Source organism: Psychrobacillus sp. FSL K6-2365, assembly GCF_038003165.1.
In the GTDB taxonomy this organism is placed as follows: Bacteria; Bacillota; Bacilli; order Bacillales_A; family Planococcaceae; genus Psychrobacillus; species Psychrobacillus psychrodurans.
Genome location: NZ_JBBOOO010000001.1, coordinates 2,768,231 through 2,883,573, shown reverse-complemented (window position 1 = coordinate 2,883,573; position 115,343 = coordinate 2,768,231). Strand labels below are relative to the sequence as shown.

The following is a 115,343-nucleotide window of genomic DNA, read 5'->3' as shown; positions in this document are numbered from 1 at the left end:
TTTGCTCAACTCTATCCCGAGTTAGAGTTGAGGTAATTAATTTAATGGATATTTATGTTATTATTTCTATACAGATTGTGAAATGTTACACTTAAACTAACGCGGCAGTTTAGTTTAATAAGACATATGGGTTATCATGGTAATAAGAGGTTGTAAAGGGGTGTCTAAATGAAGTTAGTTCTTCAAGCAATTATTGGTTCAATTGTAATTCATGTAGTCTATTCTATGGGTATGATGTTAGTCGGTTATATAAAAACAAGAAATTATAAACCAGATTTTGCAAGTGCATGGGATAATGTAGAGACACTTCAAAGTGAAGTAGTTTTTAGTAAGGTTAGTTCTCCTTTTCTTTACTTATTCACATTTTTAGGAGTAGCTGTAATTTGCGGAATTATAATATTTTCATATAAAAAACTGTTCAACTAACGGGTGCTTTAGTTAAACAGGACCATCAAAAAATGATGGTCTATTTTTATGTACATGTGAAATGTTACACTTAAACTAACGAAGCAGTTTAGTTGAATAAGAGACAGTAGATTTTTGAATAGAAACAATATAAAAAACCACCATATTTCTACGATGGTTTAGTATGTTTATTTGTAAGGATTATCATATAGATGATAATGATTTCCACCAAGAAGCACCTTTTTGGTTTCGGCATCTATTACTACAAATTTGTGCCATTCTTCTTTTTCATTTTGGTGAAAAGATGCCATAAAATATACTTGTCGATTGGGATGAATATGAAGCCAGTTTGTAGGATTCATTTTTTCTCCACCGAGTTGGGTTTTTAATTTAAATGTTAGTTCGGCATCTGGTACTTCATTAAAGGAGATTTTTTTTCTCATACTAAATGCAGCATTTTTATACTCTTCGTAAATATTTTTATCTAATTCGTTATAAAATTTATCTTCTTCAATAAAAGATTTACTTTGATTATCTGGGTACTCTAACTTAGGAGAAGAGGTTTCAGAAGCTGCCGTTCTTTGGGATGAAGTCTCGGATGGTGCCAATGACAGGAAAAGAAAATTAGATAAGAAGACTACTGTCAGTAGTATTATTTTCAATGTGATTACCTCCGATTTAATAAGATAATCATATAATTCCCTAGTTTTTGATATTTATGATAATAAATTTTGCTATGCTATGTATCGTGATGGGAAGATGAAGGGCTTGATTCCTTCTTCAACTAACGGGTGCTTTAGTTAAAAGTTGCTGCCTATAAGGGTAGCTTTTTCTTATTGAACTAATGCCACAGTTTAGTTAAACAACACAAGAGAAAAAGAAACGAAAGGAAGTGTTTTAAAGTGGAATGTTTCGGCTGTAATTTAGCAAATAAACAGGAACCAGTTAATGTAGTGTGGGAGGATGACTATGTTATTTGCTTCTTGGACCATGAACCATATAACGAAGGGCATATCTTAATATTACCTAAAAAACATGTAAGGTATTTTGATGAACTTGATGAAAACACTTCCAATTCAATAATGAAAGCTGCAAAGCTTCTTTCAAAGGTAATTAAGGAATTGTTTAATCCTGATGGTATTACTATTTGTCAAAATGGAGGTAGTTTTGATGAGTTAACTCACTTTCATATGCACGTTGTTCCGAGATATGAAGGACAAAATTTTGCGAACTTTTATTCCGAGGAATTTGAACAAGTTGTAGTAGATGAAGTGGGGTTATCTAAAACCAAAAGGAAAATAATCAATGCGATAAACAGTATTTAGAGAATTAATTGCTTATTCCACTAACGGGTGCTTTACTTCAAGAAGGAGTAAAGCCTTTTTTTCTTATTGAACTAAAGCAGCAGTTTAGTTGAATAAGAAAATTAGGGTTAAATAATCTTAAGTGCAAAATTCTCTATAAATTGGAACCTCTATTAGTGTCAACCGTATTAAAGTAAATAAGCAGGTAGTTGAAAAGCAATAACAATAATAAAATTATTTCAAGCATAATTAAGTAAATTAATAATGGGGGTTAACATGAGGCATTTAAACGAAAAGTTCAACCAGATAACTGATTATATCAATGAAATTTTAAATGACCATCAGGGAGTTGGGTTGAGCGTCACAATTGTAAAAGACTCAGACATTATTTACTCTAGAGGTTTTGGATACTCACAGATTCAGCCTTTAAGCCAACCAATTGATGGAGATACATTAATGAGCATTCAAAGTATTTCAAAGAATTTTATGGCACTTTCAATAATGCAACTTGTTGAAAAGAACCTGATTTCATTGGATGATACAGTTGTTAAATATTTGCCATACTTCAGAACCAAAAATAAACAACAAAGTGATACAATCACGATACGGCATCTCTTATCTCATACGGCTGGTTTTCCGTCTAATTTAGGGATTGCAAATATGATAGCTCCGAATGTAAGAGAAATTTTTTCTGAAACACCTACTGAGTTTCAAGAAGCATTAGACTATTACAATCTAACAGATGATGAGATTAGAAGTGTACAAAGCAGAGAAGATGTAACGAAATGGTTCCAAAAAGTTGAATTGGAGTATCCAGTGGGAGAGGGATGGAATTATTGTACAGATTCGTATGTGATATTGGCAGATTTGTTCGAAAAAGTGACAGGTTCCAATTGGGAAAACTATCTTAGAAATGAAACCCTTACTCCCTTAAATATGGAACGGACAACTAGCGATTCAGATGCAGTTGAAGGAGATTTAAATAGTGCAAGATATTACTTGGGCGAAAATAAAATAGAAACACCTTTTCCAAAAAATTCAATTTCAGCTCCAATTGGTTATTTGTATTCATCGGCAAATGATTTAGGAAAATATTTAGCATTTCACTTAAATAAAGAGCCGAATATTTTACGTACAGATTTAATCGAGGAAATGCAGAATCCTATTCATCCTGTCAGTGAGGAATGGCGGTTCGGAAGTGAAGTCAGAAGCTACGGACTTGCATGGTTTACTGACGTGTATAGAGGGTTCAAAGTTGTAGAACATGGAGGCGGTCAAATGGCTGTAAGGTCTCTGATGACAATGGTTCCTGAACTTAACTTGGGGGTGGTTGTCTTACTCAATTTTGACGGGACCGCTCATCATGATATTTGTGACAAGGTTATAGACGTATTCATTGATTCCTAACATAAGAATGTAAAAATTTATACTCGACTGAATACAAATAATGACCGTTTTCTTTCGATTAAACCAGCTAAGAAAAGCTGATTCTTATTCCACTAACGGGTGCTTTACTTCAAGAAGGAGTAAAGCATTTTTTCTTATTGAACTAACGCCGCAGTTTAGTTGAATAAGAAGGTTTTTTATTGATTGTGTTGAATAAGTTAATATATGTAAATTATTGCACAAAAGCGGGGGTTTAATGAAAAAAACACATTTTATTAAAGTGTTAATAATTAGTGTAGGAACAATTGTATTTACACTTTGGATTAGTGGATTGCTGAACCTTTGGATAAACGGAATTAGTGTTATTGCAGACGATGTTGAAGGTTATCAACTTCATTCATATCCCGTAGACGGAGAGTATTCTCTAAAGCTTGATTTGAGTGATTTTGAAAGTAATGAGGGGAAAGTGCTTTATGATGATGGGGAGAACCAAATTTACGTAGAAAAAGTATTAGTCAATGGTAATTCAGATTACGAAGTTAGCTTTAGGTCTAGTGGGACTTATAGTTTAAGAGGTGCAACATTAGTATCTGGTAATGAACATGAAAGAGTTGAAAATGGTTTTACATATGATAATCAGGTTGACGCAACAGCAACATATCAAGGGAGTACTTTTAAAATTTATTCTTCTGGTTCATCTGGTTTAAATTATAAGGATGGAGATTCATTTGCATTTTATTTGTTTCCACATGATAAAGAGGTAGAAGTTGATATTGAAAAGGATTCCATTATAGAAGTTAAACTTTCAAATTTATATATGCATAATTGGGAGAGGTAATAAATGCTTACTTTTATAACTTTATTCAACTAACGGGTGCTTGTGCGGCCGAGCCTAGGTCGTATCATATAGCGGGTGGGATTCCCGTCGAGAAAGAACTAGCCATTCACTCGTAGCGAGTCTTGGAGGGCTAATGGTAACATTCGCCTTTAAGCGTAGACAGTTAGGTGGCGGGCCGAAAGCCAAATGGTTGAAGGGATTGAGCTCCATAATGTTAGTAAATCGAGAGGGCTGATGCTTTAAGCACGGCAGAAAGCTATATTTTATCCATCGTTAAAGGCAAGAAGGATAAAACCTCTCTGGAGTCAGAGACCTTGGCACGTCACACATGGATATGATACGGCAACTCGGGAGGCCCTACCGGTCTTTTCTTATTACAGAAGAGTATGGTGTACAAGCGATAATAAGCGAGGAAACCAAATGCCGTTGTAGGGAGTCGGATAGCAGCGTAGTACCAATGAAGTTGGGTAATGCCGATGGAGGAAAGGCTGCTACCAAATGATCACTCTCACTAGGGACACATTTACTACACACAGCGGTAGAAATAATAAATGTAAACTAAACTATTGAGGATAGCAGAATCACCATTTTGTGAAGGATGATTTGGAGGAGCCGTGTGCGTAAATAGCGCAAGCACGGTTCTGTGAGGGGGGTGGAACACAATCTACCGTAAGGTAGAGAGGTTCCCTTCTACTCGACTACTTCAAGAAGGAGAAATAGAGATAGAAAACTGGGGGGAGAAAAATTGGAAGAAAACGATAGAGGCACTTTATATTTTAATATGTCCATTGGTACTCTAGGACTTCTCATTATTGTAGTAGGATTATATAAATATGTTGAAACCGTCGGTGGGGATTCTTCATATGCATTGTTAGGTTTTCCTTTAACAATGATTTACTTAAATTATCTTGAAGGGAAAGCTGGTATAAGTAAAAAAGTATTATGGATTAAATCTATCATAGCGATTTCCTTACTGTTTATAATTTACATCTTCTTATTCAACTAACGGGTGCTTGTGCGGCCGAGCCTAGGTCGTATCATATAGCGGGTGGGATTCCCGTCGAGAAAGAACTAGCCATTCACTCGTAGCGAGTCTTGGAGGGCTAATGGTAACATTCGCCTTTAAGCGTAGACAGTTAGGTGGCGGGCCGAAAGCCAAATGGTTGAAGGGATTGAGCTCCATAATGTTAGTAAATCGAGAGGGCTGATGCTTTAAGCACGGCAGAAAGCTATATTTTATCCATCGTTAAAGGCAAGAAGGATAAAACCTCTCTGGAGTCAGAGACCTTGGCACGTCACACATGGATATGATACGGCAACTCGGGAGGCCCTACCGGTCTTTTCTTATTACAGAAGAGTATGGTGTACAAGCGATAATAAGCGAGGAAACCAAATGCCGTTGTAGGGAGTCGGATAGCAGCGTAGTACCAATGAAGTTGGGTAATGCCGATGGAGGAAAGGCTGCTACCAAATGATCACTCTCACTAGGGACACATTTACTACACACAGCGGTAGAAATAATAAATGTAAACTAAACTATTGAGGATAGCAGAATCACCATTTTGTGAAGGATGATTTGGAGGAGCCGTGTGCGTAAATAGCGCAAGCACGGTTCTGTGAGGGGGGGTGGAACACAATCTACCGTTAGGTAGAGAGGTTCCCTTCTACTCGACTAGTTCAACAAGTAGTTCAGTTAAATGCGATAAATTATCATTAGGTATGGGAGGAATATTAATGGATTCATTTTTCTATTTCAATATGTTTAGAAATATAATTTCTAAATTTTTTTTAGATGGTATCTGGGTAGTCGGATTTTTTTACTTGTTAACCAAGACATATGAAAGTGATAGACTTAAACAGATTTCCAAATATGTGATGGGAACTGCTTTGGCATTATTATTTATTTATTCAGTAATGGGAAGTATATAAGATTTTTTTCCTTATTCAACTAACGGGTGCTTGTGCGGCCGAGCCTAGGTCGTATCATATAGCGGGTGGGATTCCCGTCGAGAAAGAACTAGCCATTCACTCGTAGCGAGTCTTGGAGGGCTAATGGTAACATTCGCCTTTAAGCGTAGACAGTTAGGTGGCGGGCCGAAAGCCAAATGGTTGAAGGGATTGAGCTCCATAATGTTAGTAAATCGAGAGGGCTGATGCTTTAAGCACGGCAGAAAGCTATATTTTATCCATCGTTAAAGGCAAGAAGGATAAAACCTCTCTGGAGTCAGAGACCTTGGCACGTCACACATGGATATGATACGGCAACTCGGGAGGCCCTACCGGTCTTTTCTTATTACAGAAGAGTATGGTGTACAAGCGATAATAAGCGAGGAAACCAAATGCCGTTGTAGGGAGTCGGATAGCAGCGTAGTACCAATGAAGTTGGGTAATGCCGATGGAGGAAAGGCTGCTACCAAATGATCACTCTCACTAGGGACACATTTACTACACACAGCGGTAGAAATAATAAATGTAAACTAAACTATTGAGGATAGCAGAATCACCATTTTGTGAAGGATGATTTGGAGGAGCCGTGTGCGTAAATAGCGCAAGCACGGTTCTGTGAGGGGGGTGGAACACAATCTACCGTTAGGTAGAGAGGTTCCCTTCTACTCGACTACTTCAAGAAGGAGTAAAGCCTTTTTTCTTTTTGAACTAACGAAGCAGTCTAGTTGAAGTGAAGAACTAAAAGGAGTTGTTAAAATGGGAGAGAAATATAGAAATATATTAACTAACTTATTAGGTTATATAGGGGTTATTTTAATCTTAGTAGTTATTTACAAACTATTTTTTGACTATAATAATCAGTTTTATTCTGGAATTTTATTTATTGGAGTATTACTTCTGATTTATAACGTTCAGTTATTAAAAAAGAAATAGCTGTATTTATTAGTGTTAAATTATGTGTAACCTATTCAACTCCCATGAAAATTAAAAGTGCTTAAAATCTATAAAATTGCATAACAAAAGAGACTCAGAAAAAGCTTTTTTAAAAAAAGGCTGAGCCTTCAGAACGTTTATATGGAGTTAAAGGGTAAATCAGGAACCAACTCCATTCATCTTAGAATAAGGGCAGGCTGGTGCAATAACCAGAGTAGGATTAATCTCCCATGAGTGCTACTCGTATAGAGTGCGACAGTCTGTGATGCACCGTGGTCGTTGGAGTCAGACTAACGGAAGGGCTCTAAGGCACCTTAGTTCATCGACCTTCTTCGCCAGCCATACTAATCTATACCCGTTCTGATCCAATTTTCATCCTCTGTGGTGCAGCGTTTTTTGCTGCATGGGTGGCTAACGGGTGCGTTTACTTCAAGAAGGAGTAAAGCCATTTTCTTATTGAACTAAAGTACGCAGGTTAGTTTAAGAAGGAATCGATTCTAAAGTTTTTGTATTCAGGCTTATTTTAGTGGAAGTCGTTAATCGGTTATTTCCCCATTTATATACTCATATCCTTAATAAAGGAGATGTTGTGTGAAAAAAGGAAAGCTTAGTGCAGTTGTCTTTGGTTCTCTCTTATTGATAATAGCTATTTTTATTTATACTCAGGAGAAAGAAAAAGAAGATAATGTCCATATTTCGCAATTATCCGAAGAAGAACAAATAGAATTAGAGTACTTTATCGAATCGCTTCAAAAAGAGGGAGGCTTCTTTGACCAAGTCGGAGAAGAATTGAGAAAAGTGGGATATAGCTATCAAACGGTAGGAATGATTAATTCCAAAAATGATATTAGGCTTATTATTGTAATTCCAGATAACGAAGTGGTTACGGAACAAAAAAAAGTTGGAGTAAAGAAGATTTATCAAGATATGATAATAAAATTAAATATGAACCTGAAGGCATTTAAAATTCAGGTCGGTCATATTGACGATTTATCTTGGTGAAAGCGATACTTATACAATGTAAGGATTGTTCAACTAAAACGGGTGCTTTACTTAAAGATTCGGGATCCGAATTAAACAAAGTTATTAGCCGGTTTTGAAGTGAAAACTTTTAGGGATCCTTACTTCATAATAGAATGTAGTAAGGATCTTATTTGAAGAAAATTAAATGACTTAATGTCTATACAATTTTGTAGATTAAATTTCCTCATAAACATCTATTAAAAATTTTTGAAGTCTTTTTTTCAATATAGCATTTTCTTTTTCGGTTTTCTCAATACGTTTTCTTAACGATTCAATAAGCACATCTTTAGATGAATCAGTCATGTTTCTTTTTACTTTTTTTGCGGTGGATAGTCCAACCTGTTGGTCTCGTAGAGATTCGATTCTAAGGCGTAAATTTTGATTTCTATATAAAAATGCTTTGGATACATTAGCTTCATTAGAAACCGTATTAAAATTAATCAACATTTGATTTTTTATCATGACTTTTAAAGCAACATCTACTTTTTTTACTGTTCTTTCAGTTTTCAGTTTAGAGTGTTTTATAAGGGGCTGCGTATTGGGTTCTTTATTAGCCATATGTTCACTTACTTTCATTTTTGTTATATTCACGAATCTCTTTTGACGTACCAAATATACCACCATTTTGTTCAATACCTTTTAGTATTTTTTTATAATGGTCTCGCTTATTTACAGCAAATTGAAGGGAACGTTCTTTACCCGTTCTATTATAGATTTCTATATCATTTTCTAACTTCTCTATTTGGACCTTATAGTAATCACTAAAAGTTCGGTCAACATGGAAACTTCTACAATTATTTGCTATACACGGTGGCTCTAAAGTCTGTTCTAGAAAGTCACAATTTACTTTTGGACTCTTTACACATATTCCATGATCCATTCTTATAGAATCAAAGTTATGGCGTATCCATTCAAGCTCTAAACCATTTTCTTCTGCCTGTAATACAAAATCTGCTTTGATAATTTTCCCTTGTGTATCTAACCTAACAGCTCCGAGATTCTTAGCTTTAAAGTATTGATCTCGTAATGTATTATCATGAATTTGAGCATAAACTAACGTCATTTCTGGAGAAGCGTGGGCCATTAGTTTTTGGACATGAACCAAATTCATTCCATTATTTATTAGATTTACTCCATACCTATGTCTTAGGCTATGCGCTTTAAATCTATGAATTTTACCATCTTTTTCTGTAATGCTATACTTCTTCATGAATTTGTTTATAACATTCTGAACAGCTTGGGAAGGTACTGGTTTCCCTTTACGTATGCCAGAAATTCTAACAAATAAGAAGTTATCCGGATTATTTTGTGAGTTTGATTTTTCTTTTGTTATGGCTATTTGTATATTAATTATCCTAGCTATATCATCAGAAATGGGAACCTTATGATCTTTATATTTTACTTTTCTTTGATCTCCGATTAGCCACCATTTTTGATCATTATCCTTAAATAAACAATCTATCTTTAATCCAAGGACATCACTTATTCTAAATCCAGAGGCTTCAAGTATCAATAATATAAAAGAATATTCTTTATCTAATCCATCGATATTCTCCATTATTTGCTCCCATATATTATCCGGAACATATTTGATATCCTGAGGTAAACTCTTTTTGTTCTTTGGTTTGTCCTCTAAGAAGATTAGCCGATTTACATTCCTCTCAGGGGCTTCGTCCCATTCATATAATTGAATGTCCTCCAAGAATCTTGATAGAGTAGTAATTGTATGAATTTTAGTTTTATTACTTATAATTTTACCAGAATAGTTTTTTTCTTTTAAAGTACTTAAATGTTTTAAAAACTTTTCAATATCCTTTCTATTCAATTCTTTTAAGTCTTTCCAATGTGGGTATTCTCGTAAAATAAAGTCAAAAAACACGTTGAGAAAACGAACGAGATAGGCTACAGCCCATGAAAAGCTTAAGCTCTGTTGATTTACCACCCTAAGCCATATATATCGCTTCACTAGGGGTCTATAGACAATAGGAATACATGTAAAGTCTAGTTTAGTCGAAGAATTAGTTTTCACATAGTCAATATTTAATCTTTCAGCTCTCCAAATATCTCTTTCAAATTCATCTCTATCATCGTAATAGTCTAAGTAAAAATCATATAAATTATTATATACAGTAAATAGATAACTATTTCTTATATAGTATTTTCCATTTGAGTCATTTTTACTGGGATAATAAACTTTTAAGTTGGTCGAATTGATAAGATATGTTCGGTAGTTTAAAATAAAACTTTCTTTAGGGATATCAATAAATGATTTTAACGTTGGGTATTTTTCTTGAATAAATTTTGATAATCTACTAACTGAATGTCTAATACCCGAAAAAACACTAGATGTGGCAAATGATTTGTTTATCACACGGTTTGCAAGGTAAAATTTGATTTCATTTTTTAAAGAGGTTTCTAAAAAAACCTCAAAGTTAATCGTTCTATTTTTCTCATTAATTCTATCTATTCCCTCTGGCAAATTGTCACTTCTCCATACATCTTGACTCCAATAATGATCATTAATATTAAAGAATTCATTTATTGCTTTTATTTTGATGTTACTTGGTTGTATTTGTAGTTTATTAGAATTTAGAGTCATCTTCCTTCTCCTTTGATTTCCGATTCAGTTGTGCCTTCTCATACTCTTTTCTGATAGTTTTCTCAGTAGGATGTAAGTAAGTTTGAATTGTCGTTTGAACATGAGCATGTCCTAATAACTTTTGAATTACAGCTATATCAACACCGCTTTCATGTAGCTCTGTTGCAAAGGAGTGTCTAAACATATGGGGAGTAAATTTTATATTTAGCTTTCTTATCATTCGTTCGATAAAAGCCTTAGTTGCACTATAATCAAGTGGAAGTCCTTTATTTTTACCGCTTAATTTTACAAATACATAATTAGTATCAAATCCATTAGCGTCGTGAATATAGAAAAGATAATCTTGAAACAAATTCATTGTTTCAGAAGTGACAAATACAATTCTTCCTTCACCTGTACTGGTTTTTGATTTACGAACAGTTATAGAGTTTTTAGATATATTAAAGTCTTCTATCCACAGTGTTAGTGCTTCTTCAATTCTTAAACCAGCATCGTATAAAATACTTAGTAGTAGCTTGTCTCTTAAATTTGTTGTTGTATCAATAATTAGATTTATTTGTTCAATACTCAGTGTTTTTATCTTTCTTTTAGGAACAGTTAATTTAAGGACGTTTTTTTTAATAGGCATATCAGAAGATATATGTTCAAGAAAAGGTTTGAAACTTTTAAATCTACCTGGAATTCGTCTGAATATATTTTCTGTTATATTCCCATCTAATTTCTCAAGTCGAACCTGATAATCATAGAAAGTAAATACGGTATTTAAAATGGCATTAATTGTTGCTGGGTTACGATTTTTCTTATCCGGTTCTTTATATAAGACTATTTTTCGAGATTGAATAGGCTGCCGTAGCCATCCAATAAATTTACTTAATAAGTCAATTGTAACTTCTTGATAGTTCTTGTTATATTGCTCAAGAAATTCAAAATAGTGTTTCAAGTGGTAACAATATGTTTTTATTGTTTTTTCAGCCCTCCCAATATTATCAAGATATTTTAGATATTTGATTACAGGTATAACCAGGTCCCCATTATCATCAATCAAAATATATCTTTTCTTTTCTATATCATCTTGAACCATTATAACTAGTTGCTGAACTTCCATAGTCTTCTCCTTATCTATGATTAGATTTTATCGTTGAATACTATAAATACTTTAAAAATTACATATTGTTATACTTTATTTATCGTAAATAAAAGAGATAGTATTATATCGTCATAAACGTTATATACTATCTCTTATTATAGTGTATTTATATTAACCCCCACCTTAATTTTCCTAACCGATTCTTTTTCCCGTCATTAATAATAGATACTACTTTTTGTGAAGGGGCGATATTATAGCTCGGCATGAATAGGTCCTCTTCCATAGAATATTCAATATCAAATCGGTCTATCAGTGATTCAAAATCTGTAAAAAGCGTATATCTTCCACTCACAACTATCACCTACTTTGTTCTTTTTCAATAGTATAAATTAGTGACTCCAATTGTGGTAATGATACGTTTAAATATTTTATATATACTGCTGTGTTAGTTGTGATGATTGTTATCGGAATTCATATGGTTTGTCTTAGCAGAAAGATAAACAAATATAATATTGACTCAAATTTACCCATCTACCTAAGGTAATAGGTTGTAAGTGTTTTAATATTGCTATAGATTTATTAGTTCCTAAATTGTACCATAAAAGTAGTTTCAAAAAGACACCTTAAATATGCCAGGAAGGATTAAACGCTTACTTATAGAATTAGTTGATGTGGGGGTTAATCAATTTTAGATAAAAGTAAAATAAATTGGAGTTGGACTGAAAAGTGAAGAGTAAAAATGAGCTTAAGAATATTACATCTGATGTAATTACGACTGGGATACCTACTGATATAACAAGTTTAATCGAAGTCTTACCGACAGATTTACAAACAGTGCTTTCACTTGCTCTTCCAGCGTTGGCATGTGTATATAACTCATTTAACAGAGTTGAAAATGAGAAGATTACAAAAAAAGATATAGAAAAAATAGAAGTATTCGTTGGTGATTTGAAAAGTGCAATGGAACAACGTCAAATTCAAGAACTACAACACTTTACAAATTTGGACTTTCCGATTGAGATGTATTCAGTTGTAGAGGAAATCATTAAAGAGGCGGTAAATGCAAAAGGAAAATGGTTAAGAAAACTTGCTGCACATTTTGTAGTGATAATTGGAAGTGTAGATCATCCAAGTTATCAAGCAGGCAAGCAATTTTGTCTTGATATAATAAAGGAATTGAACGAAAACGATTTAAAGTTGTTATTATTATATGAATTAACCAGAGAAGGATCTTTTAATTGTGGAGTCGATTTTGAAAAAAGGCAGCGTGATATAGAGAAAGTAAAGACAGAACTAGTAAATGATACGAATGTTTTTGCTCATACGATTTTAGTATCTTCTAAAAAGCTAAGTAGATTAGGTTTAGTGATGTCGGAAACATCTATGACTCCTTACGATGATGATAAAAATGGCAATAAAGATGGTATGATTGATAATTTCATTAGTCTCAACAGAATTGATGAAACAGCTTATTATTCTCAATTTAAAAAGTATGTAAATGGTTTTATTCCTTAACAGTTTGAAATAGCCATTGCAATGGTATAGGAAGATTTTATATGCTGGAAGTGGAATTAAAAAGTGTTTGACAAAAGAGCACTAGAAAATAAATAAAATGTACCAATAGGACTTTGGAGAGAAGGTAAATCGTGGCGGGAATATTTTATTGGTAAAATTGTTAAGAATTGAACGAAAAGGTGTAAGTGTAGGTTTTTCTGCGGGGACAATATTACGTTTGGAGCAGGTAAGGTTAGCACAAGCCTGAATCAGTTGATCTTCAACATTCTAGGAAGCTATGCGCAATTTGAGCGTGATTACTGTCGGGAAGGTTTGCAGACTTAATACCACGTATTAATTAGTGAATAACGATAACTAGTCGTATTAACAATAATATCCAACAAGGAATTAGCTGATGATAATCTATTATTTTCTACGAAGATGTAGTGAAAGAACTTTTAATATCAACAATAGATGGGGGATTACCTTTGGAAACCTTTGAGCCAGTAGTAATAGACGAAAAAATTAACAAAGTTCTTATAAAGGCATTTAAGAAAGTAACCCATACCTGATGGTGAAGTCTACCACGAATTGACAAATACTGAATTAGTATCTCTTCAGTATGATATTGAAATTTGCAAAACTATATTATCTAAGAATAAATCAGAGTACAAGAAATCCGATTGGGAATTCATAAGAAAGTGCCTATTTCATAGAAGCCTTAGGATTTCTCTTTGGGAACAAGGAATTGGTGACATTGACGGTATGATAGTATTGAAAAACGTGACCGAGCACAACGATTGATTTGAGATGATTTCATAAAAGCTCCCCCTTGTGGTCCTTTTTGTCCAAAATGATTATTCAATAATATTGAATCCACCCACTAATTAGGTAGGTGGATTTTAATGTTACTATGGACTTATTATTTACCAAATTGTACTATAAATATAAAGGTTAAGGTCCTTTATGAAATGGGAGGGGAAGTTAAGTGGTTAATTTCGGAAAAAAATTAGGCTCAGTAGCAATTAAGAAAAAAGTAAATCCTTTGGAAATCTATGATTCTTTGGACAGAGCATCTGACAAGGGTCCTCTCCGTCCAGTACAAAGAGAAATTTTAGAAAAATGGTATAATGACCGTTTTGATGAAAAAGATTTAATTTTAAAACTACATACAGGTCAGGGAAAGACGTTAACTGGCTTATTAATGTTACAGTCTCGACTTAATAAAGGCACTGGACCTGCCATTTATTTATGTCCAAATAATTATTTAGTAGAACAAACCTGTATACAAGCAGAGAGTTTCGGTTTCAATTATTCGAAATACAATGGTGAAATTCCTGATGATTTTATTGATGAAAAGGCAATTCTAATTACAAGTGTCCAAGCCATGTTTAATGGTCTATCAAAATTTGGAATAGGCAGAAAATATACAGAAGTTTCTACCTTTCTAATGGATGATGCACACGCATGTATTGACGCGATAAAGGAAGCTTGCAAAATTGAATTAAAACAAGGTAGTGCTCCTTACCAGGAAATCCTTGAACTTTTCGGTCCAGAAATCGAAAAGCAAGGAGTTGGTACATATGCTGATATTTTAAGACAAGAATATGATGCATTCTTAACTGTTCCTTATTGGGATTGGCAGGAAAAGCATAATGATGTAGCAAAAATATTATCTAAATATACTTCATTAAATGAAGTGAAATTTGCTTGGCAAATAATTAAAGATATTCTTAGAGACTGTGATTGCTATATCTCTGGGAATAAGCTTGAAATAATACCTTATTCAATTCCATTAAATCTGTTTGGCTCTTACGTATACTCAGATCAACGAATATTTATGTCAGCAACTGTGAGTGATGATTCATTTTTAATTAAAGGATTGGGACTAAATGCTGAAACAATTCAGAACCCACTTTGTATTGATGAAGAGAAGTGGTCGGGAGAGAAAATGATGCTCATACCAAGCTTAATAGATCCTTCTCTAAATCGAAGCGAAGTGGTTGCTATGATGGCTGTCCCTATGAAGAAAAGAAAATACGGAGTAGTTGCTCTTACACCCGGCTTCAAATGGACTAAAGACTGGGGAAAATATCACTCAATAATAGCTGATAAAAAAAACATATTTAAAGAAGTAGAGAAACTTAAAAATAAGGAATATGAAAATACACTTGTAATTGCAAATAGGTACGATGGTATAGATTTACCCGATCACACTTGTAGAGTATTAATTCTTGACTCAGCACCACACTTTGACTCGCTTTATGATAAATACATCGAGAATTGTAGAAGTAATAGTGATATTACTTTGATAAACAAAGCACAAAAAATCGAACAGGGACTCGGAAGAAGCGTAAGGGGAGAAAAGGACTACTCTGCGATTGTTTTAATCGGAACTGAATTAATCAAACTTATACGTTCAAAGAAGACAAGGGAATATTTTTCAGCTCAAACAAGGATGCAAATTGAACTAGGATTAGAAATAGTAGAATATGCAAAGGAAGATATTAAAAATGGTGCTAATCCTGTTACTTCTTTTAATGGATTAATTAATCAATCAATTGATCGAGACCAAGATTGGAAAGAATTCTACACTCAAAAAATGAATACAATTAGTACAAATGATTCAAAGATAGATATTCTTCATATTTTTTCAATGGAAAAAGAGGCAATTAAAGAATATATGTTAGGAAACTATAAAAAATCAACCTTAATAATTCAGGAATTAATTGATAAGTATATTAAAGATTCTGAAGAAAAAGGATGGTACTTACAAGAAATGGCGAAATTTATGTACCCATTTTCTAAAACTGAATCAAATAAATTACAAGTTATTGCGCATAAAAATAACAGATATCTTTTAAAGCCGAAAAATGGAATGGAGTTTTCTAAGATATCAAAGATAAGTTGGAAGAGAATAGAAAGTATTAAACAAAAATTAGAAAACTATAATGATTATGAAGAACTTCAAATTGATTTAAATAGTACATTAGATAAATTAAGATTGAGCGTAAAAGCTGATGACTTTGAATATGCGTTTAATGATTTGGGGAAGTACTTAGGATTTCTAACTGAACGTCCTGACAAGGAATGGAAGGAAGGTCCGGATAACTTATGGTTACTTGGAAGTAATGAATATTTTTTAGTTGAATGTAAAAACCAAGTCGATATATCTAGAAAAGAAATAAATAAAGAAGAAACAGGTCAAATGAATAATGCTTCAGCATGGTTTAAAAAGAATTACGGTGATGTGAAAGTAAATAGGGTTTTAATTATACCTACAAAAACAGTTAGTAGAGCTGCAGGATTTACAGAAGAAGTAAAAATAATGAGGGAGCCTAATTTAAGGAAGTTAGTTAATAAAGTAAGAGATTTTTACTCAGAATTCAAAACCTCTGATTTTAATAGTCTTTCTGAAGAACAGATACAAACACATCTTAATACACATCAATTGTCTGTTGAAGATTTGATCAATAATTATTTGGAGGAACCAAGAATTTATAGATAAACATAAAAATGTTACTTATGTGTGTTAAAATAACATCTTTATTGTGATTAGTAGACCTCTACCAGGTAGTCAGTTAGGCCATTTGTGGACCTCGCAAAGTCAAGTCCAGTTGGCCATCTTCTTTAAATTCACCGCAGTGAAAGTATGTATCACCTAATATAGAAAAATTTTTCAAATACCCTTAACGTTGCCCAAAGCATGCGATACTTTTCCATTGCATCTGCGAATACATTGGATAACCCTTGTAGTGCCGTTGTGAATAACCTAAATTCTGTGGGGTATGGGGGTATCTACTAATGGTCTGTCACACGAGGGATGAGTACGGTGTGAGGCGTTAATAAACATGAAGTGTTCAATACTTATAAAAATATAATCGACCACCCTAAATGTGGTGGTCGTTAATATTTATAGAGAGTTCAATATTCCCTTGTGATTATTCTTCGGTGAATTCACATCACTAGAAACAGCATAAGCCTCCATAAGCCCACCTACTGACCTTCTTTAGGGCCCTCTATTTTGGGGATTCTGCTCAATTTATCGTCATTTTAATTCTTCATTCTTTTTATCCTTAAAGTATTTTTTCAAAGCTTCTCGATACGTAAAGGATCTCTCACGCTTCGGAATCGAGTTGATTTGTTCTATTAACTCGCGATCAAACTCCGGATTTAGCTTGGCAGAAATATGAGTAGTGGTGTCTTTTTCAGTTTCCATACTATTTCCCTCCATTTAGTTTCGTTGAAAAGCTATACAAATAAATGCAATGTGAACAAAAACAACTTTAATGATGTTCAAAATCCTAATATTTTTTGTTAAATTTTATGAGATACTTGTTTTTACTTAAACTGCTTCTCCGACTTCACGAAGAATGTTTAGAAATAACGGCGATAACTGAATTAAAACATATCCTAAGCCTGCATTCATGATAGTTTGCCACGCCTTTTCGGAGTTACCTATCATGAAGAAGAAACAGCCGCCAATCATAATGACACTTGCTATTGGAAAACTAATTGCTACCATTATTTGAACTAATGGATCTAGTACGTTTGCTAACATTTCAAGTGAAGTATCGGCGATAAATCCAGTAGGAATCATATCAGGTTTGGATGTTAAGTTAACGGGAAAAGTTGAGGATTGGGCGAGTAAATTGACTGGTTCAATAATTGGTGTAGTTACTGGTGAATTTACGGGGATAGATGTGGAAGTATAAGTTTCTTGGGTGTTTAGAGAGTATATTGAAAGTCCGATGGCTGCCGTTGTTGGAACTAATGAAGCACATATAACCGCTTTATTTGTTGCATAAGCATCGCCAGGAACACGGTGACTAAAATCTGTATACTCAGATTCCGGAACTACCTCAGTTTTAGTCTTCTTATTAAACACGTTTTTTTCCTCCTCTTATTTAATGTCGTCAATAGTATAGACTTTCACCTTTAAACTCTCACAAGCCTTTTCTAATTGCTTCCTACGGTGTTCTGTCGTAGTTATCCATACAAGTGTTGGATGATATCCATATTGTTTCACAAGGCTTCCTAAAAGATCTTTGTAACGGATTATTTTAGTGCGATTCTCTTTCATCGTTTGCAAATTGTCGACTTCTAAAAAGTGATAAAATCCATTTCTAGTGAAAACTGCATCAGCGACAACTGAAGCTTTTCCATTCGAAATTTTGATCTCGTTTTTCCAATCTCTCGGACATTTATAAAACAACCAAAACTGATTCCTCATAATAGTATGCTGCACATGATTTCCTTTTTTTCGTATCTTGTCACAATCCACACAGTCACGACCAATTTTAGATAAATAATAAATAGTTTGATATCCTTTACGAATGCTCATAAGGTGCTCCGATAAGTTTCGTAAAACATAATTAGTGTTACGAACCGTGCCTAATTTAAAGTATTGATTGAGTTGATCACGTGTCATGAAGTCAAATTTCTTCAAAAGTAACAGTATCTGTTCCTCTCGTTGACTCAACTGTTTCACTATCACGATTTACCTCCTTCTTCTGAATGTGTGGAAGGATAGTAGAGTGAATGATTTCGGGTGTAATTAATGGAGTTTGTAGAACTTCACGTTTATCTGCTGTCTGATAGATAGCTCTACCTCTAATCTGTGGAAGGCTTTCGGCCCCTATTTCATCTAATACAACTCTTGAAGCTGTTGCCGATTGTACTCTAAAGGATAGCTTTGCATCGGAATTCTGTTTAACTTGTCGCGGTATAACGTCACCAGTCGGGTATTGAGTTGCTACAATTAATCTAAACCCTAATCCAGCACCTAAACGGGCAATTTGTGACATGTAAGTTTGGCATTGTCGCTTCAATTTCTTTTCTTCTAAAGTAACTGCTTCAAGCGGATTTAATTCCCCAACTTCATCCACAATTACAAAGTAACGTTCCTTAATATTTGCTTCTTGCACGTTTTTCTTACCTAAAAACCTTACTTTCCTTTGTATTTCTCTCATTTGGTGATAAGCATTTTCTAAAGTCTTTAACGCTTCTTCTGGCTCGTATGCAAAAGAAATAGTTTGTTTTATTTTTTCATAATCACAAAGCTCAATTCCGCCCTTTAAGTCAATATGAAAGAAATGGACGTTCTCAGGTTCACTTAATAGCAAGCTGTTAATTATAACGTTTATTGCGTTGCTTTTACCGTACCTTGTAGCGCCACCTAAAACTAAATGAGGGATTTTTTCAAAGTCATGATATTTAAATTCATTCTGCTTACGAGTAATACCAACAGGAAACTTCCAACCTTCACCGATAATAAAAGGTACTTCAGTAGGCAGTGGATTGTCATATACACGAATAATTAACAAGCCATCGTAATCAAGTTCAATTTCTTTCGTTTCTGTTAGCTTTTTCTTCCACAGTTCTTGCAGTTGCAGAATGATATTTTTGTCAAAATATAGCTTCTTTAAATCAGCAAATTTAATTCGTTTTCTTCTATTATTTATCCCATCTTGTAAAACATCTATTATGTTTAAATATTCATTGAAGCTACGTCCAAGAGGAATGCGATATTTGTATTCCCAGCCCCAATCATGCTGTTTCTTTCGAATTAATTGAGTTGTAAGCGTATCTTTACCATCCTTTACATTTAATCCGCTCAGCGAGATAATTCGCTGTAATTTTCCGCTTTCATTAGTCGAGAATCCTTGCTTTTTAACGAAGGCTTTTAAAGCAATTCCACCCATAAAAGTTGTAGTCAGAATTTCAAATATCATTTTACATCTCCTCCTTGAATTGAAATCGCCACGGGGTTCTCTTACGTAGTAAGAGTTGCACTAATCGGGAAAATAAAAATTGTTACCAAATGTTAGATATTAAAGGGATTTGCTATTTCCAAGTAGAATGAATGGGGTAGAGATTAAAAATGAATTCAATCAGGAAAGCTATCTAGTTGCATCATATTACAATAGTTGTAAAAATATATCTTGTCCTTCAAAATATTTTTACATTCATTGTAACGACGGAGGGTATGTATGTGGTTCGTGAAATAGAAATTAAATTACAACGATTGTTATTAGATCACAAAATGACTTATCAAGAACTATCTAAATTAACTGGGCTATCCACACGAGCTATCTCTGATATGGTAAACAACAAACAGGAGAGAATATCAAAGGAAGCGATTTGCAAAATTGCGGATGTTTTTGAGGTAAAGGATATACGTGAGATAATTGATTTTAAAATTGAAAGTAAATAATGCATGGCCATTTGTTAGAGAAAGTAAAAAGCTCAACCACATAAATTGTGGAAAGGCTATGATTTTTACATATTAGATCATTTGTCAAAAAAACATGGAATTGAGGGTTTTTGAAGGAATTTTAATAAAAAGAGAGAATTATTATTGAGAACAGGAGAAATTACCGTAATAGCTATATTTAGCGATTTACTAAAGCTTGAACCGTCCTTAAGGTTCTATAAATGGCAACAAACATGGATATAGAGGTGTATTATGTCAGGACAAACTTCAAGATATGGGTTTCGGTTTCAGGATTTGTATTTATTAGACCAGGTTTTTATTGATATTGCCAATCAAAAAAATGGTGAAATTGCTGAGAAGACACAAAATGAAAAAAAATTTGGTGTCGAAGCTCGTACACCAGTTACAGGGACAACTGACTGGGACATACTTGTTATTGATGATGAGGAGCATAATGTTTTAGAAGTGAAAAGTGGGGCTGTTGCTCAAAAAGATAGAGTAAGTTTTTGGCTACGAATTCGAGAAGAAATTTTTCAAGCAGATAAAACACGAAGTTCTATCTCTCCGGGATTAGTTATAAACTCAGATAATTTACCAGTTGCTCTACGGGCTTGGCTAGATCTAAGTGAAAGAACCAATTTTGTTGATAATACTAAATGGGATGTCCCCACTATGCCTCCAAAACGTGTTTCAACAGAAACGCACTTGATTAAAGAGGCTCTCTATTGGATTTGTTCAGCCACAAGTTCAGGAACAAGAGTTTTGGCAAGTAAAGTTTCCAAAGAAATAGCGTTATCTGTACTGCTTCGTTTTAAACTTTATCAAGTATCCGGTAAGGATTTGGAACGGAAGATAGAATCGATGATCGAAAGGCTGACATTTATTTCAGAACCTTCTGTTCTACGGCAACAGCTAGAAGGTTGGGTATCAAACTGCGCTACCAGTGAGGCCGACAAAATTCATCTATTTACGGTTCCTCAAATGATCCGTGAAATAAAATTATTAGAAAAATTTTTAGAGCAAGATCCTGAGGTCCTCCGTCTTGCCAAATTACTAAAGAATGAATATAACCTTAGTTGTTTAAGTAGCTGGGAAAGCAAATTTTCGGAAAAAAAGGGCCTACAGTTAAAATCATTAAAAGAAGTACAGTATAGTTTTTTTAAGATTGATTGGCATAAACAACAACAGTCGATCGCCCTTTTATCGGATGCTGGGTATGGGAAATCACGAACTTTATATGAGCTTTATAAACAATTAAACCAACCACACTCTATTAAGTTTGACATAGTCTCGTTAATTACCGAAGATCTTTCTGATTATCTAGTTGGGGAGAAAAAATCTGTGCTTTTGAGTGCAATTCTTTTATTAGTTGATCTGGCGGTCTTAAGTGACAAGCGGCTGCTACTTCTTGTCGACGGATTAGACCAAATTCCAAAACCACAACGTACTGTTCTATCATCCCTATTGCAAATAGTTAGCCAACGTCAAGGTTTTTTGGGTGTGGTCGCTAGTCGTAAGGTAGATTGGAACGAACAAGGTAAGCTAAAAGACAATTTGCGTACATGGCAGAAGCAATTTTTGGCTGAATGGCCCGAAACCGTTGTTAAATCAGTACTAAATCAACATGGTATTAAACGGAATCTTAGCAAAGGGATTATAACACTACTTGGTATTCCCATTTATCTTGATATTTTTATCCGAGTATTTAAAAACCCAGCCACTAAGGATGAGGAATATTTGCAAACAAGGCACGGACTATTAAGGGCTTATTGGGAACATGTTATCCTTAATGAACAACGGGTACAGAGATGGAGAGTTATAAAAGAGGCTTGCGAGCAAATTTCGAAAAAAAATTATTGGATTCCATCTGGGCAAATTGATGTTGGAATTCTAGAGTTATTAGTATCATCTGGGTTAATCATCCGGGTGAACGCCCGGGCACGTTATGATTTTCGCCACTCTCTGTTAAGAGATTTTTCCATTTCCCAATGGATACTTGAAGAAAGTGAGGAAAACCCAAAGAAAATTATTTCAAGCTTAGATGCTATTCAATCCTCAGCAATTATTCGGTTTGGAGCTGAAAGGGCCCTATTAGAAGCTATTTCCGACGTAGAAAAATTCTCTCCTACTAGTTGCACAGTTGAAGAATACGTTTTCCAAGCAAATGATCTTAAAAAAGAGTCAATTGCACGGATTCTAGGAGGACTGAATCCTAATCCGTCAATGAATATTGATACATGGATTAAAAAACCCGAACCTATCTTCGTTGATTCACTAATTCGTTCAGCCCAATACCATTTGAACAGTAACTGGGCTACTATATTTTCATCTTGGCCATCATCAAAAAATTGGGTTGAACAACAAACTTGGATTGGTGATTGTACACTAGCAAGGCTTTCTGATTATCTTGAAGTAATAGATAATAGTCAACATATTCATTCACAAAAAGTTACCGAACAATACCGATTAATTGGAAATGTCATTTTGGAGTGGGCAAGGGCAGCTAAATTTCAATCTGAATTGAGGAAAAATGATTCCTGGCTGATAATGCACATAATACCCACTGTCTGTAAATGGGCAAGTCTTGAAGGAGCGATTGACTGGCTGTGTGAAGAAATACTTAAGAGCACACGGCGGACAAGGCACACGTCACTTGAATCCTTAGTGTTACTTGCTCATAGAATTCAAACCGAAAATCAAGACTATGACAAGGTTTTGGGAGAAATGTATTGCAAGTTAATAGGTTTATCCCGCGATGGAGATTTACCTTGTTTGGACGAAACGATAGCTTCTGATAATATGCTTCAGTATTATGTAGTTGATTGGTCTTTAATTGGTACCCATAGTGTGAAATTTCTTCCATTGGTCGAACAAATGCCAAACATTTTTTTCCCAATTATCTTAGATCTACTTTTAGCCATGCAATTAAATGAGAATTATATTGCTTCATATCGTAAAGGCTCAGAGGTGGAGACAGATCTAGGTAAAAAGCTACTGGATGACAAATTTTACGCTTATTATTGGAATGGTGCTTATGAGGATGATATGGAAATCAAACTGATCAAAGGGGTTCATCAGCGTTTAAAAAATTGGTTGACGACAATACCCGAGATGTTAATGGTCCAGATTATGAAATACTTGTTAGATTCACCATTGGCTAGTATTCGAATCTTATTATTACAGCTTTTTTTGGAGGAGAAAAATGGTGATAAACTTTTCTCTGTTATAAAAGAAATTACCCTAGATGAACGAGTTTACCATGTTTGGGGAAGCCATTATTGGTTGGGACGTACATTACGAACCATGTGGAGTTTCCTTAATGAAGAAGAGCGAGAACAGATTTATAACATTTTGCTTAAGGTGTCTCAATCGTCTTACGTAAATGGTGTGTATGTAGCAGGCGTTCTTTTGTCCTCTATATCTTCTTCTAATGATCGTGAAGAGTTAAAAACTATTCTTAAAACCTTTCACGAAGAGGGTTATTACACAATGGATAAAGATCCTAGATTAGAAATGGATGAAGTTAGCTGGAAGGATGTAGATGTAACTAACAATAAACGCTACGTCTTAAGGGCAGTTGGAGAGTGGGAAAGTCCAATTGATAAAGAGTTAATGGTTAAATTTTATGAGGTGATGAATGAGCTTGATCATTCAGATAAATTGCCTGCAGTTTCCACTGTCAATTGTGCTATCATCCTCCTTGAAAAAGTGTTACCTGCTATTTCTGCATCCCTGAGTCAGTTAATAAATAATTCCTGGCCAATTAGGCAGATGCAAATGTTGTTAAAAACCTATGAAGAGATACGCGAACTTGAAGAGAATCGGGCAGAATTGCTACCTATCCAAAGTGAAATGATCTATACTATGGCAGAAATTGCTACGGAATTACTGCAGTATAGTACACTGCCAGAGACGCCAGAAAACTTTTCAAAAGGACAAAGTATTATGATTCCCGGGGATTCTTGGACACAAAGCTTGCGTTTACTTGATCAGGTGATGACTGAGGACTCACTCCGAAATAGGGATGATCTATTCAATATTGCCTATGCTGAAATACAAAAAGTATTTAGCAAGGCTCTCCCGTATCCACAATGCCTATGCATAATCGAGTTTCGAGCGTGGCATTGGTTTCGAAAAGACAAGCAAAGAGTGGAGTTATTAGAGGAAATTATTCTTGGTGACAATACGACAGGACATGCCCTCAGTTGGAGTATTAGCATTTTAAAGTATTTTCCTGACTACCAATTCGATCGAATAATGAGAGTATTACTAAGTAAAAAGTCGATAACTTATATTGATAAGTTCTTAAATATGCTTGGTAAATTTATTGGCTATCGGGCAATGTCCACTAATCATAAAAATGCATGCTTATTAGCAGGGAATTTAATTGATGACATTACATCCAAACTTTCTGAATTTCCGTTACTAGATGACAAAAAGAATCGAGTCGATTTCATGAATGGATTGGCTTTCGGGTTAAAAGAAGTAGCTAGTATTTCTGCTAGTAACAATAATCTTGCATACGAATATGGGAATTGGCTGCTTAATTGTTGGGAAATAATCAAAGATGAGGATTATTATTGGGATAAAAATTTTATACTGTTTGCCATGCATTGGATTGTAAACCCTAAAAAAGAAATAAAAATAAGCAACCTCTCAGTATGGTGGCAGTCGATATATCCGATGTTAAAAAGAGTAGTGTCCGATGGTGCACGACGAGAAGTAAATACGATAATCTTTAATATTAGTAGAAACAAGATTGAAATGGTTAAAGCAGCAGAAGGTATTAAGCTCATTAGTTTGTTTATACAAAGAATTCTTACTCACCCAAACGAATTGGATGATACAAATCCCCAAAAAAATGATTGGAATTCATGGAGAAAAATTGCTGATTATGCAGCCGAAGTTATTCAATCTATTTCAACCAGGGTAGAATTGAGTATATCTGAAAAAGAGCAATGCTTTGTTCTTCTAACCAAGCTAGCCAACCAGCCGATTATGTCAACGGAAGCTGCAAGAATAATCATTCTTTTGCAAGCGGACATAGAATAAGGGAAGTCACAAAATAGGGCCCTCGGTCTTTTAGAACAGGGCTCTATTTGTGTTCCTAAAAAAGATGGAATGAAAACTCGCGAAACTCAATAACATCATCACGATTTTTTGATGAATGAGTTCTCTAGATGCTATTTCAACCAATTAATTTTAACCCTATAAAAACACCCCATGAATACCCCCATGAATACCCTAATTTTAAATATATAAAATGAAATCACATGATCAAAAAAATCTAAAATTACCTTTAAATATAGGTTTTCATGGACTGTATGATATTAAAAAACAGGTAGGTATATCATCCGTACAACTGTTCATCTGTGGGAACCAAACCATAGCTATAATAGAAAAACTGTGACCACTATTTTTTGTTTTTATATATATAGATATGAACAGTATCAATATGAAAGCCTAATTAAACGGGGGAATAGAAGATATATTTGTCCCCATTTTTAACGTTGAGTGATGGGCGTCATGATGTAATAACATCATCGAACGGGAGCGGAGATGGTTCATCGCTATGGTCCGTTATCTCCTCAAAAAATGATTTGGAAGAAAATGAGCATACAATTTGGAAGTAGTTAAAAAATAGAATGGTATAAAGCCACCTACTCTGTATAGAAGATGGCTTTCTTTTATTTCACTTTTAAAGAAGACTGTTGTTTTTCTTGTTCAACTTTCGAGGTTTATATTTTTTCTGAAATAGAAAACATCTGAAGAAAAAAATAATTTTTCTAGAAAAAACGTTGATTATATTTATTGCTCTGGTATGATGATATTAATTCAAAAAACATTAATAGCCAGGAGGTAGCCTTATGAACAATGAAATAGGTCAAATTATTAGGGCACAAAGAGAGTCAAGAGGATGGAGTTTAGATTATTTATCGGAGCAAATAGGTACGAATGTCTCTGGATTATCAAAGATGGAGAATGGTTATCAAAAAATTGATAGTGAAATGCTTATTCGAATTTCAGATGTTCTCAATACAGGGTTGGATGATTTACTAAATCGCAGAAACAGAAACAGAAATAAAATAGAACATCATGTCTTTAAAATGGGTAAAGCCGAGAGAATAGCAGAAAATTTGCTACAAGTATTGATTCAATATAATACAGCAAAACAGGAAGCATTCGGTAATCATACATTAAGTAACCATGTCAGAAAAATATTGAAGAGTGATGTGTATGATGAAGCGGGGTTAGATCCAAAAGCGTATCATGTAGTTGGCTCTGTCGGGCAGGGACAATGGGCGGAAATACCATGGTTATCGATATTTATGCGAGATATTACGATCTCAGCAACGAAAGGTTATTATATCGTTTATTTATTTAATGCAGATGGAAGTGGTGTATATGTCAGCTTAAATCAAGGATGGACTTATTTTAAGGATAAGTATGGAACGAAGAATGGCGTTGATATGATTAAGCGGACTGCAGGTATTATGCGGAATAAATTGCACACGATTCCTAGCGATATGCAATTATTATCAATTGATCTAAAAGGACGTGGTCCATTAGCAAAGGGCTATGAATCAGGACATATATGTGGGAAGTATTACGATGTTAATGATTTTCCAAGTTCGGATAAGATAGTGACAGATCTCTTGAGCTTGATCAACGTATACATTGAAATTAATCAGATAAAGGGTGTTCGTGAAGTAGGTGAGTTGAATGACTATTTATTACTAGAAGAAGATGGTTTATTTATCGAAAACTCTGAGAGTGAGGAGAGTTTTCAAAAAGAAGTACAGTCGCAGGCAAGTGAAGATGGATTGAAAAATGAACTAGAAGATCGAAAACTTCCACGACGATTACCTGTTCGAAGTAGAGAAGGAAGAGAATCGTATTCTAGACGTTCTTTTGTCTCGGCTGAAGCAATAAAGGAAGCAGGATTTAGCTGTATTATAAACGGGACTCATAAAACATTTACTTCAAAAGCAACACTTCACCAATATGTGGAGTCTCATCATATCGTCCCTATGTCAAAGCAAGATCAGTTCGAATATGAATTAGACCAAACTGCTAATATTGCGGCATTATGCCCTAATTGCCATCGTCTTATTCATTTAGGAACAGACATGGAACGTGAAGATATCTTAAGACAGTTATACCTACAAAGAAGAGACCGATTAGAAAATATAGGTATTGAAATTACGTTTTCTCAGTTAAAGCTTATGTATGGGTTTTACCCATGATTATTAGGTCCAAATAAGCTAATTAATGAAGAACATACCATGCTGAATTGTGTTTTACACTACAATAAAAACATAGGGAGAGAAATAATGTGACGATACCAGCTGGTTATTTAGTATATCACCCAAAAAGAGAGTGCCAAAATTTTAATAATACAGTTGTTCATTTTGATAAACCCAAACATAATCAAGATCCTTATATTTGGAACAAACAATTTTTACACTCAACATGTCATATAACCCAAATGAGGACAGGGGTAGGGCAAATAATATTTTGGGTTAGTGGGGATACATTCCCTCACTTTACCAATTTATATTGTGATCTGGTTTTTGTTGTTAAAGATAAATTTTTTTGGGAAGACAAAAATAAAATTGAATTGAATGATAAACTCGTTGATAGTGAGAATGCTTATAAAGATCATTATTACCACGTACCTATCGATCATCCTTATAAGAGAAGAAGACGATATACTCTAAAGGCTGACGAGTTAACCAGCTTTCAACCTCAAAGTAGGAAAAGTGGAGAATTAGTTGATTTATTACCGATCCTAATTGGTCAAGGATATTCATTAAATCATCTTCATTCGTCATTTAAAGCAGGAAGAGGATCTAAACCTATCCCATTAGAAGATAAATCCATAGTTTTAGAGATATATAACACTATTGAAAAACAGTCGAATAATAAACTGTTTGGAAAGCATTTAGAACAGATTCGAATTCAAAATCCTCAATTGCAGAGTCCTTTGTAACCTTTAATAAATTTCTTATGTGAAATTTGACGAGGACTTTAAATGTAGTTAAACATGTTACAAAGCGGAGGACTTATGAGCGCCATGGTGCAATGACAAAAAGAAATAATTTCATCATGATTATTTCAATAGCACCTCTTCAAGAGGTGCTATTTTGCCCTTATTAAACTTACCTATTCCTGTACATACGCCGCCATTTTAATTTTTAATAGCCCCAATGTTAGCCCCAAACTAGCCCCAATAACCTGCTTTTAAATGCTTTATTCTGCATTGTAGAAAAAAAGAAAAAAGCCCCGAAACCCCGTGTTATCAAGGTTTCGAAGGCTTTTAATATTACTCTTTGCAGAGCAATAATATTAACGAGAGTAGAACTCAACGATTAGAGCTTCATTGATTTCAGCAGATAGTTCTCCACGTTCTGGATTACGAACGAAAGTACCTACTTTGTTGTCTGCGTTAAAAGATAAGTATTCTGGTACGAAGTTATTAACTTCGATAGATTCGTTTACAACGTCTAGGTTTTGAGATTTTTCACGAAGAGAAATTTCTTGACCTGCTTTTAGACGGTATGAAGGAATATCAACGCGTTTACCATCAACCATAACGTGACCGTGGTTTACTAATTGACGTGCTCCACGACGTGTACGAGCAAGACCTAAACGGTATACAATGTTATCAAGGCGAGTTTCAAGAAGGATCATGAAGTTTTCACCATGTTTACCTTGCATTTTACCAGCTTTATCAAATAATGTACGGAATTGACGTTCGTTTACACCATAAGTGTGACGAAGTTTTTGTTTTTCTTGTAATTGAAGACCGTACTCAGTTAATTTTTTACGTTGGTTAGGACCGTGTTGTCCTGGTGCGTAAGGGCGTTTTTCTAATTCTTTACCAGTACCGCTTAGTGAAATACCAAGACGACGTGATAATTTCCATGATGGACCTGTATAACGAGACATGTATGTCTCCTCCTCTATGTTGGTTTTATTTTTGTTGTAAAATAAGACCAGATGTATTCAGACTAGCAGACATTTTGTTTTCATGTATCATCGCCCTAGCAGCCGAGGGTTACGGGATACACCATCTATAGAATAGAGGAACAAAATGAGCAATCTAGGCCATACAACTGCTGCATTTATTTTACACAAAGTCCATTGTATCTCTATATATAGTAAAAGTCAAACGATAATCTAAACCTAAATAGCAGCAAAAATATAATAGACATAGAATGGATAAATAAGATAAAATATAGTTATATTGAATTATTCGGAACTGTGAAAAAAGTATCATAGTTGCTCTTGGAAAGCTGAGAGGTGAAGTAATGGAAAGCAAAGATAAGATTATCCATCTAAAAAGTGGTATTCTAGATGTTTGGAATGAAAGTGTTTTTACACACCAATCTAGCATTAAATGGTTCGAAGATTTACAAGAAATTTTATTTGATTTTTTTGGTATACAAAAAGCAAAATACTTTATATATGACGCCGAGACGTTTTTGGAACTTTCATGGAATCATTCATTTTCGAAAAAGCTCAATGCTATAAAATGGGCAGAGATTGAAACGTTTTTCTATGATAAAGATTATATCGATGTGCACACACTTCAAATAAAACATTCCTCCGATAATGACGTAGCATTATTATTAAGAGATGTTGAGCGACAACAACCATTAGGATTAATCATAATGGAAACCACGGAAAAATGGAAAGAATTTTCACAAACACCTCAATTAGATGAATTCATAGAAACGATTACTAAATTAGTTAAAACGATTAAAAAGTCAGTATTCTTAACACAACAGGAGAACCAGTATCGAAATTTGTTTAATGTAACGAAAATGTTTAATTCAACATTAGATATCGGTCAAATTTTAGAAGGAACATTACACTCCATTCAATTAGCTTTTCCTAAATTCGAGTCAATACTTATCCTATCAAATGATCAGGAGCGTAAAACGTCTGTTCCTTATAAGTTATTCGATTATACAACAGAAAGAAATACTACAGTTGAAGCATATGTATCAGGTGAAATAACGACAGAATTAGCACAGGACTTAGGTGTTCGATTACTAAATATTCCTATTGTAGGAAAACAAGGAATCTATGGTATTTTACAAATTTCTGCCCCGTTAGATTACTTATTTTCAATCAGACAAAAAGATTTTGCCATTTTGCTTGCTGAAGCAGCAGGTAATGCCTTGGAAAACGCTAAGTTATATATCCAATCCCATCGATTGGTTTCCGATTTACAATTAATAAATGAAACGTCGCATAAGTTAAATATGAATTTATCCTTGGAAGAGATGCTTGTTTTTTTACGAGACCAGTTAATTAAATTTTTCCAACCCGAGCACGTTGGCTTTGTATTTATAGAAAATGATGAATATAAGATTTCATCAGTAAGTACTGATTTATTTCATACGATTGATGGGCAGTTATATATTCAATATGTCACTAATCATTTTAAAACACAGAAGGATTCTATATTTATTGCAGATTTCAATCGTTTAACAGATTTAAAATATGAATACCGTTCTTTAGTGGCCATACCATTAAAAGAACAAAGCAATATTACTGGATTTAGTATTATTATGCATCAGGAACCGTATTATTTTTCCTTTGACAATTACAAGTTAATGCAGTCCTTGATACAACATTCGTCTTTGGCTATTAGTAATTCGACTCTACGAAATAAGTTACAAAAAATGGTGGATCGTGATCACTTAACGAATTTATTCGCTCGTAATTATTTGGATAGATATGTAGAAAAGGCGATGGATACTGATGACCAAGGTGTCTTTGTGCTTATTGATATTGATAATTTTAAAAGGGTAAACGATACTCATGGTCATCAAATTGGTGATGAAATTTTAAAGCAAATAGCAAGAGTTATTCAAGGAATGATAAAAAATAAAGGAATAAGTGCAAGGTGGGGTGGGGAAGAGCTAGCCCTATACTTCTCTCATATGTCACTAGAACAAGGCATAGAAATGTGTGAACAGTTGTTAGTGACCATCCCACAACAGACTAGCCCTTCTGTTACAGTTTCTATTGGTATTTCAAACTGGCACCGAAGCGATGGTTTGAGTTTCAATAATCTTTTCCACAATGCAGATACTGTATTGTATAAGGCAAAAAACAATGGTAAAAATCAATTACGTGTTTATAAGGCATCTCACTCTTCTTGAGGAGGTGCCTTTTCTTTTTTTTATATTCCATGTACACTATATGTAAGCGTTTACAAAAGGGGGTATTTATATGAGTAATTCAAGTTATTCTAAAGAGACATTGTATATTCATAAAGGATATAAAACTGGAAAGCATCAAGATAGCCTTTCAGTTCCACTTTACCAAACATCAACATTTGCATTTGACACAGCAGAGCAGGGAGAGAGAAGGTTTGCTGGAGAAGAGACTGGTGGGATATATTCCCGATTAGGAAACCCTACCGTACAAGTTTTGGAGGAACGGATTGCCACAATGGAGTTAGGGGGAGGAGCACTAGCTTTTGGTTCTGGAATGGCTGCTGTGAGTACAATATTAGTTCACCTTACTAAATCAGGTGATCATGTTCTATGTACTAGAGGAATTTATGGTTGTACGTTCGGACTACTAAAAATTTTAAATGAAAAATACGATATTACGCATGACTTAAAAGCATTAATGACAGAAGAAGAGGTAGAAAATGCAATTAAACCAAATACTACTTGTATATATATAGAAACACCGATTAATCCGACGATGGAGATTGTAGATATAGAACTAATCACAAAAATTGCTAAGAAACATGGAATTCCGGTAGTAGTTGACAATACATTCTCCTCTCCATATTTACAAAACCCGATTGAGTTAGGGGCAGATTTCGTTCTTCACAGTGCTACAAAATATATTAATGGACACGGAGACGTTATCGCAGGGATTTTAGTAGGAAGAGATAAGGAGGAAATGGAGACAATCCGAGGTACTGTTCAAAAAGACTTTGGCGGTATCATTTCCCCATTCGATGCATGGCTATTAATACGAGGTTTAAAAACGTTGCATATCCGTATGGACAGACATTCGGAAAATGCCAGTACAGTATTCGACTTTTTAAAGGCACATCCATCTGTAGAAAATATTTATTATCCTTTCGATAAGGATAATCCTCAATACGATGTAGCGAAGAAACAGATGAAAGCTGGTGGTGGTCTCATTTCCTTTACTATAAAAGGGGGAGTGAAACAAGCACAAAAGCTGATGAATGAACTTAAATTAATAAAAATTGCCGTGAGTTTAGGAGACGCTGAAACACTGATACAGCATCCTTACACGATGACTCATTCGGTTGTACCTGTAAAAGAAAGATTAGAGATGGGTATAACAGAAGGTTTATTAAGACTTTCTGTTGGGCTGGAGAACTCTAGTGATATCGTAGAAGATTTACAGCAGGCTTTATCTAATATGTAATAAATGGAAGGAGAAATCTCCTTCTGTTTTTTTGTGTACGCCTACGTGAGCATAACGTAATTTGTTGGATATAATTCAATCTGAAGGTAGAAGGTGGGGGTGCTTAGGATAGTAATTCTTTGTTTTTATGAAATGAATAAGTTCCCCATGTTAATCTTGTTGTTCCAGAAGTAGATGATTTTGTGTTAGACATTTCCGCGAATAACTACTTTTTGGATATAAAATGCAGAGTTTTAACAGCTAAATTGAAATCGATTTATTAAGTAAGTGGAATGAAAGGAGAAATATAATTGAAGATTGATTATCTTATCTTTGACTCGTTACCTAATAGACTTTTATTAGATAGAATCGTTGAATTGCATACAGATATTTTTGGTGCTTCTGATGATTTAACGAACAAAATGGCAAATAAACCTGGATTATTAGTAATTGCTGCTATGAGTGGTGCAAAAGTTATAGGGTACAAGATTGGATATGCATTAGATGATACTAAATTTTATAGTTGGTTAGGCGGGGTGGCTACTAATTTTCGAGAATTTGGGATTGGTTCTACCATAATGGAAAAACAACACAACTATTTAAGGGGAAAAGGTTATAGTCTTGTACAAACAAAAACAATGAACAGATGGCGCAGTATGTTAGTTTTGAATATAAAAAATGGATTTGATGTCATTGAGACATATACCGATGAAAAAGGATTGCATAAAATTATTCTTGAAAAAAGTTTATAATATAAGCATTAACATTAAAAATAAGAACAGCTTATGGAACATTTTTATTGAAGCAACTTAACTACATTAAAAATAATTTGAAAGAAAGAATTGGAACTTTTTATGCTACATAGAGTCATATTAAGAAAATGACCTTGGAGGTGTATTATGGTTCCATTCAGCATGCGGTCAATTGCCTTTATTGTATTGGGGAGTTTATTTTTTGTATTCACATGGATAATAGAGAGCTATTTTGAACCCCTCCTACTTATAGGTGCAATATGTTTATTAATGGGAGGTATATTTAGTTTTATAGCTATCTTTAAAGAAGAAAAAGGAAGTATGAAATACATATCCGTTATTTCATTTTTTATTATTCTCTTTTTATATACTTGGTTTAAACCATTCGAGATTATTCGAATAATGACCTGGCTTAAAATTATTATTTAATATAGATAGAAACGTTAATTCGAGAAGGATTAACGTTTTTTTTATAGAACTTAGTGTACTAAACAAGGAAATTAGTCTAGTCTGAGTTAATTTTTTGATGAATTAAAGAAAAATATTGAAAGGGGAGTGTATCTTAGAAGCGTTTCTGATGTTTGGAATAATATCTTCACTAATAGCAGGATATTTTTTTAGAAAATAGTACTTAGCGATTCTCTTTTTTCACCCTATCAATTTAACCACTATTTTCCTTAGGTGGTAGTGTAAGTGTCATAGAATAACTTTTAAAAATTAATTCTTAAGATTTGTTTTGGCGGAAATTATAGCTTCTCTCTTTACCTTTTTATTAGAAAATGGAATATTATAACTATTGATAGATTATTAGAGGGGGTTAGAAGATTGTTCCCATTGTTTAAATAGCAACCAATCATTCTTACAAAAATGGAATAAAAAATCGTGGAAGCCTGTAGTTCTTAGAAAAATAATTTAAGGGGAGATATAAAAAATGACAAATTATACACCCAAGAAAAAATATTATATTCCAACCAATATCGAGGACAAACTTTCAAAGGATTTCCTTCAGGGGATAACACGTAATTTTGAAATGTTAGATGAAATAGAAGGTGGAACGGCTAAGACTATAAAGGCAGACACAACTGGGCGGACTAAAATACAGGATTTAATACAGTTAGCTCTTAATCATGCAAATGATGGTGATACCCTGATTTTACCTCCAGGAAATTATTGGCTAGAGAAGAATACAAAGCTAAATGATTTTCCAAACAATGATCAGCCTTGTCTGCTGCTGAGAGGTAAGAAGCGAATTCACTTAATAGGTTATGGTGCTGTTTTATTCACAAGAACTCATGCACAGGGAATATTAGAGCTTCAGCTATGTGAGGATTGTATTATTGAAGGTATCAAGTTTGAGGGATATGGTGAGTTCCCTGAAATAGATCCTGTAACTGGTTATGGGGAAAAAGGTACTTCTGCTGGGGGCTATCCAACATCTGGATTTTGGAATTATAGAAAAAATAATAGCTTCGATACGAGTGCACGTGCTAGAAATGATGGTCAACCATTCGGATTATTTGGCGGAGGATTTATAGGGAATGTAGGAAGTGGAGTTTTAGTACATCGTGGTTGTAATAATATTATCTTCAGAGCTTGTGAAAGTAGTGGATTTAATTACTCAGGATTTTCGGTAGGACATTTAGGGGACTATCTACCAACCGATTTAGAATACGGAGATAATGCAAACATAACTTTTATAGAATGTAATGCTCATGATAATTATTCTAGCAATTATGTATTCTCGGCAGTAGAAAGACCGCGGGTAATTAATAGTATAAGCGATAGGGCAGGGCATCCACATGCCTCCAAACATCATACTTATGTAGATCCTGGCTATGGGATCAATTCACTGGGTACGTTGTTTTCTAAAGCCAACGATCTTTTAATAAGTGGGTGTACGCTTAGGGGAAATAAACGTAAAGCTATAGATGGCCATGCTGGCGGTGGTTTAATAGCAACAGATAATCTTATATCTGATTCCATGGTTGGAGGGGTCTATTATAAGTGGACTAATGTAGAGCAATATGCAAAGGACTGTATTATAGCTAACAATAAAATCGAAAATTGTGGTTATGCTAAAAATCCATTAGGAGCTATCTATATTGGAGGAGTACAAAGGCAAACGAAAGTCAATCAAGAGACGAATGCAATAGTGACCAATAATCATGTTGAAAATTGCTTTGGTACAGACGGAGTTATTTTTGTAGGTTCTTTTGATCGATTGATTGTTGATGGGAATATCATTCACGGAGTTCCAGATGAGCTGGATATTGCAAATACCATTTTTGAGCCATATGTGATTTATGCTGGATATTCCATTCCTACTCAACCAAACTTTGGTGGAAATGTGACCAATAATATAGTAGATGTAGATCATCCAAGAATAGCAGGAGGAATATTAGTCCGAAATTTACAGGATGGATCGGTCCAAGGCAACACGATTAAAACACCTAATCCTTTAACTCAATACGGGTTAAGAATATGGAATTGTAAGGATGTAGGGGTAGTTGGAAATACGATTAAGATGGGGGATGAAGGAGTACCACTCACTGCAGAAACAACTGGGTCAGTTGGACATAATACACTAGTAGGCGGTAATGCAGTATTCCAGCCTCTTCAGAGTCAGCCAATTGTATTTAGCCTGGCAGCAAATAATGGAAATGGGAGCATTCAATTTAAGAGCGGGCAACCTTATGTTTCTTTAGTTGAGAGCAATCCTAAGGGGTTAGTGGTCAAGCTTCAACATGTCTCTCCCGGCATTGTACCATTGGTAAAATTCTCTCAAACAGGAGAGAATGGACTAACATCAGATAGTCATTCAATAGATTATATTTACAGTCATCATGTTTCGAATTCAACTGTTACGATAGGTATAAAACAAACAAAAGAATCAGATCATGTTCCTTTTGAGAATATGACTCACGGTGGTTTGGAAATAGAAATTATCATATAAAGAATGTAAAATTTTGGGATGAAGTAGCTACTGTAATTCTATTAAAGTTGAAATAGGTTATCCAAGTGAACAATAATAGTTTGTTATTTGACGAACAGTTGTTTTAATCAAAGAGGAAGAGCACCTAACGTATAGTTAAGTGCTCTTTATTTTATATAATTCCTTTTAATCACCTTGTGGAGGTCATTGCTGATAGTAAAGACCCGTAATTGAGTGAGAATGCAACTACATCACCTGATTTTAAAAAAGTTATAGCTTCCATTCATCCTTTAGCTTAGGTTTTCAAATATCTTGGCTTTCTACTTTATAGCGAGTAGCATAGTCCATCTTTATCTTCTAGAAGGTATTCTGAAAGTGGATTAACAATATTTAGGCCAGTCTTGCATTGAAAAAAGTAGGACCTTCTAAACGGTCCTACTTCTCCTCTAATGTCAATATATTGGCACAGCCATTGTTTATATATGCTTAACCAATATTTTAATAAATTGTTCCAAGCCTTCTGCATCCTGCTCGGTGAATCGATCTTTAATAGGACTATCGATATCTAGGACCCCTACCAGTTCACCATTTTTAACTATAGGAACTACAATTTCAGATTGTGATGCTGCATCACATGCAATATGGCCTGGATAAGCGTGTACATCTGGGACAATAACTGTTTCTTGTTTGGAAGCTGCTGCTCCACAAACACCTCTACTAAGTGGAATTCTAACACATGCAGGTAACCCTTGGAATGGTCCCAGTACAAGTTCTCCATCTTCCATTAAATAAAACCCAACCCAATTAATCTGATCAAAAAATTGATTTAATAGTGCAGAAGCATTGCTTAAATTTGCAATTGCATTTGTTTCTCCAGTTAAAAGAGCATCTAATTGTTTGGAAAGCATAGTGTAATTAGCTGTTAAATCTTCAGAGTAGATTGATTTTGTGAACATATTTACATTCTCCATTCTATAGTAAGTTACTTATTTCATTATAAAACTGATGTAAATCTTTTGCTTGGTGTGCATCAGATCCATATACAAGAGGAATCTCGAGTTCCTTCGCTAGTTTTATATAAGGCAGAGGTGGATATATCTCTAAACAATGGGGCTTAGCTAAACCAGCAGTATTTACATCAAGTTCTAGTCGCTGTTGTTTGATTTCATTCAAAATAGCTACTATATTTTCATGGTCCTGCACTCTTTCGGTAAGGGTATGTTGGAATTTGTGGACTAACGTGATATGTCCTATCCTCTTCGGTTTAAAATGACCTAGATTACTCGTTATTGAATCCATTAGTGTTTTATAATACAATTTATACACAGACATTGGGGTACCAAGTCGGTCAACGAATTTTAAAAATGTAGATTTAGAGAAATCAATGCAAGTATAGTCACCTTCATATTTTAGGAAATGAACTGATAAAATAGAGTCATCTAAGTATTTCCCATATGTATTTAAGAAAGATGTAGTATTTTGCTCAAATCCAGCTATAAAATCGATTTCTAAACCTGTAGAAATAACAATATCCTGGTTATATTCTTTTTTCAACTTTTGTAACTCGGAAATATAAAATTCCAATTGGTTCAAGCTCATCCCGCTGTCCTTATTAGGTGTTGGGTCTATAAAACCTAAAGGTAAGGGAGCATGTTCAGTAAAGGTAATTGCCTCAAAGCCACTTTGAATTGCTTGTTCAATATACAAATGAAAGGAATCTTCTGTCCCATGTGGACAATAAGGTGTGTGGATATGTCCATTCCTTTTCAACAGAAATCAGCCTCCAAATTATAGAAATATAAGTTTTTTTAAGAATTAATTGCTTTTCTCTTCTTTTATGAAACAATAACATAAAAAGCATGGTAAGATATAGAGTAACATTGGAAATAGAACTTTTTGAATTTGGAACAGGGGGCTTACGATGAAGTATATCATCCCAGCAGTCATTATACTTTTAGTAATTGCAATTTTTGCATTTATCATAAGACGAAAACATAACGCAGAAATAGAGAGATTAGAACATGAGAAACATCAAATTCAAAACAAACCGATTTTAGAAGAAATGACAAAAGTAAAACAACTGAATATGAATGGTCAAACAGAGGAAATGTTTGAAAGGTGGAGAAATGCATGGACAGAGGTAATGGATGTGCATATGCCCAAAATCGATGTTCTATTATTTGACGCTGAAGAAAGTATAGATAGGTTTATATTCCCAAAGGCGACTAAAATTGAAAAAGAAATTCAAACGTTAATATCTCTTTGTGATAAAAAAATGTCTGAAATTTTAACCGAACTCGAGGAACTAATCGGTAGTGAAGAAAAAAACCGTATCGAGATGGAACAATTGAAGGAACAGCATCGTGCAGCTAGAAAAACACTTCTTGCACATCAGTATTCCTTTGGAGAAGCAGTGAAGGCTTTGGAACAAAAGTTAGAATCCTTCATTCCGCAGTTTGAGGAATTTGATAGACTAACGGATACAGGAAATTATTTGAGTGCACGAGAACTTGTTATAACTGTTCAAGATGATGGCCAAAAGTTCTTCCCAAAATTACATGATATTCCTACAGTTCTATCCGAAATTCAACATAAAATTCCAGCCATTATTCATGAATTACGTAATGGGCAAAAAGAAATGGAAGAAGGTTCTTATTACTTACAGCATCTTGAAATGAATAAAAAATTGGATTCTATAGAAGCAGAACTTGTAGAGTTAAAACAAGCAATCATTGAACTGAACGTCGGTAAAACAATAAGTAGAGTAGAAGAGTTAAAAGACGAATTAGACACTTTCTATGATTTATTGGAAAAAGAAGTACTTGCGAAAAAATATGTTGATCAATATAAAGAACAAACTGGCACACGTTTACGTGAAGTTACATCTGTTACTCGTGTTGTTAGTGAAGAGGCTGCATATGTACAACAGAGCTATCGTCTACCAGAAAAAGAAGCGGAAATTCCACAAAGCTGTTTAAAAGAGCTGGAGGAATTAGAGAAGAAGTATGAATTGCTTTCTAGCCGGGTAGAAGAAGAACAATCTGCATACTCAAGCCTACAAGAAGAGCTAAATGAAATTGCTGAAGAAATTGATCGGCTATATGAAGAACAGGACCGATTTGCAAATCGCTTGAAAAACCTTCGCATCGATGAAAATAGTGCGCGTGAAAAACTAGATGAACTTAAAGATATGTTACATGATACCGACCGCATGTTACAAAAAGCCAATATTCCTGGAATTCCAGAGGATATGGACGTTCGTTTAGAAGAAGCGGAAGAGCATATTTATGTAGCAATGCAAAGTCTCCAGGAAGTGCCTCTAAATATGTCTTTAGTGGATAATTATTTAGAAAAAGCAGAGGCATGTATGGAGGAAGTACATAACAGAGCGAAAGAAATGTTAGAAAATGTGTTACTGACAGAGAAAATTATTCAATACGGTAACCGCTATCGTGCAAGTCATCCGGAAATTCATGCGCGACTACTAGAAGCAGAGGAAGCGTTTAGACAATTACGTTATTCTAAGGCTTTAGAAGATGCAGCAACAGCAGTCGAAGAGGTAGAACCGGGAGCTTTAAAGAAAATTGATGCATTAGTGAAAGAAGACGCTTGGCGTACATAATCATACGATTTAAAAACAGTATGAACTTGTAGATGTTTGAAAATCACATTTTGTATACAAACGTGAACCACCTCACTATGTGACGGTGGTTTTTTTCCGAAAAGGAGAGATATTGAAAATGATTTATTTTGATAATAGTGCAACGACTAAAGTACATCCAGAGGTATTAAATACATTCGTGACTGTCAACGAAAAATTTTGGGCAAATCCAGCATCCATTCATACGTTTGGACATCAGACAAATGAATTGTTACAATCTGCTAGAGAACAAATTGCAGCGATACTAAAAACCTCGAGTGAAAAAGTGTATTTTACATCTGGTGGTACAGAGTCTAATAACCTTGCGATATTTGGTTTAGCTCAAAAATATAAGCAACGAGGTAAGCATGTACTAATTTCTGAAATTGAGCATCCTTCTATTATAGAAGCAGCTAAAAAATTGAATGAACTAGGATTTGAAGTTGAGTGGATTCCCGTAGACTCGGAAGGAATCATTTTGTTGGAGTCAGTTAAAAAAAGTATACGACATGACACCGTATTGGTGAGTGTTATGCATGTGAATAATGAAACAGGGGCAATACAACCAATAGAAGAACTTTCTAATATTGTAAGGAAAAAAAGCAGAGCCCTTATTCACATGGATGCAGTTCAAAGTTTCGGGAAAATTCCAGTTAATTTTATCGATCTAGATGTAGATTCTATAACCATCTCTTCTCATAAAATACACGGATTAAAAGGCTCGGGATTACTTGCATTAAAAAAATTCATTGAAATAGAACCGATATTGTACGGTGGTGGACAGGAATCAGGTATTCGCAGTGGTACAACTTCTGTACCTTTGGCGGTCTCTACAGCAAAAGCAATGAGGCTTGCTATGGAGAATCTGGGGAGTAAAGCAGTGAAATTACAATCCCTGTCGGATGATTTAATAGAATTTTTACAGTCTTTTTCTTTTATAAAAGTAATATCTCCAACTAAGAAAGCCCCTCATATCATTTCATTTTCGGTGAAAAAAATGAAGGGAGAAGTACTAATTAATGCGTTACAGCAACAAGATGTTATTGTTTCCACTAGTAGTGCATGCTCATCTAGACAAACGAAAACAAGTCATGTATTAAAAGCTATGCACATTTCAGACGATTATATTAAAGGTGTATTAAGAATAAGTCTTAGCACCATTAGTACCCAGCAAGAAGTAGACCAATTTAAAAATGTATTCAAGCATGTAATGAATGTAATTAAAGGAGATTAAAAAGCATGAAGTGGGAAAAAATATTAGTACGATATGGTGAATTATCTACCAAAGGTAAAAATAGGAAGCAATTTATATCACATTTACGCAATAATATAAGGTTTTCATTTGTAGATTTGCCTAATATTAAGATTCAAGCTGAAAGAGATCGCATGTTTTTAACATCATCAGATGATTCCGAAATTCATGCCTTAATCGAACGTTTGCCTAAAATATTTGGAATTCAATCATTTAGTCCAGTAGCTTCTTGTTCAAAAGACTTAGATGATATTCAAGCAACTGCACTCAAAATAATGGATAGCTTAGAAAGCCAAGATAAAACGTTTCGGGTTACTGTAAAACGCACTGATAAGTTTTTTCCATTAGACACTTATGAGCTGCAAAGCGTGGTAGCGAGTAATGTATTAAGACAAAACCCTACTTTAAAAGTTCAAATGAAAAAGCCAGAAATAGATTTACGAATTGAAGTGTTAAATGATGCTGTCTATATGATGGCACAGGTAATTCCTGGTGCGGGTGGAATGCCTCTAGGTTCGAACGGTCGTTCCTTATTAATGTTATCAGGTGGAATAGACAGCCCCGTTGCTGGATATATGCTTTTAAAACGTGGGGTTCGTCTCGATGCAATACATTTTCATAGTCCACCATTCACAAGTGAACGGTCGAAAGAGAAAGTAATGGACTTGGCCAATCAGTTAAGTCACTTTGGGGCAACTGTGAGACTTCATGTCATACCTTTTACAGATATCCAACAAAGTATACAAGCTCAAATCCCTGAAAATGTATCAATGACTACAACTAGACGTCTGATGATGAAAATTGCCGATCTAGTCCGTGCAGAAATAGGAGCATTAGGAATTGTTACTGGCGAGAGCTTAGGCCAGGTTGCAAGCCAGACATTAGAAAGCTTAACTGCCATTAATGCTGTAACATCTACACCAATTTTCAGACCACTTATTTCTATGGATAAGCTAGATATTATTGATATTGCCCGGGAAATAGGGACGTATGAAACTTCCATCTTGCCTTATGAAGACTGTTGTACTATTTTTACACCATCCTGTCCCAAAACAAAGCCAAAGCTTGAGAAGGTTGAGTATTACGAAAGCTTTAAGGATTTTGACGAATTAATAACAGAAGCAGTGCAAAATAGAGAAGTTCTTTCATTCCCAATGAGAAAGTCGAATGAATTTTCAAGTCTTCTTTAACAATTAGTAAAAAATACCTTTTCCTCCCTGTGTATGAATTAGACGAAAATGAACAATCTAATTTCACAAGGAGGTGAGGAACATGCCAAACAATAATAACTCAAATCAACTTCTAGTACCTGGTGTACAACAAGCATTAGATCAAATGAAATATGAGATCGCTCAAGAGTTTGGAGTACAACTTGGTGGTGAAGCATCATCGCGTGCCAACGGATCCGTAGGCGGAGAAATTACGAAGCGATTGGTTGCCCAAGCCCAACAACAAATGAATGGATTTCAAAAATAATTAAACAAAAAACCGGTAGCTTCTGCTACCGGTTTTTCATTTAGATTGTACTCAGATTGGAAAGCTATTTAGTGTAAACAGTAAATTTGCTAAACAGTCTTTAAGGTTGTGAAAATCCGCATTTGCACATTTAAGTTACATTCTAAAAAGTGAATGTCTAATTTAGATTTGCACAAAATATCTGAAAATTTTATCTTTTGTTTACCAAAAGTGCTGATCTTCCTCTATAATTAACTAGTAAAAGGAGGAGATTTAATGAACAAACAAGATTTAATTGCCCCTACACATTATAACCTCGTGACAGAATTTGAAAAGTACGCAGTAGATGAAGAAAAGTTAGCGTTAATATGGGAATCTGAAGATGGACAGCAGAAAAAAAGTACATACAAAAATTTAATAAAGAAAGCCAATAAAATTGCCAATTTGTTCACCCATAAAGGTCTTCAAAAAGGGGACGTGGTATTAATAATGGTACCACGTTTAATCGAAGCATATGAAATATATATAGCTGCATTGAAAGCTGGTCTTGTTGTTATCCCAAGTTCTGAAATGCTTCGTGCAAAGGATATTGAATACCGTTTGACACATAGTGAAGCAAAGGCAATTATTGCCTATGAGCCATTCCTTGATCAATTTAAGGAAGTTCGTAATTTAGATAAGCGACTATTATTTGCAATCGGTAATAAGAAAGACAAGTGGATTTCGTTGACGGAAGATATACAATCTGAATCAGATGAATTTCAAACTATTGATACGTTAAAGGATGACATGGCATTCCTTTCTTATACAAGTGGTACGACTGGAAATCCAAAAGGTGTTGTGCATACACATGGATGGGCTTTTGCGCATTTACGTACTTCAGGACCAAACTGGTTAGCGATTCAAGAAGGTGATGTGGTATGGGCAACAGCAAGCCCAGGTTGGCAAAAGTGGATTTGGAGTCCCTTCTTAGCGACACTAGGTAGTGGTGCAGTCGGCTATGTATATAACGGCAAGTTTGAACCCAATACCTACTTGAGGATTATTGAAAAGAAGGAAGTGAATGTTCTTTGTTGTACACCTACTGAGTACCGAATCATGGCGAAAGTTGATACATTAAACAATTATAATCTGTCTTCTCTCCATAGTGCTGTTTCTGCTGGGGAACCATTAAATAGAGAGGTAATAGAAACTTTCGAAAAAGTATTTGGTTTAGAAGTGCGAGATGGCTATGGGCAAACTGAAAATACGTTACTTGTTGGAACGATGAAAGGCATGGAGGCAAGACCTGGATCAATGGGTAAACCAACACCAGGAAATACAGTTGAAATTATCGATGACCTAGGTCAAATTTGTCCGCCTGGAGAAGTTGGAGATATAGCTGTTCATCTAGAAACACCAGCATTATTTAAGGAATACCTAAAAGATCCTGAAAGAACCTCTATGCAGTTCAGAGGGGACTACTATATTACAGGCGATCGGGCGAAAAAAGATAAGGAAGGTTTCTTCTGGTTTGAAGGTCGTGGAGACGATATTATTATTAGCTCAGGCTACACGATTGGTCCATTTGAAGTAGAAGATGCATTGACGAAACATCCAGCAGTACAAGAGTGCGCTGTAGTCGGTAAACCACATCCTGAAAGAGGAAGCATTGTTAAAGCGTTTGTTGTATTACGTGATACATCTAAAGTGGGTTCTGAAGATTTAATACAAGAACTACAAAATCATGTGAAACAAATAACTGCTCCATATAAATATCCAAGGGAAATTGAGTTTATCGAAGAATTACCGAAAACAACTTCTGGGAAAATTAGGAGATTGGAATTACGACAGAAAGAACAGAGTAAACAGTAAGTAATATGAAAACACGGAGAGAAATTATCTCTCCGTGTTTTCTTATTTACTTTAGTAATTTAAAGCAATATAATGGTTTAATATTTCGAGTTACAAAGTAAAGAGGTGTCATAAATGGGTACAGAAGAAAAACAAGGAATTGTATTTGTAGTATTGGCATATGTTTTATGGGGGTTCATGCCAATCTACTGGAAGCTATTAGAGCATGTTTCAAGTGATGAAATACTTTCAGGTAGGGTGATTTGGTCATTTATATTTACACTAATGTTAGTAATGGTAGGTAGAAATTTTAAACAGTTGAAAATAGATCTAAAAGACTTATGGGCAAACCAAAAATCTTTCTGGGGGCTATTTGTAGCTTCCTATCTAGTAACAGGAAATTGGTTTACATACATATATGCAGTGAATGCTGGTTTTATCGTTCAGACAAGTTTAGGATATTATATAAATCCACTACTTTCCATTTTACTGGGGATAATATTTTTAAAAGAGAGATTATCAAGAGCTCAACAGTTTTCCGTACTGCTTGCTGCTATTGGTGTAATTATTTTAACTGTTTCTTATGGCGAAGTTCCATGGATAGCATTTACGCTTGCCATAACATTTGCCTTATACGGTCTGATAAAGAAAAGTATTAAAATTGATCCACTACGAGGATTAACGATTGAAACTTTTTTTGTTTTACCTGTTGCGTTAATCTATTTTGTCTATCTTGTGATTTCAGATAAAGCAGTATTTTTTACATCAAATGCAAGTACTGTCATTCTACTCATATTCACTGGTGTTGCAACTGCTGTGCCATTAATATTATTTGCTAAGGGAACGAAAACAATGCCACTATATATGTCAGGATTTTTTCAATACATAGCACCGACAATAATGTTGCTAGTTGGGATATTATTATACGATGAAGCATTTAGCAAAATAGAATTTTTATCATTTTCTTGTATTTGGCTTGCACTAATATTGTTTACAATATCTAAGATAATGCAAGTAAGAAAAACAGATAGTTCCGTTGTATAACGGAACTATCTGTTTTTACACATCGGATTCAAATTATAGAAACGATCTTTTCACTTTTTCCCAATAACTATTATTCTTCAGTCTAACAGTTTTGATAACTTTATCACTCAAACAAATTGTGACACTTTCTACATGCTGAATACTAAGTGCCTCGTTGTCAGTGCTCATCGAAGGGTAATCATTCCAGTCCTTATGCAAGCGAAGCTCTAGTGTTCTTTCCCCACTTAATATAAAGGATGAGCCTAGAGTTCTATATTCGTTACTATTAACAGAAGCAATTTCTGCAACTTGAATACATGGAAGAAGCGGGTCAACTACAGCACCATTCAATGATTTATTATAACCTGAGCTACCTGTTGGAGTAGATATTACTATGCCATCGCCTCTAAAGGATTCAAAATGCTTCTGGTCAATAATTAAATCTAATACAAATGCTTTAATAATGTTTGAGCGAATCGTAAATTCATTTAGACATAAAAATTTCGGGTGATTATTTACCGAAACTTCTAGCAATGGATATTTCCGAACTTGAATATTCTTAGTAAGAACTGCTTCAGCCATAGCATCTATATCATCTGCTAAAAAATCACAGTACATACTGAGTGTATCCGTTGTGGAAATACCAGCATACAAACAATCCTGTCTAAATCCAGTTTTACGAACTGCTTGTAGAAAGGAGCCATCCGTACCAATGCTGACGATTATAGAAGCAAGCCCGGAGTCTTCAACAACCTTAAAACCATGACTATGTATTGCTTCGGCGATTCTGTCTTTTCTTTGTAAAGATTTTGTGTCATTCTTAGTATATAAATATATTGCGTTTTTGGAGGCCATAAACATTCTCCTTTACTATTGTATATATTTATTTTACCATTTCGTGAAACATTTAGATATTCTTTACGTATGTAAAGAGAAGTATTAAAGGAGGAATTGTACATATGAATATGAAACGCTGGTTTGCTATTTTGGGAGCATCATTATTATTACTTATTTCGATATTCGTCAATACCGTTTCAACAGCATTTTCAACAGATTGGACATCGTATTTAGATGAATTTGCATCTGCTTCTAGCTCAGAATTCTTTGAAACCGTTGTAGAAGAAGGTAGTATGAACGAACGAATTGCATTACTAACAGTAGATGGGACAATACAAGATACAGGGAGTGCAAGTTCACTTTTTGCAGCAGAAGGGTATAATCATCAATTTTTCTTACAACAGTTAGAGCAAGCAAAAGTTGATGAAACGGTAAAAGCAATTGTATTACAAGTAAATTCACCTGGTGGTGGAGTTGTCGAATCGGCACAAATTTATAAAGAAATTATTGAAATTCAAGAAGAAACTGAAAAACCAATATATGTTTCAATGGGTAGTATGGCTGCCTCGGGAGGTTATTACATTTCGGCTCCTGCAGATAAAATATTTGTAAATAAAGAAACGATGACAGGGTCAATTGGTGTAATCATGCAAAGTGTTAACTATGGTAAGTTAGCAGAAAAATATGGTGTGGAATTTGTAACTATTAAATCAGGACCATACAAAGATATTATGAGTCCTACTAGAGAAATGACAGAAGAAGAAAGAACGATGTTACAAGAAATGTTAAACGACTCGTATGAGGACTTCGTTGATATTATCGAAAAAGGTAGAAACATGACGGAAGCGGATGTTAAGAAAGTTGCTGACGGAAGAATTTTAAATGGCCGTCAAGCAATCGAATCTGGATTAGCTGATGATTATGGTTTTTTAGAGGACGTTGTTCAAGCTATAAAAACGGACCATAACTTAGAGAAAGCAGAAGTATTTGAATATGGATACTCACAAAATTTCGCTTCGTTGTTTGCAGTGAAAGCACAATCTTTCTTAGGTTTAGACATGGAATCTAAGCTCATTGCACAGTTAATCACAGAAAATAGCTCCCCAAAAATGATGTATTTATACGGGAATGAATAAGGAGGGTTTTAGATGAGTGAATTTGTACAAACAGAAGAGCAGCATGTGCAAGCGAACACCTCTGCAACCCAGCAAGTAATTGTACATCGAACTGCACAATATGAACAGAAGGCTGCTGGCTTTTGGATTCGTTTTTGGGCATATACTGTAGATATTCTCGTTTTAGCTTCAATAGGAATGTTATTGATCAAACCTATTTTTCGTTTGTTCTCATTAGAGTTAAATAATTCTGAGTGGTATGCACCCTTTACGGTCATCACAGCAGTTATCTTCTACGCGTATTTTGTGTTGATGACGAAGCTCTGTAGTCAGACTGTTGGAAAAATGGTATTTGGCATTCGTGTTATATCTAAAGATGGTGGAAAACTAAAATGGGGTACTGTATTATTTAGGGAGTGGGTTGGTCGTTTAATTTCTATAATCCCGTTGAATATCCCTTATTTAGTTGTAGCTTTCACACCTAAAAAACAAGGTGTACATGATTTTATCGCGGATACATTAGTTGTACATGAATCTGTATATGATTTAAAAGAGAAAGTAACATATGAAAATGCTGTTGCAAAAGAGTTGCATGAGCCGAATGTATTCTAGTAAGATGAAGGTATGAAAAAGGAGGCTACATATTATGGCAGAAGTAACATTCAAAAATAATCCTGTAACATTAGTTGGTAAAGAAGTGGTAGTTGGAGAAAAGGCACCTAACTTTTCAGTGCTAGCAAATGATTTATCACCCGTGACTTTACAAGATTCAACTGGTAAAATTCGTTTAATCAGTGTAGTACCTTCCCTTGATACTGGAGTTTGTTCTACACAAACTAACAAATTTAACTCAGAGGCTGCTAGTTTAGGTGACGATGTTGTAATTTTAACTGTTTCAATGGACTTACCTTTCGCTCAAAAACGTTGGTGTGGTACTAATGCTGCTGAAGCAATCCAAACTTTATCTGACCACCGTGATGCATCATTTGGAGAAGCATACGGAGTACTAATGCAAGAATTACGCTTATTAGCACGTTCTGTGTTTGTAGTAGATAAAAACGATGTAGTAACTTATGCTGAATATGTTGGAGAAGGAACAGATCATCCAAACTATGAAAAAGCATTAGAAGCAGTAAAAGCCTTAACGAATTAATTAACTAAAATAATGCAAGCCCACTCTGAAGTAAGGAGTGGGTTTTACTATGAGGGATAATACTATGCACACACATGTTGAACAAATTTTTACTTATATTGATCAAGAGAGTAGTTACATCGAGAACGAAGCTTCTGCAACGTATTTAGAAGGTGTCGTATATGCACTCGAACTTTGGTTATCTGATAAAAAAAGGCCATCTATAATAGACGCAGGCAAAGAAGAAATTCGAAAAGCTATACAATTAGCTATATTAAAAGGCATGAAGAAGTCTGCTCAGGTTAATCATCAGATGACACCGGATGCAATTGGATTATTAGTAAGTTATTTTGTAAAAGAGATGACGAAAGATAGAAAGGAATTGTCAATTCTAGACCCTGCATTAGGAACTGGCAATTTGCTTTATACTATTATGAATGCATTGCCGACAGAAAACCATGCATTTGGTGTAGAAATTGATGAATTATTAATTCAATTAGCAGCGCAGACAGGTGAACTCCTTACGCATGACATACGATTATTTAGGCAAGATGCTTTAAAGCCTCTTTTAATTGACCCTGTGGATATTGTCGTAAGCGATCTACCTGTTGGATATTATCCAGATACAGAAACTTCACAGGACTACTTCCTCCACAGTACAGAAGAAATGTCGTATGCTCATCATTTATTTATGGAGCAGTCGATGAAGCATGTAAAACCGGGTGGCTATCTATTCTTTTTAGTGCCAGATACTATATTTGAATCTAAACAAGCACCGAAACTTCATGAATTCATCAAGGAAAATGGTTGGATTCAAGCTGTTATTCAATTCCCAAATTCCATTTTCAAAACAAAGGGACAAGAGAAAAGTCTTTTGATAATACAAAAGAAGAGCAATGATTTGAAAGCTCCGAGAGAGGTACTATTAGCGAAGGTTCCGAATATGATGAACAAAGAAGCTATGGAATTATTTTTGAAAAAGATCGAAATTTGGCAAGAACAGAATACCAAGTGAGTTGCTAGCTCCTTCTTTGAACGGTACAATTAAAGTACTAGTTCAACGAAGGAGCGTTTTTTATGCCAATAATTTTAGCAATAAATGCAGGAAGCTCTTCATTAAAGTTCCAAGTTTTTGAAATGTTAGACGAACAGGTAATTGCTAAAGGACTAATAGAAAGAATTGGTCTAGGAAATCCTATTTTTACAATGTCGACAAATGATGAACGTATTAATATTATTGAACAGGTGGACAATCATGAACAAGCGGTAAAATTATTGATGAATATGCTGATAGAAAAGAATGTGATTCATTCGTTAAATGATATTCAAGGAATTGGGCATCGAGTAGTACATGGTGGTGAGGTTTATAGTGATTCTGTTTTAATAACTGCAGAGGTACTAGATACGCTAGAAGAATTATCGGAATTAGCACCACTTCATAATCCAGCGAATATTACTGGAATAAGAGTATTTAAAAAGGAGCTTCCAAATGTTCCAGCAGTAGCAGTTTTTGATACTGCTTTTCATCAAACGATGCCAGAAAGCTCTTATCTGTACTCAATTCCTTATGACTATTACGAAAAATACGGTATAAGAAAATATGGTTTCCACGGGACTTCACATAAGTACGTATCGCAAAGAGCTGCAGTCCTCTTAAATAGACCGTTGGAAACAACTAGATTTATATCCTGTCACCTTGGAAATGGGGCAAGTATTGCAGCTATTCAACATGGTAAATCAATCGATACATCCATGGGTTTTACGCCGCTTGCGGGTGTAACAATGGGAACAAGATCTGGTAATATTGATCCTGCTTTAATCCCTTATTTGATGGAGAAAACAGGCAAAGATGCAGAGGGTATCCTAGATATTCTTAATAAAAAATCTGGAATGCTAGGTGTTTCAGGATTCTCTAGTGATTTACGAGATATTGTTGGAGAAGCTTCTAAAGGAAATGATCGTGCGCAGCTGGCACTTGACGTTTTTGCCGATCGAATTCATAAATACATGGGATCCTATGCTGCACGTATGAATGGCGTAGATGCCATTATTTTTACAGCTGGTATCGGAGAGAATAGTGAAGTAATAAGGGAAAAAGTATTAAAGGGACTCCAGTTTATGGGTGTTTATATGGATCCAGATTTAAATAAAATAAACGGGAAAGAAACTTTCATCAATTATCCACACTCTCCCGTGAAAGTAATTGTAATTCCAACAAATGAAGAAATTATGATAGCTAGAGATACGGTGAGGATTGCAAAGCTGTAAGAGGTATCAGGTGACATAAAGAAGTTCTATGGACCACTGGCTAAACGAAAACTATTGAGAATAATATGCAATTCTTGTTCCCATTAGATGTAAAAAAAAAATATGTAAAATGTACTATTAAGTAGGACGTAGAGAATACTCTATGTCCTTTTTTGTTAATAAGAAAGGCAGGAGATATGGAAGATTTTATAGAATACCAGAAGAGAGGATGGGAGTAGAAGAAGTATAACACCCACACCCACACCCTACAGATACTTAAATAGCATTAAGTATGCTCTATTTGGTAATGGAAATCTTTATCTTTTCAAATATCAAAAAGAATAATATTACTTAAATAGATTAACAAAAGGAGGGAACAACTTAAACTTTCTGTCGTTCCACTTGAAAAGGAAGAACTGAGATTTTTGAATTTTTATAGGGGGGATAAAATGCGACCATTTGTCATTTCGATAGCTGCCGTGTCTGGTGGTGGGAAAACAACTATAGTAAGACAGCTAAGCGAAAAATTACATAATTCTAAATCACTCTTCTTTGATAACTATGATTTTGAAGGGCCGGACGACATTATAAATTGGGTAGATAGCGGTGCTATTTATGACGATTGGAATTTATCTCCTCTCTTAAAGGACTTAGAAATACTACTTTCAGAACAACTGAACTTTATAATATTAGATTATCCATTTGCATATAAGCATTCCATGATACGTGGATTCATAGATTTTACTGTATTTATTGATACCCCTTTAGATGTTGCTCTTGCGCGTAGGTTAACTCGCGATTTTCAAAATGATACCAATCGAATTATTTTGCAGGATCTGGATAACTATGTTTCGCGTGGAAGAAGGGGCTATCTTGAGATGTTAAAGACGATTAAACCCGATTCTGACATAAGTGTAGATGGGACTTTGCCAGTTTTGGAGATTGTGAATATTATATGTGATAGGATTAAAAGATGTAAGTAAGAGAAGAGTATATCAATAGGTGTAGGTAATCATAATAACACTTGAATAGAATATGAGAAGCTAGGCAATTCTATCTTAAACAAAAAAATGGTTAGTTGTGAAAAGTTTCACGACCAACCATTTTTATTGTTTTATATACTACGCTTCTAGTGGTTCATCAGTACGAACTACTAGTACATCGCAAGTAGCAGAACGTACGATATATTCGGATACGCTACCAATTAAAAATCTTTCCATTGCATTTAGACCAGTTGCACCACAGATAATTAAATCTGCTTCTACTTTTTTAGCAATATCCTTAGAGATCATTGTTTTTGGCGAGCCGTAATCAACTACGACATTCACATTTTGTACTCCAGCGGCAAGCGCTTCTTTTTTATATCCACCTAGTAAATCCTCTGCAAACGTTTGAGCTCTTTCAGCGATAGAACGGTCATAAGCCTCAATCGCTGCAAATGAACGAGTATCAATAATATTGATAAGATTTAATGTTGCATTGTTACGTGCAGCAATAGAAACAGATTTTTTAAATGCATATTCTGCTTCTTTGGATCCATCGACAGCAACTAAAATTTGATTATATTTTAATGTCATTTTAAAAACCTCCTTGTTGGTTATATATATATTATTCGAGATTGTTAGACATATTCCTCCTTATTATTCATTTTTATTAAGTCGTATTTGTGAATACTTGTAACAGAAAATTAAATTGTTGCGGTATTTTAAATATATAAATGATAGAATGGATTTGTATGAAATGATGCAAGAAAATAATGTGTCATTTTCACAACAACATGGTTTACATAGGAGGATGCGAAATATGCGTATTGGGATTCCAAAGGAAACAAAAAACAATGAAAATCGCGTTGCAATGACACCGGCTGGTGTAGTAAGTTTAACGCATTTTAAACATGAAGTTTTTATTGAAACTGGTGCTGGTCTTGGGTCAAGCTTTACCGATGAAGACTATATAGCTGCAGGAGCAAAAATTGTATCAACGGCTAAAGAAGCATGGAATCAAGAAATGGTTATGAAAGTAAAAGAACCTACTCGTGCTGAATTTGACTTAATACGTGAAGAGTCGATTCTTTTCACATATTTACATTTAGCACCTGAAGCAGATTTAACAAAAGTATTATTAGACAAAAAAGTTACTGCAATTGCATATGAAACAGTTCAACTTCCTAATAATACATTACCTTTATTGTCTCCGATGAGTGAGGTTGCAGGTCGTATGGCAACCCAAATTGGCGCACAGTATCTAGAGCAAATTAACGGAGGAAAAGGGATATTACTTGGAGGAGTTCCTGGAGTCCCACGTGCAAAAGTAGCAATAATAGGGGGAGGAATCGCTGGTGCAAATGCCGCTCGCGTTGCAATTGGAATGGGAGCACAGGTTACCATCATCGATCTAAACCCGGATCGTCTTCGCCAATTAGAGGATATCTTTGGATCAACCATTCAAACATTAATTTCTAGCCCGTATAATATTGCAGAAGCAGTTAAAGAAGCGGATTTAGTTATTGGTTGTGTATTAATACCTGGTGCAAAAGCTCCGAAACTGGTAACGGAAGAAATGATTAAAACGATGTCTCCAGGTTCTGTTGTTATTGATATTGCAATCGACCAAGGTGGGATCTTTGAAACTTCTGATCGCATTACAACACATGATAACCCAACATATGAAAAGCATGGTGTTGTACATTACGCTGTTGCTAATATGCCAGGTGCAGTACCAAGAACTTCTACTATGGCGCTTATAAATGCGACAATACCGTATGCTTTACAAATTGCCAATAAAGGCTATAAACAAGCTTGTTTAGATAACCTTTCTTTACAAAAAGGGCTTAATACATTAGATGGTCATGTTACTTTTAAAGCAGTTGCAGAGGCGCAAGGCCTACCATATGTAGACGTAGCAACACTTTTAAACTAATATTTTAAAATTAGTCACTCAAGGCAATAATGCTTTGAGTGATTTCTAGTTAATGAGGTGATCTTTTATGGTGTATATGTACATAGGAATAGCAGGTGCTTTAGGCGCAATTACAAGGTATTTGGTTAATATTTTTATGGTATATGACTCAGGATTTCCATTCTCTACTTTACTAGTTAACCTGATTGGATGTTATGCATTGGCATATATAACGTCCAGAGCATTACCGATTTCTAGTAAACTAAAGGTTGCTATTGGGACAGGTTTCCTTGGATCTTTTACTACCTTTTCTACATTTAGTGTGGAAACGATAACGATGATAGAGGATGGACAAGTTTATCTAGCAGTACTTTATATAATACTTAGTATTCTAGGTGGAATTTTAATGAGTAATTTTGGTTGGAAAAACGAGGTGAGTAAATGAGTTTCATCTTAGTGGGTATTGCAGGATTTATAGGAGCAAATATTCGATTTATCATTTCTGAAAAGCTGAATAAAAACACAAGTGGTGCTTTTCCATTTGGAACCCTTTCAGTTAATCTTGTTGGCGGTCTTTTACTTGGTTTATTGGTAGGTGCACAAGCAGGAGAAATTTATCTGCTACTAATTGGTATAGGATTACTAGGCTCCCTGACCACTTTCTCTACATTAAATAAAGAACTATATTCCTTGCAAAAGCATCCTAAATTATGGCTGATATATTTCCTTTCTACTTATACGGGAGGATTTGCTGTTGCCTATGTTGGATACTTGGTATTCTAGAGTTAGAAACAATTTTGAAAAAGGCATCTTGAGTGCGTATTATTTGATTTAAGTGAGAAGGAGCTAAGAAATTTTGAAAGACTATCAAAAACCTAATAAAACGAATTGGGATGCTGGCCACAGATTATGGCCACTACCTAACTTGCCATGGGTAATGAAGCAAACGTGGAATGATTTACTTTTTGCTCATTTTCCGGTTAAATATGAAGTTTTACGTAAACTAGTACCTGAAGTACTACCTTTAGATACATATGATGGTAAGTGTTGGGTTGGAGTAGTACCATTTCATATGACTGATATTCGATTGCGTGGTTTACCTCCTGTACCAGGAACTGATAAATTTCCCGAGCTGAATGTTCGGACATACGTAATTATTGATGGAAAACCAGGAGTATACTTTTTTAGTCTAGATGCAACGAATCTTCTTGCTGTAAAAGTTGCTAGAACGTTCTATCACTTACCATATGTGCATGCACATATAAAAGTACAAAAGCATGCAGATCTGATTAAATATGAGAGTAAAAGAGTGAAGGGGGATGCACGGTTCGTAGCAGATTATCGTCCAGTTTCAAAGCCTTATTTTGCGGAGAAAGGCTCTTTTGAAGAGTGGTTAGTGGAACGTTATTGTCTGTATACTTTAAATTCAAAAGGTGTTCCATTACGATGTGATATATTACATCATCCTTGGCTGTTACAACAGGCAGAATCCGAAATAAAAGAAAACACAATGCTTAGTAGTCAAGGAATTGTGGTAGAGAATGACAGTGCAATTTTTCATTATTCCAAAATAATCGAGGTAAGAATGTGGCCGCTTGTAAAAGCGTTTGAAGACTAAAAACACCCCGAAAGTTAGATTAATAACTCTAACATTTGGGGTGCAGTTCCAGACCATCCACAGTGCTTTATAAAATCTATTATAAAACTTGTAATTCTTTTGGGAACTTCGTTAACACTTCTACACCATTATCTGTCACCACTACATCATCCTCAATACGAACGCCTGTAATTTCAGGGTGATAGATACCTGGTTCAATTGTAAATACCATTCCTGTTTCAAGTTTCATATCGTTAACACCAGTAATTGATGGGAATTCGTGAACTGATATTCCTAGTCCATGGCCTAAACGATGTGTAAAATAATCTCCGTAACCAGCGGCTGTAATAATATCTCTTGCAATTTTATCAAGAGCCATAGCAGTAATACCTGGTTTCACTGCTTCAACTGCTGCTTCTTCAGCTTTACGAACAGTTTCATAAATTTCACGTTTGTCTGGAGAAGGTTCTCCGAATGCAACTGTACGAGTGATGTCTGAGCAATAGCCGTTATAAACTACCCCTAAGTCGAATAGGACGAAGTCTCCTTTTTGAATTTTACGATCTCCAGGAGTTCCGTGAGGAGAAGCAGTTTTAGGTCCGCTAAGTACCATTGTGTCAAATGACATCTGTGCAGCTCCTTTTTCTTTTACAGCCAGTTCAATAGCATTTAAAATCTCAAGCTCCGTTTTACCTTCTGCAATTTCCTTGCAACCTACTTCAATTGCATAGTCTGCAAGCTCAGCTGCCTTGCGCATATTCACTAGTTCTGCTTCCGATTTAATAACACGAAGGTCATTGATTTTTTCATCGATTCTAGATACTTGAAGGTCAGTTATTCTTTCATCGAGAGCTTCTAATCTTTCCACCGTCATATGTGATTTCTCAACGGCAAGGCTTTGGATATTACCAGCTGTACTTTGGATTTTTTGTGCGAGGATGTCCCATGCATTATCGGTATCCTCATGTCCGATTATTTCTCCATCCCATCCTGCTGCTTTAGCATCTGGAATTTCCATTTTAGGACAAATTATAAATGGTGCTGAGTCTTTGAAAATTGCTACACCTAGCAGACGCTCATGTGGATTACTTCTGAATCCAGTAAAGTAAAAAACGTTATCTGGAGTTGTGATAAATGCAGCATCAATTTGATGTTCTTGTAGATATGATTGTATTTTTTCTGTTTGTTTCATAAGGGCACCTCTTTTTAAATTTAATACTTTAAGCATACCAGAATAGAGGATTTCTGACATCTACGTTGAATGAATTATAATAAGTAATACTTTTAAAATAACTTTCAAAAAGGAGAGAATACATCATGCAAATCAGCTATCACGGTCATTCAGTTGTGAAAATACAAACAAACGCGCACACGATCTTAATTGATCCTTTTATTACAGGAAATGGACAAACTGATTTAGTTGCATCCGAAGAAAAAGTAGATATTATTTTATTGACGCATGGTCATAATGATCACTTAGGGGATACAGTAGACCTTGCAAAAAGAAATAGCGCCACGGTGATCGCAACTTTCGAACTTGCCAATTATATCGAATCATTTGGCATTAATGTGCATGCAATGGGTATAGGGGGAGCGTATGATTTTGAGTTTGGAAGAGTGAAGTTCACACAAGCATTCCATAGCAATTCCTATACAACAGAGAGTGGAGAAATTATTTGCGGTGGAATGCCAGCGGGAGTACTGCTAACATTACAAGACAAAACAATCTATCACGCGGGGGATACAGCCTTATTTGGAGATATGAAACTAATAGGGGACCGAAATGATATTGATGTTGCATTTCTCCCAATCGGAGATAATTTCACAATGGGACCGGAGGATGCAGCTTATGCTGTACAGCTATTAAAACCGCAAATTGTAGTGCCTGTACATTACAATACATTTCCTCCGATAAAACAGGATCCTCAAATATTTAAGAATCTTGTTGACACTGCAGAAGTTCAAGTGTTGAAAGCCGGAGACTCTGTTCAGTGGAATCGTGACTAGGAAATGATGCTTATGTGGTACAATAAACGTATAATAATCGTTTGGATGTGACTACATGACAACAAAACATGAACAGATTTTAGCTTACATTGAAAAACTTCCAGTTGGCGATAAAATATCTGTTAGACAAATTGCCAAGGATTTGACTGTCAGTGAGGGGACAGCCTATCGTGCGATTAAAGAAGCAGAAACAAGAAGATTAGTTAGTACAATTGAACGGGTAGGAACTATTCGGATCGAGTTAAAGAAAAAAGAGCATTTCGAGCGTTTAACCTATGCAGAAGTAGTAAATATAGTGGATGGACAAGTTTTAGGTGGTAAAACTGGATTGCATAAAACTTTAAATAAATTTGTAATTGGTGCAATGCAACTAGAAGACATGATGCGATATGTAGAACCGAGCAATCTTTTAATAGCAGGAAATCGATTGAAAGTTCATGAAACTGCTTTACAAGCCGGTGCAGCAGTATTAGTTACTGGGGGGTTTGATGTTACAGAGAGTACAAAAAGGCTAGCGGATGAACTAGAACTTCCTGTTATATCCACTAGTTATGATACATTCACTGTAGCAACGATGATTAATCGTGCGATTGACGACCAACTCATAAAAAAAGATGTATTGTTAATCGAAGATATTTATGTTCCGCTCCAAGAGACGTCGTATCTGTATGCTACAGATCAGGTCAAACAGTATCGTGTACTAAATGACATTACGACGCATGGTGTTTTCCCAGTAGTAGATGCATCGAAGAAATTAGTAGGAATTATAACTGCAAGAGATGTTATCGGCAAATCCAACAATGAACCGATTGAAAAAGTTATGACGAAAAATCCTATTTCTGTCACGATGAAAACAAGTGTATCTTCTGCTAGTCATCGAATGATTTGGGAAGGTGTAGACCTGTTGCCAGTGGTTCGGGATACGAATTATTTAGAGGGTGTCATTAGTAGACAGGATGTATTAAAAGCTTTGCAAGCAGCTGCTAGACAACCTCAAAACGGTGAAACGATTGATGATATTGTAAAGCAGCAAATAAAAATCATTTCAACTGAAGACTATATTTTTGAATTTGTAGTTACACCACAAATGACAGATCATTATGGCGCTATGTCCAACGGAGCTTTTACGATATTAGTTACGGAAACAGGGGCACAAACCTTGAAAATTCGAAAGCGTGGAGAAAGTGTAGTAGAGAATATGACCATTTACTATACGAAACCGATTCAGCTAGAAAGTATTCTACGCATTCAAGCTAGAGTACTAGAACTGAGCAGAAAAGTAGCTAAGATGGATATTGAAATCTTTAATGACAAACTTTTAGTTGGAAAAGCTATGGTAACGTATCAGCTATTGGAGAGATAAAAATAGCGGAGGATTGCCGAACTTGCTCGGAAAGCGTCCGACTATTTCTGCATCGCTACGCTAGCTTCGAAACATGAAAGTACGATGCAACGGAATTTCACAGTGTTATTTATGTAATCTAAAGAAAAAAATGATGCAGCTAGTTTAGCTGCATCATTGATTTATAGATAATTCTTCTTCTACAAATTGACCGTAATGCTTGGCTACTTTTACATTGTGATACGTAAAATAACCTCCCAATAAGATAAACAGACCTGCAACAACATACGTTATAAAAGATTGATAAATGATTAAAAAGTTTATACCGAAAAATAACAAAAAAGAACCAAGACATACAGATGCTTTTGCACCGAACCATTTTTTGCGAATTGGTAATGGTGTGCGGAATTGTTTCGTTTTAAAATAAAAATACCAAACAAATGTAATCACTATTGCAGCTACTAATATAATATTAATCATAATGAACCTCCAGTAAAAAGTTAACCTTCTATCTATTGTAAAGGGAAATTTTAAAAAATGCGAATAGTAAAACCAGACAAGTGAGGTAATTCCAGATGAAAAGACAAATCATAGACACAATCGAAAAGTATGACAAGATTATTTTGCATCGCCACGTTAGACCTGATCCAGATGCATATGGTTCGCAAATAGGGCTAAAAGAGCTCATTGTACTAAATTACCCATCAAAAAAAGTTTTAGCTACTGGGACTCATGATGATACATTAAATTTCCTTGCACATCCAGATAAGGTTTCCGATGAAGACTTTAAAGATGCTTTAATCATTGTTACAGATACAGCTAATACGGAAAGAATTGATGATGAACGTTATAAGTTAGGAAGTTTCCTTGTAAAAATAGATCATCATCCAAATGATGATGCATACGGCGATTTACTATGGGTAAATACAGAAGCAAGTTCGGTAAGTGAAATGATCTGTGAACTATTCGAAGAAGCAAAAAAATATAAACAATGGAAAATGGATGCATCCATCGCTCGGTTATTATTTGCAGGAATTGTAGGAGATACCGGTAGATTTATGTTCCAAAGTACAACTAAGCAGACAATGGATTTTGCAGGTGAGTTGCTTACATATGGTTTTGATAGTACAACTTTGTTTAATGGAATGTATGAAGTCGAACGAAATCTTCTTCAACTAAAAGGGTATATATATGCAAACTTTGAAATGGATGAAACTGGTATAGGGCATGTTAAACTAACGAAAGAAATTCTCCAAGAATATCAAGTTGATCAATCAGAAGCTTCTCTGCTAGTAAGTGCCTTAGCTGATGTAAAAGGTATGAAGTGTTGGGTGTTTTTTATAGAAGATTCCTCAGAAATTCGAGTCCGTCTACGTTCCAAAGGTCCAGTTATCAATGGAATAGCTAAAAAATATGGTGGTGGGGGACATCCACTTGCTTCGGGAGCTGCTGTAAAGTCATGGGAAGAAGCCGCTTTGGTGATAAAAGATTTAAAAATGCTGTAAATTGAGGTGTTTACATGAAAACAGTATATCCACAAATTGTGACATCGGCGGATATGCTGAAAAGCACAATACAATTGGAACAACTTACTCAAAAGTTAAAACAAAATAATGCACAGGCAGCTGCCATTACAAATAGTAAATTGTATGGATTACTGCCTTTTTGGCATGCATTACATGCACAACAGATTAAACCTGTACTCGGACTCACTGTCAATGTCCAACTAGAGTCAGATATTGTAGGATTAGTGCTATATGCAAAAGATCATAATGGATATGAAAATTTGTTGAAAATATCTAGTAGTATAGAAACAAGAGAAATTACAGTTCTACCTAAAAGATGGTTAGAAGCATATAACAAAGGATTGATCGCCGTATATAAAGGAGAGTCTTCCACTTCACTTATGCAGCTGACCGAATTACAAAAGATATTTGGAGAACTTAATTTCTACTTAGCAATTGAGCGACCGAATGGTGAAAAGTTAGAACATGAAGAATTAATCATCGATTTCAGTAAACAACTATCTATACCAGTTACTGTCTTCCATATGAGTCGATACATAGAAAAAGAAGATGCTTTTGCGTATGAAGTATTAAATGCGATGGATCAATCGCTAAAAATGAATGATCATGCCCGCTTAAAACCCTCTATCAACTCTCTTCACTTACTTTCTAGTGAAGAATGGGGTGAATGGTTTTCAGATGTTCCATCCTGGATAGAAAACACAGAGTTTATGCTAAATAGCTGTAACGTATCTATCGAAAAATCAGCTTCTATTATGCCAAAGTATCCATTACCAGCAGCTAAGAATTCTAGGGATTTCTTAAGAGAACTTTGTGAAGATGGATTGAGTAAACGGATAAAGGAAGTTACTCAGCCTTATATAGAGCGTCTAAATTATGAATTGTCCATTATTAGCCAAATGAACTACGAGGACTATTTTTTAATCGTTCAGGATTTTATGAAATTTGCTAAACAGCAAGATATACTAACTGGTCCGGGTCGTGGATCTTCCGCAAGTTCGCTTGTAGCATTTTCTTTGAATATCACTGACGTTGATCCTCTTCGATTTGGTTTACTATTTGAGCGATTTTTAAATCCAGAACGAATTACAATGCCGGATATTGATATCGATTTTGCTGATTCGAGAAGAATGGAAGTTATTCAATATGTCGTAGATAAGTATGGAAAAAACTATGCTTCCCAAATAATTACTTTTGGTACATTGTCCGCAAAAGCAGCAGCAAGAGAAGTTGCTAGAGTTTTTGGGTTTGAATCGACTACTTTGGAAGCTATTTCATCTTTTATACCTTCAAAGCCAGGTATTACGTTAAAAGAAGCATATTCAATGTCCGAAAAATTACGAGAGTTTATCCAAACCGAAGAAATTCGAAAAAAATGGTTTCAGGTAGCACTTGCTTTAGAGGGTTTACCTAGGAATGCTTCCACACACGCAGCAGGTGTAGTATTATCACCAGTTTCTTTAGTAGATGTTATACCTATTCAAAGTGGACATGACGATATTTATCTAACACAATGGCCGATGAAGGAAGTAGAACAAGTAGGATTACTTAAAATGGACTTTTTAGGGTTACGAAATTTGACGATTATTGAAAGAATTTTGAAGATCATTAATTATAAACAATCCAACCCATTTAAGTTAACAGAAATTCCGCTTCACGATGAACAGACCTTTCAGTTATTACAGCAAGGGGATACCACAGGGGTATTTCAGTTGGAATCGGCAGGAATGCGACAAGCTCTCAAACAAATCAATCCAACAAAATTTGAAGATGTAGTTGCAGTAAATGCCTTATTCCGCCCAGGTCCAATGGAAAGCATACCTCTTTATGCTCAGCGAAAAGCTGGCCAAGCACCGGTAACCTATGAACATCCAATACTAGAGCCAATATTGAAAGAAACATACGGTATAATTGTATACCAGGAGCAGATTATGCAAATTGCCTCAAAAATGGCAGGTTTTACATTCGGGGAAGCAGATTTGTTACGTAGAGCTGTGAGCAAAAAAAATCGCGAAGTTTTACAAAGTGAACGTGTACATTTTGTTCAAAAAGCTATTCAAAAGGGACACTCTGAACAGTCTGCTTCAGCTGTTTATGATTTAATCGTCCGATTTGCTGACTATGGTTTTCCTAAAAGCCATGCTGTAGCATATAGTGTTATTTCTTTTCAAATGGCATATTTAAAAGCGCATTTCCCAGTTGCTTTTTATAGTGCATTATTGAGCATAGCTACAGGAAACCAAGCGAAGATAAATGAGCTAATGATGGAAATGAAGCAAAAAGATATGGCGATTCTCGCTCCATCTATTTTTCGTAGTCAACGATTCTTCACAGTTGAAAACGGAAGAGTGCGATTTGGTTTACAAGCTATAAAAGGAGTCTCCCATAATTTTATACAAAAATTAATACAGAAACGTATGGAACGAGAAACCAAGTGGGAAGATGTATTTGATCTGGCATCTGATTTGTCAGCTGTTCATTTTACAAGAAAAAATGTAGAGCCATTGATAAAGGCAGGTGCTCTAGATGAATTTGGTTTCGAAAGGTCGAGTCTGTTAGCTACTCTAGATGCAGCTATTAAATATGCTGAATTAATAAGCCCTACAGAGGAATCAGACTTGTTTGGTGGAGATGCTTCTCACTTTGGGAAGTCAAAGTATATACTATCAGATCCACTTCCGATTATGGTAAAGCTTCAATTTGAAAAAGAAGTCTTGGGACAATATTTTTCAGAGCATCCTACAGTATCCAAAAAGAAAACGTTAGAGGATAAATTCATTAATATCTGGGATATTTTGCAGTCAACAAGAGATATGCCTGTGAAGATAGTAGGGCTAATACAGGATATAAAACGAATTCGTACAAAAAAAGGTGAAGCAATGGCTTTTCTAACTGTACAGGATGATACAGGTAGCTTGTCCGTAACACTTTTTCCGGAGGAATACGCAAAGTACAATTTGTTATTAAAAGAACAGGAAATGCTTGTTATTACTGGAAAGTCAGAGCGTAGAAATGGTCGCTCTCAAATCATTACAAAATATATGGAAAAATAAACTGCATATTTAAGATGCAGTTTTTTCTTTACGTTTGAACAAATCTTTTGTAGACTAATAATTATTAGTGGTCAGACCACTTTGTAATTTATGGAAGAGTGAGGCGTAATGGAGCAAACGAATAATCCTAAAAAAATGTTTCTAGAAATTGTAAAGCAGTTGAGACAAATCATTACCGATGAAAATGTTACTGTTGGTGGAAAATTGCCATCTGAAAGGGAGCTAGCAGAGCGACTTCAAGTAGGTAGATCAACTGTTAGGGAAGCACTAAGGAGTTTAGAGTTACTCGGTTTAATAGAAACACGTCGAGGAGAAGGTACTTTTCTATCGGATTATCGAAAGCATCGGCTAGTCGAGCTGCTGTCTACATTTATCCTTCAAGAGTCTAAGTCGAAGGAAGATGTACATATAACGAGAGCAGCATTGGAGAGAGATGCAATTTATACGATTTGTATGTCAAAGAGACTTTATACACTACATATTTGGGATGCATTTAAAGAAAAACTAATTGTAGAAGATATGTTACGAGAAGATATAATTCGTGAAATTATTATCATTTCCAATAATCGATTGGGTTTAAAAATATGGTTTTTGTTAAAGCAGTTTGCAGGAGAGCCTTACAAAGAAAATATGAAACTGGAAGAGAAGTCCCTTTGGATTCAGCTTCTTATTGCTATGCAAAATGGAGAAGAACAACAAGCGTTATCTCTATATAATGAATGGCTTTTGTTAATTAATAGAGGAGATGTATAAATGAGCATTCGAGATATATTTAGAAAAAATCAAAAGAAAAAATATGCTACAATACCGACGGAAAAAGCAAAAAATGATGTACCAGAAGGCATTATGATGAAATGTCCAGAGTGTAAAAAAAATGTATTTACAAAAGACTTGATGAAGAATTTTAAAGTATGTCCTACATGTGATCACCATATGAAAATGACAGCCTGGGAGCGTGTAGAAATTTTTCTAGATGAAAATACATTTGAGTCTATGGATGATCATTTAGAAACAGTAAATCCTTTGAATTTCCCAAGTTATACGGAAAAAATAAAGGCTGACGCACAAAAGACGGGGTTGAACGAAGCCGTACTTACTGGAATTGGAAAGCTGGAAGGGCAACAAGTCGTAGTAGCAATTATGGATTCACATTTTAGAATGGGGTCTATGGGTTCAGTAGTAGGCGAGAAAATTACGCGAGCTATTGAGAAAGCTACGGAACTTGGCATTCCTTTTATTATTTATACTGCAAGTGGAGGGGCAAGAATGCAAGAAGGTGTTCTTTCCTTAATGCAAATGGCTAAAACGTCTGTTGCTTTAAGAAGACATAGTGACCATGGTCTATTGTATATTTCTATTCTTACTCATCCCACGACGGGTGGAGTTTCTGCGAGCTTTGCATCCGTAGGAGATATTAATATTGCAGAGCCTAAAGCTTTAATCGGCTTTGCTGGTAGAAGAGTCATTGAACAGACTGTGCGAGAAAAACTTCCAGAAGATTTTCAAACTGCTGAGTTTCTATTGAATCATGGCCAGTTAGATGCCATTATTCATCGCAAAGAAATGCGGGAAAAAGTAGCTTCCATCGTTCATCTTCATACGACTAAGGAGGGTGCAAAATGGTAAAAGTACTACCTTTTGAAGAACCAATTGTACAATTAAAAACAAAAATAGAAGAATTAAAAGCGTATACAGAAAGTGCTGACGTAGATATGTCAGTAGAAATCGTCAATTTAGAAGCAAGACTAGAAAAATTAGAGCAAGAGATATATGAAAATATGGAACCTTGGGACCGTGTTCAGGTTGCTCGTCATCCTAGTCGTCCCACAACAAGGGATTATATAGAGTTTTTATGTACAGAATTTATTGAACTCCATGGTGATAGATTTTATGGAGACGATGCAGCAATTATAAGTGGGATAGCTTTGTTTGAAGGGAAACCAATAACAATTATTGGCCATCAAAGAGGGTTAAATACAAAAGAGAATATTAAACGTAATTTTGGTAGTCCTCATCCAGAGGGGTACCGAAAAGCATTGCGATTAATGAAACAAGCAGAAAAGTTTAATCGTCCTATTATTTGTATGATTGATACAAAAGGTGCTTATCCAGGAAAAGCTGCGGAGGAACGTGGCCAAAGTGAGGCCATTGCCAGAAACTTAGTTGAAATGGCTGGATTGAAAGTGCCAGTAATAAGTGTTGTTATTGGAGAAGGTGGAAGTGGAGGAGCATTAGCAATAGGTGTAGCTAATCATATTCATATGTTAGAAAACTCTACGTATTCGGTTATTTCACCGGAAGGAGCGGCATCTATTCTTTGGAAGGATGCATCCTTGGCAAAACAAGCTGCCGAAGCAATGAAAATTACTGCACCTGATTTAAAGAAAATGGGTATAATTGATACTGTCATCAAAGAAGTTTACGGAGGAGCTCATAAAAATATAGAGGCACAGGCTAATTATATGAGGGAGACACTCATTACTTCATTGAAAGAATTAGTGAATTTAACACCAGAAGAGCTAATTGAAAACCGATATTCAAAATTTAAAAATATAGGGGAATTCAATGAATAAAATGCGTCAATAATGGCGCATTTTTTTTTAGTTCATTTCATGATAAGCTTACATTATGAAATTCATTGTATGGAGGAGAAATAGATGAAGAGAATTGGTGTATTAACAAGTGGGGGAGATGCTCCAGGCATGAACGCAGCTATTCGTGCTGTTGTAAGAAAGGCCATTTTTGAGGGACTTGAGGTAGTTGGTATTTTCCATGGCTATCAAGGGTTAATTGATGGTAAAATGGAAGTTTTAGACTTAGGCTCTGTAGGGGACATTATTCAAAGAGGTGGAACAAAACTATTTTCTGCAAGATGCCCAGAGTTCCGAACTGAAGAAGGGCAACAAAAAGCAATAGCACAATTAAAGGCGCATGGTATTGACGGATTGGTAATTATCGGTGGGGATGGTTCTTATCGAGGTTCTATGAAACTAACTGAAAATGGTTTCCCTTGTGTAGGAATACCAGGAACAATCGATAATGATATTCCTGGTACAGATTACACACTTGGATTTGATACAGCCTTAAATACAGTTATTGAGAGTATTGATAAAATCAGAGATACTGCCACATCGCATGAACGTACTTTTATCGTAGAAGTAATGGGAAGAGATGCCGGAGACTTGGCTTTGTGGGCTGGTCTAGCAGGTGGGGCTGAAACGATCATTATTCCTGAAGTAGAGATAAATATGGACGAGATTGTCGAGCGTCTAAAAAGCGGTTCCGAACGGGGGAAAAAGCATAGTATTATTATTGTTGCTGAAGGTGTGATGAGTGGAGCAGAATTTGCTAACAAGCTAAAGGACTTAGCGGATATTGAAACAAGGGTTTCGGTACTTGGACATATTCAACGTGGAGGTTCTCCGACGGGTCGTGATCGTGTGCTAGCAAGTTTGTTTGGAGCAAAAGCTGTGGAGGTTTTGCTTACTGGAAATGGTGGACGTGCTATTGGCATCCAGAATCATCAAGTGGTAGACTATGATATGAATAAAGCATTTGAAAATCATGAAGAATTTGATATGTCTATGTATCAATTATCTAAAGAATTATCCATTTAATGAGGTAATATCTTCCCATTATAGAAAGGAATGTACTATGAGAAAAACTAAAATAGTTTGTACAATTGGACCCGCAAGTGAATCGGAAGAAATGTTAGAGAAATTAATTAATGCTGGTATGAATGTTGCCAGATTGAATTTCTCACATGGAAATCACGAAGAACATGCTGCAAGAATTCAAACAATCCGTAAAGTTTCTAAAAAAATAGGTAAAGTTGTTGGGATTTTATTGGATACAAAAGGCCCGGAAATTCGCACACATAAAATGGAAAATGGTGCTATTGAGCTTCAATCTGGTCAGACAATTGAAATTTCGATGACAGAAGTGTTAGGTACATTAGAACGCTTCTCTATTTCCTATGACAAACTAATTGAAGATGTTCACGAAGGTTCTGTTATTTTATTGGATGATGGACTAATTGAGTTAATCGTTAAAAAAATTGATAAAGAAAATGAAATTATTTCCACTTATATTCAAAATGCAGGAACGTTAAAGAACAATAAAGGTGTAAATGTACCAGGAGTATCAGTGCAATTACCTGGCATGACAGAAAAAGATGCTCAGGATATCCTTTTTGGTATTAAGCAGGACATAGATTTTGTTGCTGCATCTTTCGTTCGCCGAGCTTCAGATGTGTTAGAAATCCGTAAACTATTAGAAGAAAATAATGGTGAACATATTCAAATTATTCCTAAAATCGAAAACCAAGAAGGCGTAGATAATATTGATGAAATTATTCAAGTATCTGACGGTCTAATGGTTGCTCGGGGTGATTTAGGCGTAGAAATTCCAGCAGAAGAGGTACCTTTAGTTCAAAAGAAACTAATTACTAAATGCAACGAAGCTGGAAAACCTGTTATTACAGCTACTCAAATGCTCGATTCTATGCAACGTAATCCTAGACCTACTCGCGCAGAAGCAAGTGACGTCGCAAATGCTATATTTGATGGTACAGATGCCATTATGCTTTCTGGAGAAACAGCTGCAGGACTTTATCCGTTAGAGGCTGTTCAAACGATGGATAAAATTGCTCGTCGTACAGAAAATGCAGTCGATTATCGTGAAAATGTAACGAAGATTAGTAAAGCACGTGATGTGAACTTAACTGATGCTATTGGTCAAGCTGTTGCTCATACAGCGATTAACTTAAAGGTAAAAGCAGTTATTGCACCTACTGAAAGTGGATATACTGCAAAAATGATTGCTAAATTTAGACCTGGTGTTCCGATTATTGCTGTGACTTCATCTGCTACCCCATCTAGAAAACTAACATTAGTTTGGGGAGTATATCCAATTGTTGGCAAAAAAGCTCACTCAACAGATGAAATTTTGGAAGTAGCTGTGGAGGAAAGTATTCTTCACCACTACGTAACTCATGGTGATTTAGTTGTGATTACAGCTGGTGTACCTGTTGGAGAAGCGGGCACAACAAACTTGATGAAGGTTCATATTATTGGAGACTTAGTTGCAAGAGGACAAGGTATTGGTAAGAATACTGCATTCGGAAAAGCAATAGTTGTAAATAATGCGGAAGAATTAGCCGGACAAGATACAACGGATAGCATTATTGTAACTTTAGGGTCTGACCGAGATATGGTCCCGAGTATTGAAAAATGCAGAGGTTTAATCACCGAAGAGGGTGGTTTAACTAGCCATGCTGCAGTAGTTGGACTTAGCTTAGGAGTGCCGGTTATTGTAGGTGTTAAAGATGCAACAACACTTATAAAAAATGGTCAAGAACTAACGATAGATGCCGAAAGTGGTTTTATCTATCATGGACACGCTAGTATTATTTAATAGAATGCCTCACCTTAAAAGGTGGGGCTTTTATTGAATGAAAATCAGGTATAAGTGTATTAAGATCTATCCAAAAATACTACTGATTTCCGTTTCAGGCGGACGCTTTCCGCTGGCGAGGCCGAGCCTCCTCGTTCGCTACGCTACCTGCGGGGTCTCGACTTTCTCGCTTATCCCGCTGGAGTCGCCGCCTTTCACTACAATCAATTAAGAGAGTAGTATCTAACAATAAGATTTTGCATAGCCTATCGCATGGATGATAATAATAGTCAAAGTTAATATAGTGATAAAACTGTATGTTAACTAAGTGATACTATTCCGTAATGAAGGATGAAGAAAATAGATTTTTTTTTATACTAGTGGAAAAAAAGAAAAATAGTAAGTGTTTCTCCAATAAGAAGCGAAATAGCGAACGAAATTGTATCTTCGTGCGCTTCCTCTATGAATCGGAAAGCATCTTTTCTCTAGTTATCCAAAAACGCACTTACCTGTTTCTAAGAGTTGTAGGAGGGTGATGGACAGACAGAAGAAATAAGATTACCGAAAAAAGTGATGCTGGTTGTGACGGACGTCACAACCAGCATCACTAAAAATTCGCTCGGTAATAATATAGCAACACGTCTGTCCAATGCGCTTCGAAAACGATAGAAACAGGTTTTGAACTTAAAAGATGCCCTGCGCATTTATTATAGGAAGGTGAAATGATGAAATGGATTATTGGTTTGTTTATTTTAATCCCAGCGGTTGAATTATATATTCTTATGCTATCGGGTAAAACTATTGGAGTAGGAAATACATTTTTATTGATCATCGCAAGTGGTATAATTGGTGGCTATTTGGCAAAAAGACAGGGCCTTAAAGCGTTTAGAGAAGTATCAGAGAGCGTCAAAAACTATCAAGCGCCAGGCGAAGCTGCGATTAATGGTATTAGTATATTTATGGGAGCTATCCTAGTAGTTCTCCCAGGATTTATCTCAGATATTTTTGGCTTCATGCTTTTATTTGCCCCAACTAGAAACTTATTTAAACCACTTGTTTATAGATGGATACGCAAAAAAATGAAAAACGGCCAAGTTATTGTGATGAAGTCTTCGTGAAACTTTCCCATTTATGGGCAAATAGATAAATAAATGGACTAAACAAAATTCCTATAAATCCAAAGATTAAAATGGCTGCCGCGCTCAAATAAAAGACGTGGACAGCCTTTATTTGTGTCGTAGAAGACCAGAGTACAGATTCGACGATATGTCTTGTCAATTGAACGAAAAGGTATAAAAGTAAGACAATTGTACCTACCATCTGCATTTCCATTAAAAAAAAGTAAATGCACAAAGGTATCAATATTAAGCCAGTACCTAAAAAAGGAACACTATCGACTAAAGAAATTAGAAACGCATATTTAATAGGATTATGTAAACCTAATATTGAGAAACCAATAGAAATTAATATAAACGTTAAAATAAATAACTTAAATTCTACATGAATAAACTGATTTATAATTGTTGAGGATTTAAGTAATGCTCTATGGCAAAGGTTTCGCATTTTTTTCGGGAAATAAACTAGAAACCATTCCCGATCCTTTATAGATTCGATTAATGAAAAAAATAATCCAATACTAAATAAGAATATCTCAAAAAAGTAAGAGGGTAAATGAGTTACATTTAGTAATAAATCATTCAATAGCTTATTTAGTAATGTTTGAAATTTACCTTCAAACATCGTAAAAATGGGGTGATTTTGTATTTCCATTACAGGTAGTAAAACGACATGTTCATGGATGAAAGGAATTAAATCAATTAATGTTTGAATAAGAAAAAATAATATCATTAAAAAACTCGATAAAATTAAAATTACAGTTAGTAAGACACTTATAAATACTGGAATTTTAAATTTTTTATGTAAAAAATTAGTGACAGGAAATAGAAAATAACCTCCAATTATTGCTAAAGTAAGGGGGTAAGCAACAAATGATATTAGTATAATTATTCCAAATGGTACCCATTGTGATAAAAAATCTTTTTTATTTAATTGTAGAGTAATCAAATTCATCCAATCTTTTCAATTAATTAGGAGATTTAAAGATATTTTTCAATAAACTTAAGCGTTTTCATTCACAAAAACGCCAAAATTGATTATACTGTATAAGTAAGCAATGCTAAAAACATTAATATATACATATAATTCTTCTGATTTAGTGTAGATTTAGTCAGAAGTCTTATGTTGTGAAGGGGAGACTTTGATATGACAACAACTAAAGGTTTAGAAGGAATTGTAGCGGCAGAAACGTCCATCAGTTCAATCATCGATGATACACTTACATACGTTGGATATGATATTGATGATTTAGCTAACAATGCGAGCTTTGAAGAAGTAGTTTACTTGCTTTGGCATAAACGTCTTCCAAACGCAGCTGAGCTAGCTGAATTGAAACAACAATTAGCTGACAACATGGCTGTACCACAAGAAGTTTTGAATCATTTCAAAACATTCCCAATCAATGATGTACATCCAATGACTGCCCTTAGAACAACAGTTTCTATGCTTGCATTATATGATGATGCTGCAGAAGATATGTCCGATGAGGCAAATTACTTAAAAGCAATTAAATTACAAGCAAAAATCCCGACATTAGTAACAGCTTTCTCACGTGTCCGTAAAGGACTAGAGCCTGTAGCACCTAAAACAGACCTAGGTTATGCTGCTAACTTCTTGTACATGCTACATGGAAAATTACCACAAGACATAGAAATAGAAGCGTTTGACAAAGCACTTGTTTTACACGCAGATCATGAATTGAATGCTTCGACATTCACTGCTCGCGTATGTGTAGCAACTCTTTCAGACATCTATTCTGGTGTGGTCGCAGCTATTGGAGCTTTAAAAGGACCTCTTCATGGTGGAGCAAACGAGCAAGTTATGAAAATGTTAACAGAAATTGATACACTTGATAATGTTGACGCTTATATTAACGAAAAATTAGAAAACAAAGTAAAAATTATGGGATTTGGTCACCGTGTCTATAGAAAAGGAGACCCGCGTGCAAAGCATTTACGTGAAATGTCTAAAAAATTGACTACACTTAATGGTGAATCCAAATTATATGATATGTCTATTCGTATCGATGAAATAGTTACGGGACAAAAGAATCTACCTCCAAATGTAGATTTCTATTCTGCGTCTGTATACCATTCTTTAAAAATCGATCATGATTTATTTACACCAATCTTTGCAGTATCACGTGTATCTGGTTGGAGCGCACATATTCTTGAGCAATATGCAAATAATCGTTTAATCCGTCCACGTGCAGAATATGTAGGACCTGGAATGCAAAAATATATTCCAATTGAAGAAAGATAGTATTAGTATTATCTTATAAGATAGGGCTTAAACACATTTGTGTTTACTGCCCTATGATTATGATAGTAGGAGGAATAACAAATGACAACAGGCAAAATTACAGTAGAAAACGGCGTACTTAACGTACCAAACACAGCGGTAATTCCTTTCATTGAGGGAGACGGAACGGGTCCAGATATTTGGGCTGCAGCATCACGTGTATTAGAAGCTTCGGTAGAAAAAGCTTATAATGGTGAAAAGAAAATTGAATGGAAAGAAGTTCTTGCTGGTCAAAAAGCATTCGATAAAACTGGCGAGTGGTTACCTCAAGAAACTTTAGATGTTATTAATGAGTATCTAATTGCTATTAAAGGACCTTTAACTACACCAATCGGTGGAGGAATTCGTTCGTTAAACGTAGCATTACGTCAAGAGCTTGATCTATATACTTGCCTACGTCCAGTTCGTTATTTCACTGGTGTTCCATCTCCAGTTAAACGTCCAGAAGATACTGACATGGTTATTTTCCGTGAAAACACTGAAGATATATACGCTGGTATTGAGTATGCAAAAGGTACAGATAATGCAAAAAAACTAATCGATTTCTTACAAACTGAATTCGGAGTGACAAATATTCGTTTCCCAGAAACTTCAGGTATCGGTATTAAACCAATTTCTGAGGAAGGTACTAAACGTTTAGTACGTGCTGCTATTAACTATATTATCAAAGAAGGTCGTACTTCTTTAACATTAGTTCATAAAGGGAATATCATGAAATTCACAGAAGGTGCTTTCAAAACTTGGGGCTACGAAGTAGCAGAACAAGAATTTGGGGATAAAGTATTCACTTGGAATCAATATGATAAAATTAAAGAAGAGCAAGGAACAGAAGCTGCTGACAAAGCACAAGCTGATGCACTTGCAGCTGGTAAAATCCTTGTAAAAGATTCAATTGCTGATATCTTCTTACAACAAATTTTAACTCGTCCAAAAGAGTTTGATGTAGTTGCTACAATGAACCTTAATGGAGATTACATTTCTGATGCACTTGCTGCACAAGTTGGTGGTATTGGTATTGCTCCAGGAGCTAATATTAACTATGTAACTGGACATGCTATTTTCGAAGCTACTCATGGTACAGCTCCTAAATATGCTGGTCTTGACAAAGTTAACCCATCTTCTGTTATCCTTTCAGGAGTTTTAATGCTAGAGCATTTAGGTTGGAACGAGGCTGCGAAACTTATCATGGATTCAATGGAGAAATCTATTGCTTCTAAAGTGGTAACTTATGATTTTGCTCGTTTAATGGATGGTGCGACTGAAGTTAAATGTTCTGAGTTCGCTGATGAACTTATTAAAAACATGTAATATTAAAATGAGATTTGGTTTTTAAGGAAGGGAATTTTCCCTTCCTTTTCTTTAATAGACAAGAATATATAAAAATGTACCGTGAACACGGGATTCGAATAATGTTACTGATTTCCGTTCCAGGTGTGCGCTTAATAGAACAGGCCTTTTTAGCCCGGTTCTACTAATAAACATAAAAGGAGAGTTTTCTAATGACATTGAAAAGAAGTAAAATTTCAGTAATCGGTGGCGGATTTACAGGTGCTACAACAGCTTTTCTACTTGCTCAAAAAGAACTTGGTGATGTTGTATTAGTAGACATTCCACAGGCAGAAAATGCTACAAAAGGCAAGGCTTTGGATATGTCGCAAGCCGGACCAGTTCAAGGTTTTGACGCTAATATCATTGGTACTTCTAATTATGAAGATACGAAAGACTCGGATTTAGTAATTATCACTGCTGGTATTGCACGTAAACCTGGCATGAGCCGTGACGATTTAGTTCAAACGAACCAAAAAGTTATGAAATCTGTTACATCTGAAATCGTTAAGTATTCTCCGAATACAACAATATTAGTATTAACAAACCCTGTTGATGCGATGACTTATACAGTTTATAAAGAATCTGGCTTACCAAAAGAACGCGTAATCGGCCAATCTGGTGTACTAGATACTGCACGTTTCCGTACGTTTGTTGCAAAAGAATTAAACCTATCTGTTAAAGATGTAACTGGTTTTGTTCTGGGAGGACATGGTGACGATATGGTTCCATTAGTAAGATATTCTTATGCCGGTGGAATTCCATTAGAAAATCTGATTGACACTGCTCGTTTAGATGAAATTGTAGATCGTACACGTAAAGGTGGAGCGGAAATCGTTAACCTTTTAGGTAATGGTTCTGCTTACTATGCTCCAGCTGCTTCTTTAGTGGAAATGGCTGAAGCAATTCTGAAAGACCAAAAACGTGTATTACCATCTATCGCATATTTAGAGGGCGAATATGGTATGGATGGAATTTACCTTGGTGTTCCAACAGTGCTTGGTGCTGGTGGTATCGAAAAGATTATCGAACTTGAATTAACAGAAGATGAAAAAGCATTATTAAACAAATCTGCAGATGCAGTCAAAGCTGTTATGAAAGTTTTAGCTTAACTATAATACTGGTATCAATCGAGTGGGGAAACCTACTCGATTTTTTTAATAAGAAAATACTTAAAAGCTTACAATTCACTTGGATAAACAGGATGTTACCAAACCATGTGGTGCACATAAATTTTGCCCCTTTTTGTGACTATAGCTTATAGTTAGGTTAGGATAATAGAATTAGTTTTAGTTAATATAGTAAGAAAATTAATAACACTAAAAACTCACCTTTCTATCATAGAGGGAATGCTTGTCCAAAGCCCTTAGAGAACAACGGAAACTGGTGATGAGCTTAAATTTCTGTGTATGTCTTTTGCTAGTGTTATTATTATGAAAAAAAGGGCTACCTAAGGTTGGTAAAAGATAGCCCAACAGGAACAGGTCCTATCATCACCTTGCACTTTGTGTAGGTTTATTGTTAATATAGAATTAGCTATTTGTAAGGGGGAGCAGCTATTGTTATTAGGGAAAACTCGAAAAATAGGGAGACATATACGGGATATAGAGATAGGTGAAAAATTAACACTTACAGAAAAAATAGAGGACAAAGACTTGCTTCTATATCTTGGACTAACCAATGATAACAATCCTTTATATATTCAACATGATTTTGCGGCTAAGACTCAATATGAAAAACCTATCGTACCGTCGATTATGTTAACGGGTATTATAACATCTGCTATCTCAAAATACTTGCCGGGCCCGGGATCACATATAACAAAACAATATATTAGTTTTCCAACACCTACTTACCATTACTCAATACTAGAATTTACATTTGAAATAAAGGAAATAATAGAACAATCAAATAATATAGTAATTTCAGTAATAGCTCGAAATGACCAAAATGAAATTATTGTGGATGGCGAATTTCATGTAACGCCTCCTATTCTAGAGAAACAATAAGATTATAGCTTAATGGATTTGGAATGGGGGTTTCAAATCAACCTTGGAGGCAAAAAAATGAGAAAAGTATTAGTTGTGGATGATGAAAGCTCGATTGTAACTTTATTAAAATATAATCTTGAGGAAGCTGGTTTTGAAGTTATCACAGCAAGTGATGGTTTAGAAGGGCTTAATAAAGCATTAGAAGAAAAGCCAGAGGTTATTGTACTGGATTGGATGCTACCGCATATGGATGGCATGGAAGTCTGTAAAGAACTTCGTTTAAAGAAAGTACAAATACCTATTATAATGTTAACTGCAAAAGATGAAGAATTCGATAAAGTATTAGGACTTGAACTAGGTGCAGATGATTATATGACCAAGCCTTTTAGCCCGAGAGAGGTAACTGCAAGGGTAAAAGCAATGATTCGTCGTTCAAGTCTATCTACAGAGCATAAGCAAGAAAAAACCATAGAAGAGATGTATACTTTTGGGCCGTTACAGGTGTTTCCAGAACGTTTTGAAGTACTTTTAAACAATGAAGTCATTGAGTTTACTCCAAAAGAATTTGAATTACTTGTGTATTTAATAGAAAACAAAAATAGAGTGTTAACACGCGATCAGCTTTTAAGTGCTGTATGGAACTATGATTTTGCGGGAGATACTCGTATAGTAGATGTCCACATTAGTCATTTACGTGATAAAATTGAAGAGAATAGTAGAAAGCCTAATTTCATCAAAACAATTAGAGGATTAGGATACAAGTTTGAGGAGCCTAAGAGCTAATGAAATCATTTCATTCCAAACTTTTTAGAACTTATTCTATTATGATAGGGTTAATATTAGCTTGTCTAGGACTAATACTTGGACAGCTTTTTCCTATTTACGCCAAAAATTCTTCTGAAAAAGTCATAAACACACAGATAGAGGAAGTATCTAAAGATTTAGCCGCAACAGGACTAACAGTAGATGAACAGAGGGATATTAGGGACAAGCTAGCTTCTTCTTTTTCACGAGCGGATTTGATTGATTCTCATTCCTTATGGTTATTCTTATTCATCATTTTAGGAATAACATTTCTGGTTGCACTTTTTTTAGGGACAAGTATTTTCAAAAAGTTTGCTCAGCCAATCGAACATTTAACAGAAACCGCTATGGAATTAGCAAGAGGTAATTATCGGATTCGTGCGTTTGAAGATGAATTTTCTGGAATGTCCAAGCTGAGTAACTCTATTAATATACTTGCACGAAATTTGCATGATATATCCGTCATGAGAGAAACTGAAAAAGAACGTTTGAAAACGTTAATCGAGAATATGGGCAGTGCACTTATTATGATTGATCGTAACGGGTATATCACCATTGTGAATCGTGCTTTTCTTAAACAGCTTGATATTTCGTTCAAAGACGTTGATGGAAAGTTGTTTAATAAAATTGGTCTTCCAAAGAAGATTGAAATGTTCATTGATCAATTATTTTTAACAGAGGCATCTAATCGGGAACAAATATCTGTAAAGAAAAACATACATACTTATTACATGGATGCTTACGGTGCGCCAGTTATCGGTGAACATGGAAAATGGCTTGGTATAGTGGTTGTCATGCATGAGATTACGGAGCTTGTGAAATTGGAGCAGGTCAGAAAAGATTTTGTAGCAAATGTATCTCATGAATTGAAAACACCTGTTACAAGTATTAAAGGATTTTCAGAAACATTATTATATGGCGCATATAAAAACGAAGAAACTTTACTTTCTTTCCTTGAAATAATTCACAAAGAAAGTAATAGACTTCAAATGCTGATCAATGATTTATTAGATCTTTCAAAAGTGGAGCAGGTTGGGTATGAAGTGGACTTACAAAAGGTCAACTTATTAGATGTTGTTGAGCGAAGTAAAGAAATGACTAGTCATATAGTAGAGGAAAAGAATATGCGTCTCGAGACGATATACAATGAACCGGTCTTTGTATTAGGGGATTTAAATCGTTTAATCCAAATAACGATGAATTTATTGATGAATGCACTAACTTACTCCACTGAAAATAAAACCGTGACTATATCTATCAGTCAAAACGAAAAATGTGGAATATTCCGTATCCAAGATGAAGGGATAGGAATAGCAAAAGAAGAGCTTAACCGAGTATTTGAGCGTTTTTACCGAGTGGACAGAGCTAGAAGTAGAAACTCTGGAGGAACCGGTCTAGGTCTAGCAATTGTTAAACATCTAGTGGAAGCGCATCACGGCTTGTTAGAAGTAGAAAGTGAAGTAGGAAAAGGTACTGTCTTTACTGTATCGATTCCACTTGTTAAAAGTTAACGGAGGTCTTTATGAATAACCAACCCTTTATCCCTATAATTATTGGGACAGATATGAATGCTTATAATATGGCGATTTCTTTTCATGAGGAATACAACATTAAGCCGATATTAGTAGGTAAAGAAGAAATGTCCTTTACCAAATGGAGTAGCGTGATTGAACATATAGAAATTCAACCAAATTTATGGGATAAATCTTCTTTTGTTCAAGTTCTTTCTGAAGTAGCACAAAAATATAAAACGCAAGACAAACAATTGCTTCTAATAGGAACAAATGACTTTTATGTACGATTAATAATTGAAAATGCAGTTGCACTAAAGAAAATGTATGTTTTTAACTATATGTCAGAAGAACTAATGAACAATCTACTTGTGAAATCAAATTTCTATAAGCTATGTGAAGAGCATGGAATAGATGCACCTAAGACGTATTATTATTCATGTGCAAAAAAAGCAGCATTTACCGAAGATGTACTTTTCCCTCTAATTATAAAACCAAGCAATGGTGTTATGTATTACAAAAACAAGTTTCCAGGTCAGCAAAAAGTTTATCGTGTAGAGTCTAAAGCTGAACTTGATGATATTATTAACAAAGTAAATGCTAGTGGATATACAGAAGACTTAATCATTCAGGATTATATTCCAGGGGATGATACGTATATGTGGGATTCAGTATTTTATATGAATTCAAAGGGACAAGCACAACTTAGTACACTTGCACAAGTGGTTCTTCAAGAGCATACTGTCACTGCAATTGGTAACTATACTGCGTTAATTACTCGATATAATGAGGAGTTAATGAAAAAACTTCAACACTTTTTAGAAGCAGTAGGTTATGTCGGATTTGCAAACTTCGACCTAAAGTTTGATGAGCGAGATGGGAAGTTTAAAGTATTTGAGGTAAACATTAGACAAGGAAGATCTAGTTACTATACAACTGCACTTGGACATAATATGGCTAGATATTTTGTAGATGATGTTATTTATCAAAAGGAAATACCACTTACTCTATTGAATGAGCATTATTTGTTTACCGTAGTGCCTAAAATAGTGCTAAGGAACTTTGTTGAAAATGATGAGATTCGAGAAGAAGTAACTGGACTTTTGAAATCCGGTAAATGGGGAAATCCACTCTTTTACAAAAAGGACAAGCATTTTACTCGTAAATTATTTTTGATTGCTCGGCAGTTTAATTATTATAAAAAATACAAAAACAATAATTGGTAAGGAAATATTTACAAAGTATTAACGGGAGATTTACAATTGTTTGTTATATTTAATTAGACCCCTTTTCCAAACGATTTACCTAAAAAAGCTAGCATTTGCTAGCTTTTTTTATTTATTATAGAGAGAATGCAAAATGAATACTGGGTTTACAGGACTTTTAAGAACGAATAATACTACTGGTTTCCGTTTCAGGTGGATGCATTCCGCGGGCTTGATGAAATTACTCTTTACATAAAAAAACGGGGTAAAAGATACCCGATCCTCTAAAAACAAAATGTAGATATACCGTTGATTTTCGCTACGAGCGGACGCTTTCCGTGGGCACGGCTTCAGCCGCTTCCCTCGTGATGCTCAGTCCAGGGTCTTCAGCTCGCGCTGTTCCCACTGGAGTCGCCGCTGTGCTCCAATCAACTAGTTTCACTTTATATAAACGAACAATTGTATATAAAACCTTCTAAATATACGTGTTTTATCTTCAAATGAAATGAACTCAGATAAAAGAATATCCACTTTCTTCTTTTATTATAAAATAGTATACCTAATCGGTAAGACGTTTTTATCACTAGGCTAAGCGATACACCTTGGCAAATCATAGAGTTTAGTACTACACATTATGTTGATTGTAGTGGAAGGTGGCGACTCTGGCGGGATAGCTTGTGCTGAAGAACCCGCAGGAAATACATTGGTCGAACTTTGTTTGACCAATGTATTTGCGACGAGTAACCGCGGGAGCATATGTTTTCGCAGCGACTAGGAGGCTAAAGCCAACATTACTGTTTCAAGCAAAAACAAGGATGTATAAGTATCTACTTTTCCAACAAAATCCTAAAAGTTTACTTAACATGATATTCATAGAAAATATGTATGAGATAACCAATTCTATTATTTTTGAAACCAACTACTAAGTTAAACCGTAAAAGGAAGTATACATAAAAAGGAGGAAATAATATGAGTACGAAAAGGTTACTAACTATTATCGCCATGAGTGTAATTGGCATTATATTAATATCTGCTGTTTTTACATCTTGGTATACAGTAGATGAATCGGAACAAGCAATCGTCATCACATTTGGTGAAGCAAGTGAACCAATAGTGGATTCGGGTTTAAAATTTAAGATGCCTTGGCCAATTCAATCAGTAGAAAAACTCTCCAAAGAAACATTTAGTCTGAAATTCGGTTATAGCCAATCTGCAGATGGAGAAATCGAATCATTTGATAAGGATACTAAAATGATTACAGGGGACGACAATATTGTGTTAACTGATTTAGTCGTTCAATGGAAAATAACAGACCCTAAATCTTATTTATTTAATGCTGAAAACCCACAAGAGTTACTTCATGATGCAACTTCTGCTTCTATTCGTTCCGTTATTGGGAATTCCAAAATAGATGATGCCCTTACTTCAGGAAAAGCACAAATTGAGAGTGACACAAATGATCTATTACGCTCTTTAATAGAGAAGTATGATATAGGGATCACTGTATTAACAGTAAAGCTGCAAGATGTAGAGCTTCCAAATGCAGAAGTTAGATCTGCGTTTACTGCAGTAACGGATGCCGAGGAGACTAAGAATACAAAAGTAAATCAGGCAGAAAAATACAAAAATCAGAAGTTAAGTGAAGCAATTGGTGAAAAGGATGCAATCATTTCAAATGCAAATGGGTATAAAACTGCTCGTATAGAACAGGCAAAAGGAGACGTAGCACTTTTTGATAAGCTATATGCAGAATACCAAAATAATAAAGAGATTACTAAACAGCGTTTAGTAATGGAAACATTAGATGCCGTACTACCAAATGCTAATTTATATATTATGAATGATGATGGTGGAACGATGAAGTATCTTCCTCTACAATCTTTAGAAGCAAGTAAACAACCGACTCCACCAGCAACTACGACTACTGAAACAGAGGCAGAAAAAGAAGAAGGGAGCGGAAAATAATGGCTGAAAACAAAAATCCATTCTCCAATTTAGAAGCGAAATTTAAAACAGTTGAAAACAAGGCAAGTAACGCCCCTAAAGAAAAAAAACCTGTAGATTACAAAAAATATACAAAGCCATTTATCGCAATTTTCCTAGTTTTTGTCTTGTTCATTATCGCTCTTGCGAATATCTTTGTGGTCAAAGAGGGAGAGTTTAAAGTAATTCGTCAGTTCGGAGAAATCAAAGATGTTAAAGATACTCCTGGGATTCATATGAAAATACCATTTGTTCAGACTGTAACTACAGTACCTAAATATCAAATGAATTATAAATTATCTGAGGCAGAAATAAATACAAAAGATAAACGTCGAATTATTATTGATAATTATGCAGTGTGGAGAGTAGTAAATGTTAAGGAAATGATTTCTAGTGCAGGTACATTAGTTGGTGCAGGCTCTCGTATGGAAGAATTTATCTATTCGGTCGTTCGTTCTGAGCTTGGTCAATTAAATTATAATGAGATTATTAACGATGAAAATTCCTCAAGAGGAAGCTTAAATGATCAAATAACTAGTCATGTAAATGAATTATTGAAAAAAGATAATTACGGTATTGAAGTACTAGACGTTCGTATTAAACGGACAGATCTTCCTCAAGAAAATGAGCAATCTGTGTACAATGAGATGATTTCTGAAAGACAAAGTATTGCTCAAAAATTCCTTTCTACCGGTGATGCAGATAAACGAAGAATTGAAGCTGAAACAGACCGTGAAGTTCGTGAAATGTTGGCAACTGCCAATAAAGATGCATCTATTATAGCGGCTGAAGGGGATGCAGAGGCAGCAAAAATTTATAACCAAAGTTTTTCTAAGGATCCAGAGTTCTATTCACTTTACAGAACTTTAGAATCGTATAAGAAAACAATTGGAGATGAAACGATGATAATCATCCCGTCAGATTCTCCGTATGCGAATATTCTATCAGGTTACTTAGAATAGTATATGAATCGTCATTCCCCTTACTGTCATGGTAAGATATAGGGAATGACGGTTTTTATTATTAAGGAGTGAATGTATTTGGCGACCGAAAAAATCCTATTATTAGATGGCAACAGTTTGGCTTACCGAGCTTTTTTTGCCCTACCCCTATTAACGAATGAACATGGTGTACATACAAATGCAGCGTATGGCTTTACAATGATGCTACAAAAAATTATGGAAGAAGAAAATCCAACTCATATGTTAGTGGCTTTTGACGCCGGAAAAACAACTTTCCGTCATTCTACATTTGGCGAATATAAAGGTGGAAGACAAAAAACTCCGCCAGAGCTTTCAGAACAATTTCCATATATACGTAAGTTGATCGATGCATATGGTATTAAGCGTTATGAACTGGAAATGTACGAGGCGGACGACATTATTGGTACTTTAAGTAAGCAAGCAGATGAAAAAGGTCAACAAGTCGTAATTGTTTCTGGAGATAAAGATTTAACACAATTAGCTACTGATAATACAACAGTATATATTACGAGAAAAGGAATTACCGATATTGAAAAATACACACCTGAGCATATTCAAGAAAAGTATGGTTTAAGTCCTTTACAGATTATTGATATGAAAGGCTTAATGGGGGATGCTTCCGATAATATACCCGGAGTTCCTGGTGTCGGAGAAAAGACAGCTATTAAGCTTTTAAAAGAACATGGTTCGGTAGAGGATTTATATAAGGCACTTGATAAAGTGAGTGGTGTTAAGCTAAAGGAAAAACTTGTTGCTAATGAAGAACAGGCAATTATGAGTAAGGCGCTAGCTACGATAGAAATAGCAGCACCAATCCAAGTTTCAATTGAGGATATTTCTTATAATGGTCCAAATATGGAAGACGTAATTGAAGTTTGGAAGGAACTATCCTTTAAAACACTTTTGGAGAAATCTGAATATGTTTCTGAAGAGCCAGAAACGACAGAGGTGGAATTCCAAATTGTTGAAAAAATAGACTCTACTGTATTAGATAAAGTGATGGCAGTCCATTTAGAAATGTATGATGTTCAATACCATACAAGCGAATTATTAGGCATTGCATTATCGGATGGAGAAAAAGGTTACTTTGCTCCCGCAGAGGTTGCTTTTCAATCTAAGGATTTTTGTTCGTGGTTAGAGAATGATACAAATAAAAAGTATTTAGCAGATTCCAAAGCAACACAAGCAGTGAGCAGAAAACACAATGTTAATGTTCAAGGGGTTGAATTTGACCTGCTCCTAGCAGCGTATATAGTAAATCCAGCTATTTCGTCAGAGGATGTTGCAGCTATTGCGAAAGAATTTGGTTACTTTAACTTGTTGACAAACGATACTGTTTACGGAAAAGGTGCCAAAAAAACTCCTCCTGAAATCGAGAAAATTGCAGAACATGCAGTTAGAAAAGCAAAGGCAATATGGGACTTAAAAGAAAAGTTAGAAGTGAAGCTTGAAGAAAATGAACAGTACGAGTTGTATAAAGAAATAGAGCTACCTCTTGCATCTATCCTAGGCACGATGGAGTCCGATGGTGTTTTAGTCGATAAACAAATACTTGTAGAAATGGGTCATGAACTCAATATTAAATTACAGGTGATTGAACAAGACATTTATACACTAGCGGGAGAAACATTCAATATTAATTCTCCTAAACAATTAGGCGTAATATTATTTGAAAAAATTGGACTTACACCTATTAAAAAGACTAAAACAGGTTATTCAACCGCAGCGGATGTTCTTGAAAAACTAGCAAATGAACATGAAATAATTGAACAAATTCTACTATATCGTCAATTAGGTAAGCTCAATTCGACATATATTGAAGGATTGTTAAAAGAGATTCACAAAGATGATGGGAAAATTCATACTCGTTATCAACAAGCGCTAACTTCAACAGGACGTTTGAGTTCTATAAATCCAAACCTGCAGAATATACCAGTACGTTTGGAGGAAGGTAGAAAAATACGAAAAGCCTTTGTTCCTTCTCAACCTGGATGGGTAATGTTCGCTGCGGATTACTCTCAGATTGAATTACGTGTTCTTGCGCATATGTCTAAGGATGAAAACTTAGTAGATGCTTTTAATAATGATTTAGATATCCATACTAAAACGGCTATGGATGTCTTCCATGTGGATCAGGAAGATGTGACATCCGATATGCGTCGTGCTGCCAAGGCGGTTAACTTTGGTATTGTGTATGGTATTAGTGATTATGGTTTATCGCAAAATCTAGATATTACTAGAAAAGAAGCAGCGAAATTTATCGAGAATTATTTAAATAGCTTCCCTGGAGTAAAGGAATATATGGACGATATTGTTCATGATGCAAAACAATCAGGATATGTTACTACAATCCTTAATAGAAGAAGGTATTTACCGGAAATAACGAGTTCAAATTTTAATCTAAGAAGCTTTGCAGAACGAACGGCGATGAATACACCAATTCAAGGGAGTGCTGCAGATATTATTAAAAAAGCAATGATTGATATGGCTGCTCGATTAAAAGTTGAAAATATGCAAACTAAAATGTTATTACAAGTACATGATGAGTTAATTTTCGAGGCACCTCCTGAGGAGATTGCATTATTAGAAAAAATAGTACCAGAAGTAATGGAAAATGCTATTAAGCTGATTGTACCTCTAAAAGTGGATTATGCCTTTGGTTCATCGTGGTATGACACGAAGTAGGGGGTTACATGTATGCCAGAATTACCAGAAGTAGAGGGCGTATTACGCGCCCTTCAACCAATTGTAAGTGGAAAGACTATTAAGTCAGTTGATGTTTCGGAAACCATTTATAATTCAAAAGCAAATGGTAAAGAAGCTATTATTAAAGGGTTAGATGTAGAACAGTTTTGTTTAGCTTTACCTGGCACAAAGATTGACCATCTAGAAAGAAGGTCCAAATATATTTATTTTCATCTTCTAAAGGATGGCCTCCCTTATATGCTAGTATCGCATTTGGGTATGTCAGGAGCATGGTTTTCTGTGAAAAATTTGCATGAGATTACAGAAGAAAAATTTAGAAAGCATGCGCATGTTACTCTTTACTTTGAAGAGGGTGACATGCTGGTCTATGCGGATATCCGAAGATTTGGCGAATTGCGATTCATAGAAACAGAAGCGGACTACCCTCCTTTATTATTAATGGCACCTGAGCCTTTTGATCAACATGCATTAGATCATTTTCTGCATATGAGCGCATTACCCAAATATGAGAATAAAGCAATAAAAGAGTTTATCATGGATGGTCATGTCGTGTCTGGCTGCGGAAATATTTATGCGACTGAAGCGTTATTTCGTATGAAAATACATCCGGCACGGACAGTAAAACGAATTAGTAGAGAGCGAAAAATTCAATTATTTCAAGAAATAGTAATTGTTTTGCTTGATAGTATTGAAAACGGAGGTAGTACGATTTCAGATTATCGCACTATTAACGGTGGAGCAGGAAATATGCAAAATAGACTTCAAATGTATGGCAAAAAGGAATGTGGGGTCTGTGGTACGAAAACGAAACAGAAAACAATCGGTGGTCGTACCTCTACCTACTGTCCAACATGTCAAAAATAAGGGAGCAACTAGATGATAATTGGATTAACAGGAAGTATCGCTAGTGGGAAAAGCACCGTAGCAAATATGTTAAAGGAAATGGGCTTTCCCATTATAGATGCAGACCTTGTCGCGCGTATAGTAGTTGAAAAAGGAACTGCTACGCTTGAAAAGATTAAAGAAACTTTTGGTTCGGGGGTTATCCAAGAGGATGGATCCTTAAATCGGGAAGAACTTGGTGAAATTATTTTCACAAACCCTTCTAAACGTAAGTTATTAAATGATATTATACATCCTGCTATCCGTGCAGAAATGTTAGCCCAAAAGGGGCATCTTGTGCAACAAGGACATCCAGTCATTATTATGGATATACCGTTACTTTTTGAAAGTAGATTGCAATCCTTTGTGGATAAAATTCTTGTTGTGACAGTAACTGAACAAACCCAATTGGAAAGATTGATATCCCGGAATGGGTTTACGCAGGAGGAAGCTAAATTACGTATTCAATCCCAATTACCTTTATCAGTAAAAGAAAAAGGGGCAGATGCGGTTATTTATAACAATGGAACAATAGAAGAAACTAAACAACAATTGATAAAAATATTAGCTATTTGGGAATAATAAAACTGAAAACTAAACGCAAATAGTTAGTATTTAATATATAAAGTATAAGAGAAGCGCCAGAAGGTAAATATTCTGGTGCTTTTTTGAAAAGATTAAAAGTATATAAAGATGTCCTGTGAACACTTGATTCATGGGACTTAAAAGAAATGTTAACCCACTGATTTCCGTTTCAGGTGGGGTTCAAATCTAAGAGCGCCACATCGTGTGGCAACGCCTTCGTGACCAACATCCTGTTAGCCTCCGTGGGGTGATCGATGTGATATCTCATCTGTATCACTCATCCCACTGTGCCGTCCCCTTACACTTCAATCAATATAGAGTGTAGTTTTCCACTCCGGAGATAGAGCAAGCATATCGCTGAGATAATTAGAGTTATCAAAATTTATTATAGGGAAAAAATCGTCTGCCGATTAGGTGCATACTATTTTATGATGAAAGAAGCAAGTAGGCTTTCTTTTATCTGAGTCCATTTCATCCCTACTTATTTTAAGATAAAATACGTATATTTATATGGTTTTATATCCAATTATTCGATTATATAAAGCGGAAATCAACGGCATATCTATGTCTTAATTAAGTGAATAACTGTATGTCCAAAGGCTTCCTAAAATCGGTAGTAACAGGTTTTGTCTTTGTTCCTTAGCTCTACTGAACCAATGAAAAGTTATTTGAAAATATCGACTTTATTATTCTGTATATTTGGGGCTACACAATACATAAAATGTGTTATACTAATTCAAGGTTAAAAAACAATAAGTATCACATAGTTACAGGAGGACTTTTCTTATGGCAGTTTCAATTGCGATTAATGGTTTTGGACGTATTGGACGTATGGTTTTTCGTCAAGCAATAGCACAAGAGGATTTGAATGTGGTAGCAATAAACGCGAGATATCCGTTAGAGACATTGGCACATCTTATTAAATATGATTCAACACATGGTACTTTCACTGGAGATATTTCACTAGAAGAAAACGCTCTAATTGTAAATGGCCAACGTGTTCAAATTGTGGATGATCGTGATCCAGCAAAATTACCTTGGAAAGAGCTAAACGTGGATATCGTAATTGAATCCACTGGTAAATTTAATGATGGTGAAAAAGCTAAAGCACATATTGAAGCTGGTGCAAAGAAAGTGATAATAACTGCTCCTGCAAAAAATGAAGATGCAACTATAGTTATGGGAGTAAACGATGATAAGTTAGATTTATCGATTCACCATATAATTTCGAATGCAAGCTGTACAACAAACTGCTTAGCACCTGTAGTGAAGGTATTGAATGACACATTTGGTATTGAAAATGGGTTAATGACAACTGTTCATGCATATACAAACGATCAAAATAATCTAGATAATCCACATAAGGATTTACGTCGTGCACGTGCCTGTGGTCAATCAATCATTCCTACCTCAACAGGAGCTGCAAAAGCACTTACACTTGTATTGCCAGAGCTTCAAGGGAAGATTCATGGTATGGCATTACGTGTACCAACTCCAAATGTCTCCTTAGTAGACTTAGTGGTGGATTTGCAAAAAGATGTTACTTCAGAAGAAGTTAATGAGGCTTTCCTTAAAGCATCTGAAGGTACAATGCAAGGTATATTAGGTATTACGATGGAACCTCTAGTATCCATCGACTTTAACACTACAACTCTATCTACAACGGTGGATGGTTTAACTACTATGGTTATTGGTGACCGTAAAGTAAAAGTTCTTGCTTGGTATGATAATGAGTGGGGTTACTCTGCTAGAGTGGTTGACCTTACTAAAAAAGTAGCTTTATCTCTATAATTATCCAAACCTCTTTCTAGCGATTAGAAAGAGGTTAATTATTTCTTGCATATTTCAATAAAACAACATATAATGAGAATCGTGTTACTTTACTTGTACACCGACTACTTAAAGGGTTAGGACCTCTTTGGACTAACTTTCCCCCGTGGTAGTCAACTTTGAGGTTAAAAATAAAACTTATCAAAGGGGGAAACGGACATTGGAAACAATGGGACGTCACATTATTGCAGAACTATGGGAGTGCGATTTCGACAAACTTAACGATATGCAATTTATCGAGCAAACATTTGTTGATGCTGCACTAAAATCTGGTGCAGAAGTCAGAGAAGTTGCATTTCACAAATTTGCGCCACAAGGTGTAAGTGGAGTCGTTATTATTTCCGAATCGCATTTAACGATTCACAGCTTTCCAGAGCACGGTTATGCAAGCATTGATGTGTATACATGTGGTGATTTAGATCCATCAATCGCAGCTAACTATATAGCAGATGCTCTTAATGCTGGAACACGCGAAACGTTAGAAATGCCACGTGGTATGGGACCAGTTAAAAAGCCTGCGTCACGATTGACAGTTCAAGCGTAATAGATTTATACCTGACTGAGTGAGCAGAGGAAGAGATTCCTCTGCTTTTTCGATTTTACCCGAAAATATTGTTATAATAGATACATAAAACTACTGTGAAGAATTAGGAGAGATCTATATGAGATGCCCAACTTGTCAATACAATGGCACAAAAGTTGTCGATTCTCGTCCTGTGGATGACAATAAGGCAATCAGGAGAAGAAGAGAATGCGAAGATTGTGGATTTCGTTTTACTACGTTTGAAAAAGTAGAAGAGACACCATTAATCGTTGTAAAAAAAGATGGTTCTAGAGAAGAGTTTAGTCGTGAAAAAGTGTTACGAGGGCTAATTCGTGCATGTGAAAAAAGACCAGTTGCATTAGAACAACTAGAAAATATTGTTTTCTCTATTGAAAAAGAATTACGAAGAATGGGTAATGCAGAAGTGAAATCAGAAGACGTCGGTGAAATTGTAATGGACAAACTTGCAGAAGTAGATGAGGTAGCTTATGTCCGCTTTGCTTCCGTCTACCGCCAATTTAAAGATATAAATGTATTTATCGATGAGTTAAAGGAAATTTTAAAGAAAAATCCTTCATTATAAATTGAAGTATTATTTTGTGAAACAGCGTTCTATATTTTAATATATTCTAAAGGGGAGTAGATACAATTGTCGATGTTATATAAAGAGCTACAGCCAGCAGATTTGTATATGATTCGCTTACCATATTCTTTATCTGATTATGATCGGCAATTGCTAACTTTGTTTTATCAGCCGTTAGTTGGAGCAGAAAGTATTAGTTTGTATTTAACACTTTGGGCAGAAGGAGAACAAAAAAGCAGTGAGCGATGGTCACATTACCAATTGATGAATGTTCTCGGGATGCCTATAGGTAAAGTTTTTCAAGCTCGTCTTGCTCTAGAGGCAATTGGTCTTCTACGTACATGGAAAAAAACGATGGATGAAGGGAATATATTCCATTATGATCTTTCGGCACCGTTAGATGCAGAGTCATTTTTAAAAGATCCATTACTTTCCATGTTTTTGCTAAATAAAGTTGGTGAAAATGCTTTCAAACATTTACGTAATCGTTTTATCCAAAACTCCAATTGGAATGATGGCTTTAATGACGTTTCTAGAACATTTATGGATGTATTTAAACCATCCTCCAAAATGGATAATTCTCTATCTTACGATGACACTTTCGTATCGAAGGAAAGGAAATCAGCTGTTCCATTTTATTATGATCAATTTGATTTTTCATTACTTCAAGAGGGACTTTCTGAGCAATTAGTACCTAAATCAGCGATGACAATAGAAGCGAGAGAAGTAATTGCAAAACTCGCCTTTTTATATAAATTAAGTCCAGTGGAAATGCAAAAAGTAGTTATTCTTGCGTTAGATGATGAATTACATCTTTCAGAAGCAAGATTAAAAAAAGCATGTTCGGATTATTACAAACTTACTGTTTCCAAAGTTGCGCCTGTAATTGAGAAGATTGAAAAACAAGTGGTATCTTTGGAATCCGCTCAACCCCTAACGAAGGAAGGTGAGTTAATCCATTATTTAGAAACAACGCCACCGGTGTCAGTATTAAAGGATATCGCAAACGGAAAAGAGCCAATTCTCGCGGATGTTCAGTTAGCTAATCATTTTGTAACTCATTTCAAAATGCCGATCGGAGTTGTTAATGTTTTGTTACAATATGTATTATTGCGTACAGACATGAAACTCACGAAAAATTATGCGGAGAAAATTGCTTCTCATTGGATGCGGAAAGATGTCAAAACAGCCAAAGAAGCGATGGAGCTTGCTAGGAACGAACACGAACAGTATGTAAAATGGAAAAATGAAGGCTCTCCACAAAAAACATATACAAAAAAGCCGACACGCGAGGAAAAAGTGCCTGATTGGTTTTATAAAAAAGATGGAGAAACGAAGAAATCATCAGGTAAAACTACTAATGGTATTCAAAATATCGATGAAGAACGTCAAAAACTATTAGCAGAGTTAGGCATGTTGAAAAGGTAGGTGACAAGAATGGAACGTATTAATGAAACCCTCAAGAGAGTTGTATCGCCTGAATTTACTACTCGACTAAACGATATGAAAAAGGAAGTCTTAGAAGACCCTAGAGTGCAGAAGTTTCTTGAGGAAAACGCCTCAGACATCAATAAGGAGATAGTCGATCGTAGTTTGAGTAAGCTATATGAATTTATATCTCAATCACATGATTGCGACTCTTGTCCAACGTTAGATCAATGTCACAATTACATGAAAGGGTATGAGCCTAAACTAGTCCTTGATCGAAACTTGATAGATAATGATTTTATTCGCTGCAAACGGGGTATTATTGAAGACGAGCGTAAGAAAGTTATTTCTATGATTGACAGTATTCATATGCCTAAAGAAGTTATGGAAGCTAGTCTTGCAGGAGTAGATTTAGAGGATGGCAGTAGAGTTGTTGCAGTACGTGCAGCTAAAGACTTTCTTAACGAATGGGAACGTACAAAAGTACTTCCAGTAAAAGGCTTATATATCCATGGCAAGTTTGGAGTAGGGAAGTCGTACTTGCTAGGTGCTCTTGCAAATGAGTTAGCGGCAAGACATATTCATTCTGTAGTTGTATATGTACCTGAATTTTTAAGGGAAATGAAACAAGCAATTCAAGATCAGTCATTAGCAGAGAAGATTGAATTCGTTAAACGTGCTCCGGTTTTGATGCTAGACGATATTGGGGCAGAAATTATGTCTAGCTGGACCAGGGACGAAATTTTAGGGACAATTTTGCATTATAGAATGTCAGAGCAGCTACCGACTTTCATGTCCTCTAACTTCAACTATGATGAGTTGCAGCATCATTTATCCTTTACGCAGCGCGGTGAAAAGGAAGTTGTAAAAGCTGGACGAATCATGGAACGAATTCGAGCTCTTACGACACCAATTGCGCTACAAGGGAAAAACTGGAGGGAAAGTTAAAGGATAAGAGAGAACTTTCACGAAAAAAATGAATTTCAACTTGCAAATGGATTTTCAGTGACGTATAATCATTTCCATAAGAATAAGTAAATGCAATGAAGAGGACAACAATCAGTTTGTACGACTTTGAAGAGAGAGAAGCCATGGCTGTAAGCTTCTTAAGTATCGGCAATCGATTTACCACCTCCGAGCAGTAATTGTGAATTAATATAGCAATTACCGGTCACCGGCCCGTTAGTCGATGCAAAGCTTCGTCTATTTCATTTCTATTGGATAGACAGAAGAAGGGTGGAACCACGACTTGAACCTCGTCCCTTTTTAGGGATGGGGTTTTTTTATTGTTTTTTAAATGTCTAGCTCCAGCGCCCGGTCCCTCGAGGTCGCTTCAGTCCCTTGGTTGAAAGCGAAAAGAATGCTTTCAATTTGGCTTTCAGCGCTTGTAGGGGCTAAAATAGGCGCTTGTGCTTTTCTAAAAGAATAAGAAAGTATATAAAAATGTACCGTGAACACTGGGTTCTTGAGATTTTTAGAATGAATAATCCTGTGATTTCCGTTACATGTGGACGCTTTCCGCGGGCGTTGCCTCAGCCTCCTCGCTGTGCTGCGGGGTCTTCGCCTAACGCTATTCCCGCTGGAGTCGCCACATTTCACTACAATCAACTAGTGTGTAGTACTCCATTATAAGATTTGGCAAAGCCTATCGCTTAGATGATAAGATTGGTCCAATTTTATTTAGTGAAAACATCATCTGTGATCGCTGTTGAATTAGAAATGCTGTTATTCAATGATAGATGTAGACAGTAAAATTTCTTTGTACTAGAGTTCATTTCAACATTACTTATTTCCAAATAAACTATGAAATAGTAAGTACTATTGACTTCAATTATTCTTTTACTTCAAGTGGACATGGTTGATTGGAGAGCAGGGCGGCGACTCCAGTGGGTATAGCGCGAGCTGAAAGCCCCGCAGGAACGGAGTGACGAGGAGATTGAAGCCGTGCCCACGGAAAGCGTCCGCCCGGAGCGGAAATCAACGGCATATATATGTTTCGGTTCTTAAAGGACCGGGAGTCTTTTTGCCCGGTTTTTCTTATTATAAAAGGAGTGTTCAAAATGGCAGAAATTATTAAATTGAAATTTCCAGATGGAGCAGTAAAGGAATTCCCTGTATCTACAACTACAGAAGAAATTGCCCAATCGATAAGTCCTGGCTTACGTAAAAAAGCACTTGCTGGAAAACTAAGTGGAGTATTAATTGACCTTAAAACACCAATCACTGAGGATGGAGATATCGCAATTATTACTCCGGAATCTGACGAGGCTCTAGAAATCTTGCGCCATAGTTCGGCACATTTACTTGCGCAAGCAGTTAAACGCCTTTTCAAAGATGTTAAATTGGGTATTGGACCAGTTATTGAAAATGGTTTTTATTATGATATTGACTCACCAGTGCCGATTACTGCGGAAGACTTACCATTAATCGAAAAAGAAATGAAAAAAATAATTAATGAAAATATAGAAATCATTCGCCACGATGTTTCTCGTCAAGTTGCTTTTGATAAATTTAAAGAAGATGAATACAAAGTAGAATTATTAGAAGCAATCCCTGAAGGTGAACAAGTTTCTATTTATGAGCAAGGAGATTTCTTTGACCTTTGTCGTGGAGTTCATGTTCCATCTACTGGGAAACTTAAAGAGTTCAAGCTATTAAGCATTGCTGGTGCATACTGGCGTGGAAATAGTGATAACAAGATGCTTCAACGTATTTACGGTACTGCATTCTTTAAAAAAGAAGAGCTTACTCATCATTTAAATATGTTAGAAGAAGCAAGAGAACGTGATCACCGTAAAATTGGGAAAGAGCTAGATTTATTTACAACTTCTCAAAAAGTTGGTCAAGGTTTACCGCTTTGGTTACCAAATGGAGCGACAATCCGTCGTGTTATTGAGCGTTATATTGTAGATAAAGAGCTTAAATTAGGTTACAAACATGTATATACACCAGTATTAGGTTCGAAAGAGCTTTATGAAACTTCTGGTCACTGGGATCACTATCAAGATTCTATGTTCCCGCCAATGGAAATGGACAACGAAACATTGGTACTACGCCCAATGAACTGTCCACATCATATGATGGTGTTCAAAAATGGTATGCATTCTTATAGAAACCTTCCGTTACGTATTGCAGAGTTAGGGACAATGCATCGTTATGAAATGTCAGGTGCAGTATCAGGATTACAACGTGTTCGCGGAATGACTTTAAATGATGCGCATTTATTTGTACGTCCAGACCAAATCAAATCCGAGTTCCAAAAAGTTGTAGAATTAATCATTTCGGTTTATAAAGACTTTAACTTAGAAGACTATTCTTTCCGTCTTTCTTATCGTGATCCTCAAAACAAAGAAAAATATTTTGATAACGATGAAATGTGGGAAAAGGCACAAAGCATGTTAAAAGAAGCGATGGACGAGCTTGGTTTAGATTACTTTGAAGCGGAAGATGAAGCGGCATTTTACGGACCAAAATTGGATGTTCAAGTGAAAACAGCGATTGGCAAAGAAGAAACTTTATCGACTGTTCAGCTAGACTTCTTGTTACCTGAACGCTTTGACTTAAATTATGTTGGTGAAGATGGCAAGCAGCATCGTCCTGTTGTTATCCATCGCGGGGTTGTTTCAACGATGGAGCGCTTTGTAGCATTCTTAATCGAAGAATATAAAGGTGCATTCCCAACTTGGTTAGCACCTGTTCAAGTTGAAATAATTCCAGTTTCCAATGAAGTGCATTTTGAATTTGCTAAACAAATAGAAGAGCAATTAGTAGCGGCAGGTTTCCGTGTTGAAATGGATGATCGTGAAGAAAAACTAGGTTATAAGATTCGTGAAGCACAAATGCAAAAAGTTCCATACATGCTTGTACTAGGAGATAAAGAGCTAGAAGCAGGTAATGTCAACGTTCGTAAATACGGAGAACAAAAATCAGAAAGCATTCCTTTTGGAGAGTTCTTAGAACGTTTGAAAGAAGAAGTAGCACACCAATAGATTTAGTGTTGACATAACTATTTCATCATGATATAGTTAATAAGGTTATTGAATACAAGTTTGCGGTATAAGAAGAGGCTGCCCGCTTCTCACCTGTTTGACACCTACAAGTGTTGTTGACTGGTAAGCACAAGATCGACTGTAACATGTAGTTACTACATGTACTCATATCGGCGGGCAGACATATATTATATGTCTGTCCGCTTTTTTTATGGATCTAAAACGGCGTAACTTATTCGTTTCTACGGAATTTATGCCCAAACCATGTATTCGCGACACTATTTGGAGGTGGATCATTATTAGCAAAGACATGTATGTAAACGATGGCATTCGAGCTCGCGAACTACGAGTTATTGATCAGAATGGTGATCAATTAGGATTAAAAACACGTAACGAAGCACTTGAAATAGCAGGTCGTGTAAATTTGGATCTTGTCCTTGTGGCTCCTCAAGCCAAGCCACCAGTCGCTCGTATCATGGACTATGGTAAATTCAAATTTGAGCAGCAAAAGAAAGATCGTGAAGTTCGTAAAAATCAAAAAATCATCGTGATGAAAGAGGTTCGTTTGAGCCCAACAATCGATGAGCATGATTTCCAAACGAAATTGAAAAACGCGATCAAGTTCCTTGAAAAAGGAGATAAAGTGAAAGCATCTATTCGCTTTAAAGGTCGTGCCATCACTCATAAAGAGATCGGACAACGAGTTTTAGATAGATTTGCAGAAGCTTGTACGGAAGTATCCACTATCGAGTCAAAACCGAAAATGGATGGCCGTAGTATGTTCTTAGTGCTTGCACCAAAGAACGAAAAACAGTAATAGAGTACAATTGTTTAGGAGGAATTCGACATGCCGAAAATGAAAACTCACCGTGGAGCTGCAAAGCGTTTCAAAAAAACCGGGACTGGAAAATTAAAACATGACCGTGCTTTTGGAAGCCACTTATTCGCTAACAAATCTACTAAAGCAAAACGTAAACTACGTAAAACTAAAGTAGCATCTTCAGGCGATTACAAACGTATCAAAACTTTATTAACTTACATGAAATAATAACAGAAATTCAATCATTCGAAAGAATAGCAGGAGGTAATGAATCATGCCACGCGTAAAAAGCACACCAGTAACTAAACGTCGTCGTAAAAAAGTATTAAAATTAGCTAAAGGTTATTACGGTTCTAAACATACATTATACAAAGTTGCTAACCAACAAGTAATGAAATCATTCATGTATGCATACCGTGACCGTCGCAACAAAAAACGTGATTTCCGTAGACTATGGATTACACGTATCAATGCGGCAGCACGTATGAACGGACTTTCTTATAGCCGTTTAATGCACGGATTAAAATTAGCTGAAATCGAAGTTAACCGTAAAATGTTAGCGGATCTTGCAGTAACAGATTCTCAAGCATTTACACAACTTGCAGATGCAGCAAAAAAAGCAATCGCAAAATAATTTAAGATAAAAAAGCTGATAGAGGTTCTATCAGCTTTTTTTGTACAAGGAGCCTAATATGTATGACAAACGTTATTCTTATTTTCATATTAATCATGTCGATTATCGCTTTTTTTGTAATGGGATACGACAAATCACAAGCAAGAAAACAGGGGCAACGGATTTCGGAAAGAACACTTTGGACATTCGCGCTATTAGGTGGAGGAATTGGGGCATATATTGGTATGCAAATGTTTCGCCATAAAACAAAGCATACGAACTTTCGTGTTGGATTTTTAATGTTAATGATCTTATATGCTTTCTTAATATTCTACATATTAACAACAGACAGCTCTATCATTGCATAGGGGTGTCTTTTTGTGTATGCTCAGATTTCTAGGGGAAGTGCCTGTGCTTTGTGAAAATTGGCACAAGATACTAGTAGTGATGCCTCGTTGAAGACAAAGAGTGTGCTTTGAGTAATGACATGATTTCGGTTAACGCGGTCGCTTTCCAAGGTCGAGGATTCTAAAACCAGAAATAATCCCATAGAGTGTTGCAAAGGAACGAAGGCTTCGAACAACTTCAGCATGTTTTGGCATTGCCTTCGTGACCAACATTCTGTTGTTCTCCGCTGGATTTGCTGTGTTTCACTGTAATCACTAATTTCTGAGTCCCTTTTGTACATTTTATAGATTTGTTGCATTTTTAAATTTTCATGGGAGTTTAATAATATTGTTTTTGATTAATATCGTTTTTTTGAATTTGGAAATTTACTATTATAAATTTTGTTCCATATTTTTAAGACACTTGGATAACAAATATTAAACGAAGGTACTCTACTCCTCGAAAACATTTTGATTCAAGACCTCATGTATCACTACTTCTTTTACAATTTGGTAGTAGTTCATAATATCCCTCTTTCAAAATGCATTTTTAGTGATGTATGCTACCCGCTTATTTGGCTAACCTGCTTCTTTAGTTCAATAACAAACCCGTTATGGTAATAGTGAAAAGAAATAAAGAGACAATAATGAATAAATATCCTTCAAATCTTTTCCGGTCTTTTTGAAGTTCGTATAATCCTGACGCTAACATAAATGCCCCTAAGCACATCATTACAATCGGCATTAAATCAAAATCTCTACTTATCAGACTATAACAAGATAAAGAAAAAGCAATTATTGCAAATACAATTCTAGTTTTTTTCATCAATTTATCCCCCCAAAAAAATTTTTTATCTTAGCTTTAATTTTGTGGATTAAATAGAACCCTTATTACACTAAACTGCTCCGTTATTTTAAGTGAAACATAGCCTATAACAATAGCCAAAATAATAAACAAAATGATACTAATCCATACTTGTACTGGCTTGCCTAGGTCATCCGATTATATCTACCTGTATCTACAAGAGTCGCTATTGACTAGTATAATTAAGAGAGAGAAATTACATATACAAAACCATTTACTTGCTCTTGAATTTTACTTACTTTTCATCCTTCAGAGATTACTTGTGCAGATTGTTAGTTTACTTGCTTAAGAAGCTTATTTACTTGCGGAACGGAAAATATATCCATCAATACTTTCAATTATCCGATGGATGATCTGTAAAAAGAAAATTCTACATCACAGTGGTCCCTTGGATGTGCGCATTACGAGCCGCAAGAGCGAAAGAATGAGACTCCAAAAGGGCTGAAATGAGGATAGATAGCGATCGAGATCCATCCTTGAAGGTTACAAGCGTAGCAAGCGGAAAGTTCAACATTCGTGTAGAGTGTTTCCTATAATTAAATATTTGATATTTTTTTAAAATGTAGATTCCATTAATCACTATCCATTATCGATCAATCACAAAAAGGTTAGCCGAAAACTCTCGGCTAACCGTGTTATATTTTCACTGGTCATCCCGCATTAATTGCTCAATAGGGCTTTTCCAGTTTATTTTGGCATTTGGGTAATTCATTTTAATTTCATTTTGTAAGAAACGTAAGTCTTCTTTTGTAAAGCCCTGTAATTTAGCTGGATCTTTTGTCCAAATAAAGATAGAAACGACTTCGAAGGCTTGGTCGGTAGTACCTAAATATTTTTCTCCCTCAAATAGGATCCCTTTATACGTGATAAAGAAGTTTTTACGAACATTTTTTACCTCATCATAATAATAATACTGTTCTTTTTCATATGCCTCATCCAGTTTACGCTTAGGATCAAATAAGTAGCGAAGAATTTTATAAAAAACATATATGATAAGTATCAAAATAAGCAGTCTTAGTAAATGGAACATCTCAAATGTCCTCCTTGTAAAATACATTGTACTTGCTATACGATAGAAGAGGTAGTTTGGTTTCAAAATAAATTAAAATATTTGGAGGAAATGATGAATTTACACAAACTTTTTACAATGCAGCGCGCTTTAGACCAATATATACAATCCAACAAGCAAGTTACGGAGGATGTTTTTGTAAAAAAAGGGTTGGCACTAATAGTTGAACTTGCGGAACTTGCAAACGAAACGAGATGCTTTAAATTCTGGAGTGAAAAGGGTCCTTCAGAACGAAGTGTTATCTTAGAGGAGTATGTTGATTCCATTCACTTTATATTATCGTTAGGTATAGAAAAAGGATTTGAAGATTTAGAGGAATGGCCTCATAAAAGTATTAATGGAGATTTAACTGCACTTTTCATAGGCACAAATGAATCCGTTTTGACATTTTTAAATGAACCGACTCAGAATCACTACGAAAAACTGTGGATAATGTATGGGGCAATTGCGGACAAACTAGGGTTTAGCAGTGAGGACGTCTTACAGGCATATATCGAAAAAAATCAAACAAATTATGACCGTCAAAAAAGTGGTTATTGATTTGAGTGAAACTTTTTCGTAGACTAGCCGTAAAAAAATAATACATATTAAAACGGTGGTGTAATCTATGAAAAAGTTTCTTGTATCTATAATATTAGTTGTACTGTCACTCTCCTTTGGAATAGTAGCAGAAGCAAAGTCCTATTCCATTGATAAAATACATATAAAATCTTGGATTCAACCAAATGGGGACCTGTTAGTAAATGAAGTATTTACTTATAATTTTGAGGGGGCTTTCTCTAAATTGCATAGGTCTTTTCCAAATGAACATGGTAAAGACGTAGAACAATTTTATGCTTATGAGTTAGCCGACTTGAACTTGGAACCAGGGTTTATTGATCAAGCTATGATGACACCCTTACAAGTGACAAAAGATAATAATACATTTTTTTCGGATATAGGAGTACGTGATCGGCAAGTATCATTTTTGTATGCTTATACGCTCAAAAATAGTGTCACTGCATATGATAATTATAACGAGCTAGATGTTGTTTATTTTGAAGAAGGGGACAACCATGATCAGGATTATTCTAATCTAACGATAGATTATATTCTTCCCGAAACAGCTGAAACAACTACGTTTGAAGGCGTTTTGTACAATAAAGCAAAGGTGAAAACGGAGAAAAATACTTTTGGTATTCGATTTACAAGTCCTGTTTCCAAAGCATTTACTGAAACGAAGACTAGTTTAATATTCCCTGCAGACCTAATTGCATTATCTGGAAAAACTATAGCAGCAATACCCTATAAAGATGCTTTAGCTAATGAAATAGAAGAACAGAAAAAATGGAATAAAAGACTGTCTTATATCGATACACTTATCTCATTCATACCGAAAGTCTCATATACAATACTAATTATTATCTTATGCTTACTGCTTTTCTTACCGCAAAGACATTTTTGGAGAAAGGGGTATAGTGAGGAAGTTCTAAATACGGATGTATTGTATTTGTTTTTTGTTGATAAATGCGGAAACCCCAATACTAAAGACTTCCTTGCAGGTCTCTTTTCATTAGTAGAAAGAGGGGCTGTTAAGGTAAAACATGCAAAGTCTGCACTTCGTTTTAAACACGATCCAAAAGCGCCGGAAGAAACATTGGATTTCCGGCTTACTAATGGCGAACTCGCGACTTCAGTTTTTGAGAAGCAAATGACTAGTTGGCTATTTACAACTAGAAGTGGCTCTAGAAAATGGGCTTTTCATTTACATGATGCTGCAGGTGCTGCGAAAGATAATAAAAATTCCACATTCTTTCATAGCAAAGTAAAAGTCTTTAAAAAGAAAAAAACGGAGTGGCATCAGTTAGTAGAAAAAGAGTTAGAAGAGGCGGGAGCTATGAATAGAAAAATTCCCCTACTAATCATTACAGCTTCTATCCTAATGCTTTCGCTGATTACTATGTTCGCTTATTATGCAAATGTACAGAGCTATCCGGCTATAGCTATTATAGCCATATTTACGATTATTTTTTTAGTTATCCTATGGATAAAAAAACGTTCGACATTATTTTTAAGTATATACGCTATTCTATTATTTTTCTTTACTACTTCTATTGCAAATGAAGAGGTTGTAAATTTAATAATTGGATTATTATTTTTGGTTATCATTTTATATTTTGTTGCACCAAGAAATATTCTTTCGATGAATGCAGTCCGTGCAAAGGATGCAGTACGTTCCTATCGAAAAGAATTAAAAAATGGGATGCCAAATACATTAAATAATAATGAGCAAGAAAAATGGGTAGTAAGAGCTTATTTACTAGGTAAAAAAAATGTAGATATACCAACGAAGGAGTTTTCTGTTCCATTTGCTGCCGTATTACTTGCAAGCACAGACCCCATAGATTATGTTACTAAGTCTTGGTCATGGACTAAGATTTCCACGTCATCAGATGGAGGAAGTTCTCACTCGGGAGGTTCATCAGATGGTGGTGGAGACGGCGGTGGAGGTGCGGGAGCTGATTGAAATATCGTGGGCTCAAATTTTGAAAATGTCATTAATTTAGAATATAATTAAATCGTACATATATTTAGGAGGTCGAAATAATGCCAAAGCTAGATGAAACATTGACGATGTTAAAGGAATTGACGGATGCTAAAGGGATTCCTGGTAACGAGCGTGAACCAAGAGAAGTGATGGAAAAGTACATTGCACCTTTTGCAGATAAAATCGAATACGATAATCTTGGTAGCTTGATCGCAGAAAAAGTGGGAGATGCGAACGGTCCTAAAATCATGGTAGCTGGACATTTAGATGAAGTCGGATTTATGATTTCAAAAATCGATGACAAAGGATTTTTGAGCTTCCAAACAGTCGGTGGTTGGTGGTCTCAAGTAATGCTTGCACAGCGGGTAACAATTGTCACTCGTAAAGGAGATAATATAACTGGTATTATCGGTTCTAAACCTCCTCATATACTGTCTGCAGAAGCACGTAAAAAAGCAGCGGATATAAAGGATATGTTCATTGATATAGGTGCATCATCTAAAGAAGAAGCAATGGAATGGGGCGTATTACCAGGAGATATGGTAGTTCCTTATTTTGAGTTTTCTGTAATGAATAACGAAAAACTTCTATTAGCAAAAGCGTGGGATAACCGTATAGGTTGTGCAATCGCAGTGGATGTATTAAAAGCATTAAAGGATGAAAAACATCCAAACGTCGTTTATGGAGTAGGTAATGTTCAAGAAGAGGTAGGCCTTCGAGGTGCTAAAACAACTACTAATAAGATAAAACCAGATATCGGCTTTGCTGTAGATGTGGGGGTAGCTGGTGACACTCCAGGTATTACTGCAAAAGAATCGACAAGTAAAATGGGTGAGGGACCACAAATCGTATTATTTGATGCTTCCATGGTTTCCCATAAAGGTTTACGTGATTTTGTAACAGATACTGCAGACGAGCATAATATTCCTTACCAATTTGAAATGATACCAGGTGGAGGAACTGATGCAGGTTCTATGCATATTTCTGTTAATGGTGTTCCTTCGCTGTCTATTGGTGTAGCGACGCGATATATACATTCTCATGCAGGAATTTTGCATAGAGATGACTACGAAAACACGGTGAAATTAATTGTAGAAGTGATAAAGAAATTAGATCGTGATGCAGTAAATAAAATTACTTTTAATTAGGTCATAACATAGAAGAAATGAGTGAGGAATGATTTACTAATACCCTCATTTCCCGTATTAAATTATCATTTTAACTGAGGCTGGGACTAAACCCCAAAACAGCATTTTTCTCTGTGAGAAAAATGCTGTTTTTTTTTGCTGTGCAAAAAATTGATTTCCATTCCAGGGACGCTTTCCACGGGCGTGGCCTGAGCCTGTAGTCTCAGGTGTCACGCTATTCCCGTAGGAGTCGTCCCTCCATTCCAATCAATTTTATTAAATATCCATTATTTAGTAAAGGTTTCTCTTTATCCAATAAAATTTCTACTTCTGTCCCAGCCCATTTCCTTTATATAGATTTATTGTGTTTCGTTAAATTGAAATATCTAATTTATTCTACAAAGTAGATATATATATATAAAGCTGTTTTAAGTAATGTAAGAGTCCATATACCTAAATTTTATAGATAATAATAGTAAATAATGAAAATATCCACAATTATAGTGAAAAAGTACTTTTAATTTATGAATTAACGTGTGAAAATGTATTCAATTTTTTATTTCTAAACTGAATTTTCCTGTTATAATGAGTTGTCTGAACTTTTAATTACTAGATATGTAAAATTCAATTTAGAAGGATGATTTAACATGAGAAATTCAGTAAAATGGAAGATAATTATTACCGTAATGGTCCTGATAATTATTAGTATGTCAGCTTTAAGTGTAATCAGTACATTAATGGTTAGTGACAAAACGGAAGAAAGTTTAATCGAACAAAGTCAAGTAGTAGTTAATGGTATGTCTTCCACAATTGACACTTACCTGGGTTCTTATGAAAGTGCTGTGGAACAAATGTCTAAATCCTCCGAGATTGTACAATTTTATAATGAATATATAAATGCAGGGGAAGATGCAAAGGCTCCGCTTCAACAAGAATTATCTAACAAGTTTAAAGAATTCTCGTCTGTATATGATGCAACTTCAGCTATTTACTATGCGTTACCTAGTAAACATTTAGAAATTTATCCAGCGGCAGATTTACCAGCAGACTTTGATCCTACATCAAGAGAGTGGTATCAAAATGGACTTGCGAGCAAGGAAGAGTTTGTTTGGTCAAAACCATATATGGATGAAATAACTAAAACGTATACGATTACTGGTTCTAAAGCGGTTGTGGTAAATGGAGAGGTGATGGGAGTTATCGGTATTGATATCCTACTATCACAACTGACAAACACTATATCTGAAAGTGAGCTAGGATTTGATGGGTATCCTATTATTATGGAGGAAGATGGAACGGCCATTGCACATCCTACGTTAGCAGGTGAAAACTTATCTAACTATGCATTTATAAATAAAATGCTAGCGAGTACCGAGGAGGAAGGGGTAATTCGCGATTCTACTGACGGGATGTCAACAATATCCGTATTCACAACTCTCCCAGGGTTAGATTGGAAAGTAGGAGCAGTTTATGAACAGGATAATATAAATCAGATTGCTGATAGCATTCGTAATGTAATTATAATGATTGCAGTAGCTATTATGATATTCATGTTTATTTCTCTTTACTTTGTAACAAAACGTCTAATACAGCCTATTGAGCAATTGAAAAAACTAATGGATCAGGTAGCCGAAGGGGATCTAACAGTTCATGCGAAAGTTGATACTACCGATGAAATAGGTCAATTAGCAAATAACTTCAACAAGATGACGGATAGTATGCATAACATAATTGGAGTAGTAAAAGACTCAGCTAATCATGTACAATCCAACTCAGAAAGTTTAAGTGCAGTAGCAGAGGAAACTACCGCTTCAGCAGAACAGGTATCTGTTGCTATTGAAGAAATAGCGGAAGGTGCTTTAAAATCAGCAGAGGATGCAGAAGAAGTTACAAATAACTCAGTTCATTTAAGTGATCAGATCAATCTGATCAGTGAGAAATCGCATAAGATGACGACTATTGCTAAGAAAGCCAGTGAAATTAATATCAATGGCCAAAATCAGATGAGTGAATTGAAAAACTCATTTAATAGTTGGGAAACAAACTTGACTTCTATGGGCAGCGTTGTTAATACGCTAGAACGTAAAGTAAAGGCAATAGGTGGAGTAATGGAAACAATCATGGAAATCTCCGCACAAACAAACTTACTTGCTTTAAATGCTAGTATTGAAGCAGCAAGAGCGGGTGAACATGGTAAAGGTTTTGCGGTAGTTGCAGATGAAGTTAGGAAATTAGCGGAACAGTCAGCTAAAGCAACAGTAGATGTTAAAAAGACCATTCTTGAATTACAACAGGAATCAGCTTTAGTAAGCGAACAAATGAATGAAACGAGAGAAACCTTCCAAAGTCAGGGGACGGTAGTGGTTGATACAGAAATGACCTTTAAGGAAATATCGGAGCTTATGTCCTCTATGCAAACTTCTATCGACGAAGTATCTAATGAAATAGAACAAGTATCTAATTACAAGGAACAAGTGGTAGATACAATCCAAATGATGGCAGCTACATCACAACAAACGGCTGCTGCATGTGAAGAAGTGAGTGCTTCTTCCGATGAACAACTTCGTGCTATTCAATCGGTAGCAAGTGCCTCTGAAACATTGACTGAACTAAGCGACAAATTAACAGAGGCCGTAAATCGCTTTCAAGTATAAAAAATAGAAGTTCATATAAATTAAGTTGAATATTCCTCATGCGTATCCATAATTAGTACATGAAAATGTACTAATTATGGATACGCATGAGGTTTTTTTGCTTTAAATAAGGTATGTATCAATGGTGACGACCAAACCATTACCAAAAAGTGTATACAATAAACGTCTGTATGCATATATATGTAAATGGATATACAATTTAATTCTACATTTTATATAAATTTACAAAGAAAATTTAATGAAAGTATTTTTTTATTCAGTTATTTCAACTGTATTTTAATAAAATTGAATTTTTATAATTTGTATAATAATTCACTTGACTTAATATTTATCCAATAATATAATATGTATTACATAAATATACGGAAAAGGAGATTTTTTAGATGAAGTTACTCGAATGGGTGAATTTAAAGGTAGTGGATAGCTTAAAAGGGAAAGACTTACTAACGCTTTTAGATTACTCAAAGGAGGAAGTTAACGATTTAATCCAGTTGGCAGTTGAGTTGAAGGCTTTGACGAAAGCTGGAAAATGTCCTCCATTACTAGAAGGTAAAACGTTAGGCATGATTTTTGAAAAACATTCAACCCGTACAAGAATCTCCTTTGAAGTAGGTATGAAGCAATTAGGTGGTAACGGTATGTTCATGAACGCGCGTGATTTACAGATCGGTCGAGGTGAATCTGTATATGACACAGGTCATGTTTTGTCTGGTTACTTAGATGGAATCATGATTCGTGCAAATTCCCATGAAATGGTTAAAGAGCTTGCTGAACATGCCAGTATTCCTGTCATTAATGGTTTAACAGATATTTTCCATCCATGCCAAGCACTTGCTGACATTTTAACGATTCATGAAGTAAAAGGATACACTTCTGGACTCAAACTTGCATATATCGGTGATGGAAACAATGTTGCGCATTCACTAGTAATAGCTGCAGCTCATATGGGGATGCATATTTCCGTGGCAACTCCAGTTGGCTATGAAGCTGACATGCAAATACTAGAAAAGGCTAATGCTCTTGCTCTAAAAAATGGTGGCTCGCTGTTCGTTTCTAATGATCCTGTAGAAGCGGTCGTAAATGCAGATGTTGTATATACGGATGTATGGACATCGATGGGGCAAGAAGAGGAAACAACTAAGAGACTTGCTGATTTTAAAAACTATCAAATCAATGATGAATTAGTTGCTAATGCAAAAAAAGATTTTATGTTTTTACATTGCTTGCCGGCCCATCGTGAAGAAGAGGTTGCCAGCTCTGTGATTGATGGTCCGAACTCGTATATTTTCCAACAAGCTGAAAATCGCTTGCATGCACAAAAAGCAATACTTGCATCAGTAATGGCTTAAATTTGTATCACAAATGAATGTAGACAGGGTCTGTCTCTTTGTTTGGAATTATTTATAGTGATGTCGTGTATCAAGATGGATAACTTCATCACTACATAGGAAGAGTGATTCGGGAGACGCTGAATCACTCTTTATTATTTTTAAAAAGTAATTCTAGGTATGTGAAGTTTAAATTACACTATTTCTATATCCTACTTACATTTAGATACATAGATTAGAATTACAATATGTATTGCCAAAATCTCCTCATTTGAACATAAAAAAGAAGTAGAGCGACGAGAACTCTACTCCAAATAAACAAGTTTATTCAACTTGGGCTTTAGTTGTGCTATCAATAGAAACAACGACGTTTTCTTTCACATCCTCTTTCACTGGACGCTTAGACCAGTACGTTGCTAATATCGGTCCAGAAATATTATGCCATACAGCACCTAAAGCACTTGGAAGTGCTGCAAGTGGCCCTAAGTGTGTACCTGCTAAAGCAACACCCAAACCAGAGTTTTGCATACCTACTTCAATAGATATAGCACGACGATCCAGCTCAGATAATCCCAGAAGTTTTGCGGTATAATAGCCAAGTAATAAACCTGCTCCATTATGCAAAAATACTCCTAAAAATACTAACAAACCAGCTGAAGCGATATTATTTACATTTCCTGCAACAACAGCTGAAACAATAGTTATTATTGCCAACACGGATATTAAAGGGACAATATTTGTACTTTTCTCAACGGCAACTGGAAACAATTTTTTCACGATTAATCCAAGTACGATTGGGAAAATTATGACTTGAACAATTGATATAAACATTTCAACTGCATTTACAGGCATCCACTGTCCAGCAAATAAAAGTAATAATGCAGGTGTTAACAATGGAGCAAGCAGTGTTGAAAAAGATGTCATTGTAATCGAAAGTGGCACGTTTCCTTTTGCTAAATAAACCATTACATTAGAAGCAGTTCCTCCTGGGACTGAACCGAGTAGTACTAGCCCCGCAGCTAACTCACTAGGTAAATTTAATATATAAGCAATTGTAAAAGCAATAAGTGGCATTATGACAAATTGCGCTATAACACCGATGATAACAGGTTTAGGGTGTGTTGCGATTAATTTAAAATCAACTGCCTTTAAGGTGAGACCCATACCAAACATAACAACACCTAGTAAAATTGTAATATAACCCTTGATTGGTAAAAACGTTTCTGGAACTAAAAATGCAATTACTCCTACGACAATTACAAGTAGTGCAAAATATTTGCCTGCCAAATTACTGATAGATTCCAATACTTTCATCTTATTCACCAGTACTTTCTATTTTTACGATTTTTTGTGGATTTAAAATATTGTTAGGATCAAGAGCTATTTTAATCTTTTCCATTACCTGTAAAGCAGCGCCGTGCTCTAATGCTTGGTATTTTTGTTTACCAATACCAACGCCATGCTCTCCTGTACAAGTGCCGTTACGATCGATTGCATAATGCACTATTTTTTCATTAAAACTGTCTGCCCTAGCAACTTCTTCAGCATCATTCATATCAATCATTATTATTGCATGGAAATTACCATCTCCCACATGACCAGTAAGACCTCCAATAAGATCAAGGGAATTTAATTCCTTACGTGCAAAAACCACAGCATCGGCTAGTTCAGAGATTGGTACACACACATCAGTAACCATCATTTTTTTACCGACATTCCCATGGATATACGCATACGCTAAGTTATGTCTTGCGTCCCATAGCTTAGTACGTGCTGTATTATCTGTTTCAAATTGGATTTCTTCGCAGCTGTGATCTTCCATTATTTCTTTTGTAAACTCTACATCTTGTTTTAAACCTGCTTCATTGCCGTCAAATTCTAAAAATAAGGTTGGTCTCTCTGCATAATTCGTTTCACTAAAACGATTAACTTGTCGAATAGATTCTTCGTCGACCAGTTCCACGCGAGCGATTGGAATTCCTGCCTGTAAAATAGAAGTGACAGCTTCTACCGCGTGTTGAACTGTCGGAAAGACAGCTCGAGCTGCTGTTGTGAATTCAGGTATCCCGTATACTCTTAAGGTTAATTCTGTAAAACAGCCTAGTGTCCCTTCAGAACCTACAAATAAACCATTCAAATGATACCCAGAAGCTGATTTTGCTGCAAGGCTTCCAGTATGTATAACAGTGCCATCCGCTAGGACAACTTCTAAATCACGTACCTGATCACGCATCACACCGTATTTAACCGTCGTTGTGCCACTAGCATTTGTTGCTGCCATACCACCAAGTGTCGCATCTGCTCCAGGATCTACAGAGAAGAATAATCCGTATTTTTTTAGCTCCTTGTTTAATTGTGTTCGAGTTACACCAGGTTGCACCTTGACTAGCAGGTCATTTTCACGGATTTCCAATATTTTATCCATTAATGAAAAATCGATTGTAATTCCATTATCATAGGGAATTACATGACCTTCTAGGCTTGAACCGCGCCCAAATGGAACGACAGGTATATGTAGATTATTTGCAGTCTTCAAAATTTGACTAACCTCATCCGTTTCTTTGGGAAACACTACTATGTCAGGAAGACTTACTTCATGATAAGACTCATCTTTACTATGTAATTCTCTTACAGTCAGATTGACTGAAATCTGCTCTTCGTTTAAAAATTTCTTTAATTCACTTAAAGTAATTTCAATGGATGTATTCATTTTATTCGCCTCTTTAATATATTGATAATTTATTAGAATATTTCCAATGATTCCAATAAAACAATTATAAGCAGTAATTATAAAAAGGCAAACTTTTATTGTTGTAATTTTTGGATATAAACACAATTTAATATATTGTATAGTTGGGGAGAAGGCCATATGACAATATTGTAAGCGGTTTAGTAATTCTTGAAAAAATTTAATAAAAATTGAAAAACCCCGTGAAGAATTCCATTTCTTCACGGGATTATCTCATTTTGCGAATGCAGTTGCTAATTCACTTAATACGGATTGTTTGTTCGATTCATCTGTCATATTCCACCATTTTTCAAAGAAAACACCTAATCCAGGTAGTAAGTGTTCCTCGCCTCTTTGGATAGCATCTTCTACTACACCTCGAATATCTGTTGCGGTATGACCTTTCATATTAGCTGTAATAGCTTCTCTTATTTGAAAATCCATTTAATCACTCCTTGTAATTATCTTCCCCAAACTCTCGCAAGCTATACATGATTTTGTTACACTAAAATAAAAAAGGCGGTTACATATACATGAAACGAATTGAATCTCCGCAAAATTCTTTAGTAAAGCATTGGAAAAAATTATTAAGTGTTAGAAAAGAACGCGACAAAACAGGCGAATTCATTATAGAAGGATATCATTTAGTAGAAGAAGCAATTAAGCAAAAAGAAAATGTACTTACCATTATGATAAGTGATACAGCGGAAGTTCCTGAAAATTGGGATATAAAAAATATGGAAGTTGTAGAAATAAATGATTTGATAAAAAAAGAGTTAGCCGAAACAGAACATACACAAGGTATATTTGCACATTGCAAGCAACAAACTGTGAATGAAGAGGAGTATGTTAACTGGAATCGCATATTATTAATAGATGCTGTACAGGATCCAGGGAATATTGGCACAATGATTCGGACAGCAGATGCGTCTGGTCTTGATGCTGTTATTCTTGGGAAAGGATCAGCAGATGCCTATAATTCGAAAACGCTGCGTTCTGCACAGGGATCTCATTTCCATTTGCCAATTATCAAAGGTAATCTCTCTGAATGGGTAGAAAAATTGAAAGAACGAAAAGTAACCGTATTTGGTACAGCGTTTGAAAATTCTACACCATATAATGAAGTTAAAAAAGAACAAACATTTGCGCTAATCGTAGGAAATGAAGGAAGTGGTATTAATAAGGAACTTCTCGGGCAGACCGATCAAAATATAATCGTTCCTTTATTGGGACAAGCAGAATCATTAAACGTTGCAGTTGCTACGGGTATTTTGTTGTATGGTCTTACTTTAAAATAATTATAAAATCATTATGCTGTAATTAATTCAGTATACGTATAAAAATAAATCAGACTTGAAGAAAAATTAAAAAGTCCGTATAATAGATGTAATCTAATATATAAAAGCTGTCATCGGGAAAAGTATATATGCTAATTTGAAAACAGGAATTTTACACCTTGACTGAAAGTGTAAATAGAGAATGCATATAGAAGTTCACCCCGCTAGCTGCCACCGGGACCAGCAATTGCTGTAAAGGTGAGCCGGTGTAGAGCCGTTAGTCGAATTGAGTGATTGCACTTATCTTTGTGCAATAATCAGGGTGGTACCGCGAAATTAGTCCTCGTCCCTTTTATAGGGGCGGGGATTTTTTATTTTGTCTCATATTTTGTAAAAGAATATTTAATAGCAAGATAAGGTGCAAAATATGTTGTCCATTTAGATAAGGTGAATTTGATTAAGGAGAGATCAGGAAAATGGAAGCACAACTTCAACAATTAAAAGAAGAAGTACTACAAAAAATTGAAGCTTCAGCGAGCGTTAAAGAACTTAATGACGTGCGTGTTGCCTACTTAGGAAAGAAAGGACCCATTACGGATTTACTAAAAGGAATGGGTAAACTTCCTGCGGAGGAACGTCCGAAAATGGGAGCGTTAGTAAATGTTGTTCGTGAAGAGGTAACGACTGTATTAGAGGCACGTATGACATTGCTTCAAGAACAAGCAATTAATGAACAACTAGAAAAAGAATCAATTGATGTAACACTACCAGGTCGTCCAGTAAAAATGGGGAATCATCATCCACTAACTCGAGTAGTAGAGGAGATTGAAGATTTATTTATAGGCATGGGTTATGAGATTGCAGAAGGTCCAGAAGTAGAAAAAGACTATTATAATTTCGAAGCGCTGAATTTACCAAAAGGTCATCCAGCTCGTGATATGCAAGACTCTTTCTATATTTCAGAGGATAATCTATTGCGTACTCATACGTCTCCAGTTCAAGCACGTACGATGGAAGCAAAAGAAGGCCAACCAATTAAAATTATTTGCCCAGGTAAAGTATATCGCCGGGATAATGATGACGCGACGCATTCACATCAATTTACACAAATTGAAGGACTTGTAATCGGTGAAAATATTCGCATGAGTGACCTTAAAGGTACACTTTCTGTATTTGCGAAGAAAATGTTCGGGGATGACCGTGAAATTCGTCTACGTCCAAGCTTCTTCCCATTCACAGAGCCTTCAGTGGAAATGGATATTTCTTGCTTTAAATGTGGTGGCGATGGCTGTAACGTTTGTAAGAAAACAGGTTGGATTGAGATTTTAGGTGCTGGAATGGTTCATCCGAACGTTTTAGAGATGGCTGGCTATGATTCTAAAAAGCTATCTGGATTTGCATTTGGTATGGGACCAGAACGTATTGCAATGTTGAAATATGGAGTGGAAGATATTCGTCATTTCTATACGAATGATGTGCGTTTCTTATCGCAATTCCACCGAACAGAAGTGTAAGGAGGAATTTGACATGTTAGTATCGACGAAATGGTTATCAGAGTATGTAAACACACAAGGATTAGATCCGAAAGATTTAGGGGAGAAAATCACACGTGCAGGTATTGAAGTAGATGCAGTGCTTGATCGTTCTCATGGAATGAAAAATGTTGTTGTAGGATATGTGAAAGAAAAAGTGAAGCATCCAGAAGCAGATAAATTGAATATTTGTCAGGTAGATGTTGGTGAAGAAACTACACAAATTATTTGTGGAGCACCAAATGTAGAAGCAGGGCAAAAAGTAATCGTTGCTCGTCCAGGAGCAGTACTTCCTGGTGGTATGAAGATTAAAAAAGCGAAGCTTCGTGGGGAAGAATCGAACGGAATGATTTGTTCCCTTCAAGAACTGGGAATTGAAGGTCGCCTTGTTCCTAAAGCATATGCTGATGGTATTTATGTTCTTCCGGAAACAGCTGTTCCTGGGGAGAGTGTTCTTCCACTTTTAGGTTTAGATGATATTGTTTTGGAACTTGGACTAACACCAAATCGTTCGGATGCATTGAGCATGCTTGGTGTTGCATATGAAGTTGGAGCAATTTTATCTGAGGATATGAAATATCCAGAAGCAGCATTTACAGCAAGTAATGTAAAAGCAACGGATTTCTTAAAACTAACAGTAGAAGCAATTGAAGAAAATCCAATGTATATTGCTAAAGTAGTGAAAAATGTACAAGTGAAAGAGTCGCCACTTTGGTTACAGCATCGCTTAATGGCAGCCGGTGTTCGTCCACATAATAATGTAGTAGATATTACGAACTATGTATTAATGGAATATGGTCAACCTCTTCATGCATTTGACTATGATCGTCTGGAAACAAAAGAGATTGTAGTGCGACTTGCAGGTGACGGGGAAAAAATTGTTACTCTTGACGACCAGGAACGTACATTGAAATCGAATAACCTAGTTATAACAAATGGCAATGAACCTGTTGCAATTGCCGGAGTGATGGGTGGAGCAAATTCTGAAGTTCATGATGGCACAACAACTGTTGTCATTGAGTCAGCTTACTTTGTAAGTGGTTCTGTTCGTCAAACATCGAAAGACCACAACTTACGCAGTGATGCGAGTGCACGTTTTGAAAAGGGGGTCGATCCAAACCGAGTAATTCTTGCAGCAGAGCGTGCGGCAAGCCTTCTTGCAGAACTTGCAGGAGGAGAAGTGCTAGCTGGTTCTGTGATCGTCGATGAGCTAGACAAAACTCCTGCTGAAGTAGTTGTATCTCCGGACTTCATCAACAACCGTTTAGGTATGAAGATTTCCTTAGAGGATATGACATCTATTTTAACTCGATTAAAATTTGATTACCAAGCAGCAAATGGTCTCTTGTACATTAAAGCACCAACTCGACGCCAGGATATTAAAATTGAAGAAGATATAATAGAAGAAATTGCTCGTATGTACGGCTATGATGAAATTCCAATGACATTACCAGTTGAGGAATCCAAACCAGGTGGACTAACGTCTTATCAAGCAAAACGTCGTCAAGTACGTGCATACTTAGAAGGTGCTGGTTTATATCAAGCAATTACGTATTCATTAACTTCTAAAGAAATGTCTCAAAAATTTGCGTTAGAAACAGCCACGGTAACAGAGTTGTTAATGCCGATGAGTGAAGAACGAAGCATACTTCGCCAAAGTTTAATCCCGCATTTACTAGAAGCTGTTACGTATAATACAGCCCGTCAAGCAGATACGGTAGCACTGTATGAAGTAGGCTCTGTTTTCTTAGGTGAAACTGATTCTGGATTACCTCATGAACAGGAACATCTAGCAGCGGTAATCTCTGGTAAATGGTTAGACCATAGCTGGCAAGGTGAGAAAAAAGTAGTTGATTTCTTTGTACTAAAAGGAATTGTAGAAGGATTAATGGAGCTTCTCGGACATACAAGTGAGCTTACATTTGAACGTGCAGTAGTAGATGGATTGCATCCTGGACGCACAGCTTCTATCAAATTGTCTGGAGAAAAAATCGGATTAATCGCTCAATTACACCCATCTGAGCAAAAAGATCGTGATTTAAAAGAAACGTATGTGTTGGAAATGGATTTAGCAAAAGTTCTAAATAAAGAAGTAGAAGCATTGTATTATGCACCAGTATCTAAATTCCCTTCTATTACACGTGATATTGCCTTAGTTGTAGATAGTGAAAAAGCAACTGGGGAACTTCAAGCGATTATCCAATTATCTGGTGGTAGATTATTAAAAGGTGTAAATCTATTCGATTTATACGAAGGAGAAAAAATGGAGCCAGGCAAAAAGTCGGTTGCATTCTCCCTAACATACTTTGATCCAGAACGTACCCTTACGGACGAAGAAGTAGTAAACGCTCATAACAAAGTATTAAAAGCACTTGCAGAGCAAGCGGGAGCGGAGTTAAGAGGATAATAAGTAAAAGTTGAGCAGCGCCGATTTTAGGTGTTGCTCTTTTTTTATAGAATTTTTAAAATATATTCAGAATAGTGTTTGAATTGTGTGACACACAGGGAAGAGAGAAATAAGGAGGGGTTTGATGGGTATAAGCTTTTGGACATGGACATTGACTATCGTATTATCCTTATTTTTTATAGGAATGTCGTTTTTCTTTAAAAAGAAGGCAGATGCTAGTTTCGCTCACTATGCAATAGCGGGTGGGTCGCTACCTTTTTTCTTATTACTATTCACGGATATAGCTACGATTATGGGTGTTGGGAATTTTGTTGGTCACTCTTCAAAGGGTTATGAGATTGGAATAGCTAATATTCCTTTTGTAGTTGGAGAACAGGGGGCAAAGATACTATTTGCTATAGTATTTGCGGGGTTTGCAGCAAAATTTACATATAAAACGTTGGCAGAAATGATAAATGATTTAATCGTGCGAGATCGCATTACTCGCAGTCTAGTTGCTATTTTGACTTCATCCATAATGATAGCATGGGTCAGTGGACAGGCAATGGGGATGGGGGCTTTGTTTTCAACCTTTACTGGTGCTGACCCTGTTCTAATGATTTTAGTGTTTTCTGCAGTATTTATTATTTATACAGCAGTAGGGGGGATGTATTCAGTAGTATGGACTGACCTCGTACAAGGAGGGATTCTCATTGCTATAGCAGTGTGGTTCTATTTTCAAGTATTTGATCGTATTGACTTTAGTTATACGAATTTGAAGACTAGGTTAGCTGAGGTCGGTTCAAGTGAACTCGTTCAGATGAATCTATCTGTAATGGAGGTTGTAACACTTTTTGTGACAGGAACTTTAGGAATATTAGCTGCTCAAGTTTATTGGCAACGTTGCTTTGCATCCAAAAGTTCAAAGTCAGCAAGTCGTGCTATGCTGATAAGTGGTATTGTAGCAATTATCTTTACGACTCTAGCAACTGTTAGTGGATTGGTAGTTAAGCTTCAAAATCCAACTCTCGATGCGGATAATGCTATTTCGTGGTTGATACTAGAAGAGATGACACAATTAGCTGCTCTAGCTTTCTTTATCATGATTTTCATGGCTGCTATATCAAGCGCGTCATCATTACTTCATTCAGCTGCTGTTGTAATCATCAATGATTTAGTTATACCGAATATAAAAGAAAAGACGGATTTATTTTACCTCAAGTTAACAAGAGTTAGTGTAGTTGTATTTGGCATACTCACTATTGTAACTGCTATTTGGGCGGATTCTATAATTGATTTATTTTCTCTAGCTTACTCAATGGCCGGGGGAGGAGTGGTTCCTGTATTAATTGTAGGATTAATCTGGAAAAGTAAGAGAAACTCTACTTTTGAAATGGGTATGAAGAATAGTCAAGTTTCTGTTTGGGGTGCTCGAATCGGTATAATCTCTGGTGCAATTGTCTCTCTAATACTAGGTGTTTTATGGGGGGTACTTGCATCTGTTATATTGACAATATTATTTTCTAAAATATTACCTTCAGAAGATATTATGATTGGTTCGAGAGAAATGAGTTGATATA

The 115,343-nt window shown here is 35.4% G+C and carries 99 protein-coding genes and 2 other annotated features; of the genes, 76 read left to right on the top strand and 23 right to left on the bottom strand.

Translation table 11 applies throughout. From position 1 onward, the window contains the following. The first annotated feature begins 168 nt into the window (after positions 1 to 168). Positions 169 to 426 (top strand): hypothetical protein, encoded by a 258-nt coding sequence (locus MKY29_RS14315; protein ID WP_340880132.1) that lies wholly within the window; start codon positions 169 to 171, stop codon positions 424 to 426. 167 nt (positions 427 to 593) lie between these two features. On the opposite strand, the gene MKY29_RS14310 is transcribed toward MKY29_RS14315, so the two are convergent. Then, positions 594 to 1,067, bottom strand: coding sequence for a hypothetical protein (locus MKY29_RS14310; RefSeq protein ID WP_340880131.1), 474 nt, complete (start codon positions 1,065 to 1,067; stop codon positions 594 to 596). Between the two features lie 240 nt (positions 1,068 to 1,307). Between MKY29_RS14310 and MKY29_RS14305 the strand changes: the two genes are divergently transcribed. The 7 genes from MKY29_RS14305 (at position 1,308) to MKY29_RS14275 (ending at position 7,815) form a co-directional block, all read left to right on the top strand. Further along, positions 1,308 to 1,730 carry an HIT family protein gene (locus MKY29_RS14305; protein WP_445677876.1) on the top strand — a complete coding sequence of 141 codons (423 nt, stop codon included), beginning with the start codon at positions 1,308 to 1,310 and terminating at the stop codon, positions 1,728 to 1,730. A 255-nt stretch (positions 1,731 to 1,985) separates the two neighbouring features. After that, positions 1,986 to 3,116 carry a serine hydrolase domain-containing protein gene (locus MKY29_RS14300; protein WP_340770125.1) on the top strand — a complete coding sequence of 377 codons (1,131 nt, stop codon included), beginning with the start codon at positions 1,986 to 1,988 and terminating at the stop codon, positions 3,114 to 3,116. A gap of 235 nt (positions 3,117 to 3,351) precedes the next feature. Then, positions 3,352 to 3,933, top strand: coding sequence for a hypothetical protein (locus tag MKY29_RS14295; RefSeq protein WP_340880130.1), 582 nt, complete (start codon positions 3,352 to 3,354; stop codon positions 3,931 to 3,933). Positions 3,934 to 4,678: 745 nt separating this feature from the next. Then, complete coding sequence (locus tag MKY29_RS14290) at positions 4,679 to 4,939, top strand: hypothetical protein (RefSeq protein ID WP_340770134.1); 261 nt, start codon at positions 4,679 to 4,681, stop codon at positions 4,937 to 4,939. A 620-nt stretch (positions 4,940 to 5,559) separates the two neighbouring features. Next, positions 5,560 to 5,862 carry a hypothetical protein gene (locus tag MKY29_RS14285; RefSeq protein ID WP_340880129.1) on the top strand — a complete coding sequence of 101 codons (303 nt, stop codon included), beginning with the start codon at positions 5,560 to 5,562 and terminating at the stop codon, positions 5,860 to 5,862. 774 nt (positions 5,863 to 6,636) lie between these two features. Next, a complete protein-coding gene (locus tag MKY29_RS14280; RefSeq protein ID WP_340880128.1) occupies positions 6,637 to 6,813 on the top strand; it encodes a hypothetical protein in 177 nt (58 codons plus the stop codon). Positions 6,814 to 7,404: 591 nt separating this feature from the next. Continuing rightward, entirely contained in the window at positions 7,405 to 7,815 is a 411-nt protein-coding gene (locus MKY29_RS14275) for a hypothetical protein (protein ID WP_340880127.1), read from the top strand. 195 nt (positions 7,816 to 8,010) lie between these two features. Here the strand turns inward: MKY29_RS14275 and MKY29_RS14270 are convergent, their stop codons facing one another. The 4 genes from MKY29_RS14270 to MKY29_RS14255 form a co-directional block, all read right to left on the bottom strand. Next, positions 8,011 to 8,412, bottom strand: a complete 402-nt coding sequence (locus MKY29_RS14270; RefSeq protein ID WP_340880126.1) for a DUF6262 family protein — start codon at positions 8,410 to 8,412, stop codon at positions 8,011 to 8,013. Then, the gene (locus MKY29_RS14265; RefSeq protein WP_340880125.1) at positions 8,399 to 10,435 is read right to left on the bottom strand and encodes a tyrosine-type recombinase/integrase; all 2,037 of its coding nucleotides are present in this window, start codon (positions 10,433 to 10,435) and stop codon (positions 8,399 to 8,401) included. Before MKY29_RS14265 ends, MKY29_RS14270 begins: the two co-directional genes overlap by 14 nt. Further along, entirely contained in the window at positions 10,419 to 11,540 is a 1,122-nt protein-coding gene (locus MKY29_RS14260) for a tyrosine-type recombinase/integrase (RefSeq protein WP_340880124.1), read from the bottom strand. Before MKY29_RS14260 ends, MKY29_RS14265 begins: the two co-directional genes overlap by 17 nt. A 148-nt stretch (positions 11,541 to 11,688) precedes the next feature. Then, complete coding sequence (locus tag MKY29_RS14255) at positions 11,689 to 11,874, bottom strand: SOS response-associated peptidase family protein (protein WP_340880123.1); 186 nt, start codon at positions 11,872 to 11,874, stop codon at positions 11,689 to 11,691. Between the two features lie 374 nt (positions 11,875 to 12,248). Between MKY29_RS14255 and MKY29_RS14250 the strand changes: the two genes are divergently transcribed. Both MKY29_RS14250 and MKY29_RS14245 read left to right on the top strand, forming a co-directional pair. Further along, positions 12,249 to 13,037, top strand: a complete 789-nt coding sequence (locus tag MKY29_RS14250) for a hypothetical protein (RefSeq protein WP_340880122.1) — start codon at positions 12,249 to 12,251, stop codon at positions 13,035 to 13,037. Between the two features lie 967 nt (positions 13,038 to 14,004). Beyond that, entirely contained in the window at positions 14,005 to 16,524 is a 2,520-nt protein-coding gene (locus tag MKY29_RS14245; protein WP_340880121.1) for a DEAD/DEAH box helicase, read from the top strand. 540 nt (positions 16,525 to 17,064) lie between these two features. Here MKY29_RS14245 and MKY29_RS14240 read toward each other — a convergent pair. From MKY29_RS14240 to MKY29_RS14225, 4 genes are all read right to left on the bottom strand, one after another. After that, a complete protein-coding gene (locus MKY29_RS14240) occupies positions 17,065 to 17,235 on the bottom strand; it encodes a hypothetical protein (RefSeq protein WP_340880120.1) in 171 nt (56 codons plus the stop codon). Positions 17,236 to 17,361: 126 nt separating this feature from the next. Then, positions 17,362 to 17,904 (bottom strand): hypothetical protein, encoded by a 543-nt coding sequence (locus tag MKY29_RS14235; protein ID WP_340880119.1) that lies wholly within the window; start codon positions 17,902 to 17,904, stop codon positions 17,362 to 17,364. 15 nt (positions 17,905 to 17,919) lie between these two features. Further along, the gene (locus tag MKY29_RS14230) at positions 17,920 to 18,465 is read right to left on the bottom strand and encodes a replication-relaxation family protein (RefSeq protein ID WP_340880118.1); all 546 of its coding nucleotides are present in this window, start codon (positions 18,463 to 18,465) and stop codon (positions 17,920 to 17,922) included. Further along, positions 18,452 to 19,750: an FtsK/SpoIIIE domain-containing protein gene (locus MKY29_RS14225; protein ID WP_340880117.1), complete on the bottom strand. Its 1,299-nt coding sequence runs from the start codon at positions 19,748 to 19,750 to the stop codon at positions 18,452 to 18,454. The genes MKY29_RS14230 and MKY29_RS14225 overlap by 14 nt, the downstream gene beginning before the upstream one ends. Before the next feature lie 260 nt (positions 19,751 to 20,010). Between MKY29_RS14225 and MKY29_RS14220 the strand changes: the two genes are divergently transcribed. From MKY29_RS14220 to MKY29_RS14205, 4 genes are all read left to right on the top strand, one after another. Further along, complete coding sequence (locus MKY29_RS14220; protein WP_340880116.1) at positions 20,011 to 20,232, top strand: helix-turn-helix domain-containing protein; 222 nt, start codon at positions 20,011 to 20,013, stop codon at positions 20,230 to 20,232. A 252-nt stretch (positions 20,233 to 20,484) separates the two neighbouring features. Further along, the gene (locus MKY29_RS14215; protein WP_340880115.1) at positions 20,485 to 25,284 is read left to right on the top strand and encodes a hypothetical protein; all 4,800 of its coding nucleotides are present in this window, start codon (positions 20,485 to 20,487) and stop codon (positions 25,282 to 25,284) included. An 815-nt stretch (positions 25,285 to 26,099) separates the two neighbouring features. Then, positions 26,100 to 27,479, top strand: a complete 1,380-nt coding sequence (locus MKY29_RS14210; protein ID WP_340880114.1) for an MrcB family domain-containing protein — start codon at positions 26,100 to 26,102, stop codon at positions 27,477 to 27,479. 89 nt (positions 27,480 to 27,568) lie between these two features. After that, entirely contained in the window at positions 27,569 to 28,225 is a 657-nt protein-coding gene (locus MKY29_RS14205) for a hypothetical protein (RefSeq protein ID WP_340880113.1), read from the top strand. A 356-nt stretch (positions 28,226 to 28,581) separates the two neighbouring features. Here the strand turns inward: MKY29_RS14205 and rpsD are convergent, their stop codons facing one another. After that, positions 28,582 to 29,184: a 30S ribosomal protein S4 gene (gene rpsD / locus MKY29_RS14200; protein WP_090564303.1), complete on the bottom strand. Its 603-nt coding sequence runs from the start codon at positions 29,182 to 29,184 to the stop codon at positions 28,582 to 28,584. 362 nt (positions 29,185 to 29,546) lie between these two features. On the opposite strand from rpsD, the gene MKY29_RS14195 reads away from it, so the two are divergent. The 5 genes from MKY29_RS14195 (at position 29,547) to MKY29_RS14175 (ending at position 36,354) form a co-directional block, all read left to right on the top strand. Continuing rightward, complete coding sequence (locus tag MKY29_RS14195; protein ID WP_093496088.1) at positions 29,547 to 31,412, top strand: sensor domain-containing diguanylate cyclase; 1,866 nt, start codon at positions 29,547 to 29,549, stop codon at positions 31,410 to 31,412. A gap of 70 nt (positions 31,413 to 31,482) precedes the next feature. Continuing rightward, positions 31,483 to 32,670, top strand: a complete 1,188-nt coding sequence (gene megL, locus MKY29_RS14190) for a methionine gamma-lyase (protein ID WP_093496087.1) — start codon at positions 31,483 to 31,485, stop codon at positions 32,668 to 32,670. A 290-nt stretch (positions 32,671 to 32,960) separates the two neighbouring features. Further along, entirely contained in the window at positions 32,961 to 33,401 is a 441-nt protein-coding gene (locus tag MKY29_RS14185; protein ID WP_241596922.1) for a GNAT family N-acetyltransferase, read from the top strand. A 147-nt stretch (positions 33,402 to 33,548) separates the two neighbouring features. Further along, positions 33,549 to 33,830, top strand: coding sequence for a hypothetical protein (locus MKY29_RS14180; RefSeq protein ID WP_093496086.1), 282 nt, complete (start codon positions 33,549 to 33,551; stop codon positions 33,828 to 33,830). A gap of 502 nt (positions 33,831 to 34,332) precedes the next feature. After that, positions 34,333 to 36,354 (top strand): right-handed parallel beta-helix repeat-containing protein, encoded by a 2,022-nt coding sequence (locus MKY29_RS14175; RefSeq protein ID WP_093496085.1) that lies wholly within the window; start codon positions 34,333 to 34,335, stop codon positions 36,352 to 36,354. A gap of 455 nt (positions 36,355 to 36,809) precedes the next feature. On the opposite strand, the gene MKY29_RS14170 is transcribed toward MKY29_RS14175, so the two are convergent. Beyond that, on the bottom strand, positions 36,810 to 37,289 hold the full coding sequence (locus tag MKY29_RS14170) for a GAF domain-containing protein (protein ID WP_093496084.1): 480 nt from the start codon (positions 37,287 to 37,289) through the stop codon (positions 36,810 to 36,812). Positions 37,290 to 37,305: 16 nt separating this feature from the next. Beyond that, the gene (gene hisJ, locus MKY29_RS14165) at positions 37,306 to 38,103 is read right to left on the bottom strand and encodes a histidinol-phosphatase HisJ (RefSeq protein ID WP_093496083.1); all 798 of its coding nucleotides are present in this window, start codon (positions 38,101 to 38,103) and stop codon (positions 37,306 to 37,308) included. Between the two features lie 151 nt (positions 38,104 to 38,254). Between hisJ and ezrA the strand changes: the two genes are divergently transcribed. From ezrA to rarD, 6 genes are all read left to right on the top strand, one after another. After that, a complete protein-coding gene (gene ezrA, locus MKY29_RS14160; protein WP_340880112.1) occupies positions 38,255 to 39,955 on the top strand; it encodes a septation ring formation regulator EzrA in 1,701 nt (566 codons plus the stop codon). 118 nt (positions 39,956 to 40,073) lie between these two features. Continuing rightward, positions 40,074 to 41,207 (top strand): cysteine desulfurase family protein, encoded by a 1,134-nt coding sequence (locus MKY29_RS14155; protein ID WP_093496081.1) that lies wholly within the window; start codon positions 40,074 to 40,076, stop codon positions 41,205 to 41,207. A 5-nt stretch (positions 41,208 to 41,212) separates the two neighbouring features. Continuing rightward, positions 41,213 to 42,415, top strand: coding sequence for a tRNA uracil 4-sulfurtransferase ThiI (gene thiI / locus MKY29_RS14150; protein ID WP_090564285.1), 1,203 nt, complete (start codon positions 41,213 to 41,215; stop codon positions 42,413 to 42,415). Positions 42,416 to 42,497: 82 nt separating this feature from the next. Next, on the top strand, positions 42,498 to 42,701 hold the full coding sequence (locus MKY29_RS14145) for an alpha/beta-type small acid-soluble spore protein (RefSeq protein WP_090564282.1): 204 nt from the start codon (positions 42,498 to 42,500) through the stop codon (positions 42,699 to 42,701). Between the two features lie 255 nt (positions 42,702 to 42,956). After that, positions 42,957 to 44,534, top strand: coding sequence for an acyl-CoA synthetase MbcS (gene mbcS, locus MKY29_RS14140; protein WP_241596916.1), 1,578 nt, complete (start codon positions 42,957 to 42,959; stop codon positions 44,532 to 44,534). Positions 44,535 to 44,648: 114 nt separating this feature from the next. Then, positions 44,649 to 45,557 carry an EamA family transporter RarD gene (rarD, locus tag MKY29_RS14135; RefSeq protein ID WP_093496079.1) on the top strand — a complete coding sequence of 303 codons (909 nt, stop codon included), beginning with the start codon at positions 44,649 to 44,651 and terminating at the stop codon, positions 45,555 to 45,557. A gap of 33 nt (positions 45,558 to 45,590) precedes the next feature. On the opposite strand, the gene MKY29_RS14130 is transcribed toward rarD, so the two are convergent. Next, the gene (locus MKY29_RS14130) at positions 45,591 to 46,391 is read right to left on the bottom strand and encodes an NAD kinase (RefSeq protein WP_093496078.1); all 801 of its coding nucleotides are present in this window, start codon (positions 46,389 to 46,391) and stop codon (positions 45,591 to 45,593) included. Between the two features lie 104 nt (positions 46,392 to 46,495). Here MKY29_RS14130 and sppA point away from each other — a divergent pair, with 104 nt between their 5' ends. From sppA to MKY29_RS14100, 6 genes are all read left to right on the top strand, one after another. Continuing rightward, a complete protein-coding gene (gene sppA, locus MKY29_RS14125) occupies positions 46,496 to 47,509 on the top strand; it encodes a signal peptide peptidase SppA (RefSeq protein ID WP_090564274.1) in 1,014 nt (337 codons plus the stop codon). A gap of 12 nt (positions 47,510 to 47,521) precedes the next feature. Next, positions 47,522 to 48,100 (top strand): RDD family protein, encoded by a 579-nt coding sequence (locus MKY29_RS14120; RefSeq protein WP_093496077.1) that lies wholly within the window; start codon positions 47,522 to 47,524, stop codon positions 48,098 to 48,100. A 34-nt stretch (positions 48,101 to 48,134) separates the two neighbouring features. After that, positions 48,135 to 48,641: a thiol peroxidase gene (tpx, locus tag MKY29_RS14115; RefSeq protein ID WP_340880111.1), complete on the top strand. Its 507-nt coding sequence runs from the start codon at positions 48,135 to 48,137 to the stop codon at positions 48,639 to 48,641. 49 nt (positions 48,642 to 48,690) lie between these two features. Beyond that, positions 48,691 to 49,635, top strand: coding sequence for a class I SAM-dependent methyltransferase (locus MKY29_RS14110; RefSeq protein WP_340880110.1), 945 nt, complete (start codon positions 48,691 to 48,693; stop codon positions 49,633 to 49,635). A gap of 62 nt (positions 49,636 to 49,697) precedes the next feature. Next, on the top strand, positions 49,698 to 50,888 hold the full coding sequence (locus tag MKY29_RS14105; RefSeq protein WP_241596905.1) for an acetate kinase: 1,191 nt from the start codon (positions 49,698 to 49,700) through the stop codon (positions 50,886 to 50,888). Between the two features lie 428 nt (positions 50,889 to 51,316). Then, a complete protein-coding gene (locus tag MKY29_RS14100; protein WP_093496074.1) occupies positions 51,317 to 51,850 on the top strand; it encodes an AAA family ATPase in 534 nt (177 codons plus the stop codon). Between the two features lie 138 nt (positions 51,851 to 51,988). Here MKY29_RS14100 and MKY29_RS14095 read toward each other — a convergent pair whose 3' ends face one another. Next, positions 51,989 to 52,444, bottom strand: coding sequence for a universal stress protein (locus tag MKY29_RS14095; RefSeq protein ID WP_090564266.1), 456 nt, complete (start codon positions 52,442 to 52,444; stop codon positions 51,989 to 51,991). Between the two features lie 226 nt (positions 52,445 to 52,670). On the opposite strand from MKY29_RS14095, the gene ald reads away from it, so the two are divergent. The 4 genes from ald (at position 52,671) to MKY29_RS14075 (ending at position 55,383) form a co-directional block, all read left to right on the top strand. Then, positions 52,671 to 53,786: an alanine dehydrogenase gene (gene ald, locus MKY29_RS14090; protein ID WP_093496073.1), complete on the top strand. Its 1,116-nt coding sequence runs from the start codon at positions 52,671 to 52,673 to the stop codon at positions 53,784 to 53,786. A 67-nt stretch (positions 53,787 to 53,853) separates the two neighbouring features. Then, on the top strand, positions 53,854 to 54,210 hold the full coding sequence (gene crcB, locus MKY29_RS14085; protein WP_093496072.1) for a fluoride efflux transporter CrcB: 357 nt from the start codon (positions 53,854 to 53,856) through the stop codon (positions 54,208 to 54,210). Further along, on the top strand, positions 54,207 to 54,548 hold the full coding sequence (locus MKY29_RS14080) for a fluoride efflux transporter FluC (RefSeq protein ID WP_093496071.1): 342 nt from the start codon (positions 54,207 to 54,209) through the stop codon (positions 54,546 to 54,548). The genes crcB and MKY29_RS14080 overlap by 4 nt, the downstream gene beginning before the upstream one ends. Before the next feature lie 154 nt (positions 54,549 to 54,702). After that, positions 54,703 to 55,383: a YqjF family protein gene (locus tag MKY29_RS14075; RefSeq protein ID WP_093496091.1), complete on the top strand. Its 681-nt coding sequence runs from the start codon at positions 54,703 to 54,705 to the stop codon at positions 55,381 to 55,383. Positions 55,384 to 55,462: 79 nt separating this feature from the next. Here the strand turns inward: MKY29_RS14075 and MKY29_RS14070 are convergent, their stop codons facing one another. Continuing rightward, positions 55,463 to 56,554, bottom strand: coding sequence for a M24 family metallopeptidase (locus tag MKY29_RS14070; protein ID WP_093496070.1), 1,092 nt, complete (start codon positions 56,552 to 56,554; stop codon positions 55,463 to 55,465). A gap of 125 nt (positions 56,555 to 56,679) precedes the next feature. Between MKY29_RS14070 and MKY29_RS14065 the strand changes: the two genes are divergently transcribed. Then, positions 56,680 to 57,369: a metal-dependent hydrolase gene (locus MKY29_RS14065; protein ID WP_093496069.1), complete on the top strand. Its 690-nt coding sequence runs from the start codon at positions 56,680 to 56,682 to the stop codon at positions 57,367 to 57,369. 55 nt (positions 57,370 to 57,424) lie between these two features. Then, positions 57,425 to 58,732 carry a DRTGG domain-containing protein gene (locus MKY29_RS14060; protein ID WP_241596902.1) on the top strand — a complete coding sequence of 436 codons (1,308 nt, stop codon included), beginning with the start codon at positions 57,425 to 57,427 and terminating at the stop codon, positions 58,730 to 58,732. A gap of 153 nt (positions 58,733 to 58,885) precedes the next feature. On the opposite strand, the gene MKY29_RS14055 is transcribed toward MKY29_RS14060, so the two are convergent. Then, complete coding sequence (locus tag MKY29_RS14055) at positions 58,886 to 59,191, bottom strand: YtpI family protein (protein WP_241596899.1); 306 nt, start codon at positions 59,189 to 59,191, stop codon at positions 58,886 to 58,888. Positions 59,192 to 59,286: 95 nt separating this feature from the next. On the opposite strand from MKY29_RS14055, the gene MKY29_RS14050 reads away from it, so the two are divergent. From MKY29_RS14050 to MKY29_RS14015, 8 genes are all read left to right on the top strand, one after another. Then, positions 59,287 to 60,216: a DHH family phosphoesterase gene (locus MKY29_RS14050; RefSeq protein ID WP_093496067.1), complete on the top strand. Its 930-nt coding sequence runs from the start codon at positions 59,287 to 59,289 to the stop codon at positions 60,214 to 60,216. A gap of 14 nt (positions 60,217 to 60,230) precedes the next feature. After that, the gene (dnaE, locus tag MKY29_RS14045) at positions 60,231 to 63,290 is read left to right on the top strand and encodes a DNA polymerase III subunit alpha (protein ID WP_093496066.1); all 3,060 of its coding nucleotides are present in this window, start codon (positions 60,231 to 60,233) and stop codon (positions 63,288 to 63,290) included. 108 nt (positions 63,291 to 63,398) lie between these two features. Next, complete coding sequence (locus MKY29_RS14040; protein WP_241596898.1) at positions 63,399 to 64,043, top strand: FadR/GntR family transcriptional regulator; 645 nt, start codon at positions 63,399 to 63,401, stop codon at positions 64,041 to 64,043. Beyond that, positions 64,044 to 64,916 (top strand): acetyl-CoA carboxylase, carboxyltransferase subunit beta, encoded by an 873-nt coding sequence (gene accD / locus MKY29_RS14035; RefSeq protein WP_093496065.1) that lies wholly within the window; start codon positions 64,044 to 64,046, stop codon positions 64,914 to 64,916. After that, the gene (locus tag MKY29_RS14030) at positions 64,910 to 65,863 is read left to right on the top strand and encodes an acetyl-CoA carboxylase carboxyltransferase subunit alpha (RefSeq protein WP_090564244.1); all 954 of its coding nucleotides are present in this window, start codon (positions 64,910 to 64,912) and stop codon (positions 65,861 to 65,863) included. The genes accD and MKY29_RS14030 overlap by 7 nt, the downstream gene beginning before the upstream one ends. Before the next feature lie 84 nt (positions 65,864 to 65,947). Then, a complete protein-coding gene (gene pfkA, locus MKY29_RS14025) occupies positions 65,948 to 66,907 on the top strand; it encodes a 6-phosphofructokinase (RefSeq protein WP_090564242.1) in 960 nt (319 codons plus the stop codon). A 37-nt stretch (positions 66,908 to 66,944) separates the two neighbouring features. Beyond that, positions 66,945 to 68,705, top strand: a complete 1,761-nt coding sequence (gene pyk, locus MKY29_RS14020) for a pyruvate kinase (RefSeq protein ID WP_093496064.1) — start codon at positions 66,945 to 66,947, stop codon at positions 68,703 to 68,705. A gap of 704 nt (positions 68,706 to 69,409) precedes the next feature. Continuing rightward, positions 69,410 to 69,802 carry an FxsA family protein gene (locus tag MKY29_RS14015; protein WP_093496063.1) on the top strand — a complete coding sequence of 131 codons (393 nt, stop codon included), beginning with the start codon at positions 69,410 to 69,412 and terminating at the stop codon, positions 69,800 to 69,802. On the opposite strand, the gene MKY29_RS14010 is transcribed toward MKY29_RS14015, so the two are convergent. Then, positions 69,780 to 70,754, bottom strand: coding sequence for an AI-2E family transporter (locus MKY29_RS14010; RefSeq protein WP_093496062.1), 975 nt, complete (start codon positions 70,752 to 70,754; stop codon positions 69,780 to 69,782). The genes MKY29_RS14015 and MKY29_RS14010 overlap by 23 nt on opposite strands. A 192-nt stretch (positions 70,755 to 70,946) precedes the next feature. Between MKY29_RS14010 and citZ the strand changes: the two genes are divergently transcribed. From citZ to MKY29_RS13900, 22 genes are all read left to right on the top strand, one after another. Beyond that, positions 70,947 to 72,062: a citrate synthase gene (gene citZ, locus MKY29_RS14005; RefSeq protein WP_241596875.1), complete on the top strand. Its 1,116-nt coding sequence runs from the start codon at positions 70,947 to 70,949 to the stop codon at positions 72,060 to 72,062. 81 nt (positions 72,063 to 72,143) lie between these two features. Further along, positions 72,144 to 73,409, top strand: coding sequence for an NADP-dependent isocitrate dehydrogenase (icd, locus tag MKY29_RS14000; RefSeq protein ID WP_090564232.1), 1,266 nt, complete (start codon positions 72,144 to 72,146; stop codon positions 73,407 to 73,409). A gap of 191 nt (positions 73,410 to 73,600) precedes the next feature. Beyond that, positions 73,601 to 74,539: a malate dehydrogenase gene (gene mdh, locus MKY29_RS13995; RefSeq protein ID WP_090564229.1), complete on the top strand. Its 939-nt coding sequence runs from the start codon at positions 73,601 to 73,603 to the stop codon at positions 74,537 to 74,539. Between the two features lie 447 nt (positions 74,540 to 74,986). Next, positions 74,987 to 75,436, top strand: a complete 450-nt coding sequence (locus MKY29_RS13990; RefSeq protein WP_093496060.1) for a MaoC/PaaZ C-terminal domain-containing protein — start codon at positions 74,987 to 74,989, stop codon at positions 75,434 to 75,436. A 57-nt stretch (positions 75,437 to 75,493) separates the two neighbouring features. Beyond that, positions 75,494 to 76,201 carry a response regulator transcription factor gene (locus MKY29_RS13985; RefSeq protein ID WP_090564225.1) on the top strand — a complete coding sequence of 236 codons (708 nt, stop codon included), beginning with the start codon at positions 75,494 to 75,496 and terminating at the stop codon, positions 76,199 to 76,201. Continuing rightward, positions 76,201 to 77,733 carry a two-component system histidine kinase PnpS gene (pnpS, locus tag MKY29_RS13980; protein WP_340880109.1) on the top strand — a complete coding sequence of 511 codons (1,533 nt, stop codon included), beginning with the start codon at positions 76,201 to 76,203 and terminating at the stop codon, positions 77,731 to 77,733. The genes MKY29_RS13985 and pnpS overlap by 1 nt, the downstream gene beginning before the upstream one ends. Positions 77,734 to 77,744: 11 nt before the next feature. Further along, on the top strand, positions 77,745 to 78,959 hold the full coding sequence (locus MKY29_RS13975; protein WP_340880108.1) for a carboxylate--amine ligase: 1,215 nt from the start codon (positions 77,745 to 77,747) through the stop codon (positions 78,957 to 78,959). A gap of 948 nt (positions 78,960 to 79,907) precedes the next feature. Next, a complete protein-coding gene (gene hflK / locus MKY29_RS13970) occupies positions 79,908 to 80,903 on the top strand; it encodes an FtsH protease activity modulator HflK (protein WP_093496056.1) in 996 nt (331 codons plus the stop codon). After that, complete coding sequence (hflC, locus tag MKY29_RS13965) at positions 80,903 to 81,883, top strand: protease modulator HflC (protein WP_093496055.1); 981 nt, start codon at positions 80,903 to 80,905, stop codon at positions 81,881 to 81,883. The genes hflK and hflC overlap by 1 nt, the downstream gene beginning before the upstream one ends. 78 nt (positions 81,884 to 81,961) lie before the next feature. Beyond that, entirely contained in the window at positions 81,962 to 84,589 is a 2,628-nt protein-coding gene (gene polA / locus MKY29_RS13960; protein ID WP_241596873.1) for a DNA polymerase I, read from the top strand. A gap of 12 nt (positions 84,590 to 84,601) precedes the next feature. After that, on the top strand, positions 84,602 to 85,474 hold the full coding sequence (mutM, locus tag MKY29_RS13955; protein ID WP_093496053.1) for a bifunctional DNA-formamidopyrimidine glycosylase/DNA-(apurinic or apyrimidinic site) lyase: 873 nt from the start codon (positions 84,602 to 84,604) through the stop codon (positions 85,472 to 85,474). Between the two features lie 12 nt (positions 85,475 to 85,486). Further along, entirely contained in the window at positions 85,487 to 86,074 is a 588-nt protein-coding gene (gene coaE / locus MKY29_RS13950) for a dephospho-CoA kinase (protein WP_093496052.1), read from the top strand. A 789-nt stretch (positions 86,075 to 86,863) separates the two neighbouring features. Continuing rightward, positions 86,864 to 87,868 carry a glyceraldehyde-3-phosphate dehydrogenase gene (locus MKY29_RS13945; RefSeq protein ID WP_090564209.1) on the top strand — a complete coding sequence of 335 codons (1,005 nt, stop codon included), beginning with the start codon at positions 86,864 to 86,866 and terminating at the stop codon, positions 87,866 to 87,868. Between the two features lie 199 nt (positions 87,869 to 88,067). Further along, on the top strand, positions 88,068 to 88,451 hold the full coding sequence (gene speD / locus MKY29_RS13940) for an adenosylmethionine decarboxylase (RefSeq protein WP_090564207.1): 384 nt from the start codon (positions 88,068 to 88,070) through the stop codon (positions 88,449 to 88,451). 118 nt (positions 88,452 to 88,569) lie between these two features. After that, on the top strand, positions 88,570 to 89,034 hold the full coding sequence (gene nrdR, locus MKY29_RS13935) for a transcriptional regulator NrdR (RefSeq protein ID WP_090564205.1): 465 nt from the start codon (positions 88,570 to 88,572) through the stop codon (positions 89,032 to 89,034). Between the two features lie 72 nt (positions 89,035 to 89,106). Next, positions 89,107 to 90,462 (top strand): replication initiation and membrane attachment family protein, encoded by a 1,356-nt coding sequence (locus MKY29_RS13930; RefSeq protein WP_241597159.1) that lies wholly within the window; start codon positions 89,107 to 89,109, stop codon positions 90,460 to 90,462. 9 nt (positions 90,463 to 90,471) lie between these two features. Next, positions 90,472 to 91,410, top strand: a complete 939-nt coding sequence (gene dnaI, locus MKY29_RS13925; RefSeq protein WP_093496050.1) for a primosomal protein DnaI — start codon at positions 90,472 to 90,474, stop codon at positions 91,408 to 91,410. Positions 91,411 to 91,496: 86 nt separating this feature from the next. After that, positions 91,497 to 91,729: a binding site (T-box leader), on the top strand. Between the two features lie 793 nt (positions 91,730 to 92,522). Next, positions 92,523 to 94,451 (top strand): threonine--tRNA ligase, encoded by a 1,929-nt coding sequence (gene thrS / locus MKY29_RS13920; protein ID WP_093496049.1) that lies wholly within the window; start codon positions 92,523 to 92,525, stop codon positions 94,449 to 94,451. 295 nt (positions 94,452 to 94,746) lie between these two features. After that, the gene (infC, locus tag MKY29_RS13915) at positions 94,747 to 95,268 is read left to right on the top strand and encodes a translation initiation factor IF-3 (RefSeq protein WP_211896192.1); all 522 of its coding nucleotides are present in this window, start codon (positions 94,747 to 94,749) and stop codon (positions 95,266 to 95,268) included. A gap of 30 nt (positions 95,269 to 95,298) precedes the next feature. Then, complete coding sequence (rpmI, locus tag MKY29_RS13910) at positions 95,299 to 95,499, top strand: 50S ribosomal protein L35 (RefSeq protein WP_053588661.1); 201 nt, start codon at positions 95,299 to 95,301, stop codon at positions 95,497 to 95,499. Between the two features lie 46 nt (positions 95,500 to 95,545). Further along, complete coding sequence (rplT, locus tag MKY29_RS13905; protein ID WP_090564198.1) at positions 95,546 to 95,905, top strand: 50S ribosomal protein L20; 360 nt, start codon at positions 95,546 to 95,548, stop codon at positions 95,903 to 95,905. Positions 95,906 to 95,967: 62 nt separating this feature from the next. Beyond that, positions 95,968 to 96,252, top strand: a complete 285-nt coding sequence (locus MKY29_RS13900) for a DUF1294 domain-containing protein (RefSeq protein WP_090564196.1) — start codon at positions 95,968 to 95,970, stop codon at positions 96,250 to 96,252. A 129-nt stretch (positions 96,253 to 96,381) separates the two neighbouring features. On the opposite strand, the gene MKY29_RS13895 is transcribed toward MKY29_RS13900, so the two are convergent. From MKY29_RS13895 to MKY29_RS13885, 3 genes are all read right to left on the bottom strand, one after another. Continuing rightward, a complete protein-coding gene (locus MKY29_RS13895) occupies positions 96,382 to 96,504 on the bottom strand; it encodes a hypothetical protein (protein WP_340880106.1) in 123 nt (40 codons plus the stop codon). A gap of 358 nt (positions 96,505 to 96,862) precedes the next feature. Then, positions 96,863 to 97,096 (bottom strand): DUF3953 domain-containing protein, encoded by a 234-nt coding sequence (locus MKY29_RS13890; RefSeq protein ID WP_093496046.1) that lies wholly within the window; start codon positions 97,094 to 97,096, stop codon positions 96,863 to 96,865. A gap of 682 nt (positions 97,097 to 97,778) precedes the next feature. Further along, on the bottom strand, positions 97,779 to 98,165 hold the full coding sequence (locus MKY29_RS13885) for a sigma-w pathway protein ysdB (protein ID WP_093496045.1): 387 nt from the start codon (positions 98,163 to 98,165) through the stop codon (positions 97,779 to 97,781). Positions 98,166 to 98,258: 93 nt separating this feature from the next. Here MKY29_RS13885 and MKY29_RS13880 point away from each other — a divergent pair, with 93 nt between their 5' ends. From MKY29_RS13880 to argF, 5 genes are all read left to right on the top strand, one after another. After that, positions 98,259 to 98,744: a dUTP diphosphatase gene (locus MKY29_RS13880; RefSeq protein WP_269921566.1), complete on the top strand. Its 486-nt coding sequence runs from the start codon at positions 98,259 to 98,261 to the stop codon at positions 98,742 to 98,744. A 67-nt stretch (positions 98,745 to 98,811) separates the two neighbouring features. After that, positions 98,812 to 100,710, top strand: a complete 1,899-nt coding sequence (locus MKY29_RS13875) for a DUF2207 domain-containing protein (protein WP_340880105.1) — start codon at positions 98,812 to 98,814, stop codon at positions 100,708 to 100,710. An 80-nt stretch (positions 100,711 to 100,790) separates the two neighbouring features. Next, positions 100,791 to 101,879 carry a M42 family metallopeptidase gene (locus MKY29_RS13870; protein ID WP_093496042.1) on the top strand — a complete coding sequence of 363 codons (1,089 nt, stop codon included), beginning with the start codon at positions 100,791 to 100,793 and terminating at the stop codon, positions 101,877 to 101,879. Between the two features lie 626 nt (positions 101,880 to 102,505). Next, positions 102,506 to 104,512, top strand: coding sequence for a methyl-accepting chemotaxis protein (locus MKY29_RS13865; RefSeq protein WP_340880104.1), 2,007 nt, complete (start codon positions 102,506 to 102,508; stop codon positions 104,510 to 104,512). 383 nt (positions 104,513 to 104,895) lie between these two features. Further along, positions 104,896 to 105,861 carry an ornithine carbamoyltransferase gene (argF, locus tag MKY29_RS13860; protein WP_340880103.1) on the top strand — a complete coding sequence of 322 codons (966 nt, stop codon included), beginning with the start codon at positions 104,896 to 104,898 and terminating at the stop codon, positions 105,859 to 105,861. Between the two features lie 303 nt (positions 105,862 to 106,164). On the opposite strand, the gene MKY29_RS13855 is transcribed toward argF, so the two are convergent. The 3 genes from MKY29_RS13855 to sspI all read right to left on the bottom strand — a co-directional run bounded on the left by MKY29_RS13855 (position 106,165) and on the right by sspI (position 109,012). Beyond that, a complete protein-coding gene (locus MKY29_RS13855) occupies positions 106,165 to 107,154 on the bottom strand; it encodes a bile acid:sodium symporter family protein (RefSeq protein ID WP_340880102.1) in 990 nt (329 codons plus the stop codon). Between the two features lies 1 nt (position 107,155). After that, positions 107,156 to 108,550 carry an FAD-binding oxidoreductase gene (locus tag MKY29_RS13850; RefSeq protein WP_340880101.1) on the bottom strand — a complete coding sequence of 465 codons (1,395 nt, stop codon included), beginning with the start codon at positions 108,548 to 108,550 and terminating at the stop codon, positions 107,156 to 107,158. A 252-nt stretch (positions 108,551 to 108,802) separates the two neighbouring features. Then, on the bottom strand, positions 108,803 to 109,012 hold the full coding sequence (gene sspI / locus MKY29_RS13845) for a small acid-soluble spore protein SspI (protein WP_090564172.1): 210 nt from the start codon (positions 109,010 to 109,012) through the stop codon (positions 108,803 to 108,805). A gap of 89 nt (positions 109,013 to 109,101) precedes the next feature. On the opposite strand from sspI, the gene MKY29_RS13840 reads away from it, so the two are divergent. From MKY29_RS13840 to MKY29_RS13825, 4 genes are all read left to right on the top strand, one after another. Then, positions 109,102 to 109,866: a TrmH family RNA methyltransferase gene (locus MKY29_RS13840; RefSeq protein ID WP_241596823.1), complete on the top strand. Its 765-nt coding sequence runs from the start codon at positions 109,102 to 109,104 to the stop codon at positions 109,864 to 109,866. A 100-nt stretch (positions 109,867 to 109,966) separates the two neighbouring features. Beyond that, positions 109,967 to 110,199, top strand: a binding site (T-box leader). Between the two features lie 122 nt (positions 110,200 to 110,321). Next, positions 110,322 to 111,359, top strand: coding sequence for a phenylalanine--tRNA ligase subunit alpha (pheS, locus tag MKY29_RS13835; protein WP_340880100.1), 1,038 nt, complete (start codon positions 110,322 to 110,324; stop codon positions 111,357 to 111,359). Positions 111,360 to 111,372: 13 nt separating this feature from the next. Beyond that, entirely contained in the window at positions 111,373 to 113,784 is a 2,412-nt protein-coding gene (gene pheT / locus MKY29_RS13830; RefSeq protein ID WP_340880099.1) for a phenylalanine--tRNA ligase subunit beta, read from the top strand. A 124-nt stretch (positions 113,785 to 113,908) separates the two neighbouring features. Then, positions 113,909 to 115,339, top strand: coding sequence for a sodium:solute symporter family protein (locus MKY29_RS13825; RefSeq protein WP_340880098.1), 1,431 nt, complete (start codon positions 113,909 to 113,911; stop codon positions 115,337 to 115,339). Positions 115,340 to 115,343 lie beyond the last annotated feature (4 nt).

What these genes read in the sequence shown, in the direction of transcription:
- sspI (WP_090564172.1), bottom strand. Translation starts at nt 109,012, where the DNA reads ATGGATTTTCAAATAAGAGAAGCTATTACAGCTAATATGAAAGGTCAT.
- sppA (WP_090564274.1), top strand. Translation starts at nt 46,496, where the DNA reads ATGAATATGAAACGCTGGTTTGCTATTTTGGGAGCATCATTATTATTA.
- mdh (WP_090564229.1), top strand. Translation starts at nt 73,601, where the DNA reads ATGACATTGAAAAGAAGTAAAATTTCAGTAATCGGTGGCGGATTTACA.
- argF (WP_340880103.1), top strand. Translation starts at nt 104,896, where the DNA reads ATGAAGTTACTCGAATGGGTGAATTTAAAGGTAGTGGATAGCTTAAAA.
- MKY29_RS14155 (WP_093496081.1), top strand. Translation starts at nt 40,074, where the DNA reads ATGATTTATTTTGATAATAGTGCAACGACTAAAGTACATCCAGAGGTA.
- MKY29_RS14260 (WP_340880124.1), bottom strand. Translation starts at nt 11,540, where the DNA reads ATGGAAGTTCAGCAACTAGTTATAATGGTTCAAGATGATATAGAAAAG.
- MKY29_RS13865 (WP_340880104.1), top strand. Translation starts at nt 102,506, where the DNA reads ATGAGAAATTCAGTAAAATGGAAGATAATTATTACCGTAATGGTCCTG.
- MKY29_RS14110 (WP_340880110.1), top strand. Translation starts at nt 48,691, where the DNA reads ATGAGGGATAATACTATGCACACACATGTTGAACAAATTTTTACTTAT.
- pheS (WP_340880100.1), top strand. Translation starts at nt 110,322, where the DNA reads ATGGAAGCACAACTTCAACAATTAAAAGAAGAAGTACTACAAAAAATT.
- MKY29_RS14210 (WP_340880114.1), top strand. Translation starts at nt 26,100, where the DNA reads ATGAACAATGAAATAGGTCAAATTATTAGGGCACAAAGAGAGTCAAGA.
- MKY29_RS14015 (WP_093496063.1), top strand. Translation starts at nt 69,410, where the DNA reads ATGAAATGGATTATTGGTTTGTTTATTTTAATCCCAGCGGTTGAATTA.
- MKY29_RS14080 (WP_093496071.1), top strand. Translation starts at nt 54,207, where the DNA reads ATGAGTTTCATCTTAGTGGGTATTGCAGGATTTATAGGAGCAAATATT.
- MKY29_RS13885 (WP_093496045.1), bottom strand. Translation starts at nt 98,165, where the DNA reads ATGTTCCATTTACTAAGACTGCTTATTTTGATACTTATCATATATGTT.
- pnpS (WP_340880109.1), top strand. Translation starts at nt 76,201, where the DNA reads ATGAAATCATTTCATTCCAAACTTTTTAGAACTTATTCTATTATGATA.
- coaE (WP_093496052.1), top strand. Translation starts at nt 85,487, where the DNA reads ATGATAATTGGATTAACAGGAAGTATCGCTAGTGGGAAAAGCACCGTA.
- MKY29_RS13930 (WP_241597159.1), top strand. Translation starts at nt 89,107, where the DNA reads ATGTTATATAAAGAGCTACAGCCAGCAGATTTGTATATGATTCGCTTA.
- MKY29_RS14215 (WP_340880115.1), top strand. Translation starts at nt 20,485, where the DNA reads ATGTCAGGACAAACTTCAAGATATGGGTTTCGGTTTCAGGATTTGTAT.
- ezrA (WP_340880112.1), top strand. Translation starts at nt 38,255, where the DNA reads ATGAAGTATATCATCCCAGCAGTCATTATACTTTTAGTAATTGCAATT.
- MKY29_RS13985 (WP_090564225.1), top strand. Translation starts at nt 75,494, where the DNA reads ATGAGAAAAGTATTAGTTGTGGATGATGAAAGCTCGATTGTAACTTTA.
- MKY29_RS14270 (WP_340880126.1), bottom strand. Translation starts at nt 8,412, where the DNA reads ATGAAAGTAAGTGAACATATGGCTAATAAAGAACCCAATACGCAGCCC.
- MKY29_RS14075 (WP_093496091.1), top strand. Translation starts at nt 54,703, where the DNA reads ATGAAGCAAACGTGGAATGATTTACTTTTTGCTCATTTTCCGGTTAAA.
- dnaE (WP_093496066.1), top strand. Translation starts at nt 60,231, where the DNA reads ATGAAAACAGTATATCCACAAATTGTGACATCGGCGGATATGCTGAAA.
- MKY29_RS13840 (WP_241596823.1), top strand. Translation starts at nt 109,102, where the DNA reads ATGAAACGAATTGAATCTCCGCAAAATTCTTTAGTAAAGCATTGGAAA.
- thrS (WP_093496049.1), top strand. Translation starts at nt 92,523, where the DNA reads ATGGCAGAAATTATTAAATTGAAATTTCCAGATGGAGCAGTAAAGGAA.
- tpx (WP_340880111.1), top strand. Translation starts at nt 48,135, where the DNA reads ATGGCAGAAGTAACATTCAAAAATAATCCTGTAACATTAGTTGGTAAA.
- MKY29_RS14100 (WP_093496074.1), top strand. Translation starts at nt 51,317, where the DNA reads ATGCGACCATTTGTCATTTCGATAGCTGCCGTGTCTGGTGGTGGGAAA.
- pyk (WP_093496064.1), top strand. Translation starts at nt 66,945, where the DNA reads ATGAGAAAAACTAAAATAGTTTGTACAATTGGACCCGCAAGTGAATCG.
- MKY29_RS14300 (WP_340770125.1), top strand. Translation starts at nt 1,986, where the DNA reads ATGAGGCATTTAAACGAAAAGTTCAACCAGATAACTGATTATATCAAT.
- MKY29_RS14295 (WP_340880130.1), top strand. Translation starts at nt 3,352, where the DNA reads ATGAAAAAAACACATTTTATTAAAGTGTTAATAATTAGTGTAGGAACA.
- MKY29_RS13870 (WP_093496042.1), top strand. Translation starts at nt 100,791, where the DNA reads ATGCCAAAGCTAGATGAAACATTGACGATGTTAAAGGAATTGACGGAT.
- MKY29_RS14170 (WP_093496084.1), bottom strand. Translation starts at nt 37,289, where the DNA reads ATGTTCACAAAATCAATCTACTCTGAAGATTTAACAGCTAATTACACT.
- MKY29_RS14240 (WP_340880120.1), bottom strand. Translation starts at nt 17,235, where the DNA reads ATGGAAACTGAAAAAGACACCACTACTCATATTTCTGCCAAGCTAAAT.
- rpmI (WP_053588661.1), top strand. Translation starts at nt 95,299, where the DNA reads ATGCCGAAAATGAAAACTCACCGTGGAGCTGCAAAGCGTTTCAAAAAA.
- mbcS (WP_241596916.1), top strand. Translation starts at nt 42,957, where the DNA reads ATGAACAAACAAGATTTAATTGCCCCTACACATTATAACCTCGTGACA.
- citZ (WP_241596875.1), top strand. Translation starts at nt 70,947, where the DNA reads ATGACAACAACTAAAGGTTTAGAAGGAATTGTAGCGGCAGAAACGTCC.
- MKY29_RS14180 (WP_093496086.1), top strand. Translation starts at nt 33,549, where the DNA reads ATGGTTCCATTCAGCATGCGGTCAATTGCCTTTATTGTATTGGGGAGT.
- MKY29_RS14225 (WP_340880117.1), bottom strand. Translation starts at nt 19,750, where the DNA reads ATGATATTTGAAATTCTGACTACAACTTTTATGGGTGGAATTGCTTTA.
- MKY29_RS13890 (WP_093496046.1), bottom strand. Translation starts at nt 97,096, where the DNA reads ATGAAAAAAACTAGAATTGTATTTGCAATAATTGCTTTTTCTTTATCT.
- MKY29_RS14265 (WP_340880125.1), bottom strand. Translation starts at nt 10,435, where the DNA reads ATGACTCTAAATTCTAATAAACTACAAATACAACCAAGTAACATCAAA.
- MKY29_RS14010 (WP_093496062.1), bottom strand. Translation starts at nt 70,754, where the DNA reads ATGAATTTGATTACTCTACAATTAAATAAAAAAGATTTTTTATCACAA.
- MKY29_RS13850 (WP_340880101.1), bottom strand. Translation starts at nt 108,550, where the DNA reads ATGAATACATCCATTGAAATTACTTTAAGTGAATTAAAGAAATTTTTA.
- rarD (WP_093496079.1), top strand. Translation starts at nt 44,649, where the DNA reads ATGGGTACAGAAGAAAAACAAGGAATTGTATTTGTAGTATTGGCATAT.
- accD (WP_093496065.1), top strand. Translation starts at nt 64,044, where the DNA reads ATGAGCATTCGAGATATATTTAGAAAAAATCAAAAGAAAAAATATGCT.
- MKY29_RS14105 (WP_241596905.1), top strand. Translation starts at nt 49,698, where the DNA reads ATGCCAATAATTTTAGCAATAAATGCAGGAAGCTCTTCATTAAAGTTC.
- MKY29_RS14095 (WP_090564266.1), bottom strand. Translation starts at nt 52,444, where the DNA reads ATGACATTAAAATATAATCAAATTTTAGTTGCTGTCGATGGATCCAAA.
- MKY29_RS14280 (WP_340880128.1), top strand. Translation starts at nt 6,637, where the DNA reads ATGGGAGAGAAATATAGAAATATATTAACTAACTTATTAGGTTATATA.
- MKY29_RS14055 (WP_241596899.1), bottom strand. Translation starts at nt 59,191, where the DNA reads ATGATTAATATTATATTAGTAGCTGCAATAGTGATTACATTTGTTTGG.
- MKY29_RS13880 (WP_269921566.1), top strand. Translation starts at nt 98,259, where the DNA reads ATGAATTTACACAAACTTTTTACAATGCAGCGCGCTTTAGACCAATAT.
- nrdR (WP_090564205.1), top strand. Translation starts at nt 88,570, where the DNA reads ATGAGATGCCCAACTTGTCAATACAATGGCACAAAAGTTGTCGATTCT.
- ald (WP_093496073.1), top strand. Translation starts at nt 52,671, where the DNA reads ATGCGTATTGGGATTCCAAAGGAAACAAAAAACAATGAAAATCGCGTT.
- mutM (WP_093496053.1), top strand. Translation starts at nt 84,602, where the DNA reads ATGCCAGAATTACCAGAAGTAGAGGGCGTATTACGCGCCCTTCAACCA.
- MKY29_RS14195 (WP_093496088.1), top strand. Translation starts at nt 29,547, where the DNA reads ATGGAAAGCAAAGATAAGATTATCCATCTAAAAAGTGGTATTCTAGAT.
- MKY29_RS13975 (WP_340880108.1), top strand. Translation starts at nt 77,745, where the DNA reads ATGAATAACCAACCCTTTATCCCTATAATTATTGGGACAGATATGAAT.
- MKY29_RS14070 (WP_093496070.1), bottom strand. Translation starts at nt 56,554, where the DNA reads ATGAAACAAACAGAAAAAATACAATCATATCTACAAGAACATCAAATT.
- MKY29_RS14120 (WP_093496077.1), top strand. Translation starts at nt 47,522, where the DNA reads ATGAGTGAATTTGTACAAACAGAAGAGCAGCATGTGCAAGCGAACACC.
- hflK (WP_093496056.1), top strand. Translation starts at nt 79,908, where the DNA reads ATGAGTACGAAAAGGTTACTAACTATTATCGCCATGAGTGTAATTGGC.
- MKY29_RS14315 (WP_340880132.1), top strand. Translation starts at nt 169, where the DNA reads ATGAAGTTAGTTCTTCAAGCAATTATTGGTTCAATTGTAATTCATGTA.
- rpsD (WP_090564303.1), bottom strand. Translation starts at nt 29,184, where the DNA reads ATGTCTCGTTATACAGGTCCATCATGGAAATTATCACGTCGTCTTGGT.
- MKY29_RS14030 (WP_090564244.1), top strand. Translation starts at nt 64,910, where the DNA reads ATGGTAAAAGTACTACCTTTTGAAGAACCAATTGTACAATTAAAAACA.
- pfkA (WP_090564242.1), top strand. Translation starts at nt 65,948, where the DNA reads ATGAAGAGAATTGGTGTATTAACAAGTGGGGGAGATGCTCCAGGCATG.
- MKY29_RS14145 (WP_090564282.1), top strand. Translation starts at nt 42,498, where the DNA reads ATGCCAAACAATAATAACTCAAATCAACTTCTAGTACCTGGTGTACAA.
- MKY29_RS14060 (WP_241596902.1), top strand. Translation starts at nt 57,425, where the DNA reads ATGACAACAAAACATGAACAGATTTTAGCTTACATTGAAAAACTTCCA.
- MKY29_RS14040 (WP_241596898.1), top strand. Translation starts at nt 63,399, where the DNA reads ATGGAGCAAACGAATAATCCTAAAAAAATGTTTCTAGAAATTGTAAAG.
- hflC (WP_093496055.1), top strand. Translation starts at nt 80,903, where the DNA reads ATGGCTGAAAACAAAAATCCATTCTCCAATTTAGAAGCGAAATTTAAA.
- megL (WP_093496087.1), top strand. Translation starts at nt 31,483, where the DNA reads ATGAGTAATTCAAGTTATTCTAAAGAGACATTGTATATTCATAAAGGA.
- MKY29_RS13895 (WP_340880106.1), bottom strand. Translation starts at nt 96,504, where the DNA reads ATGTTGGTCACGAAGGCAATGCCAAAACATGCTGAAGTTGTTCGAAGC.
- MKY29_RS13855 (WP_340880102.1), bottom strand. Translation starts at nt 107,154, where the DNA reads ATGAAAGTATTGGAATCTATCAGTAATTTGGCAGGCAAATATTTTGCA.
- MKY29_RS13945 (WP_090564209.1), top strand. Translation starts at nt 86,864, where the DNA reads ATGGCAGTTTCAATTGCGATTAATGGTTTTGGACGTATTGGACGTATG.
- MKY29_RS14175 (WP_093496085.1), top strand. Translation starts at nt 34,333, where the DNA reads ATGACAAATTATACACCCAAGAAAAAATATTATATTCCAACCAATATC.
- MKY29_RS14130 (WP_093496078.1), bottom strand. Translation starts at nt 46,391, where the DNA reads ATGGCCTCCAAAAACGCAATATATTTATATACTAAGAATGACACAAAA.
- MKY29_RS13825 (WP_340880098.1), top strand. Translation starts at nt 113,909, where the DNA reads ATGGGTATAAGCTTTTGGACATGGACATTGACTATCGTATTATCCTTA.
- dnaI (WP_093496050.1), top strand. Translation starts at nt 90,472, where the DNA reads ATGGAACGTATTAATGAAACCCTCAAGAGAGTTGTATCGCCTGAATTT.
- MKY29_RS13900 (WP_090564196.1), top strand. Translation starts at nt 95,968, where the DNA reads ATGACAAACGTTATTCTTATTTTCATATTAATCATGTCGATTATCGCT.
- MKY29_RS14050 (WP_093496067.1), top strand. Translation starts at nt 59,287, where the DNA reads ATGAAAAGACAAATCATAGACACAATCGAAAAGTATGACAAGATTATT.
- MKY29_RS14065 (WP_093496069.1), top strand. Translation starts at nt 56,680, where the DNA reads ATGCAAATCAGCTATCACGGTCATTCAGTTGTGAAAATACAAACAAAC.
- icd (WP_090564232.1), top strand. Translation starts at nt 72,144, where the DNA reads ATGACAACAGGCAAAATTACAGTAGAAAACGGCGTACTTAACGTACCA.
- crcB (WP_093496072.1), top strand. Translation starts at nt 53,854, where the DNA reads ATGGTGTATATGTACATAGGAATAGCAGGTGCTTTAGGCGCAATTACA.
- MKY29_RS13875 (WP_340880105.1), top strand. Translation starts at nt 98,812, where the DNA reads ATGAAAAAGTTTCTTGTATCTATAATATTAGTTGTACTGTCACTCTCC.
- rplT (WP_090564198.1), top strand. Translation starts at nt 95,546, where the DNA reads ATGCCACGCGTAAAAAGCACACCAGTAACTAAACGTCGTCGTAAAAAA.
- thiI (WP_090564285.1), top strand. Translation starts at nt 41,213, where the DNA reads ATGAAGTGGGAAAAAATATTAGTACGATATGGTGAATTATCTACCAAA.
- pheT (WP_340880099.1), top strand. Translation starts at nt 111,373, where the DNA reads ATGTTAGTATCGACGAAATGGTTATCAGAGTATGTAAACACACAAGGA.